General features: G+C 69.5%; 89 protein-coding genes, 1 tRNA gene and 1 pseudogene. 76 read left to right on the top strand and 15 right to left on the bottom strand.

The genetic code is table 11. The features are described 5' to 3' along the window. The first annotated feature begins 398 nt into the window (after nucleotides 1–398). From AB0O21_RS29460 to AB0O21_RS29440, 5 genes are all read left to right on the top strand, one after another. Nucleotides 399–968, top strand: coding sequence for a helix-turn-helix domain-containing protein (locus AB0O21_RS29460; protein WP_365175888.1), 570 nt, complete (start codon nucleotides 399–401; stop codon nucleotides 966–968). A 93-nt stretch (nucleotides 969–1061) separates the two neighbouring features. Beyond that, a complete protein-coding gene (locus AB0O21_RS29455; RefSeq protein ID WP_365175891.1) occupies nucleotides 1062–2516 on the top strand; it encodes a DHA2 family efflux MFS transporter permease subunit in 1455 nt (484 codons plus the stop codon). 66 nt (nucleotides 2517–2582) lie between these two features. Next, nucleotides 2583–3002, top strand: a complete 420-nt coding sequence (locus AB0O21_RS29450) for a DUF3291 domain-containing protein (protein WP_365175887.1) — start codon at nucleotides 2583–2585, stop codon at nucleotides 3000–3002. Continuing rightward, a complete protein-coding gene (locus AB0O21_RS29445; RefSeq protein WP_365175890.1) occupies nucleotides 2999–4114 on the top strand; it encodes a UDP-N-acetylmuramate dehydrogenase in 1116 nt (371 codons plus the stop codon). The genes AB0O21_RS29450 and AB0O21_RS29445 overlap by 4 nt, the downstream gene beginning before the upstream one ends. A gap of 16 nt (nucleotides 4115–4130) precedes the next feature. Further along, on the top strand, nucleotides 4131–4547 hold the full coding sequence (locus AB0O21_RS29440) for a hypothetical protein (protein WP_365175886.1): 417 nt from the start codon (nucleotides 4131–4133) through the stop codon (nucleotides 4545–4547). Between the two features lie 8 nt (nucleotides 4548–4555). Here the strand turns inward: AB0O21_RS29440 and AB0O21_RS29435 are convergent, their stop codons facing one another. Together AB0O21_RS29435 and AB0O21_RS29430 are read right to left on the bottom strand one after the other, a co-directional pair. Continuing rightward, complete coding sequence (locus AB0O21_RS29435; RefSeq protein WP_365175885.1) at nucleotides 4556–5575, bottom strand: adenosine deaminase; 1020 nt, start codon at nucleotides 5573–5575, stop codon at nucleotides 4556–4558. 257 nt (nucleotides 5576–5832) lie between these two features. Then, nucleotides 5833–7059: a pyridoxal phosphate-dependent aminotransferase gene (locus AB0O21_RS29430; protein ID WP_365175884.1), complete on the bottom strand. Its 1227-nt coding sequence runs from the start codon at nucleotides 7057–7059 to the stop codon at nucleotides 5833–5835. A gap of 204 nt (nucleotides 7060–7263) precedes the next feature. Here AB0O21_RS29430 and AB0O21_RS29425 point away from each other — a divergent pair. From AB0O21_RS29425 to AB0O21_RS29385, 9 genes are all read left to right on the top strand, one after another. Continuing rightward, nucleotides 7264–7336 (top strand) — tRNA-Trp (locus tag AB0O21_RS29425). A 107-nt stretch (nucleotides 7337–7443) separates the two neighbouring features. Further along, on the top strand, nucleotides 7444–7725 hold the full coding sequence (secE, locus tag AB0O21_RS29420; protein ID WP_365175883.1) for a preprotein translocase subunit SecE: 282 nt from the start codon (nucleotides 7444–7446) through the stop codon (nucleotides 7723–7725). 84 nt (nucleotides 7726–7809) lie between these two features. Next, nucleotides 7810–8733: a transcription termination/antitermination protein NusG gene (gene nusG / locus AB0O21_RS29415; RefSeq protein WP_365175882.1), complete on the top strand. Its 924-nt coding sequence runs from the start codon at nucleotides 7810–7812 to the stop codon at nucleotides 8731–8733. Between the two features lie 166 nt (nucleotides 8734–8899). Next, entirely contained in the window at nucleotides 8900–9334 is a 435-nt protein-coding gene (gene rplK, locus AB0O21_RS29410; RefSeq protein ID WP_030154660.1) for a 50S ribosomal protein L11, read from the top strand. Between the two features lie 88 nt (nucleotides 9335–9422). Next, nucleotides 9423–10151, top strand: coding sequence for a 50S ribosomal protein L1 (gene rplA, locus AB0O21_RS29405; protein ID WP_030388881.1), 729 nt, complete (start codon nucleotides 9423–9425; stop codon nucleotides 10149–10151). A 353-nt stretch (nucleotides 10152–10504) separates the two neighbouring features. Continuing rightward, nucleotides 10505–11035, top strand: coding sequence for a 50S ribosomal protein L10 (rplJ, locus tag AB0O21_RS29400; RefSeq protein WP_030026650.1), 531 nt, complete (start codon nucleotides 10505–10507; stop codon nucleotides 11033–11035). Nucleotides 11036–11146: 111 nt separating this feature from the next. Continuing rightward, nucleotides 11147–11530 carry a 50S ribosomal protein L7/L12 gene (gene rplL, locus AB0O21_RS29395; protein WP_365175881.1) on the top strand — a complete coding sequence of 128 codons (384 nt, stop codon included), beginning with the start codon at nucleotides 11147–11149 and terminating at the stop codon, nucleotides 11528–11530. Nucleotides 11531–12080: 550 nt separating this feature from the next. Then, nucleotides 12081–15563 (top strand): DNA-directed RNA polymerase subunit beta, encoded by a 3483-nt coding sequence (rpoB, locus tag AB0O21_RS29390; protein WP_365175880.1) that lies wholly within the window; start codon nucleotides 12081–12083, stop codon nucleotides 15561–15563. 95 nt (nucleotides 15564–15658) lie between these two features. Next, a complete protein-coding gene (locus AB0O21_RS29385) occupies nucleotides 15659–19558 on the top strand; it encodes a DNA-directed RNA polymerase subunit beta' (protein WP_365175879.1) in 3900 nt (1299 codons plus the stop codon). Between the two features lie 61 nt (nucleotides 19559–19619). Here AB0O21_RS29385 and AB0O21_RS29380 read toward each other — a convergent pair whose 3' ends face one another. The 6 genes and pseudogenes from AB0O21_RS29380 to AB0O21_RS29355 all read right to left on the bottom strand — a co-directional run bounded on the left by AB0O21_RS29380 (nucleotide 19620) and on the right by AB0O21_RS29355 (nucleotide 28165). Further along, on the bottom strand, nucleotides 19620–21050 hold the full coding sequence (locus AB0O21_RS29380) for a M48 family metalloprotease (RefSeq protein ID WP_365175878.1): 1431 nt from the start codon (nucleotides 21048–21050) through the stop codon (nucleotides 19620–19622). A gap of 25 nt (nucleotides 21051–21075) precedes the next feature. Further along, on the bottom strand, nucleotides 21076–21597 hold the full coding sequence (locus tag AB0O21_RS29375; RefSeq protein WP_365175877.1) for a Pycsar system effector family protein: 522 nt from the start codon (nucleotides 21595–21597) through the stop codon (nucleotides 21076–21078). Next, nucleotides 21594–23168: a hypothetical protein gene (locus tag AB0O21_RS29370; RefSeq protein WP_365175876.1), complete on the bottom strand. Its 1575-nt coding sequence runs from the start codon at nucleotides 23166–23168 to the stop codon at nucleotides 21594–21596. The genes AB0O21_RS29375 and AB0O21_RS29370 overlap by 4 nt, the downstream gene beginning before the upstream one ends. A gap of 19 nt (nucleotides 23169–23187) precedes the next feature. Further along, nucleotides 23188–25143 (bottom strand): hypothetical protein, encoded by a 1956-nt coding sequence (locus AB0O21_RS29365; RefSeq protein ID WP_365175875.1) that lies wholly within the window; start codon nucleotides 25141–25143, stop codon nucleotides 23188–23190. Nucleotides 25144–25285: 142 nt separating this feature from the next. Further along, nucleotides 25286–25510 (bottom strand): annotated as a pseudogene (locus AB0O21_RS29360) (Crp/Fnr family transcriptional regulator); the annotation flags it as partial. 186 nt (nucleotides 25511–25696) lie between these two features. Continuing rightward, entirely contained in the window at nucleotides 25697–28165 is a 2469-nt protein-coding gene (locus tag AB0O21_RS29355; RefSeq protein ID WP_365175874.1) for a YfhO family protein, read from the bottom strand. Between the two features lie 376 nt (nucleotides 28166–28541). Here AB0O21_RS29355 and rpsL point away from each other — a divergent pair, with 376 nt between their 5' ends. From rpsL to AB0O21_RS29330, 5 genes are all read left to right on the top strand, one after another. Further along, nucleotides 28542–28913, top strand: a complete 372-nt coding sequence (rpsL, locus tag AB0O21_RS29350) for a 30S ribosomal protein S12 (RefSeq protein ID WP_007265893.1) — start codon at nucleotides 28542–28544, stop codon at nucleotides 28911–28913. Between the two features lie 2 nt (nucleotides 28914–28915). Further along, nucleotides 28916–29386 (top strand): 30S ribosomal protein S7, encoded by a 471-nt coding sequence (gene rpsG, locus AB0O21_RS29345; protein ID WP_007265894.1) that lies wholly within the window; start codon nucleotides 28916–28918, stop codon nucleotides 29384–29386. 39 nt (nucleotides 29387–29425) lie between these two features. Continuing rightward, nucleotides 29426–31558: an elongation factor G gene (fusA, locus tag AB0O21_RS29340; RefSeq protein ID WP_365175873.1), complete on the top strand. Its 2133-nt coding sequence runs from the start codon at nucleotides 29426–29428 to the stop codon at nucleotides 31556–31558. A gap of 149 nt (nucleotides 31559–31707) precedes the next feature. After that, the gene (gene tuf, locus AB0O21_RS29335; RefSeq protein ID WP_365175872.1) at nucleotides 31708–32901 is read left to right on the top strand and encodes an elongation factor Tu; all 1194 of its coding nucleotides are present in this window, start codon (nucleotides 31708–31710) and stop codon (nucleotides 32899–32901) included. Between the two features lie 226 nt (nucleotides 32902–33127). Further along, nucleotides 33128–33484 carry a hypothetical protein gene (locus AB0O21_RS29330; RefSeq protein ID WP_365175871.1) on the top strand — a complete coding sequence of 119 codons (357 nt, stop codon included), beginning with the start codon at nucleotides 33128–33130 and terminating at the stop codon, nucleotides 33482–33484. Between the two features lie 59 nt (nucleotides 33485–33543). Here AB0O21_RS29330 and rfbC read toward each other — a convergent pair whose 3' ends face one another. Both rfbC and rfbA read right to left on the bottom strand, forming a co-directional pair. Then, on the bottom strand, nucleotides 33544–34143 hold the full coding sequence (gene rfbC / locus AB0O21_RS29325; RefSeq protein ID WP_365175870.1) for a dTDP-4-dehydrorhamnose 3,5-epimerase: 600 nt from the start codon (nucleotides 34141–34143) through the stop codon (nucleotides 33544–33546). Then, a complete protein-coding gene (rfbA, locus tag AB0O21_RS29320) occupies nucleotides 34140–35015 on the bottom strand; it encodes a glucose-1-phosphate thymidylyltransferase RfbA (protein ID WP_365175869.1) in 876 nt (291 codons plus the stop codon). Before rfbA ends, rfbC begins: the two co-directional genes overlap by 4 nt. A gap of 162 nt (nucleotides 35016–35177) precedes the next feature. Between rfbA and rfbD the strand changes: the two genes are divergently transcribed. The 41 genes from rfbD (at nucleotide 35178) to AB0O21_RS29115 (ending at nucleotide 63359) form a co-directional block, all read left to right on the top strand. Beyond that, nucleotides 35178–36098, top strand: a complete 921-nt coding sequence (rfbD, locus tag AB0O21_RS29315) for a dTDP-4-dehydrorhamnose reductase (RefSeq protein WP_365175868.1) — start codon at nucleotides 35178–35180, stop codon at nucleotides 36096–36098. Between the two features lie 100 nt (nucleotides 36099–36198). Then, complete coding sequence (locus tag AB0O21_RS29310; RefSeq protein WP_365175867.1) at nucleotides 36199–37317, top strand: hypothetical protein; 1119 nt, start codon at nucleotides 36199–36201, stop codon at nucleotides 37315–37317. A 469-nt stretch (nucleotides 37318–37786) separates the two neighbouring features. After that, nucleotides 37787–38095 carry a 30S ribosomal protein S10 gene (gene rpsJ / locus AB0O21_RS29305; RefSeq protein WP_003948644.1) on the top strand — a complete coding sequence of 103 codons (309 nt, stop codon included), beginning with the start codon at nucleotides 37787–37789 and terminating at the stop codon, nucleotides 38093–38095. Nucleotides 38096–38109: 14 nt separating this feature from the next. Next, a complete protein-coding gene (gene rplC / locus AB0O21_RS29300) occupies nucleotides 38110–38754 on the top strand; it encodes a 50S ribosomal protein L3 (protein WP_007265899.1) in 645 nt (214 codons plus the stop codon). A gap of 4 nt (nucleotides 38755–38758) precedes the next feature. Continuing rightward, a complete protein-coding gene (gene rplD / locus AB0O21_RS29295) occupies nucleotides 38759–39409 on the top strand; it encodes a 50S ribosomal protein L4 (RefSeq protein ID WP_267033229.1) in 651 nt (216 codons plus the stop codon). Next, a complete protein-coding gene (gene rplW / locus AB0O21_RS29290; RefSeq protein ID WP_007265901.1) occupies nucleotides 39409–39732 on the top strand; it encodes a 50S ribosomal protein L23 in 324 nt (107 codons plus the stop codon). The genes rplD and rplW overlap by 1 nt, the downstream gene beginning before the upstream one ends. Before the next feature lie 39 nt (nucleotides 39733–39771). Further along, nucleotides 39772–40608 carry a 50S ribosomal protein L2 gene (rplB, locus tag AB0O21_RS29285; RefSeq protein ID WP_007265902.1) on the top strand — a complete coding sequence of 279 codons (837 nt, stop codon included), beginning with the start codon at nucleotides 39772–39774 and terminating at the stop codon, nucleotides 40606–40608. Nucleotides 40609–40620: 12 nt separating this feature from the next. Next, complete coding sequence (rpsS, locus tag AB0O21_RS29280; protein ID WP_008739713.1) at nucleotides 40621–40902, top strand: 30S ribosomal protein S19; 282 nt, start codon at nucleotides 40621–40623, stop codon at nucleotides 40900–40902. Between the two features lie 43 nt (nucleotides 40903–40945). After that, nucleotides 40946–41293 (top strand): 50S ribosomal protein L22, encoded by a 348-nt coding sequence (rplV, locus tag AB0O21_RS29275; protein WP_007265904.1) that lies wholly within the window; start codon nucleotides 40946–40948, stop codon nucleotides 41291–41293. Continuing rightward, a complete protein-coding gene (gene rpsC, locus AB0O21_RS29270) occupies nucleotides 41293–42132 on the top strand; it encodes a 30S ribosomal protein S3 (protein WP_280917079.1) in 840 nt (279 codons plus the stop codon). The genes rplV and rpsC overlap by 1 nt, the downstream gene beginning before the upstream one ends. Nucleotides 42133–42137: 5 nt before the next feature. Next, nucleotides 42138–42557: a 50S ribosomal protein L16 gene (gene rplP, locus AB0O21_RS29265; protein WP_008739704.1), complete on the top strand. Its 420-nt coding sequence runs from the start codon at nucleotides 42138–42140 to the stop codon at nucleotides 42555–42557. Next, nucleotides 42557–42781: a 50S ribosomal protein L29 gene (gene rpmC / locus AB0O21_RS29260; protein ID WP_008739703.1), complete on the top strand. Its 225-nt coding sequence runs from the start codon at nucleotides 42557–42559 to the stop codon at nucleotides 42779–42781. Before rplP ends, rpmC begins: the two co-directional genes overlap by 1 nt. Further along, nucleotides 42781–43062, top strand: a complete 282-nt coding sequence (rpsQ, locus tag AB0O21_RS29255) for a 30S ribosomal protein S17 (RefSeq protein ID WP_030008467.1) — start codon at nucleotides 42781–42783, stop codon at nucleotides 43060–43062. The genes rpmC and rpsQ overlap by 1 nt, the downstream gene beginning before the upstream one ends. A gap of 108 nt (nucleotides 43063–43170) precedes the next feature. Then, nucleotides 43171–43539, top strand: coding sequence for a 50S ribosomal protein L14 (gene rplN, locus AB0O21_RS29250; protein ID WP_008739701.1), 369 nt, complete (start codon nucleotides 43171–43173; stop codon nucleotides 43537–43539). Between the two features lie 2 nt (nucleotides 43540–43541). Continuing rightward, complete coding sequence (gene rplX / locus AB0O21_RS29245) at nucleotides 43542–43853, top strand: 50S ribosomal protein L24 (protein ID WP_030008468.1); 312 nt, start codon at nucleotides 43542–43544, stop codon at nucleotides 43851–43853. Next, on the top strand, nucleotides 43853–44404 hold the full coding sequence (gene rplE, locus AB0O21_RS29240; RefSeq protein ID WP_030154702.1) for a 50S ribosomal protein L5: 552 nt from the start codon (nucleotides 43853–43855) through the stop codon (nucleotides 44402–44404). The genes rplX and rplE overlap by 1 nt, the downstream gene beginning before the upstream one ends. 5 nt (nucleotides 44405–44409) lie before the next feature. Further along, a complete protein-coding gene (locus tag AB0O21_RS29235) occupies nucleotides 44410–44595 on the top strand; it encodes a type Z 30S ribosomal protein S14 (protein WP_003956452.1) in 186 nt (61 codons plus the stop codon). A gap of 221 nt (nucleotides 44596–44816) precedes the next feature. After that, entirely contained in the window at nucleotides 44817–45215 is a 399-nt protein-coding gene (rpsH, locus tag AB0O21_RS29230) for a 30S ribosomal protein S8 (RefSeq protein WP_007265911.1), read from the top strand. Between the two features lie 20 nt (nucleotides 45216–45235). Beyond that, nucleotides 45236–45775 carry a 50S ribosomal protein L6 gene (gene rplF, locus AB0O21_RS29225; RefSeq protein ID WP_365175866.1) on the top strand — a complete coding sequence of 180 codons (540 nt, stop codon included), beginning with the start codon at nucleotides 45236–45238 and terminating at the stop codon, nucleotides 45773–45775. A gap of 2 nt (nucleotides 45776–45777) precedes the next feature. Then, nucleotides 45778–46161, top strand: a complete 384-nt coding sequence (gene rplR, locus AB0O21_RS29220) for a 50S ribosomal protein L18 (RefSeq protein ID WP_030008471.1) — start codon at nucleotides 45778–45780, stop codon at nucleotides 46159–46161. A 45-nt stretch (nucleotides 46162–46206) separates the two neighbouring features. Then, nucleotides 46207–46809, top strand: coding sequence for a 30S ribosomal protein S5 (gene rpsE, locus AB0O21_RS29215; RefSeq protein ID WP_030388857.1), 603 nt, complete (start codon nucleotides 46207–46209; stop codon nucleotides 46807–46809). Beyond that, nucleotides 46809–46991: a 50S ribosomal protein L30 gene (rpmD, locus tag AB0O21_RS29210; RefSeq protein WP_005313525.1), complete on the top strand. Its 183-nt coding sequence runs from the start codon at nucleotides 46809–46811 to the stop codon at nucleotides 46989–46991. Before rpsE ends, rpmD begins: the two co-directional genes overlap by 1 nt. Before the next feature lie 2 nt (nucleotides 46992–46993). Further along, entirely contained in the window at nucleotides 46994–47449 is a 456-nt protein-coding gene (rplO, locus tag AB0O21_RS29205) for a 50S ribosomal protein L15 (protein ID WP_190183001.1), read from the top strand. A gap of 188 nt (nucleotides 47450–47637) precedes the next feature. Then, nucleotides 47638–48954, top strand: coding sequence for a preprotein translocase subunit SecY (secY, locus tag AB0O21_RS29200; protein WP_365175865.1), 1317 nt, complete (start codon nucleotides 47638–47640; stop codon nucleotides 48952–48954). Further along, nucleotides 48954–49601: an adenylate kinase gene (locus AB0O21_RS29195; RefSeq protein ID WP_365175864.1), complete on the top strand. Its 648-nt coding sequence runs from the start codon at nucleotides 48954–48956 to the stop codon at nucleotides 49599–49601. The genes secY and AB0O21_RS29195 overlap by 1 nt, the downstream gene beginning before the upstream one ends. Before the next feature lie 92 nt (nucleotides 49602–49693). Further along, nucleotides 49694–50545, top strand: a complete 852-nt coding sequence (map, locus tag AB0O21_RS29190; RefSeq protein ID WP_365175863.1) for a type I methionyl aminopeptidase — start codon at nucleotides 49694–49696, stop codon at nucleotides 50543–50545. A gap of 141 nt (nucleotides 50546–50686) precedes the next feature. Next, entirely contained in the window at nucleotides 50687–50908 is a 222-nt protein-coding gene (gene infA, locus AB0O21_RS29185) for a translation initiation factor IF-1 (RefSeq protein WP_003956442.1), read from the top strand. A 73-nt stretch (nucleotides 50909–50981) separates the two neighbouring features. Continuing rightward, nucleotides 50982–51095 carry a 50S ribosomal protein L36 gene (rpmJ, locus tag AB0O21_RS29180; RefSeq protein ID WP_003956441.1) on the top strand — a complete coding sequence of 38 codons (114 nt, stop codon included), beginning with the start codon at nucleotides 50982–50984 and terminating at the stop codon, nucleotides 51093–51095. Between the two features lie 199 nt (nucleotides 51096–51294). Continuing rightward, nucleotides 51295–51675: a 30S ribosomal protein S13 gene (gene rpsM, locus AB0O21_RS29175; RefSeq protein ID WP_007265919.1), complete on the top strand. Its 381-nt coding sequence runs from the start codon at nucleotides 51295–51297 to the stop codon at nucleotides 51673–51675. 54 nt (nucleotides 51676–51729) lie between these two features. Beyond that, entirely contained in the window at nucleotides 51730–52134 is a 405-nt protein-coding gene (gene rpsK / locus AB0O21_RS29170) for a 30S ribosomal protein S11 (RefSeq protein ID WP_003956432.1), read from the top strand. Between the two features lie 150 nt (nucleotides 52135–52284). Then, nucleotides 52285–53307, top strand: coding sequence for a DNA-directed RNA polymerase subunit alpha (locus tag AB0O21_RS29165; protein WP_365175862.1), 1023 nt, complete (start codon nucleotides 52285–52287; stop codon nucleotides 53305–53307). Between the two features lie 105 nt (nucleotides 53308–53412). Continuing rightward, nucleotides 53413–53877: a 50S ribosomal protein L17 gene (gene rplQ, locus AB0O21_RS29160; protein ID WP_069921530.1), complete on the top strand. Its 465-nt coding sequence runs from the start codon at nucleotides 53413–53415 to the stop codon at nucleotides 53875–53877. Nucleotides 53878–53965: 88 nt separating this feature from the next. Further along, on the top strand, nucleotides 53966–54817 hold the full coding sequence (gene truA, locus AB0O21_RS29155) for a tRNA pseudouridine(38-40) synthase TruA (RefSeq protein ID WP_365175861.1): 852 nt from the start codon (nucleotides 53966–53968) through the stop codon (nucleotides 54815–54817). Nucleotides 54818–54850: 33 nt separating this feature from the next. Continuing rightward, complete coding sequence (locus AB0O21_RS29150; protein WP_365175860.1) at nucleotides 54851–56479, top strand: ATP-binding cassette domain-containing protein; 1629 nt, start codon at nucleotides 54851–54853, stop codon at nucleotides 56477–56479. 11 nt (nucleotides 56480–56490) lie between these two features. Beyond that, the gene (locus AB0O21_RS29145; protein WP_365175859.1) at nucleotides 56491–57777 is read left to right on the top strand and encodes a glycosyltransferase family 87 protein; all 1287 of its coding nucleotides are present in this window, start codon (nucleotides 56491–56493) and stop codon (nucleotides 57775–57777) included. A 235-nt stretch (nucleotides 57778–58012) separates the two neighbouring features. Then, nucleotides 58013–58456: a 50S ribosomal protein L13 gene (rplM, locus tag AB0O21_RS29140; RefSeq protein WP_365175858.1), complete on the top strand. Its 444-nt coding sequence runs from the start codon at nucleotides 58013–58015 to the stop codon at nucleotides 58454–58456. Between the two features lie 42 nt (nucleotides 58457–58498). Then, a complete protein-coding gene (rpsI, locus tag AB0O21_RS29135) occupies nucleotides 58499–59017 on the top strand; it encodes a 30S ribosomal protein S9 (protein WP_030388851.1) in 519 nt (172 codons plus the stop codon). 135 nt (nucleotides 59018–59152) lie between these two features. Beyond that, on the top strand, nucleotides 59153–60511 hold the full coding sequence (gene glmM / locus AB0O21_RS29130; protein ID WP_365175857.1) for a phosphoglucosamine mutase: 1359 nt from the start codon (nucleotides 59153–59155) through the stop codon (nucleotides 60509–60511). Nucleotides 60512–60745: 234 nt separating this feature from the next. After that, nucleotides 60746–61081, top strand: coding sequence for a hypothetical protein (locus AB0O21_RS29125; RefSeq protein ID WP_365175856.1), 336 nt, complete (start codon nucleotides 60746–60748; stop codon nucleotides 61079–61081). Further along, nucleotides 61078–62595: a C2 family cysteine protease gene (locus tag AB0O21_RS29120; RefSeq protein WP_365175855.1), complete on the top strand. Its 1518-nt coding sequence runs from the start codon at nucleotides 61078–61080 to the stop codon at nucleotides 62593–62595. The genes AB0O21_RS29125 and AB0O21_RS29120 overlap by 4 nt, the downstream gene beginning before the upstream one ends. Then, nucleotides 62592–63359 carry a hypothetical protein gene (locus tag AB0O21_RS29115; protein ID WP_365175854.1) on the top strand — a complete coding sequence of 256 codons (768 nt, stop codon included), beginning with the start codon at nucleotides 62592–62594 and terminating at the stop codon, nucleotides 63357–63359. Before AB0O21_RS29120 ends, AB0O21_RS29115 begins: the two co-directional genes overlap by 4 nt. A 3-nt stretch (nucleotides 63360–63362) precedes the next feature. Here AB0O21_RS29115 and AB0O21_RS29110 read toward each other — a convergent pair whose 3' ends face one another. Both AB0O21_RS29110 and coaA read right to left on the bottom strand, forming a co-directional pair. Continuing rightward, a complete protein-coding gene (locus AB0O21_RS29110) occupies nucleotides 63363–64310 on the bottom strand; it encodes a DUF389 domain-containing protein (RefSeq protein ID WP_365175853.1) in 948 nt (315 codons plus the stop codon). Nucleotides 64311–64326: 16 nt separating this feature from the next. After that, nucleotides 64327–65343 carry a type I pantothenate kinase gene (coaA, locus tag AB0O21_RS29105; protein ID WP_365175852.1) on the bottom strand — a complete coding sequence of 339 codons (1017 nt, stop codon included), beginning with the start codon at nucleotides 65341–65343 and terminating at the stop codon, nucleotides 64327–64329. Between the two features lie 298 nt (nucleotides 65344–65641). Here coaA and AB0O21_RS29100 point away from each other — a divergent pair, with 298 nt between their 5' ends. From AB0O21_RS29100 to AB0O21_RS29060, 9 genes are all read left to right on the top strand, one after another. Continuing rightward, nucleotides 65642–66373 carry a hypothetical protein gene (locus tag AB0O21_RS29100; RefSeq protein ID WP_365175851.1) on the top strand — a complete coding sequence of 244 codons (732 nt, stop codon included), beginning with the start codon at nucleotides 65642–65644 and terminating at the stop codon, nucleotides 66371–66373. A gap of 227 nt (nucleotides 66374–66600) precedes the next feature. Next, entirely contained in the window at nucleotides 66601–67371 is a 771-nt protein-coding gene (locus AB0O21_RS29095) for a hypothetical protein (RefSeq protein WP_365175850.1), read from the top strand. Between the two features lie 108 nt (nucleotides 67372–67479). Then, nucleotides 67480–69327, top strand: a complete 1848-nt coding sequence (glmS, locus tag AB0O21_RS29090; RefSeq protein ID WP_365175849.1) for a glutamine--fructose-6-phosphate transaminase (isomerizing) — start codon at nucleotides 67480–67482, stop codon at nucleotides 69325–69327. A 22-nt stretch (nucleotides 69328–69349) separates the two neighbouring features. Next, a complete protein-coding gene (locus AB0O21_RS29085) occupies nucleotides 69350–69718 on the top strand; it encodes a holo-ACP synthase (protein WP_365175848.1) in 369 nt (122 codons plus the stop codon). 3 nt (nucleotides 69719–69721) lie between these two features. Beyond that, nucleotides 69722–71110, top strand: a complete 1389-nt coding sequence (locus tag AB0O21_RS29080; RefSeq protein ID WP_365175847.1) for an NAD(P)H-hydrate dehydratase — start codon at nucleotides 69722–69724, stop codon at nucleotides 71108–71110. A 324-nt stretch (nucleotides 71111–71434) separates the two neighbouring features. Then, entirely contained in the window at nucleotides 71435–72571 is a 1137-nt protein-coding gene (gene alr / locus AB0O21_RS29075; protein WP_365175846.1) for an alanine racemase, read from the top strand. Nucleotides 72572–72590: 19 nt separating this feature from the next. Beyond that, nucleotides 72591–73769 carry an alpha/beta hydrolase gene (locus AB0O21_RS29070; RefSeq protein ID WP_365175845.1) on the top strand — a complete coding sequence of 393 codons (1179 nt, stop codon included), beginning with the start codon at nucleotides 72591–72593 and terminating at the stop codon, nucleotides 73767–73769. Continuing rightward, nucleotides 73726–74295 (top strand): tRNA (adenosine(37)-N6)-threonylcarbamoyltransferase complex ATPase subunit type 1 TsaE, encoded by a 570-nt coding sequence (gene tsaE / locus AB0O21_RS29065; RefSeq protein WP_365175844.1) that lies wholly within the window; start codon nucleotides 73726–73728, stop codon nucleotides 74293–74295. The genes AB0O21_RS29070 and tsaE overlap by 44 nt, the downstream gene beginning before the upstream one ends. A gap of 119 nt (nucleotides 74296–74414) precedes the next feature. Further along, entirely contained in the window at nucleotides 74415–74612 is a 198-nt protein-coding gene (locus tag AB0O21_RS29060; RefSeq protein ID WP_365175842.1) for a hypothetical protein, read from the top strand. A gap of 49 nt (nucleotides 74613–74661) precedes the next feature. Here the strand turns inward: AB0O21_RS29060 and AB0O21_RS29055 are convergent, their stop codons facing one another. Then, entirely contained in the window at nucleotides 74662–75219 is a 558-nt protein-coding gene (locus AB0O21_RS29055) for a hypothetical protein (RefSeq protein ID WP_365175840.1), read from the bottom strand. A gap of 128 nt (nucleotides 75220–75347) precedes the next feature. On the opposite strand from AB0O21_RS29055, the gene tsaB reads away from it, so the two are divergent. From tsaB to AB0O21_RS29030, 5 genes are read left to right on the top strand one after another with little or no spacing between them, the layout of a single operon-like run. Next, nucleotides 75348–76010, top strand: coding sequence for a tRNA (adenosine(37)-N6)-threonylcarbamoyltransferase complex dimerization subunit type 1 TsaB (gene tsaB, locus AB0O21_RS29050; protein ID WP_365175838.1), 663 nt, complete (start codon nucleotides 75348–75350; stop codon nucleotides 76008–76010). A 29-nt stretch (nucleotides 76011–76039) separates the two neighbouring features. After that, the gene (rimI, locus tag AB0O21_RS29045; protein WP_365175889.1) at nucleotides 76040–76540 is read left to right on the top strand and encodes a ribosomal protein S18-alanine N-acetyltransferase; all 501 of its coding nucleotides are present in this window, start codon (nucleotides 76040–76042) and stop codon (nucleotides 76538–76540) included. Beyond that, entirely contained in the window at nucleotides 76533–77690 is a 1158-nt protein-coding gene (tsaD, locus tag AB0O21_RS29040) for a tRNA (adenosine(37)-N6)-threonylcarbamoyltransferase complex transferase subunit TsaD (RefSeq protein ID WP_365175836.1), read from the top strand. Before rimI ends, tsaD begins: the two co-directional genes overlap by 8 nt. Further along, nucleotides 77687–77956, top strand: a complete 270-nt coding sequence (locus AB0O21_RS29035) for a hypothetical protein (protein WP_365175834.1) — start codon at nucleotides 77687–77689, stop codon at nucleotides 77954–77956. The genes tsaD and AB0O21_RS29035 overlap by 4 nt, the downstream gene beginning before the upstream one ends. A gap of 32 nt (nucleotides 77957–77988) precedes the next feature. Next, the gene (locus tag AB0O21_RS29030) at nucleotides 77989–78606 is read left to right on the top strand and encodes a hypothetical protein (protein WP_365175832.1); all 618 of its coding nucleotides are present in this window, start codon (nucleotides 77989–77991) and stop codon (nucleotides 78604–78606) included. Here AB0O21_RS29030 and AB0O21_RS29025 read toward each other — a convergent pair. Together AB0O21_RS29025 and AB0O21_RS29020 are read right to left on the bottom strand one after the other, a co-directional pair. After that, on the bottom strand, nucleotides 78603–79007 hold the full coding sequence (locus AB0O21_RS29025) for a VOC family protein (RefSeq protein ID WP_365175830.1): 405 nt from the start codon (nucleotides 79005–79007) through the stop codon (nucleotides 78603–78605). The genes AB0O21_RS29030 and AB0O21_RS29025 overlap by 4 nt on opposite strands. A 130-nt stretch (nucleotides 79008–79137) precedes the next feature. Then, nucleotides 79138–80346, bottom strand: a complete 1209-nt coding sequence (locus AB0O21_RS29020) for a methyltransferase domain-containing protein (protein ID WP_365175828.1) — start codon at nucleotides 80344–80346, stop codon at nucleotides 79138–79140. Between the two features lie 157 nt (nucleotides 80347–80503). On the opposite strand from AB0O21_RS29020, the gene AB0O21_RS29015 reads away from it, so the two are divergent. Next, nucleotides 80504–81472 (top strand): polysaccharide deacetylase family protein, encoded by a 969-nt coding sequence (locus AB0O21_RS29015; RefSeq protein WP_365175826.1) that lies wholly within the window; start codon nucleotides 80504–80506, stop codon nucleotides 81470–81472. Further along, nucleotides 81469–82392 carry a polysaccharide deacetylase family protein gene (locus AB0O21_RS29010; protein ID WP_365175824.1) on the top strand — a complete coding sequence of 308 codons (924 nt, stop codon included), beginning with the start codon at nucleotides 81469–81471 and terminating at the stop codon, nucleotides 82390–82392. The genes AB0O21_RS29015 and AB0O21_RS29010 overlap by 4 nt, the downstream gene beginning before the upstream one ends. Nucleotides 82393–82622 lie beyond the last annotated feature (230 nt).

The raw sequence follows: 82622 nt of genomic DNA, 5'->3' as shown, positions 1-82622 counted from the left end.
AGGGACGTCAGTCAAGGGACGGGTCAGACCCCCGAACGGTGCCACCACCATCCTCACTGTCAAGGGTGGCCGAAGGCCATCGCGAAGCGACGCGAACGAAGTGAGCGCCCTTTACAGGCCGGCCCGACACGGAAGGACTATGGGACTGACGGGAAACCCCCCAGGACATCTCTGATTCCGGTCAGCGTGGCCCCGGCCAACCCCGACCCCGCCCGGCCTGCGTGCAGGCCCCACTGCACCCCCGTCGTGCACCCCGCTTTACCCGACCGCCCCCACCCGCCTCCTTATGGCCCCCACCCGCCTCCTTACGGCCCCCGCCCGCCCCCTCACGCCCCACCCCCACCCCCACCCACCACCACCCCTTGACGTAGTTAGTGATTGAGCACTAACTTTGCCGCATGGCAAGGATGAGCGCAGAAGAGCGGCGTGAGAGCGTCATTCGTGCGGCGATGCACGAGTTCGCCCGCGGGGGGTACTACGGGACCTCCACCGAGGCGATCGCCAAGCGGGTGGGGGTTTCCCAGCCGTACCTCTTCCGGCTCTTCCCGAACAAGCTCGCCATCTTTCTCGCCGCCTCCGAGCGTTGCATGCAGGACACCCTCGAAGTCCTCGGTGCCGCTTCCGAGGGGCTGCACGGCGAGGAGGCCACGAGCGCCATGGCGAACGCGTACACCAGGCTCATCTCCGAGGATCCCGACAAGCTTCAGATGCAGCTCCAGATGTACGCCACCGTCGCCGCCGCCGAGGCCGCCGGGGATCGCGAGCTCGGCGAGCTCGTCCGGAGGGGGTGGATGGAGCTCTGGGACACGGTCAACGTGCCCGTCGGTGGAAACGTGGAGGAGACCACGACCTTCATGGCGCACGGGATGTTGATCAACACCCTCGCCGCCATGGGCTTCCCGCCCGAGCACCGGGTCTGGGAGGGCCTGTACCCCGAGGCTCGGGTCAAGGGTCGTCTGGGGAAGTAGAGAGCGCGCCGGTCGGCCGGCGTGCATGCCCATGGCTTCGAAAGTTAGTCATTGATAACTAACAAACCCGCAGGGGGAATCGTGAGCACGCAGATCGGGAACGCGCAGGGGACGGACGCGGGCGCCAGGCTCCGCGGGCCCGCCGTCTGGGCTCTCGTCATCACCGGCGTCGCCAGCTTCATGGCGGCCCTCGACAACCTCGTCGTCACCACCGCCCTCCCCGCCATCCGCGCGGACCTCGGCGGCAGGCTGGAGGACCTGGAGTGGACGGTGAACGCCTACACGCTCACCTTCGCCGTCCTCCTCATGCTCGGTGCCGCCCTCGGTGACCGGTTCGGGCGGCGGAGGCTGTTCATCGCGGGGCTCACCGTGTTCACCGGCGCCTCCGCCGCGGCCGCCCTCTCGCCCGGGATCGACGCGCTCATCGCGGCCCGCGCCGTCCAGGGCGTCGGCGCCGCGATCATGATGCCGCTCACCCTGACCCTGCTCACCGCCGCCGTTCCGGTCGCCCGTCGGGGCGTGGCCCTCGGCATCTTCAGCGCCGCGGGCGGTATCGCCGTGGCCAGCGGCCCCCTCATCGGCGGCAGTCTGACCGAGCACATCTCCTGGCAGTGGATCTTCTGGCTGAACGTCCCGATCGGGGTGGCGCTGATCCCGCTCGCCCGCCTGCGCCTCGCCGAGTCCACCGTCCCCGGCGCGCGCCTCGACATCCCTGGCACCCTGCTGATCAGCGGCGGTCTCTTCGGCATCGTCTACGCCCTGGTCAACGCCAACTCCGAGGGCTGGACCAGCGCCCCCGTCCTGACCGGGCTGATCGCGGGAGCCGTGCTCGTCGGCGGGTTCATCCACCACGGCTTCAACAACGCGAACCCCATGCTCCCCATGCGGCTCTTCCGGGACCGGGGCTTCCTCGGGATCAACGTGGCCAGCCTGCTGATGTTCCTCGGCATGTTCGGCTCGATCTTCCTGCTCGCCCAGTTCCTCCAGGGCGTCGCCGGCTACACGCCCACCCAGGCCGGGCTGCGCATGCTCCCCTGGACCGGTATGCCGATGATCGTCGCCCCGCTGGCGGGGATCCTCTCCGACCGGATCGGCGGCCGTCCTGTCGTCGCCGCCGGGCTGGCGCTCCAGGCCGTCGGCCTCGGCTGGTTCGCGATGATCCTCGGCACCGACGTCTCGTACGCGGCCCAGCTGCCCGCGCTGATCCTCAGCGGCATCGGCATGGCCATGTACTTCGCCCCCGCCGTCAACGTCCTGATGTCCACCGTGGCCCCCGCCGACCAGGGCAAGGCCTCCGGGACGAACAACGCCCTCCGCGAGGTCGGCGGGGCCCTCGGCGTGGCCGTTCTGGCCTCCGTCTTCTCCGCCCAGGGCGGCTACGAGTCCCCGCAGGCCTTCACCGACGGCACGATCCCGGCCCTCTGGATCGGCGCCGCCGTGGTCGCCCTGGCCGCCGTCGTCGCCCTGCTGATGCCGCGCAGGGCGGCGGGCGCCCCGGGCGTCGCCGCTGCCGCTCCGGTCCCGGACAAGGTCCCCGCGGCCAGCTGAAATGTAGTAGTCGAAATGTGAGTTAGACCATTACCATCGCGTGATCCGGACTAAGGAGTGATCGCCGTGCCCGACATCCCCTGGTTGACCCCCACCCCGCCCGCCGCCCCCGACGCCGAGGTCTACGTCATGGCCTCCCGCTTCGAGACCGCCACCCTCATCGGCGCCGTCAGGTTCTTCCTCAAGTCCCCCGGCATCATCGGCCAGATCCGCAAGGCCACCGGCGCCCACGGCGCCGCCCTGCGGGCGCGGGTCCCGCGCCGGACCTTCCTCACCCTCTCCGCCTGGGAGGACCGGGACGCGCTCTACCGCTTCGCCCGCAGCGAGCCCCACCGCACCAGCTCGCGCGCGGCCAGCGCGTACATGAAGGAATCGGCCTTCACCTTCTGGACCGTACGGGCCTCCGAGCTGCCCATCAGCTGGGAGGAGGCCGAGCGCCGCCTCGCCGAGCAGGCGGACGAGCAGGCGGAACAGCCGAACCACTGAGCCGCGGTCCGTGGCCCCGCAGGGATGCGAGGGGCACGGACCGTACTCTTGTCCACGTGCAGGAACTCCACGACGCCCCCCTCGCCCCGCTGACCACCTTCCGCCTCGGCGGCCCCGCCCGGCGCCTGGTCACCGCGACCACCGACGCCGAGGTGGTCGCCGCCGTCCGCGCCGCCGACGAGAGCGGCACCCCGCTCCTGGTCATCGGCGGCGGCAGCAACCTGGTCATCGGCGACCGCGGCTTCGACGGCACCGCCCTGCGCATCGCGACCACCGGCTTCACCCTCGACGGCACCACCCTGGAGCTCGCCGCCGGCGAGAACTGGAGCGACGCCGTCGCCCGCACCGTCGAGGCGGGCCTCGCCGGCATCGAATGCCTCGCCGGAATCCCCGGCTCCGCCGGTGCGACCCCGATCCAGAACGTCGGGGCCTACGGCCAGGAGGTCTGCGACACCATCACGGAGGTCGTCGCCTACGACCGCACCAGCGGCGAAACGGTCACGCTGACCGCCTCCGAGTGCGACTTCCGCTACCGCAACAGCACCTTCAAGGACCAGCCCGACCGCTACGTCGTCCTGCGCGTGCGCTTCGCCCTGGAAGACGCGGGCGGGCTCTCCGCACCGATCAAGTACCCCGAGACGGCCCGCGCCCTCGGCGTCGAGGCCGGCGACCGGGTCCCCGCCGCCACCGCCCGCGAGACCGTTCTGCGCCTGCGCGCCGGCAAGGGCATGGTCCTCGACCCCGCCGACCACGACACCTGGTCGGCCGGCTCCTTCTTCCACAACCCGATCCTGACCGACGACGCCTACACGGCCTTCCTCGCCCGCGTCCAGGACCGCCTCGGCACCGACACCGCCCCGCCCGCCTACCCCGCGGGCGACGGCCGTACGAAGACCAGTGCGGCCTGGCTGATCGACAAGGCCGGCTTCACCAAGGGCTACGGCACCGGCCCCGCGCGCATCTCCACCAAGCACACCCTCGCCCTCACCAACCGGGGCGAGGCCACCACCGAGGACCTCCTCGCCCTGGCCCGCGAGGTCGTCGCGGGCGTCCACGCGGCCTTCGGCGTCACCCTGGTCAACGAACCGGTGACGGTCGGCGTCAGCATCTGAGGAGTCCCGGCCGCCCATGCTCTGTCCCCTGCACGGCGCCGGTACGGACCCCACCCGCCTCGTGGGGCGCACGCTCAGCCGAGTCGTCGCGTCCTGGCACATCAGCGACGGCGAGCGCTCCGAGGCCCCTCTGGACGTCTGGCTGATCGACAGCGTCGGCGACTCCATCCGGATCACCACCGGCTCCGACCAGTGCCTGATCGTGGAGTCCGCCCCGCCGCACGAGCCCTACGACATGGGGGAGTGGGGCCGCATCGAGGTCGGTGAGGACCTCGGCGACCACCCCTTCCTGCGCCACCTCGGCGAGACCGTCGCCTCGGTCGCCGAGTTCGCGCTGCCCGAACAGGGCCGCACCCACCTGGAGATCGGCTTCCCCGACGGCGGCCGGGTGCGCGCCGACTGCTACGAGGGGGACCTGCGGCTCACCCGCTGATCAGGCCGTCAGGCCGCCAGCCAGTGGTCGATTCCGGTCAGCAGCTTGGCCTGTACGTCCTCGGGCGCGGCCGAACCGCGCACCGACTGGCGGGCCAGCTCGGCGAGCTCCGCGTCCGTGAAGCCGTGGTGGCGGCGGGCGATCTCGTACTGGGCCGCGAGCCGGGACCCGAAGAGCAGCGGGTCGTCCGCGCCGAGGGCCATGGGGACCCCGGCCTCGAAGAGGGTGCGCAGCGGCACGTCCTCGGGCCGCTCGTACACCCCGAGCGCGACGTTGGACGCCGGGCAGACCTCGCAGGTGATCTGCCGGTCGGCGAGCCGCTTGAGCAGGCGGGGGTCCTCGGCGGCCCGTACGCCGTGCCCGATGCGGGCGGCGTGCAGATCGTCGAGGCAGTCCCGCACCGAGGACGGGCCGGTGAGCTCGCCGCCGTGCGGGGCGGCGAGGAGGCCGCCTTCGCGGGCGATGGCGAAGGCCCGGTCGAAGTCGCGGGCCATACCGCGGCGCTCGTCGTTGGAGAGCCCGAAGCCGACGACGCCGCGGTCGGCGTAGCGGACGGCGAGGCGGGCGAGGGTGCGGGCGTCGAGGGGGTGCTTCATGCGGTTGGCGGCGATGAGGACCCGCATGCCGAGGCCGGTCTCGCGGGAGGCTGTGTCCACCGCGTCGAGGATGATCTCGACGGCCGGGATCATGCCGCCGAGGAGGGGGGCGTAGGAGGTGGGATCCACCTGGATCTCCAGCCAGCCGCTGCCGTCCCGTACGTCCTCCTCCGCGGCCTCGCGGACGAGGCGCTGGATGTCGTCGGGCTCGCGGAGGCACGAGCGGGCGGCGTCGTAGAGCCGCTGGAAGCGGAACCAGCCGCGCTCGTCGGTGGCGCGGAGCTTGGGCGGCTCGCCGGCGGTGAGGGCCTCCGGGAGCCGGACGCCGTACTTGTCGGCCAGCTCCAGGAGGGTCGATGGGCGCATCGAGCCGGTGAAGTGCAGGTGGAGGTGTGCCTTGGGCAGAAGCGTGAGATCGCGTGCGTGCTCCATTTGGCGATCCTGCCGTACCGCTGCGCTGGGCGGGAGGGGGTTTTACCTTTTGGGGGCTTGCCCGAACGTGCGCGCGGGGGGTCGGGCCGCTGCGCGGAGCCTCCCGGGCTCTGCCCGGCCCCGCGCCTCAAACGCCGGCGAGGCTGGAGTTGCCCTGCGGGCAATCCGGCCCCGCCGGGACTGGGCCGGGAACGCCTGAGCGGCGCCTTCCCGGTGGGGGAGGGCGCCGCTCAGGGCTGCTGCGGGCCGCGCCAGGCCTAGGCCTTGGCCTCCGCCAGGAGCTTCTGGATGCGGGAGACGCCCTCGACCAGGTCCTCGTCGCCCAGGGCGTAGGACAGGCGGAGGTAGCCGGGGGTGCCGAAGGCCTCGCCCGGGACGACCGCGACCTCGACCTCGTCGAGGATCAGGGCCGCGAGCTCGACGGAGGTCTGCGGGCGCTTGCCGCGGATCTCCTTGCCGAGGAGGTTCTTGACCGACGGGTACACGTAGAACGCGCCCTCGGGGGTCGGGCAGATGACGCCGTCGATCTCGTTCAGCATCCGCACGATGGTCTGGCGGCGGCGGTCGAACGCGGTGCGCATCTCGTGGACGGCGTCCAGGTTGCCGGAGACGGCGGCCAGCGCCGCTACCTGGGCCACGTTGGAGACGTTGGAGGTGGCGTGCGACTGCAGGTTGGTCGCGGCCTTCACGACGTCGCGGGGGCCGACGATCCAGCCCACGCGCCAGCCGGTCATCGCGTACGTCTTGGCGACGCCGTTGACGACGATGCACTTGTCGGCCAGCTCGGGGACGATCGCGGGCAGCGAGACGAACTTCGCGTCGCCGTAGACGAGGTGCTCGTAGATCTCGTCCGTGAGGACCCACAGGCCGTGCTCGACGGCCCAGCGGCCGATCGCCTCGGCGTCGGCCTCGGTGTAGACCGCGCCCGTCGGGTTGGACGGGGAGACGAAGAGGACGACCTTCGTGCGCTCGGTGCGGGCCGCTTCGAGCTGCTCGACGGAGACGCGGTAGCCGGTGGTCTCGTCGGCGACGACCTCGACCGGGACACCGCCGGCGAGACGGATGGACTCCGGGTAGGTGGTCCAGTACGGAGCCGGGACGATGACCTCGTCACCCGGGTCGAGGATGGCCGCGAAGGCCTCGTAGATCGCCTGCTTGCCACCGTTGGTCACCAGGACCTGCGACGCGTCGACCTCGTAGCCCGAGTCGCGGAGCGTCTTGGCGGCGATTGCGGCCTTCAGCTCGGGCAGGCCGCCGGCCGGCGTGTAGCGGTGGTACTTGGGGTTGCGGCAGGCCTCGACCGCCGCCTCGACGATGTAGTCCGGGGTCGGGAAGTCGGGCTCGCCGGCACCGAAGCCGATCACCGGGCGCCCGGCGGCCTTGAGGGCCTTGGCCTTGGCGTCGACGGCGAGGGTGGCGGACTCGGAAATGGCGCCGATACGGGCGGAGACGCGGCGCTCGGAGGAAGGCGTTGCAGAGGTCATGCGGGCAATCGTCCCAGACGGCAAACAGGCGCCGCACACCGTTTCAGTTACCGGACCGGAGCATGGCCGGAGTGCCCACGGTCCGGTGCTGTTCGACGTCAGGGCGTGGTTCACGTACACTCACCTGTCGTTGGACCTCGCCGACCGCTGCAGAGCGTGAGCACTCCGTGCACTCGCCCGGATGCGGTAGGTTGGGGGACGCAAAGGGTCGTAGCTCAATTGGTAGAGCACTGGTCTCCAAAACCAGCGGTTGGGGGTTCGAGTCCCTCCGGCCCTGCTCCACACTCCTTTCTGGGACGTGTGTGCGCAGGTACGTACTTCGATGCAACGCCGTGCGGCGCAACCGGGCGCGGTACGGCCACGACCCGGATTCAGGTGAGAGACGTGACGGACGCCCTGGGCTCCATCGACATGCCTGACGCCGAGGACGAGACGCGCGAGAAGAAGACCCGCAAGGGCGGCAAGCGCGGCAAGAAGGGCCTCTTCGGCCGGCTCGCGCTGTTCTACCGCCAGATCGTCGCGGAACTCCGCAAGGTTGTTTGGCCCACTCGCAACCAGCTCACGACGTACACCACCGTGGTGATTGTCTTCGTGGTCATCATGATCGGTCTGGTGACCGTGATTGACTATGGGTTCCAGGAAGCCATCAAGTTCGTCTTCGGCTGATCCCCGCGGAGGGCGGCGCCTTGATGGGTGCCGCCCGTTTTCGCATGTTCCACCACCTTTTGTATCCAGGAAGAAGCAGCCACCGTGTCTGACCCGAACCTGAACGCGAGCCACGACTCCGTCGAGTCCGTCGAGGACGAGCTCGACATCGTCGAGGCGGCAGACGCTGTGGACCCCGATGAGGCCGAGCTCGCCGACGCCGAGGCGGGTGTCGCCGCCGAAGAGGCCGCGCTGCACGTCGAGGACGAGGTCGACGCCGAGGCTGAGGTCGAGGACGACGCCGAGGTCGAGCCGGCTGCCGACGACGCCGAGGAAGAGGGCGACGCCGAGGTCGAGGACGCAGCCGACGAGGAGGCCGAGGAGGCCGCCGAGGTCGAGCCCGCCGAGCCCGTCGACCCCATTCAGGCCCTGCGCGACGAGCTCCGCCTGCTCCCCGGCGAGTGGTACGTGATCCACACCTACGCGGGCTACGAGAAGCGCGTGAAGGCCAACCTGGAGCAGCGCGCCGTCTCGCTGAACGTCGAGGAGTTCATCTACCAGGCCGAGGTGCCCGAGGAAGAGATCGTCCAGATCAAGAACGGCGAGCGCAAGAACGTCCGGCAGAACAAGCTGCCCGGTTACGTTCTCGTCCGCATGGATCTGACGAACGAGTCCTGGGGTGTCGTCCGCAACACGCCCGGTGTCACCGGCTTCGTCGGCAACGCGTACGACCCGTACCCGCTGACCCTGGACGAGATCGTCAAGATGCTCGCGCCGGAGGCCAAGGAGAAGGCCGACAAGGCCGCTGCCGAGGCTGCCGGCCTGCCGGCTCCCGCCGTCAAGCGCACCATCGAGGTCCTGGACTTCGAGGTCGGCGACTCGGTCACCGTCACCGACGGTCCGTTCGCGACGCTGCAGGCGACGATCAACGAGATCAACCCGGACTCGAAGAAGGTCAAGGGTCTCGTCGAGATCTTCGGCCGCGAGACCCCGGTCGAGCTCAGCTTCGACCAGATCCAGAAGAACTGATCTTCTGGGCAAACAGCTTCCGGACAGGTCAGATCGCCTCTCGAAGGGCGGTCTGACCTGCTCGGTTTTTAGCCCCGCACCAATACCCGTTATCGTGGTGCGGTATGCCTCCATCCGGATGACCGGATGGGTGGCTGAAAACTCTCACTAGGACCCGGAGAGAGCAATGCCTCCCAAGAAGAAGAAGGTCACGGGGCTTATCAAGCTCCAGATCAAGGCCGGTGCGGCCAACCCGGCTCCGCCGGTCGGCCCCGCGCTCGGTCAGCACGGCGTCAACATCATGGAGTTCTGCAAGGCCTACAACGCCGCGACCGAGTCGCAGCGTGGCATGGTCGTGCCGGTGGAGATCACGGTCTACGAGGACCGCACCTTCACCTTCATCACCAAGACTCCGCCGGCCGCGCGCCTGATCCTCAAGGCCGCGGGCATCGAGAAGGGCTCCGGCGAGCCCCACAAGACCAAGGTCGCCAAGCTCACCGGCGCCCAGGTCCGCGAGATCGCCGAGCTGAAGATGCCCGACCTGAACGCCAACGACGTCGACGCCGCGATGAAGATCATCGCCGGCACCGCGCGTTCGATGGGCGTCACGGTCGAAGGCTGATCCAGCCACCCCCAGCACCACCAGTGGTAGGACCAAGCGCTGGTCCGCACCACGACTCCATGCCTGAAGCCAAAACACAGGAGCAGAAGTGAAGCGCAGCAAGACTCTCCGCGCTGCGGACGCCAAGGTCGACCGGGAGAAGCTGTACGCCCCGCTCGAGGCCGTCCGTCTCGCCAAGGAGACCTCCACGACCAAGTTCGACGGCACCGTCGAGGTCGCCTTCCGCCTGGGTGTCGACCCGCGCAAGGCCGACCAGATGGTCCGCGGCACCGTGAACCTCCCGCACGGCACCGGCAAGACCGCCCGGGTCCTGGTCTTCGCGACCGGTGACCGTGCTGCGGCCGCGGAAGCCGCCGGCGCCGACATTGTCGGCGACGACGAGCTCATCAACGAGATCGCCAAGGGCAACCGCCTCAACGAGTTCGACGCCGTTGTGGCCACCCCGGACCTCATGGGCAAGGTCGGCCGCCTCGGCCGCGTGCTCGGTCCCCGTGGCCTCATGCCGAACCCGAAGACCGGCACCGTCACGATGGACGTCGCGAAGGCTGTCACCGAGATCAAGGGTGGCAAGATCGAGTTCCGCGTCGACAAGCACTCGAACCTGCACTTCATCATCGGCAAGGTCTCCTTCTCCGATGACAAGCTGGTCGAGAACTACGGCGCGGCCCTGGACGAGATCCTTCGTCTGAAGCCGTCCGCCGCGAAGGGCCGCTACATCAAGAAGGCCGCCCTGAGCACCACCATGGGCCCCGGCATCCAGCTGGACCCGAACCGCACCCGGAACCTCCTCGTCGAGGAAGACCCGGCCGCGGTCTGAGCCTGAGCGCTCACTGCATGGCTGAACGGGCCCCTCGCCCCCCTTCACCGGGGTGGCGGGGGGCCCGTCGTCCGTGGGGGGACCGGGGGCTTCGGAGGGCCTCGGAGGCGATTTGCCTCGAACGGAACCCTTCGCGTACGCTTCACCAGAAGCCAAAGACCGCTGGTCGTTGCCGTGCCTGCAAGGGTGTGGTGGCCGAAGGATCCGTTGACTACGGACGACCCGCGCAGGTGACTGTGGAAAGTTCCCGGACTCTGTTCGGTTGAGCTACGCCCTGGCGCCTACGCCGGGGCGTTTTTGTTTGTCAGCCCCTTCTGAGCGGTCCTCATCACCCGGAAGGAGGCGAACGCACCATGCCGACGCCCAACAAGGCTGCATCGGTAGCCGAGCTCACGGACGCGTTCCAGAGCTCGAACGCCGCCGTGCTGACCGAGTACCGGGGTCTCACCGTCGCGCAGCTCAAGACGCTGCGTCGCTCCCTCGGTGAGAACGCCCAGTACGCCGTGGTGAAGAACACGCTGACCAAGATTGCGGCCAACCAGGCCGGGATCACCGCGCTGGACGAGCACTTCGCTGGTCCGACCGCGGTCGCCTTCATCACCGGTGACCCGGTGGAGTCGGCGAAGGCCCTGCGTGACTTCGCCAAGGAGAACCCGAACCTCATCATCAAGGCCGGTGTCCTTGACGGTAAGGCTCTCTCCGCCGACGACATCAAGAAGCTTGCGGACCTCGAGTCCCGCGAGGTTCTGCTCAGCAAGCTGGCCGGCGCGTTCAAGGGCAAGCAGTCTCAGGCTGCCTCGCTCTTCCAGGCGCTGCCGTCGAAGTTCGTCCGCACCGCGGAAGCGCTTCGCGTCAAGCTCGCCGAGCAGGGCGGTGCCGAGTAATTCGGCTCGCGCATTGATCCGCGCCGCCTAGTGCGCGGGTCGTAGCGGGCCGTTACGCCCGCCTCTATAGACACATCGGCACCTGCCGAATTAGTGGAAGGATCGCCCATCATGGCGAAGCTCTCTCAGGACGACCTCCTCGCCCAGTTCGAGGAGATGACCCTCATCGAGCTCTCCGAGTTCGTGAAGGCCTTCGAGGAGAAGTTCGACGTCACCGCCGCCGCGGCCGTCGCCGTTGCCGGTCCCGCCGCCGGTGGCCCCGCCGCCGAGGTCCCGGAGGAGAAGGACGAGTTCGACGTCATCCTCGCCGGCGCCGGTGACAAGAAGATCCAGGTCATCAAGGTCGTGCGCGAGCTGACCTCCCTGGGCCTGAAGGAGGCCAAGGACCTCGTTGACGGTGCCCCGAAGCCCGTCCTCGAGAAGGTCAACAAGGAGGCCGCTGACAAGGCCGCCGAGGCCCTCAAGGGTGCCGGTGCCTCCGTCGAGGTCAAGTAACACCTCTGGGGCCCTCTGAGGCCCCAGCCAAGGGCGATCACCCGTAAGGGTGGTCGCCCTTTGGCGTATCCGCAGTGCCTGACTTGCCCGTGCGTCGTTGGGGAGTAGGGTGATCATCGTTGCCCCGCAGCAGGGTCCGAAGATGATCCGCACGGAGCAGGGGGCCTTGACGAACGGGACCAGGCGCGCAATTCTCAGTCCCGTCGGCAGCTCGACCGCCTCGATCCGAGATCCGAGGCATGGATCGGCTTCGAAGAGGGCAGTACTGATACGCACTCTCTGTGCGAGGGTCGCGACGTTACGACATGGGGAAGGCCTGTTGCCGGTTTCCGGAAACCTGGTCTGGACATCAGTGAGCCGAGTGGCTACACTGACCCTTTGCGCTGCCTGTTAGCTGTCCCCTGCCCGTCGCCAGGGACATGCCCACGCTGAAGCACACTTGGTTGAACCGTCCTGACCTGGCCTTTTAGCCGGATCGGGGGGTTGGTCTTATGTGTCGGCTGGGACCGGTACGCGCGTAGTGAGTCCGAGCCCTCGGAAGGACCCCCTCTTGGCCGCCTCGCGCAACGCCTCGACCAATACGAACACCGGTGCCAGCACTGCCCCGCTGCGCATCTCCTTTGCAAAGATCAAGGAGCCGCTCGAGGTTCCGAACCTCCTGGCGCTGCAGACCGAGAGCTTTGACTGGCTGCTCGGCAATGCCGCCTGGAAGTCTCGCGTCGAGTCGGCGCTTGAGAGTGGACAGGACGTCCCCACCAAGTCCGGTCTGGAAGAGATCTTCGAGGAGATCTCGCCGATCGAGGACTTCTCCGGGTCGATGTCGCTGACCTTCCGCGACCACCGTTTCGAGCCGGCGAAGAACTCCGTCGACGAGTGCAAGGAGCGCGACTTCACGTACGCGGCTCCGCTGTTCGTCACGGCCGAGTTCACGAACAACGAGACCGGAGAGATCAAGTCTCAGACGGTCTTCATGGGCGACTTCCCGCTCATGACCAACAAGGGCACCTTCGTCATCAACGGCACCGAGCGTGTCGTCGTGTCGCAGCTTGTCCGTTCCCCTGGTGTCTACTTCGACTCCTCCATCGACAAGACGTCCGACAAGGACATCTTCTCCGCCAAGATCATCCCCTCCCGGGGTGCCTGGCTGGAGATGGAGATCGACAAGCGCGACATGGTCGGTGTCCGCATCGACCGCAAGCGCAAGCAGTCCGTCACCGTCCTCCTGAAGGCTCTCGGCTGGACCACCGAGCAGATCCTCGAGGAGTTCGGCGAGTACGAGTCCATGCGCGCCACCCTGGAGAAGGACCACACCCAGGGTCAGGACGACGCGCTGCTCGACATCTACCGCAAGCTGCGCCCGGGCGAGCCGCCGACCCGTGAGGCCGCTCAGACGCTGCTCGAGAACCTCTACTTCAACCCCAAGCGCTACGACCTCGCGAAGGTCGGCCGCTACAAGGTGAACAAGAAGCTCGGCGCCGACGAGCCCCTCGACGCCGGTGTGCTCACCACCGACGACGTCATCGCGACGATCAAGTACCTGGTCAAGCTGCACGCCGGCGAGACCGAGACGACCGGCGAGTCCGGCCGTTCGATCGTGGTCGAGACCGATGACATCGACCACTTCGGCAACCGTCGTCTGCGCAACGTCGGCGAGCTCATCCAGAACCAGGTCCGCACGGGTCTGGCTCGTATGGAGCGCGTCGTGCGCGAGCGCATGACCACCCAGGACGTCGAGGCGATCACGCCGCAGACCCTGATCAACATCCGGCCGGTCGTCGCCTCCATCAAGGAGTTCTTCGGCACCAGCCAGCTGTCGCAGTTCATGGACCAGAACAACCCGCTGTCGGGTCTGACGCACAAGCGTCGTCTCTCGGCTCTGGGTCCCGGTGGTCTGTCCCGTGAGCGGGCCGGCTTCGAGGTCCGTGACGTTCACCCGTCGCACTACGGCCGCATGTGCCCGATCGAGACCCCTGAAGGCCCGAACATCGGTCTGATCGGCTCGCTCGCGTCCTACGGTCGCGTCAACGCGTTCGGTTTCGTCGAGACCCCGTACCGCAAGGTCGTCGACGGCGTCGTCACCGACGAGGTCGACTACCTGACCGCCGACGAGGAAGACCGCTTCGTCATCGCCCAGGCGAACGCCGCCCTGAACGATGAGATGCGCTTCACCGAGAACCGCGTCCTGGTTCGCCGTCGTGGTGGCGAGATCGACTACATCGCCGGCGACGACGTCGACTACATGGACGTCTCCCCGCGCCAGATGGTGTCCGTCGCGACCGCGATGATCCCCTTCCTCGAGCACGACGACGCCAACCGTGCCCTCATGGGTGCGAACATGATGCGCCAGGCCGTTCCGCTCATCAAGGCGGAGGCCCCGCTCGTCGGCACCGGCATGGAGTACCGCTGTGCGGTCGACGCCGGTGACTCGATCCGTGCGGAGAAGGACGGTGTCGTCCAGGAGGTCTCGGCCGACTACATCACCGTCGCCAACGACGACGGCACGTACACCACGTACCGCGTCGCGAAGTTCTCCCGCTCGAACCAGGGCACCTCGGTCAACCAGAAGGTGATCGTCAACGAGGGCGACCGCATCGTCGAGTCGCAGGTCCTCGCCGACGGCCCGGCGACCGAAGAGGGCGAGATGGCCCTCGGCAAGAACCTGCTCGTCGCGTTCATGCCGTGGGAAGGCCACAACTACGAGGACGCGATCATCCTGTCGCAGCGCCTCGTGCAGGACGACGTCCTCTCCTCGATCCACATCGAGGAGCACGAGGTCGACGCCCGTGACACCAAGCTCGGCCCCGAGGAGATCACCCGGGACATCCCGAACGTCTCCGAGGAGGTCCTCGCGGACCTCGACGAGCGCGGCATCATCCGCATCGGTGCGGACGTCGTCGCCGGCGACATCCTGGTCGGCAAGGTCACGCCCAAGGGTGAGACCGAGCTGACCCCGGAGGAGCGCCTGCTCCGCGCGATCTTCGGTGAGAAGGCCCGCGAGGTGCGTGACACCTCGCTGAAGGTCCCTCACGGTGAGATCGGCAAGGTCATCGGCGTCCGCGTCTTCGACCGCGAGGAGGGCGACGAGCTTCCCCCGGGCGTGAACCAGCTGGTCCGCGTCTACGTCGCCCAGAAGCGCAAGATCACCGACGGTGACAAGCTCGCCGGCCGCCACGGCAACAAGGGTGTCATCTCCAAGATCCTTCCGATCGAGGACATGCCCTTCCTTGAGGACGGCACGCCGGTCGACATCATCCTGAACCCGCTGGGTGTCCCGTCCCGAATGAACCCGGGACAGGTCCTGGAGATCCACCTCGGCTGGCTCGCCAGCCGCGGCTGGGACGTCTCGGGCCTCGCGGACGAGTGGGCGCAGCGCCTCCAGGCGATCGGCGCCGACCAGGTCGCCCCCGGCACCAACGTCGCCACCCCCGTCTTCGACGGTGCGCGTGAGGACGAGCTGGCCGGCCTGCTCCAGCACACCATCCCGAACCGCGACGGCGAGCGCATGGTGCTCCCGACCGGTAAGGCGCGCCTGTTCGACGGCCGCTCCGGCGAGCCGTTCCCGGACCCGATCTCGGTCGGGTACATGTACATCCTCAAGCTGCACCACCTGGTCGACGACAAGCTCCACGCCCGTTCGACCGGTCCGTACTCGATGATCACGCAGCAGCCGCTGGGTGGTAAGGCGCAGTTCGGTGGTCAGCGCTTCGGTGAGATGGAGGTGTGGGCGCTTGAGGCATACGGCGCCGCTTACGCGCTCCAGGAACTCCTGACGATCAAGTCCGACGACGTGACCGGCCGCGTGAAGGTCTACGAGGCCATCGTCAAGGGCGAGAACATCCCCGAGCCGGGCATTCCCGAGTCCTTCAAGGTGCTCATCAAGGAAATGCAGTCGCTCTGCCTCAACGTGGAGGTGCTGTCCTCGGACGGCATGTCCATCGAGATGCGCGACACCGACGAGGACGTCTTCCGCGCGGCGGAGGAGCTCGGTATCGACCTGTCCCGGCGCGAGCCGAGCAGCGTCGAAGAGGTCTGACGGGCCTGGCCGGGGGATCCGAGTGATCCCCCGGCCGCCCCGGGACCGTTCAGACCATGATTGAGACTCGACCCCGAAAGAGGGATTGACGCACAGTGCTCGACGTCAACTTCTTCGACGAGCTGCGGATCGGCCTTGCCACCGCGGACGACATCCGAACCTGGTCGCACGGCGAGGTCAAGAAGCCGGAGACCATCAACTACCGCACCCTCAAGCCCGAGAAGGACGGACTCTTCTGCGAGAAGATCTTCGGTCCTACCCGGGACTGGGAGTGCTACTGCGGCAAGTACAAGCGTGTCCGCTTCAAGGGCATCATCTGTGAGCGTTGTGGCGTCGAAGTCACGCGCGCCAAGGTGCGCCGCGAGCGGATGGGCCACATCGAGCTTGCCGCTCCCGTCACCCACATCTGGTACTTCAAGGGCGTCCCGTCGCGCCTTGGCTACCTGCTGGACCTCGCGCCGAAGGACCTCGAGAAGGTCATCTACTTCGCCGCGTACATGATCACGTTCGTCGACGACGAGCGCCGTCAGCGCGACCTGCCGTCGCTGGAGGCCCACGTCTCCGTCGAGCGCCAGCAGATCGAGAACCGCCGTGACGCGGACCTCGAAGGCCGTGCCAAGAAGCTCGAGAGCGACCTGGCCGAGCTCGAGGCCGAGGGTGCGAAGGCCGACGTGCGCCGCAAGGTGCGCGAAGGTGCCGAGCGCGAGATGAAGCAGCTCCGCGACCGCGCCCAGCGCGAGATCGACCGCCTCGACGAGGTGTGGGCCCGCTTCAAGAACCTCAAGGTCCAGGACCTGGAGGGCGACGAGCTCCTGTACCGCGAGCTGCGTGACCGCTTCGGCACGTACTTCGACGGCTGCATGGGCGCCGCCGCGCTGCAGAAGCGTCTCGAGTCCTTCGACCTGGAGGAGGAGGCCGAGCGCCTCCGCGAGATCATCCGTACCGGCAAGGGCCAGAAGAAGACCCGTGCGCTCAAGCGCCTCAAGGTCGTCTCCGCGTTCCTGCAGACCAGCAACAAGCCCAAGGGCATGGTTCTGGACTGCGTCCCGGTCATCCCGCCGGACCTCCGTCCGATGGTGCAGCTCGACGGTGGCCGCTTCGCGACCTCCGACCTGAACGACCTGTACCGCCGTGTGATCAACCGCAACAACCGCCTGAAGCGCCTTCTCGACCTCGGTGCCCCCGAGATCATCGTGAACAACGAGAAGCGCATGCTCCAGGAGGCCGTCGACGCCCTCTTCGACAACGGTCGTCGTGGTCGCCCGGTGACCGGTCCCGGCAACCGTCCCCTGAAGTCCCTCAGCGACATGCTGAAGGGCAAGCAGGGTCGATTCCGTCAGAACCTTCTCGGCAAGCGCGTGGACTACTCCGCGCGTTCCGTGATCGTCGTCGGTCCCCAGCTGAAGCTGCACCAGTGTGGTCTGCCGAAGGCCATGGCGCTGGAGCTCTTCAAGCCGTTCGTGATGAAGCGCCTGGTCGACCTGAACCACGCGCAGAACATCAAGTCGGCGAAGCGCATGGTCGAGCGCGGCCGCACGGTCGTGTACGACGTGCTCGAAGAGGTCATCGCCGAGCACCCGGTTCTGCTGAACCGTGCGCCCACGCTGCACCGCCTCGGCATCCAGGCCTTCGAGCCCCAGCTGGTCGAAGGCAAGGCCATCCAGATCCACCCGCTCGTCTGCACCGCGTTCAACGCGGACTTCGACGGTGACCAGATGGCCGTGCACCTGCCGCTCTCCGCGGAGGCGCAGGCCGAGGCCCGCATCCTGATGCTGTCCTCGAACAACATCCTCAAGCCCGCCGACGGCCGTCCGGTCACGATGCCGACGCAGGACATGGTCCTGGGTCTGTTCTTCCTGACCACCGACGGTGAGCTCCGTGACACCAAGGGCGAGGGCCGCGCGTTCGGCTCCACGGCCGAGGCGACCATGGCGTTCGACAACGGCGAGCTGGCGCTCCAGTCGTCCGTCGACATCCGCTTCCCGGTGGGCACCATCCCGCCGCGCGGCTGGGTGGCGCCGGTCGCCGAGGAGGGCGAGCAGGAGTTCCAGCCGGGCGACAGCTTCCGTCTGAAGACCACCCTGGGCCGCGCGCTCTTCAACGAGCTGCTGCCCGAGGACTACCCGTTCGTCGACTACTCGGTGGGCAAGAAGCAGCTCTCCGAGATCGTCAACGACCTGGCGGAGCGCTACCCCAAGGTCATCGTGGCGGCGACGCTCGACAACCTGAAGGCGGCCGGCTTCCACTGGGCGACCCGTTCGGGCGTCACCGTGGCCATCTCCGACGTCGTCGTGCCCGAGGCCAAGAAGGCCATCGTCAAGGGCTACGAGGAGCAGGACGAGAAGGTCCAGAAGCAGTACGAGCGCGGTCTGATCACCAAGGACGAGCGCACGCAGGAGCTCATCGCGATCTGGACCAAGGCGACCAACGAGGTTGCCGAGGCGATGAACGCGAACTTCCCCAAGACGAACCCCATCTTCATGATGGTTGACTCGGGTGCCCGAGGAAACATGATGCAGATGCGACAGATCGCCGGTATGCGTGGTCTGGTGTCGAACGCGAAGAACGAGACCATCCCGCGTCCGATCAAGGCGTCCTTCCGTGAGGGCCTCACCGTTCTGGAGTACTTCATCTCCACGCACGGTGCCCGTAAGGGTCTCGCTGACACCGCCCTGCGTACCGCCGACTCGGGTTACCTGACCCGTCGTCTGGTGGACGTCTCGCAGGACGTGATCATCCGCGAGGAGGACTGCGGCACCGAGCGCGGCCTGAAGCTGAAGATCGCCGTTCGCGGCGAGGACGGCGTGCTGCGCAAGGCCGACGACGTCGAGACCTCGATCTACGCCCGCATGCTGGCCGAGGACGTCGTCATCGACGGCAAGGTCATCGCGCCGGCCAACGTCGACCTCGGTGACGTGCTCATCGACGCCCTGGTCGCCAACGGCGTCGAGGAGGTCAAGACCCGCTCGGTCCTGACCTGTGAGTCCGCGGTCGGCACCTGTGCCTTCTGCTACGGACGCTCGCTCGCCACCGGCAAGCTGGTCGACATCGGTGAGGCGGTCGGCATCATCGCCGCCCAGTCCATCGGTGAGCCCGGTACCCAGCTGACGATGCGTACCTTCCACACCGGTGGTGTGGCCGGTGACGACATCACGCAGGGTCTGCCGCGTGTCGTCGAGCTCTTCGAGGCCCGTACCCCGAAGGGTGTCGCCCCGATCTCCGAGGCCGCCGGCCGCGTGCGGATCGAGGAGACCGAGAAGACGAAGAAGATCGTCATCACGCCCGACGACGGCAGCGACGAGACGGCGTTCCCGATCTCGAAGCGCGCCAAGGTCATCGTGCACGAGGGCGACCACGTCGAGGTGGGCCAGAAGCTCACCATGGGTGCCACCAACCCGCACGACGTGCTGCGCATCCTCGGCCAGCGTGCCGTCCAGGTCCACCTGGTCGGCGAAGTCCAGAAGGTCTACAACTCGCAGGGCGTGTCGATCCACGACAAGCACATCGAGATCATCATCCGGCAGATGCTGCGCCGCGTGACGATCATCGAGTCCGGCGACGCGGAGCTCCTGCCGGGCGAGCTGGTCGAGCGGTCGAAGTTCGAGACCGAGAACCGTCGTGTGGTCACCGAGGGCGGTCACCCCGCCTCCGGCCGTCCGCAGCTGATGGGTATCACCAAGGCCTCGCTCGCAACCGAGTCGTGGCTGTCGGCGGCCTCCTTCCAGGAGACGACCAGGGTCCTGACGGACGCGGCGATCAACGCCAAGTCCGACTCCCTGATCGGCCTCAAGGAGAACGTCATCATCGGTAAGCTCATCCCGGCCGGTACGGGCCTCGCCCGCTACCGCAACATCCGGGTGGAGCCCACCGAGGAGGCGAAGGCCGCGATGTACTCGGCCGTCGGCTACGACGACATCGACTACTCGCCCTTCGGCACCGGCTCCGGCCAGGCTGTCCCGCTGGAGGACTACGACTACGGCCCCTACAACGGCTGAGTCGGATACAGGCAGTAACCGCAGGGCGGTCACCCGAGAGGGTGGCCGCCCTGAGGCGTTCCTACCGCCCGGTGGGCTGGAGGTACGGCTGGAGGTGGTGCAGCCGGGTCCGGTGGTCGGGGTGCGTGGACAGCAGCCGGGAGAGCGTGCCGGGCTCGGTGAACGGCTTCCCGGTCGCGGCGAGCACGGCCTGCTTCTCGTGCTCCTCCGCCGCCATCACCCCGTGCAGCATCTGGGCGAGCATCGGCGCGAAGCCGAGTACGGCGGCGTGTTCGTCGGCGCGGAGCTCGGCCTTCCGGCCCACGGCCGCCGTCAGGTAGGGCATCACGAGCAGGATCAGCGGGAGCCCGTACGTCGCGGTGATGGTCGCGAGGCTGATCACGGCGACGACGATGATCAGGACGCCGGCGGCCAGGTACGAGAAGAAGCTGGTGACGCTGATGAGGACGAGGGTCACCGCCCGGATCACCTGCCAGGCGATCCGGCCGGGCAGGGAGTACCACCAGCCCAGCAGGCCGGACCAGGCGTGGCCGCCGGTGTGGTGGCCCAGCTCGTGCGCGAGTACGGCGGCCAGCTGGGCCCGGGGCAGCTTGTCCAGGGCGTAGCGGGTGACGCCGACGATGTGGCCGGCGGCCGCGTACGCGTTGAGGTGTTCGCTGTCCTCGATCCACAGCTCGTAGCGGCTGCCGTCGACCCCGGCGCGGGCCGTGACCTCGCGCCAGACCGGGGTGAGCGCGGCCAGCTCGTGGGGGAGCGGGCGGTGCAGGCGCAGCAGGTGCCGGGCGAAGAAGTCCTCGCTGGGGCGGTGGAAGACGAGGGCGCCGGAGGCCACCCAGAGGAGGGTGGGGATCCAGTAGGGCAGGCCGGTCAGGGCCTCCAGGATGGTGGCGACCAGCAGCACCACGATCAGGCTCATGAGGAACCCGGGGACGTGCAGGGCGAGCTGCCCGAACGCGGTGGCGTCGGTGCCCCTTTGGTTGGCCTTGAGGTGGACGCGGGTGCCGGGGGCGATCTGGTACTCGAGGTCGTCGACCGGCCCCTGCGGGGGCGCTGCCGCGGGGTGGGCCTGCGGGTAGGCGTGGCCTTGCTGCGGGGCCTGCGGGGCCAGCGGGTAGGCGGGGGGCTGGGGCTGGGGCTGGGCCGCCGGGTAGGCCGGGGCTTGGGGCGCGGGCGGCTGGGGTGCCGGGTAGGCGGGGGCCTGGGGCGCGAACTGGGGGGACTGCGGGTAGGCCGGGGCCTGCGGGGACTGGGGGTACTGCGGGTACTGGGAGGGCTGCGGGTAGGTCGGCGGCTGCGGGTCCTGCGGTAACGGCGCGCTCTGCGGGTGGGGCGGGGGCTGCTGGGTCTGCGGGTACGCCGGGTACCGGGGAGGCTGCGGGGTCTGCGGGGTCTGCGGGTACTGGGGAGGCTGCGGGGTCTGCGGGGGCTGCCCGGGGGGACCCGGTGGGGTCTGGGGGTACTCGGGGTACTCCGGTTCGGGTGGCTGGTTCACGGTGATCCTTCGGTGTCTGGGGACGTCAGCCGATGAGCAGGGCGGTGGGGAGCAGGACCGCGCCCGCGCAGAAGGCGAGCAGGCCGGTCCTGATCCACTGATGCTTGCGGGCGGCGATCACGCTGTTCTCCGCGATCGCCGCCCTGAGCGAGGCGGCGGGGTCGCGGTCGGTGTCGGCGAGGGCCTCGGCGAGCCGCCCCTGGCGGACGGCCGACCGGATGTCGCCGAAGTACGAGAGCGGGGAGCCCGGCTGCCACTCGGCCGAGCCGTACCGGGGGAGCACCGCCAGCAGCAGGGCGGGCAGGGCCAGCGCGAGCGCGACGGCCCCCGTCCACCACACGGCCGCGGCCGCCGTGGAGAGGTCCCCGGGCCGCCAGCCCTTGCCGGCCAGCAGGCCGCTGACCACCCCGGCCGTCATGCCGAGGGCGGCGACCAGTACCGAGGCCTTGCTGTCCGCCCGGGCTATTTCGGCGCGCAGGTCGGCGAGGAGCCGGGTGGCGGCCTCGCCGCCGGGCGGGGGCGGAGGCGCGGTCGGGGTGGTCGTCACTGCTGCTCCGTCCCGTCAGCCCCGGGCTCGGTCCTGGACTCCGGCCCCGGCTCCGGTGCGGGCCCCTGGAAGGGCACCGCCCCGTAACCGGGCGGCGGCTCCCACTGCGCGAAGGTCGGCGGCGGCCCTGCGGGGGCGCCGGCGGGCTGGGCCGGTGCGGGCTGGCCGGGCGGCTGCGGGGGTGCGGCGTACGGGGCGTAGGGGGTGTGGCCGGGGTCGTACGGGGCCTGGGGAGCGGTCGGGCCCGGGGTGGGGGCTCCCGGGGGCTGGGTCGGGGCGGGCTGGCCGGGGGGCTGTGGGGACGCGGCGTACGGGGCCTGGGATGCGGGGGTTTCGGCGGGAGGGCCGTACGGGGTGTGGGGAATGGTCGGTCCCGGGGTGGGTTGGCCGGGGGGCTGGTGGGGCGCGGCGTACGGGGTCTGGGCGGGAGCGCCGTACGGGGGCTGGGGGGCGCCCGGGATGGCGGGGGTGGGCTGGGCTTCGTACGGAGGGGGCGGGTCGTGGGGGACGCCGGGGAGGCGCTGGTTGAGGATGTCGTTGACCGCTCGGAGGGCGAGTTGTTTGGGGCCCTCCAGCTCGTGGCGTTCGGCGCCGCCGTCGGTGAGGAGCTGGCCGACCAGCTGCATCTGGTCCCGGATCAGCTGGAGCTGGTCCTCCCGCATGGTCCGCATGACCAGCGCGGAGTCCTCGGGGTGCTGCGCCAGGTGCATGGCCCACGCGTGCACCCCGCCCTGCTGGAGGTGCCACTGGTAGAAGGCGATCTTCTCCGCCTCCACCCGCTGGAGCTCCGCCTGCTGGCGGCTCAGCTCGATGCGCTGCTGGTGCTGCCACTGCTGCTGCTGGAGGGCGAGTTCGTGCTGCGCGCCGCCGTAGGCCATGGCGCGGCCCGCTGTCAGCGCGTCCTGCTGCCGGGCGCGCTCGTCGAGCCGTACGTCGTAGGCCATGCCGAGCTCCTCGGTGAGGATGTTCTCGGTGCTGTCGTGCCGGATGGCCTGGAGGCGCAGCTGGTGGTCGATGTTCTCCTGGTCGCGGCGCAGCCGCACGGTCCAGGTGGTGTGGATGCCGTTCTCGGAGCCGAGCGGGGTGGCGGCGGGGAGGACCCGTAAGAGTTCGGCTTCGGCGTCGGCGCTCTGCGCGATGCCGAAGCCGCGGGCCACCGGCCGGGCGGTCCGCTCCAGTTCGCCGAGCAGCAGCCGCGGGACGTCGCGGTGGCCGCCCGCCACGAAGCGGGCCGGGTCCTCGACACGCCAGTTGATCTCCACGGCCACCGTGAACTCGTAGGCGTCGTTGTCGCTGGGGAGCCGTATGTCGGCGGCGACGTGGTGGACGCGCATGTCGACCTCGTACGCCGCCGTGTATCCGCGGGTGTTGCCGGGGCGGTCGGGCGGGAGGAAGGCGACGTACCCGCCCTTGGTCGTGGCGAAGACGAGCGCGTGGTCGACGCGGGACTGGAGCTTGCGGAACACCTCGAAGCGCCCGCCGAGCTGCTGCACGCTGATCACCGGGTCGATCAGCTGCGTGTGCCGGCCGGCGGGCTGCTCCCACTGGACGAATCTGCGGGGATCGGACATGACGCGGGTTCTCCTCGGTTCAGTGGTGCGGCAGAACGGTCAGCAGGCGTGCGGCGACGGCGGGTACCTCGCCGTGCAGCCGGGAGCGCAGCAGGTGGGCCAGTCGGCTGCGTTCGTTGTCGGTGGCGACCAGGGCGGGGAGCAGGGCGGCGAGCGCCCATTCGGTGTCGCGGTCGCGGTCGGCGGCCGCCACCCAGCCGTGCAGCAGGTCGAGGGCGGGCTGGTTGCCGGGGCCGTCGAGGGCGGCCCGCCACAGGGTGGCGATGCCCCGGGAGGAGGAGGGCCGGTCGGTGGCGGCCCGCGCGTACCAGGCCAGGACCAGCGGGCGGCCGTACGGTTCGTCGTCCTCGGTGTGCGCGCAGGCGCGCAGGAAGCCGTCGAGGGTCAGGTCGCGGACGGCGCCCAGGTCCTCGGGCAGGGTGCGCAGCAGTTCGTCGAGGACGGCGTCGCGGGCGTCGGAGAGCAGCATCAGTTCGACGGACTGGGCGAGTTCGCCGCGCATGGCCGGATCGTCGCCGCCGGGTGCGCGGACGGCCGAGCGCAGGGCGGTGATCGTCTCCACGGGCCGTTCGTCGCCGATCAGGCCGTGGACGCGGATCGCGGCCCAGCGCAGGTGCGGGGGCCCGCCGGTGTCGGCGCACCAGCGGTCGATGATCCGCGGGATGTTCGGGGTGCCGACGAAGTGGGCGAGCGCGAGGGCGTTGACTGCGCCGATGCGCAGCCACGGGCGGTCGGAGCGGGCCCAGTCCTCGATGACCAGGGCCATCGCGGAGGGCAGGTCGTGCAGGGCGAGGAGGGCGGCGGTGGAGGCGGCCCGGGTGCGTACGAAGGACCGTCCGTCGGCGGCGAGCAGTTTCAGCCAGCCGACCAGGGCGGGCCGGGCGGAGGGGTGTCCGGTCCACACCTCGCGGAGCAGGACGGCGGCGGCGCGGTCGTCCGCGAACCGGGCCATGGACTGGGTGACCGGGCCCCACTCGGTCTGCTCCTCCTGCGGGTAGCGGACGGCGCGGGCCAGCTGGAGGCGCTTGGCGGGGTTGGTGCCGAAGACGGGGACCGCGGGCGGCCGGTCCGGGTCCTCGGTGTGCTGCAGGAGCCCGAACAGGAGGTCGCTGAGCTCCGCGGTGAGGGCGTACGGGCCCCGGTGGAAGGCGGCGAGGGCCACGAGGAAGGCCTTGTCGCGCAGGTCCAGGGTGCCGTCGCCGTCCTCGAACCAGTCCTGGATCTGGAGTTCCAGGGCGCCCTGGGAGAAGTACTCGACCTCCGTGGGGTCACCGCCGTGCCGGGAGTAGCGGCCCAGGGCGATCGCGAACCGGGCGGCCTCCCGCAGCTGGTGGTGGTGGCCCAGGAAGGTGGTGACGGCGGGCAGGGACAGCAGCCGGTCCACCTCGGCGCCGTCGGTCACCACAGCGGAGAGGGAGGAGTGCAGGACGGCCTCGATGGCGGGGGGCTGCCACGGCCGGCCGTCGATGCCGTCGAGGTGGGCGTACGGGTCGGCGGTGATGACCAGGAGGCCGTGCTCGCCGAGCTCGTCGCGGGCGGCCAGCAGGTCCGTGTCGCGCAGCGGCCGGCCGCGTTCGGTGATCGGGTCGAGCAGGACGTATCCGCGGGCCGTCTCGCCCGTGAGCCGGCCGGCGAGCCGGTCGGGGGAGGTGCCGCGGTCCAGGGCGTGGACGGACGCGACGCCCAGGCGGTGCAGCAGCATGAGGGCGGCGGTACGGCGGCCCGTGAAGCGGGGTCCGGTCAGGACGAGGACGCGCTCCTTGCGGAGCCGGCCGAGCAGGTCCTCGAAGTTGCTGCCGGTGTCGACGAACACCTCGTCGAGGTGGGTGAGGGTGGCCCGGGGGATCTCGCCCGCGGCGTGCGTGGTGCCGGGGCCGCCGGCGTGGAAGTTGAAGGTGTTGCCCTGGAAGGCGCCGCCGCTGATGCCGTGGGTGGAGCCGCCCGCGAAGGTGCCGCCGGAGACGCCGCCGCGCATGGTCTCGGGGATGCCGCGCAGCAGGTCGCGGCGGGCGTCGTAGGCGTTCTGGGGCGAGGGCTCCTCGGAGGCGCCCGCGGCCGCGGCGGCCGGCGCGGCGGGGGTCTCCGGCTGGTCCTGGCCGTCGGGGTGCTCGGGGGCGTGCGCGGTATCCGTTCGCGGCGGCGACGGTCACCTTGGTCCAGCCGTGCAGGACCAGCAGGATGTGCGAGGAGGGTTCGTGCTGGTGGATCAGCGGGTCGCGCGGCGCGAACTCCATGGTGCGGCCGAGCGCGCGTAACGCGGTGCTGTCCTCCTGCTCCAGCCGGGCCAGGAAGGGGACGCGGTCGTCCAGCCCTCCGTCGCCGGGGAGGTTCTCCAAAGGCATGCGGTCCCCCAGATCCGTCCGGGCGGTCAATGTAGCGACCGGGGGCGGGGCGCTGCCCGGGAACCGCAGGATTGACCACGGACGATCACCCAGCGTGCGGCGGGCCTGGGCGGAAAGTGGCCGGAAACCGTACGGAAGGCCGGGCGGGACACGCCCTACCGGGCCGGGGCCTTGCGGGCTGAGACCCTACCGGGCCGGGTTCGCGCGGCGGCGGTGCAGGCGGCCCGCGATCGTGACGGAGGCCAGGGTCAGCAGGGCGAGGGCGCCGCCGGCCAGGCCGGGGGTCAGGCCCTTCGGGGTGAAGGTGCAGGAGAGCTTCGTGGTGCCCGCGGGGAGGTCCAGGGAGACCAGCCCGTGGAAGTCGCGGATCGGGGCCGAGCACTGCCAGCCGGGGACGTTCGTCATCGCCAGGACGGCGGTGCCGCTGCTGCCCTGGGGGAGGGTCGCCGTGATCGTGTGGCCGCCCGTGTCGACCCCGGTCGCTCCGGTGGTGGTGAGCCGGCTGACGGTCCGGTCGAGGGCCGCGCGGTTCAGGCAGCCCAGGGGGTGGGAGCCGGCCGTGGCGTCCTTGGTCTTCGTGTCCACCGTGATGCCGAGCTTGCCGGAGGCGGGGACCGGGCCGAGGGGGATGACCCCGGTCATCTGGTCTTCCAGGGTCTTCCCGGTGCCGTTGGCGGTGAGGGTGCCGTAGAGGTCGGGGGAGTACCAGAAGGCCTCGGAGCCGGGGGTGCACTGGGCTTCGTACGTCTGGGTCTGCGGGCTGCCGCCGCGGGTGACCTCGGGGACCTGGTAGACGGTGGCGCCGAGGACGTTCTCCTGGCGGGCGAAGACGCTGTCCGCCGGATTGGGTGAGGCGTAGGGGGCGGTGCGCACCGTGACCAGCGGGGGAGCGGGGAAGGTGGAGCCCGTCCAGGAGTTCGGGGCGGTCCCGGGGCGGACGCGGGCGCCGATGGAGAAGATCGCGTCGAGCACCGGGTTGTCGGCGCCGAAGAAGGTCCGGCCGTCGTTCTTGAAGCCGTAGCCGAGGGGTTCGAGGGCCTGGTACGTGGCCTCGGGGAGGTAGCTGCTGTAGTACTGCGGGCCCTCCGCCCGGAGGGCGAGGGCGTCGTTGTACGAGGTCTGCGGCGCGCCCGAGTCGGTCCGGTAGGCGGGCCACCCGTCCACGTCGCGGACGGCGTCGAAGTGGTTGTTGATCGACTCGTTCGAGGTGGCGACGGGCTTCGCCCAGCGCTCGCGGGCGCGGCGGGAGTCCGCGTTGACGGCGGCCGCCGCGGACTCGGCGAAGACCACGCCGACCATCAGGACTGCGGCCACCGGGACCAGGTGGCGGCGCTTCTCGCCGAGCGCGAGCAGCACCAGGGCCAGGAGGGAGACCGCGCCGCCGCCCAGGACGGCGGGCCAGGTCCAGCCGCCGAAGTCGTCGGTGCGGCGCAGCACGAAGGCGGCCAGCACCAGCAGGGCGGCGACCAGGGCCAGGTGCAGGGGGCGCGGCCGGTTGGCCAGGGCCAGCCAGGCGACGATCACCACCATGCCGCTGAAGACGAAGGCCTCGCGGTACGGGTTGCCGTTCGGGACGGCCAGGCCGTGCCACGCGTACTGGGTGGGCGGGAACTGGAACGAGACGAGTACGAGGACCGTCGCCGCCGCCCAGACCAGGCGGGTCTTCATCGCGATGCGCGTGTTCAGGAGGAAGGAGCCGGCCAGGATCAGGCCGAGCGAGGCGATGTACAGGCGGGGCCGGCCGCCCCACAGGTGGGTCGCCGGGAGCATGCCGGAGAGGAAGATCTCGATCCGGACCGGGTCGAAGGCGCCGGCCTTGGTGGGCTGCGCGGAGCCGCTGGAGAGGAACGACGGGAGCAGGAGCGGGAGGGTGAGCAGGATGCCCGTCGCCGCGGCGGTTGCGGCCCGCCACAGGGCGCGCAGTCGCTGGGCTCCCGTCATGTCGCGGGTGATCAGGCGGATGGCCAGCAGGACGCAGGCGGCCATCGTCGCCATCATCGCGGTGTAGAAGTTCCCGAACCAGGCGAGCCCGACGAGCAGGGCTACGCCCGGCCAGCGGCGCTCCTCCAGGCACCACTCGACGGCGATGCCGAGCATGGGCAGCGCCACCAGGCCCCACAGCCACATCGGGATGTAGGAGGCGTCGCTGAGCGCCCACCCGCACAGGCCGTACGTGGCTCCGAGCACGCCCCGCTGCCACCACGGGCCGGGCTGCAGTTTGCCGAGGTAGACCGCCATCAGGGCGGCGGCGGTGCCCATCGTCAGCGGCGTCATCGCGAAGACGGCCAGGTCGACGTGGGCCCGGGGGACGAGGACGGTCAGCCAGGAGAAGGGGTTGCCGAGGTACGTGTAGTAGTCGGACAGGAACTGCTGGCCGAAGCCGCCCCGCCAGGTGAAGAGCACGTCACCGGCGGCCTGGCCGTGGACCAGGTCCCACAGCGCCCGGTGGAAGGGGATGTACTGGTTGGCCTGGTCGTTGATGGCCCGGCCGGTGTTGCCGAAGGGGAACGTGCCGCGTGCCACCCAGGCCGTGCAGAACGCGGCCGAGGTGATGAGGAAGGCGAGCAGGGGCCCGTAGAGCCGGGCGGTGCGGCGGCGGGAGGGCCGGGTCGGGCCGGGGGGAGGAGAGTCGACTGTGGTCGGCTCCGGTGCCACGGTCCCCAATGTCCTGCTCCCTGCTGCTCGACGTGCTCGACGTGCTCGAAGGCAAGCCGCCATTTTAGGTCGCCGGTGTGGGGCGGCCCGCCGGGCCGAAGTGGCCGGTGCTTCCGCCTTGCGCCCGGTGTGTTTTCGTGCTGGGCATTTGTTTTGACCTACCTCTGTGAGGTAGGTACGCTCTGACCTTGTGCCTGGGGTGTGCCCTGGGCTCCCGCGTGTGCTTCAGACCCCGCGGTGAGCCGAGAAGACCACACCGCGATCCGCGCCCTCTTTCACCTCGGTGAAGGCGTGCAGGATCCGACACACCCGACCGCGTGGGTCGGCAAAGTTCCAGGTTAGCTTCACTACACGGCACACAGAAACCGGAGAAGTAGTGCCTACGATCCAGCAGCTGGTCCGTAAGGGCCGGCAGGACAAGGTCGAGAAGACAAAGACCCCCGCGCTCGAGGCTTCGCCCCAGCGTCGTGGTGTCTGCACGCGTGTGTTCACGACCACCCCGAAGAAGCCGAACTCGGCGCTCCGTAAGGTCGCGCGTGTGCGTCTGACCTCCGGCATCGAGGTCACCGCTTACATTCCGGGTGAGGGACACAACCTGCAGGAGCACTCGATCGTGCTCGTGCGTGGTGGCCGTGTGAAGGACCTGCCGGGTGTTCGTTACAAGATCATCCGCGGTGCGCTTGACACCCAGGCTGTCAAGAACCGCAAGCAGGCCCGCAGCCGCTACGGCGCCAAGAAGGAGAAGTAAGAATGCCTCGTAAGGGCCCCGCCCCGAAGCGCCCGGTCATCATCGACCCGGTCTACGCATCTCCTCTGGTGACCTCGCTCATCAACAAGATCCTCCTGAACGGCAAGCGCTCCACCGCCGAGCGCATCGTTTACGGCGCCATGGAAGGCCTCCGCGAGAAGACCGGCAACGACCCGGTCATCACGCTGAAGCGCGCGCTGGAGAACGTCAAGCCGTCCCTCGAGGTCAAGTCCCGCCGTGTCGGTGGCGCGACCTACCAGGTCCCCGTCGAGGTCAAGCCGGGTCGTCAGTCGACCCTGGCCCTCCGCTGGCTCGTGGGTTACTCCCGCGCCCGTCGTGAGAAGACCATGACCGAGCGCCTGATGAACGAGCTGCTCGACGCCTCCAACGGTCTTGGCGCTGCCGTCAAGAAGCGCGAGGACACGCACAAGATGGCCGAGTCCAACAAGGCCTTCGCGCACTACCGCTGGTAGTCCCACCCCACATCGAGACCGAGAGAAGACCGAAGCCTTATGGCTACCACTTCGCTTGACCTGGCCAAGGTCCGCAACATCGGGATCATGGCCCACATCGACGCGGGCAAGACGACCACCACCGAGCGCATCCTGTTCTACACCGGTGTGTCGTACAAGATCGGTGAGGTCCACGACGGCGCCGCCACGATGGACTGGATGGAGCAGGAGCAGGAGCGTGGTATCACCATCACGTCTGCCGCTACGACCTGCCACTGGCCGCTCGAAGATGTTGACCACACCATCAACATCATCGACACCCCCGGTCACGTCGACTTCACCGTCGAGGTGGAGCGTTCGCTCCGCGTCCTCGACGGCGCCGTCACCGTCTTCGACGGTGTGGCCGGCGTTGAGCCGCAGTCCGAGACCGTTTGGCGTCAGGCGGACCGCTACGGCGTGCCGCGCATCTGCTTCGTCAACAAGCTCGACCGCACCGGCGCCGAGTTCCACCGCTGCGTCGACATGATCAAGGACCGCCTCGGTGCGGTTCCGATCGTCATGCAGCTCCCCATCGGTGCCGAGGCCGACTTCCAGGGTGTCGTCGACCTCGTCACGATGAAGGCGTTCGTCTGGTCCGCCGAGGCGACCAAGGGCGAGATGTACGACATCGTCGACATCCCGGCCACGCACACCGAGGCTGCTGAAGAGTGGCGCGGCAAGCTGGTCGAGACCGTCGCCGAGAACGACGACGAGATCATGGAGCTGTTCCTCGAGGGCAACGAGCCCTCCGTCGAGCAGCTGCACGCCGCCGTCCGTCGCATCATCCTCGGCTCCGGCAAGGGCAAGGGCGAGCCCACGATCACTGCGGTGTTCTGTGGCACGGCGTTCAAGAACAAGGGTGTTCAGCCCCTGCTCGACGCCGTCGTCCGCTACCTGCCGTCGCCGCTGGACATCGAGGCCATCGAGGGCCACGACGTCCGCGACGCCGAGGTGGTCGTGAAGCGCAAGCCGTCCGACGAGGAGCCCCTCGCCGCGCTCGCGTTCAAGATCATGAGCGACCCGCACCTCGGTAAGCTCACCTTCGTCCGGGTTTACTCGGGCCGCCTGGAGGCCGGCACCGCGGTGCTGAACTCCGTCAAGGGCAAGAAGGAGCGCATCGGCAAGATCTACCGCATGCACGCCAACAAGCGTGAAGAGATCGACGCGGTGGGCGCCGGTGACATCGTCGCCGTCATGGGCCTGAAGCAGACCACCACCGGTGAGACGCTGTGTGACGACAAGAGCCCGGTGATCCTGGAGTCCATGGACTTCCCGGCCCCGGTCATCCAGGTCGCCATCGAGCCCAAGTCCAAGGGTGACCAGGAGAAGCTGGGTGTCGCCATCCAGCGTCTCGCGGAGGAGGACCCCTCCTTCCACGTTCACTCGGACGAGGAGACGGGCCAGACCATCCTCGGCGGTATGGGCGAGCTGCACCTCGAGGTGCTGGTCGACCGTATGAAGCGCGAGTTCAAGGTCGAGGCCAACGTCGGCAAGCCGCAGGTCGCGTACCGCGAGACGATCCGCAAGGCCGTCGAGCGCCACGACTACACGCACAAGAAGCAGACCGGTGGTACCGGTCAGTTCGCCAAGGTGCAGATCGCGATCGAGCCCATCACCGAGACCGATGGTCCGGCGTACGAGTTCGTGAACAAGGTCACCGGTGGACGCGTCCCGAAGGAGTACATCCCTTCGGTCGACGCCGGTGCGCAGGAAGCCATGCAGTTCGGCATCCTGGCCGGGTACGAGATGACGGGCGTTCGCGTCACGCTTCTCGACGGTGGCTACCACGAGGTCGACTCCTCCGAGCTCGCGTTCAAGATCGCCGGTTCGCAGGCCTTCAAGGAGGCCGCGCGCAAGGCTTCTCCCGTGCTCCTCGAGCCGATGATGGCCGTAGAGGTCACCACGCCCGAGGACTACATGGGTGACGTCATCGGCGACATCAACTCCCGCCGTGGCCAGATCCAGGCCATGGAGGAGCGTCACGGCGCTCGCGTCGTGAAGGGCCTCGTGCCGCTTTCGGAGATGTTCGGCTACGTCGGCGACCTCCGCAGCAAGACCTCGGGTCGCGCCAGCTACTCGATGCAGTTCGACTCCTACGCCGAGGTTCCCCGGAACGTCGCTGAGGAGATCATCGCGAAGGCCAAGGGCGAGTAACTCTTCCGAGTTCACGCTTTAGGCTTGCCACCGGAACCTCTGGGGCAACAGGAGTAACCCTCCCGTTGCCCCGGGGGAGCCGGCTATCCAGCAAAGATCACCTGGCGCCGACGATCAAGGCGTACAGAACCACTCTCAGGAGGACCCCCGTGGCGAAGGCGAAGTTCGAGCGGACTAAGCCGCACGTCAACATCGGCACCATCGGTCACATTGACCACGGTAAGACGACCCTCACGGCCGCCATTACCAAGGTGCTGCACGACAAGTACCCGGACCTGAACGCGGCCTCGGCCTTCGATCAGATCGACAAGGCTCCTGAGGAGCGCCAGCGCGGTATCACCATCTCCATCGCGCACGTCGAGTACCAGACCGAGGCGCGTCACTACGCCCACGTCGACTGCCCGGGTCACGCGGACTACATCAAGAACATGATCACCGGTGCCGCGCAGATGGACGGCGCGATCCTCGTGGTCGCCGCCACCGACGGCCCGATGCCGCAGACCAAGGAGCACGTGCTCCTGGCCCGCCAGGTCGGCGTTCCGTACATCGTTGTCGCCCTGAACAAGGCCGACATGGTGGACGACGAGGAGATCCTGGAGCTCGTCGAGCTCGAGGTCCGTGAGCTGCTCTCCGAGTACGAGTTCCCGGGCGACGACCTGCCGGTCGTCCGCGTCTCCGCGCTGAAGGCGCTCGAGGGCGACAAGGAGTGGGGCGACAAGCTCCTCGGCCTGATGGACGCCGTCGACGAGGCCATCCCGACCCCGCCGCGTGACACCGAGAAGCCGTTCCTCATGCCCGTCGAGGACGTCTTCACGATCACCGGTCGCGGTACGGTCGTCACCGGCCGTATCGAGCGTGGTGTCCTGAAGGTCAACGAGACCGTCGACATCATCGGTATCAAGGAAGAGAAGACCACCACCACGGTCACCGGTATCGAGATGTTCCGCAAGCTCCTCGACGAGGGCCAGGCGGGCGAGAACGTCGGTCTGCTCCTCCGTGGCATCAAGCGCGAGGACGTCGAGCGCGGCCAGGTCATCATCAAGCCCGGTTCGGTCACCCCGCACACCGAGTTCGAGGCCCAGGCCTACATCCTGTCGAAGGACGAGGGTGGCCGTCACACCCCGTTCTTCAACAACTACCGTCCGCAGTTCTACTTCCGTACCACGGACGTCACGGGTGTCGTCACCCTGCCGGCCGGCACGGAGATGGTCATGCCGGGCGACAACACCGAGATGTCGGTCGCGCTGATCCAGCCGGTCGCCATGGAGGAGGGCCTGAAGTTCGCCATCCGTGAGGGTGGTCGTACCGTGGGCGCCGGCCAGGTCGTCAAGATCACGAAGTAATTCGTGTTCTGACCTGGTAGCTCGCTGAGGCGGGCACCAAGTTCCACTGGAGGGCCCCGGCCCACCGCTTCGGCGGTGGGGCGGGGCCCTTCGGCGTTCCGGGGGGCCTCACCCGTCCGGTCGTCATCCCATCGGATGCGCTGCGGATGCCTCCCGCCGCGCGGCGGGCCATGCTGCGGTCACGGGCAGACACCGCAGGCAGCACCGCACAGACGAGGACCGCGTCATGTTCCAGCTCCAGCTCCGGCACGCCGGCGTCATCACCGGGGCGGCGCTGCTGCTCACGGCCACGGCCACGGCCTGCTCGGCCGGCAAGACCACCGTGGGCACGCTCAGCTTCCGCGCCCACGACTCCCCGGTCGTGCTCACGTACTCGAACACCCCCGTGCAGGGCTGCCACAAGATCCGGCTCCCGCACGGTGCGGCCCACGTGGAGAACAACACGCTGGTCGACGTGATCCTGTACCGGACGCCGAACTGCCAGAAGTCGGAGAGGGCCGAGGGGATCTACATCCCGACCTCCACCTCGAACGTGACGGCCACCGGCAGCCTGCCGTGGCGCAGCTTCTCCGTGGTCCACTGACGCGCGGAGGGCCGCACCCCGTGCGCACCGGGTGCGGCCCTCTTCCGTGGGGCGGCGGGTCAGCTCACGCGGAGCGACGCCGTGAACTCCGCGCAGGCCGCGTAGTCGGGCAGCAGCCCGGTCGCGATGGCCTCGGCCAGGGAGGGGGCGGCCTCGTCCCGGGGGGACAGCAGCGGGACCTCGGCCGGCCACTCGATGCCGAGCTCGGCGTCGAGCGGGTGCACGGCGTGCTCGCCGGCCGGGTTGTAGGTCTCGGAGCAGAGGTAGGCGAGCGTGGCGTCGTCGGTCAGCGCGCAGAAGCCGTGCCCCAGGCCCTCGGGGATGTAGACCGCGCGGCGGTCCACGTCGTCGAGGCGGACGCCCTCCCACCGGCCGAAGGTGGGGGAGCCGACGCGCAGGTCGACGGTGACGTCGAGCACGGCGCCGCGCACGCAGGTCACGTACTTGGCCTGGCCGCGCGGTACGTCGGCGAAGTGGATGCCGCGGACCACGCCGGCCGAGGAGACGGAGAGGTTCGCCTGCGCCAGGTGCAGCGGGTGGCCGACGGCCTCGGCGAGGCGGTCGAAGCGGTACCACTCGGTGAACAGGCCGCGCGGGTCGCCGTGCAGCTGCGGGGTGGCCTCGAAGGCGCCTTCGATGGAGAGTTCGCGGAACTTCACCGGGCGTCCTCCTCGGCGAGCAGTTGCAGCAGGTAGTCGCCGTAGCCGCTCTTCGCCAGCGGCTCGGCCAGCGCGCGCAGGCGCGCGGAGTCGATCAGTCCGGCCCGCCAGGCCGTCTCCTCGACGCAGCCGATCTTGAAGCCCTGGCGCTCCTCGATCACGCGGACGAACTCGGAGGCCTGCACCATCGAGACGAAGGTGCCGGTGTCGAGCCAGGCGGTACCCCGGTCCAGGACGGTCACGTGCAGCTCGCCGGCCTGGAGGTAGGCGTCGTTGACGGCGGTGATCTCCAGCTCGCCGCGGTCGCTGGGCTTGAGGTCGCGGGCTATCTCCACGACGCGGTTGTCGTAGAAGTACAGGCCCGGCACCGCGTAGCGGGACTTGGGCCTGTCCGGCTTCTCCTCGATGGAGATGGCCTGGCCCTTCGCGTCGAACTCGACGACGCCGTACGCCGTGGGGTCGGCCACCGGGTAGGCGAACACCCGGCCGCCCTTGGCGCCGGTGTGCTCCGCGAGGCGGGTGCCGAGGCCGCTGCCGTGGAAGATGTTGTCGCCGAGGATCAGCGCGACGGACTCGTCGCCGATGAAGTCGGCGCCGAGGAGGAACGCCTGGGCGATGCCCTCGGGGCGCTCCTGGACGGCGTACTCCAGCCGCAGGCCGAACTGCGAACCGTCGCCGAGCAGCCGTTCGAACTGGTCGCGGTCGTCCGGGGTGGTGATGATCAGGATCTCGCTGATCCCGGCCATCACCAGCGTGGACAGGGGGTAGTAGACCATCGGTTTGTCGAAGACGGGCAGCAGCTGTTTGGAGACTGCCCGGGTCAGCGGCCAGAGCCTTGATCCGGTGCCGCCGGCTAAGAGGATTCCACGCATGGATCAGCCCTAAGTGAGAGGAGCACGGGCGGAGTTGGGCGCGGGGTACGCGATTCCGAGGTGCGCCAGACTCCTCTAGACTCCTCGTATTATGTGCATTTTCGTGATCGGCGGAGGCGGCTTCACGAAGGTCGCCGGCAAGACGAATCCGGCTGTGCGGGGATGAGGGCGAACCCCGGCGCGGGGCGCTGGCTCGTCACCGGAGCCGCCGGAATGCTCGGCAGGGACGTTCTGGCCGTGCTCGGCGAGGAGGGCATCGAGGCCGTCGGCCTCGGCCGTACCGATCTCGACATCACCGACCGGGCTGCCGTCCGGGCCGCCGTCGAGGGCGTCGCCGTCGTCGTGAACTGCGCCGCCTGGACCGATGTGGACGGCGCCGAGAGCGCCGAGGACGCAGCCACGGCCGTCAACGGCACCGGCGTGCGCGTCCTCGCCGAGGCGTGCGCCGCCACCGGAGCGCGCCTGCTGCACGTCTCCACCGACTACGTGCTGCCGGGGGACGCCGCGCAGCCGTACCCGGAGGACGCCGGGACCGGTCCGGTCAACGCCTACGGGCGCGGCAAACTCGTCGGCGAGCGGGCCGTCGCGGAGCTGCTGCCGAAGGACGGCTACGTGGTGCGGACCGCGTGGCTGTACGGCGAGCACGGCCCGAACTTCGTCGCCACCATGCTGAAGCTGGCCGCCCAGCGGGACACCCTGGACGTGGTCGACGACCAGCACGGCCAGCCCACCTGGTCCCGCGCCCTGGCCCGCCGCCTGGCCGAGCTCGGCCGGGCCGCGCTGGAGGGCCGCGCCCCCGGCGGGATCTACCACGGCACCGCGAGCGGCCGGACCACCTGGATGGGGCTGGCGCGCGAGGCGTACCGGCTGGCCGGGCTCGATCCCGAGCGGATCCGGCCGACCACGTCGGAGGCGTTCGTCCGCCCCGCGGTCCGCCCCGCCTTCAGCGTGCTGGGCCACGACCGCTGGTCGGCGGCCGGACTGGAGCCGCTGGCCGACTGGCGGGCCCAGCTCGCCGAGGCGATGACCCGGCAGGCCTTCGCCGGTCTGGTCCCGGACGTCACCGGGAATTCCGCCAAGTGAACCAGCGCGACAAAACCGCACGTGAGAGGCTCCGCACCGGATGGTGCGGGCCTCTTGCACGTTCGGGGAACCAGGGTGGGGAATGGGCAGGAACGAGGACATGACAGACGGGCGGGGACCCTCCGACGAGGAGTGGGCCCGCTTCATGGAGCAGGCGGCCGCGGGGGACGGAAACGCTCCCAAGGAGCCGTCCGCGCGGGCGCGGATGGTGACCGAGCGGCTGCGGCACCAGCAGGACCCGCCGCCGGGGTGGCGCACCGGCCCCACGTGGCAGGAGAGGGAGGGCCGCGGCCGGCGCAAGCGGCGCCTCAAGGCGGTGCTGGCCGTGGTCGTCATCGCGGGCATCGCGCTGATCGCCGTACGGCCCGAGCTGGTCATCGACCGCGTCACGGGCAAGACGCAGGCCCGCGAGGACGCCAAGAACGCGGGCCCGCCGGCCCCGGAGACGGCCCGCCCGACCGCCCCGCCGCCGTCGGCGGATCCGGACGCCCCGACGCTGCAGGAGCCTTTCCGCGGCTCCCCGGCCCTCCAGTGGGCGGACGGCGCCGCCGGAATCGAGCTCCCCGCGGCCGAGGCCGTCGGCGGGGTGTCCAAGGAGAAGATCGCGGAGGGCCTCCAGAACGCCAAGGCGTTCCTGGTCGCGGCCAACCTGGACCCGGCGGTGCTGAAGGGGCAGCGGCCCGAGGCGGCCCTGGCCCTGCTGGACCCCAAGGACACCGACTCGGCCGCGCACCTGGAGAAGTCGCTGGCCCAGCCGGGCAAGCAGCAGGACCCGATGAACCTGTTCTCCCGGTACAACCCGGCCGAGCTGAAGCTCGTCGGCGAGGTGGTCAAGGTCCGCGGCCGGATGTGGGTGGAGCCCGGCAAGGAGGCCGGTCAGGCCCAGATCCGGGTCGACTACTCCTTCGTCTACCCGCTGGCGAAGGCCGCTCAGGGCGCGGACCGGGTCGAGCGGACCATCGTGCGCCGCGAGATCAGCTTCATGGTCGCGGACCCGCGCAAGTGGCAGGTCACCACCGGCCGGCTCCGACTCGCCGACTACCGCGTCGACCTCGCCAACAGCGCCTGCGAGGTGTACGACGGCTACATGCACCCGGGGTTCGACGCGGATCCGGTGACCGGAGTCACTCCCTCCGGGACGCCCGAGGACCCGTACGACCGGAGCAAGAGCATCGAGGCGACCAGCCAGGACGGCTGCGGGACGGTGTCCCGCTCCTGACCGGGGGAGATACCCCGCCCGGGCGGCACGGGTGCCATGGTTTGACCACTCAGTGTGGCGGGGTATTCTCTTCGGCCCGATTGGCCAGGTACGTGTCTCGTATGGCAGACTACTCAAGTTGCTCGGCTGAGTGCCGATGCTGCGCGCCTCCCGCCGGGAGGACCGGAAGCGAGTCCCACAGTACTCGTCGTCCTTAATCTGCCTCACGGGGCAGCAATGGGGGCGGACGTACGGGAATCTTCTGGGAAGTGTCAGCACGGTGCCCACCAGGCACTCGGTGGGTGTTTCTCCCCCGAAACGCGGTCACAGGGACCGCACCCCCTTGGATGAGGGAATTTCCGTATGGGAATTTTCTGTAGAGGGAGTGCGACACGCCCGACCGCGTGGGTCGGAGAGAAGCCGCGGGATCCGTCCCGCAGCCGCCCGAGGGCCAGAGCGTTCCACATACAGACAGGACTACGGAGTAGCCATGGCGGGACAGAAGATCCGCATCCGGCTCAAGGCCTACGACCACGAGGTCATCGACTCCTCGGCGAAGAAGATCGTCGAGACGGTGACCCGCACTGGTGCGTCGGTCGCGGGCCCGGTGCCGCTGCCCACTGAGAAGAACGTGTACTGCGTCATCAAGTCGCCGCACAAGTACAAGGACTCGCGCGAGCACTTCGAGATGCGCACGCACAAGCGCCTGATCGACATCCTCGACCCGACGCCCAAGACCGTTGACTCGCTGATGCGCCTGGACCTTCCGGCCGGCGTTGACATCGAGATCAAGCTCTGAGAGGCGTCGAGAAGATGGCAAAGCAGATCAAGGGCGTCCTGGGCGAGAAGCTCGGCATGACCCAGGTCTGGGACGAGAACAACCGTGTCGTCCCGGTGACCGTGGTCAAGGCCGGACCCTGCGTCGTTACCCAGGTCCGTACGAACGACATCGACGGCTACGAGTCGGTCCAGATCGCCTTCGGCGAGATCGACCCGCGCAAGGTGAACAAGCCCCTCAAGGGCCACTTCGCCAAGGCCGACGTGACCCCCCGCCGCCACCTGGTGGAGCTCCGCACCTCCGACGCCAGCGAGTACACGCTCGGCCAGGAGATCACTGCTGAGGTGTTCGAGTCCGGCGTCAAGGTTGACGTCACGGGCAACAGCAAGGGCAAGGGCTTCGCCGGTGTCATGAAGCGGCACAACTTCCGGGGCCTCGGCGCCGGTCACGGTGTGCAGCGCAAGCACCGCTCCCCCGGTTCGATCGGTGGCTGCGCCACCCCTGGGCGTGTCTTCAAGGGCATGCGCATGGCCGGTCGTATGGGTAACGAGCGCGTCACCACCCAGAACCTGACCATCCACGCGGTTGACGCGGAGAAGGGTCTGCTCCTCATCAAGGGTGCGGTCCCCGGTCCGAACGGCGGCCTCGTCCTGGTCCGTACCGCGGCCAAGGGGGCTTGAGGTAATGAGCACCATTGACATCCTTTCGCCGGCAGGCGACAAGGCCGGTACCGTCGAGCTCCCCGCGGAGATCTTCGACGCGAAGACCAGCGTTCCGCTGATCCACCAGGTCGTTGTCGCCCAGCTGGCTGCTGCCCGTCAGGGCACGCACAAGACCAAGCGTCGTGGCGAAGTCCGTGGTGGTGGCCGCAAGCCGTACCGCCAGAAGGGCACCGGCCGCGCTCGCCAGGGTTCGACCCGCGCTCCGCAGTTCGTCGGCGGTGGCGTCGTCCACGGCCCGCAGCCGCGTGACTACTCCCAGCGGACCCCCAAGAAGATGAAGGCCGCCGCCCTCCGCGGTGCCCTCTCGGACCGTGCGCGTCACTCCCGCATCCACGTCGTCACCGGCGTGGTCGAGGGTGCCGCCTCCACGAAGGCCGCCAAGACGCTGTTCGGCAAGATCTCGGAGCGCAAGAACCTGCTCCTGGTCGTCGACCGCTCCGAAGAGGCCGCGTGGCTGTCCGCCCGCAACCTGCCCCAGGTTCACATCCTGGAGCCGGGCCAGCTGAACACGTACGACGTGATCGTCTCTGACGACGTGGTCTTCACTCAGGCCGCTTTCGAGTCCTTCGTGTCTGGCCCCAAGGCCGATGAGACCGAAGGGAGCGACGCCTGATGTCTGAGGCGACCGTTACCAGCAAGACCTTCACCGACCCGCGCGACCTGCTGATCAAGCCGGTCGTCTCGGAGAAGAGCTACGCGCTGCTGGACGAGAACAAGTACACGTTCATCGTCGCGCCCGGCGCCAACAAGACCCAGATCAAGCAGGCCGTCGAGGCGGTCTTCTCGGTCAAGGTCACCGGGGTCAACACGATCAACCGTCAGGGTAAGCGCAAGCGCACCAAGACCGGTTTCGGCAAGCGCGCCAACACCAAGCGCGCCATCGTGACCCTTGCCGAGGGCAACCGTATCGACATCTTCGGCGGCCAGGCCTCCTAACGGAGGTCTAGTCGTCCGGAATCGGACGAGGACTGAGAAATGGGTATCCGCAAGTACAAGCCGACGACCCCGGGCCGTCGTGGCTCCAGCGTCGCCGACTTTGTCGAGATCACGCGGTCCACGCCGGAGAAGTCGCTGGTCCGCCCCCTGCACAGCAAGGGCGGCCGTAACAACACCGGTCGTGTGACCGTTCGCCACCAGGGCGGTGGCCACAAGCGCGCCTACCGCGTGATCGACTTCCGTCGTCACGACAAGGACGGCGTGCCGGCCAAGGTCGCGCACATCGAGTACGACCCCAACCGCACCGCGCGCATCGCGCTGCTGCACTACGCCGACGGCGAGAAGCGCTACATCATCGCGCCGCGCGGTCTGCAGCAGGGTGACCGGATTGAGAACGGCCCCACGGCCGACATCAAGCCGGGCAACAACCTCGCGCTCCGCAACATCCCGGTCGGTACCACGATCCACGCGATCGAGCTCCGCCCCGGTGGCGGCGCCAAGTTCGCGCGTTCGGCTGGTGCCTCCGTGCAGCTGCTGGCGAAGGAGGGCGTCATGGCCCACCTCCGCATGCCGTCCGGTGAGATCCGTCTCGTCGACGCGCGCTGCCGCGCCACGGTCGGCGAGGTCGGCAACGCCGAGCAGTCGAACATCAACTGGGGCAAGGCCGGCCGCATGCGCTGGAAGGGCGTTCGCCCGACCGTCCGCGGTGTCGCGATGAACCCGGTTGACCACCCGCACGGTGGTGGTGAGGGCAAGACCAGTGGTGGTCGCCACCCGGTCTCCCCGTGGGGTCAGAAGGAGGGTCGTACTCGCTCGCCGAAGAAGGCTTCGAGCAAGTACATCGTCCGCCGCCGCAAGACGAACAAGAAGCGCTAGGAGCGGGTTTAGATGCCGCGCAGTCTCAAGAAGGGGCCCTTCGTCGACGACCACCTCGTAAAGAAGGTGGATGTCCAGAACGAAGCCGGCACCAAGAACGTCATCAAGACCTGGTCCCGTCGCTCGATGATCATCCCCAGCATGCTGGGTCACACCATCGCGGTGCACAACGGCAAGACCCACGTCCCGGTGTTCGTCACCGAGTCGATGGTCGGCCACAAGCTCGGCGAGTTCTCGCCGACTCGCACCTTCCGCGGCCACGTCAAGGACGACCGGAAGTCGAAGCGCCGCTAAAGGCGGGGTGGTTACGACTATGACTTACACCGAAGGGACAACCATGGAAGCCAGGGCCCAGGCGCGGTACATCCGCGTCACGCCCATGAAGGCCCGCCGAGTGGTGGACCTTATCCGTGGCATGGATGCCACGGAGGCTCAGGCGGTCCTGCGTTTCGCCCCGCAGGCCGCGAGCGTGCCGGTCGGCAAGGTGCTGGACAGCGCCATTGCCAACGCCGCACACAACTACAACCACCCGGACGCCTCCACGCTGGTCATCAGCGAGGCGTACGTGGACGAGGGCCCGACCCTGAAGCGGTTCCGTCCGCGTGCCCAGGGCCGTGCCTACCGGATCCGCAAGCGGACCAGCCACATCACCGTGGTCGTCAGCAGCAAGGAAGGTTCCCGGTAATGGGCCAGAAGGTAAACCCGCACGGGTTCCGACTCGGCATCACCACCGACTTCAAGTCGCGTTGGTACGCCGACAAGCTGTACAAGGACTACGTCAAGGAAGACGTCGCCATCCGTCGGATGATGACGTCCGGCATGGAGCGCGCCGGCATCTCGAAGGTTGAGATCGAGCGCACCCGTGACCGCGTGCGTGTGGACATCCACACCGCTCGTCCGGGCATCGTCATCGGCCGCCGTGGCGCCGAGGCCGACCGCATCCGCGGTGACCTCGAGAAGCTCACGGGCAAGCAGGTCCAGCTGAACATCCTCGAGGTCAAGAACCCCGAGCTTGACGCTCAGCTGGTTGCCCAGGCCGTTGCCGAGCAGCTCTCCTCCCGCGTCTCCTTCCGTCGTGCCATGCGCAAGAGCATGCAGGGCACCATGAAGGCCGGCGCCAAGGGCATCAAGATCCAGTGTGGCGGCCGTCTCGGCGGCGCCGAGATGTCCCGCTCCGAGTTCTACCGCGAGGGTCGTGTGCCACTGCACACGCTGCGCGCGAACGTGGACTACGGCTTCTTCGAGGCCAAGACCACCTTCGGCCGTATCGGTGTGAAGGTCTGGATCTACAAGGGCGACGTCAAGAACATCGCCGAGGTTCGCGCCGAGAACGCTGCGGCCCGTGCGGGTAACCGCCCGGCCCGTGGTGCCGGCGCTGGCGACCGTCCCGCCGGCCGTGGTGGCCGTGGTGGCGAGCGCGGCGGCCGTGGTGGCCGCAAGCCGCAGCAGGCTGCTGGTGTGGAGGCCCCCAAGGCCGACGCCCCCGCCGCCGCTCCGGCTGAGAGCACCGGAACGGAGGCCTGACCAACATGCTGATCCCTCGTAGGGTCAAGCACCGTAAGCAGCACCACCCGAAGCGCAGCGGTATGGCCAAGGGCGGTACTGAGGTCACGTTCGGTGAGTACGGCATTCAGGCGCTGACCCCGGCGTACGTGACGAACCGCCAGATCGAGGCGGCTCGTATCGCGATGACCCGCCACATCAAGCGTGGCGGCAAGGTCTGGATCAACATCTACCCGGACCGCCCGCTGACGAAGAAGCCGGCCGAAACCCGCATGGGTTCCGGTAAGGGTTCTCCCGAGTGGTGGATCGCCAACGTGCACCCGGGCCGGGTCATGTTCGAGCTGTCCTACCCGAACGAGAAGATTGCTCGTGAGGCGCTCACCCGCGCTGCTCACAAGCTTCCGATGAAGTGCCGGATTGTTCGGCGCGAGGCAGGTGAGTCGTGATGGCGACGGGAACCAAGGCGTCCGAGCTGCGTGAGCTCGGCAACGAGGAGCTCGTTGGCAAGCTGCGCGAGGCCAAGGAGGAGCTGTTCAAGCTCCGCTTCCAGGCGGCCACGGGTCAGCTGGAGAACAACGGCCGGCTCAAGTCCGTCCGTAAGGACATCGCTCGCATCTACACCCTGATGCACGAGCGTGAGCTCGGTATCGAGACGGTGGAGAGCGCCTGATGAGCGAGAACAACGTGACTGAGAAGACCGAGCGCGGTTTCCGCAAGACCCGTGAGGGTCTGGTCGTCAGCGACAAGATGGACAAGACCGTCGTCGTCGCCGTCGAGGACCGCGTGAAGCACGCCCTGTACGGCAAGGTCATCCGCCGTACGAACAAGCTCAAGGCGCACGACGAGCAGAACGCTGCCGGCGTCGGCGACCGCGTCCTCATCATGGAGACGCGTCCGCTGTCGGCGAGCAAGCGCTGGCGCATCGTCGAGATCCTCGAGAAGGCCAAGTAATTACTTGAGGGGTTTCCCTCAAGTTCGTTCCGCCAGGCTCGGTGGGGGCCACCGCTCTTCGGAGTGTGAGGCCCCCGCCGGGAACCGGCAGACAAACAGGAGATACACGTGATCCAGCAGGAGTCGCGACTGCGTATCGCCGACAACACTGGTGCCAAGGAAATCCTTTGCATCCGTGTTCTCGGTGGTTCCGGTCGCCGCTACGCGGGCATCGGTGACGTCATCGTCGCCACCGTCAAGGACGCGATCCCCGGTGGCAACGTGAAGAAGGGTGACGTCGTCAAGGCGGTCATCGTTCGCACCGTCAAGGAGCGTCGCCGCCAGGACGGCTCGTACATCCGCTTTGACGAGAATGCCGCCGTCATTCTGAAGAACGACGGCGACCCTCGCGGCACCCGTATCTTCGGCCCGGTGGGCCGTGAGCTGCGCGAGAAGAAGTTCATGAAGATCATCTCGCTCGCGCCGGAGGTGCTGTAAGCATGAAGATCAAGAAGGGCGACCTGGTTCAGGTCATCACCGGTAAGGACAAGGGCAAGCAGGGCAAGGTCATCGTCGCCTTCCCCGCTGACAACCGCGTCCTGGTCGAGGGTGTCAACCGGGTCAAGAAGCACACCAAGGCTGCGCAGAACCAGGCCGGTGGCATTGTGATCACCGAGGCCCCGGTCCACGTCAGCAACGTTCAGCTGGTTGTGGAGAAGGACGGCAAGAAGGTCGTCACCCGCGTCGGCTACCGCTTCGACGACGAGGGCAACAAGATCCGCGTTGCCAAGCGGACGGGTGAGGACATCTGATGGCTACCACTCCGCGTCTCAAGACGAAGTACCGCGAGGACATCGCGGGCAAGCTGCGTGAGGAGTTCTCCTACGAGAACGTCATGCAGATCCCCGGTCTCGTCAAGATCGTCGTGAACATGGGTGTCGGCGACGCCGCCCGTGACTCGAAGCTGATCGACGGCGCCATCCGCGACCTGACGACGATCACCGGTCAGAAGCCGGCCGTCACGAAGGCCCGCAAGTCCATCGCGCAGTTCAAGCTGCGCGAGGGTCAGCCGATCGGCTGCCACGTCACCCTCCGTGGTGACCGCATGTGGGAGTTCCTGGACCGTACGCTGTCGCTCGCGCTGCCGCGTATCCGTGACTTCCGTGGTCTGTCGCCGAAGCAGTTCGACGGCCGTGGCAACTACACCTTCGGTCTCACGGAGCAGGTCATGTTCCACGAGATCGACCAGGACAAGATCGACCGTACCCGGGGTATGGACATCACCGTGGTCACCACGGCGACCAACGACGCTGAGGGCCGCGCGCTCCTTCGTCACCTCGGCTTCCCCTTCAAGGAGGCGTAAGCGAGATGGCGAAGAAGGCTCTCATCGCGAAGGCTGCCCGCAAGCCCAAGTTCGGTGTGCGTGCGTACACCCGCTGCCAGCGCTGCGGTCGTCCCCACTCCGTGTACCGCAAGTTCGGCCTGTGCCGCGTCTGCCTTCGTGAGATGGCTCACCGTGGCGAGCTGCCGGGCGTGACCAAGAGCTCCTGGTAAATCCTCCCGCCCTTTGGGTGTTGAGGTTTTCCAGACGCTCTCGGTAAGCATCAGGTCGGCGGACCGCCCTGCCCGCATGCCGTAGGCTTGTGGGGTTGGGCGTCCGCCGCCCTATCGACTTACTACGCCGTAGGTCCCCGCACCGCACCCGTCCCGCCACTGAGTGGGGAGAGGGATGGCGCATACAGGAAACCCCGGCGAGAGAGGCCGAAGGCCACTTCATGACCATGACTGACCCGATCGCAGACATGCTGACCCGTCTGCGTAACGCTAACTCGGCGTACCACGACACCGTCGTGATGCCGCACAGCAAGATCAAGTCGCACATCGCAGAGATCCTCAAGCAGGAGGGTTTCATCACCGGCTGGAAGGTCGAGGACGCCGAGGTCGGCAAGAACCTCGTCCTCGAGCTGAAGTTCGGGCCGAACCGTGAGCGCTCCATCGCGGGCATCAAGCGGATCTCGAAGCCCGGTCTGCGCGTGTACGCGAAGTCCACCAACCTGCCGAAGGTCCTCGGCGGCCTGGGCGTGGCGATCATCTCCACGTCCCACGGTCTCCTGACCGGCCAGCAGGCAGGCAAGAAGGGCGTAGGTGGGGAAGTCCTCGCCTACGTCTGGTAGTCGGGAACGGAGGAAAAGCAATGTCGCGAATCGGCAAGCTCCCCATCCAGGTTCCCGCCGGTGTGGACGTCACCATCGATGGCCGTACGGTCGCGGTGAAGGGCCCCAAGGGTTCCCTCACGCACACCGTCGCTGCGCCCATCGCTGTCGCCAAGGGTGAGGACGGCGTTCTGAACGTCATCCGCCCGAACGACGAGCGTCAGAACAAGGCCCTGCACGGCCTGTCCCGCACGCTGGTGGCGAACATGATCACCGGTGTGACCACGGGATACGTCAAGGCTCTCGAGATCAGCGGTGTCGGTTACCGCGTGGCCGCGAAGGGCTCCAACCTGGAGTTCCAGCTCGGCTACAGCCACCCGATCCTGGTGGAGGCGCCCGAGGGCATCTCCTTCAAGGTCGAGTCGCCGACCAAGTTCTCGGTCGAGGGCATCGACAAGCAGAAGGTCGGCGAGGTCGCCGCCAACATCCGCAAGCTGCGGAAGCCCGACCCGTACAAGGCCAAGGGTGTCAAGTACGCCGGCGAGGTCATCCGCCGCAAGGTCGGAAAGGCTGGTAAGTAGCCATGGCATACGGTGTGAAGATCGCCAAGGGCGACGCGTACAAGCGCGCTGCCAAGGCTCGCCGCCACATCCGCATCCGCAAGAACGTCTCGGGTACGGCGGAGCGTCCGCGCCTCGTCGTGACGCGTTCGAACCGCAACATCGTTGCTCAGGTCATCGACGACCTCCAGGGCCACACCCTGGCGTCCGCGTCGACCCTGGACGCTTCGATCCGCGGTGGCGAAGGCGACAAGAGCTCCCAGGCCCAGGCTGTCGGCGCGCTCGTCGCCGAGCGTGCCAAGGCTGCGGGTGTCGAGACCGTCGTGTTCGACCGCGGTGGCAACCGATACGCCGGGCGCATTGCCGCTCTGGCTGACGCCGCCCGCGAAGCCGGGCTGAAGTTCTAAGCCCCGGTTCCGGGACTCACGGACGTAACAGAGAGAGGTAATCCAATGGCTGGACCCCAGCGCCGCGGAAGCGGTGCCGGTGGCGGCGAGCGGCGGGACCGGAAGGGTCGCGACGGTGGCCCTGCCGCCGAGAAGACCGCTTACGTTGAGCGCGTTGTCGCGATCAACCGTGTCGCCAAGGTTGTCAAGGGTGGTCGTCGCTTCAGCTTCACCGCGCTCGTCGTGGTGGGTGACGGTGACGGCACCGTAGGTGTCGGTTACGGCAAGGCCAAGGAAGTTCCCGCGGCCATCGCCAAGGGCGTCGAGGAAGCCAAGAAGAACTTCTTCAAGGTTCCCCGCATCCAGGGCACCATCCCGCACCCGATCCAGGGCGAGAAGGCGGCCGGCGTTGTCCTGCTGAAGCCTGCTTCCCCCGGTACCGGTGTTATCGCCGGTGGCCCGGTGCGCGCCGTTCTGGAGTGCGCCGGCGTTCACGACATCCTGTCGAAGTCGCTCGGCTCCGACAACGCGATCAACATCGTGCACGCGACCGTGGCGGCCCTCCAGGGCCTGCAGCGTCCCGAGGAGATCGCGGCTCGCCGTGGTCTGCCCCTCGAGGACGTCGCCCCCGCGGCTCTGCTCCGTGCGCGTGCTGGGGCGGGTGCGTAATGGCTCGCCTCAAGATCACGCAGACGAAGTCGTACATCGGTAGCAAGCAGAACCACCGCGACACGCTGCGTTCGCTCGGGCTCAAGCGCCTGAACGACGTCGTCGTCAAGGAGGACCGCCCCGAGTTCCGCGGAATGGTTCACACCGTCCGCCACCTCGTGACGGTTGAGGAGGTTGACTAATCATGGCTGAGAACAGCCCGCTGAAGGCCCACAACCTCCGTCCCGCCCCCGGCGCCAAGACCGCGAAGACCCGTGTCGGTCGTGGTGAGGCGTCGAAGGGTAAGACGGCCGGTCGTGGTACGAAGGGCCAGAAGGCCCGTTACCAGATCCCGCAGCGCTTCGAGGGTGGGCAGATGCCCCTCCACATGCGCCTGCCGAAGCTCAAGGGCTTCAAGAACCCGTTCCGCACCGAGTTCCAGGTCGTCAACCTGGACAAGCTCGGCGCTCTCTACCCTGAGGGTGGAGAAGTCACGGTGGCCGACCTGGTCGCCAAGGGCGCGGTTCGCAAGAACAGCCTCGTCAAGGTCCTGGGCCAGGGCGAGATCTCCGTGGCGCTGACGGTTTCGGTTGACGCCGTTTCCGCCTCCGCCAAGGAGAAGATTGCCGCTGCCGGCGGCTCTGTCACCGAGCTCGTCTAAGACGAATTCTTGTGACTAAATAGCTCGAAACCCGACCGGGGATGCCTCACATAAGGGGCATCCCCGGTTGGTCGTTCCACGGGAGGCACACTCGCCGGTAAGGTGGCGTGCACCTTTGCTTTGTCGTATACGTCGATCCCTCAGACCGTCACCTCTGACGCAGTAGCGCGGGGGTCGCAGGAGGCACCGTGCTCACCGCGTTCGCCCGGGCGTTCAAGACGCCCGACCTGCGCAAGAAGCTGCTCTTCACGCTCGGCATCATCGTGCTGTTCCGGCTCGGGTCACACATCCCGGTCCCCGGCGTGAACTACAAGAACGTACAGATCTGTGTTGACCAGGCAGCCGGCCAGAACGGCGGGCTCTTCGGTCTGGTCAACATGTTCAGCGGCGGCGCGCTGCTGCAGATCACGATCTTCGCGCTCGGCATCATGCCGTACATCACGGCGAGCATCATCCTGCAGCTGCTGACCGTGGTCATCCCGAAGCTGGAGAACCTCAAAAAAGAGGGACAGTCCGGCACCGCGAAGATCACTCAGTACACGCGCTATCTGACGGTCGCGCTCGCGATCCTGCAGGGCACCGGCCTCGTCGCCACCGCGCGCACGGGTGCCCTGTTCCAGAACTGCTCGGTCGCCAGCCAGATCGTTCCCGACCGTTCGATCTTCACCACCGTCGTCATGGTGGTCACCATGACCGCCGGTACCTGTGTCGTCATGTGGCTCGGTGAGCTCGTCACCGACCGCGGCATCGGCAACGGCATGTCCATCCTCATGTTCATCTCGATCGCGGCCGGCTTCATCGGCTCCCTGTGGGCCATCAAGGAGCAGGGCAAGATCGCCGGCGGCTGGGTCGAGTTCGGTGTCGTGATCCTCGTCGGCCTCGCGATGGTGGCCCTGGTGGTCTTCGTCGAGCAGGCGCAGCGCCGGATCCCGGTCCAGTACGCGAAGCGCATGATCGGGCGCCGCGCGTACGGCGGCACCTCGACCTACATCCCGCTCAAGGTGAACCAGGCCGGTGTGATCCCGGTCATCTTCGCCTCGTCGCTGCTGTACATCCCGGCGCTGATCGTTCAGTTCAGCGGGTCGCAGGCGGGCTGGGCCAAGTGGATCAGCGCCCACTTCGTCAAGGGCGACCACCCCTACTACATCGCGACCTACTTCCTCCTGATTGTCTTCTTTGCGTTCTTCTACGTGGCGATTTCCTTCAACCCCGAGGAAGTTGCAGACAACATGAAGAAGTATGGTGGGTTCATCCCGGGTATTCGTGCCGGTCGACCCACCGCCGAGTACCTGAGCTACGTGCTCAACCGGATCACCTGGCCGGGGTCGCTGTACCTGGGTCTCATCGCTCTTGTGCCGACGATGGCGTTGGCCGGCTTCGGAGCGAACCAGAACTTCCCCTTCGGGGGAACGAGCATCCTGATCATCGTGGGTGTGGGTCTGGAAACCGTGAAGCAGATCGAGAGCCAGCTCCAGCAGCGTAATTACGAAGGGTTCCTCCGCTGATGCGAATCGTCCTCGTCGGACCGCCCGGTGCGGGCAAGGGAACGCAGGCCGCGTTCCTTGCCAAGAACCTGTCGATCCCGCACATCTCCACGGGCGACCTGTTCCGGGCCAACATCAGCCAGAACACCGAGCTGGGCCGGCGCGCCAAGGCGTACATGGACGCCGGTGACCTCGTCCCCGACGAGGTGACCATCGACATGGCCAAGGACCGGATGGAGCAGCCGGACGCCGCGAACGGCTTCCTGCTCGACGGTTTCCCCCGCAACGTCTCGCAGGCCGAGGCGCTCGACGTCATGCTGCAGGCCGAGGGCATGAAGCTCGACGCCGTCCTCGACCTGGAGGTCGAGGAGGACGAGGTCGTCAAGCGCCTCGCCGGTCGGCGTACCTGCCGCAACGACGGCTCGCACGTCTTCCACGTGGTGTACGCGCCGCCGAAGACCGAGGGCGTCTGCGACGTCTGCGGCGGCGAGCTGTACGTCCGCGAGGACCAGTCCGAGGACGCGGTCCGCAACCGGCTCGACGTCTACCACACGCAGACCGAGCCGATCATCGACTACTACAAGGCCCAGGGCCTGCTGGTGACGATCCCCGCCCTCGGCGAGGTGCAGGAGATCACCAAGCGGGCGATGGACGCCCTCAACAAGTAGTTCTACTGCTGTGCAGTACGGCCGCGGTGTCCCCAGGGCATCGCGGCCGTACTGTTGAGAAGACTCGTACCGAAGCTGGAAGGCGTTCTTTCATGGTCCAGATCAAGACCCCCGAGCAGATCGCGAAGATGCGCGAGGCGGGGCTTGTCGTCGCCGCGATCCACGCGGCGACCCGTGAGGCGGCCGTGCCGGGCGCCACGACGCGGGATCTGGACATGGTGGCCCGCAAGGTCATCGCGGACGCCGGCGCCACGTCGAACTTCCTCGGCTACGGAGGGTTCCCCGCGACGATCTGCACCTCGGTGAACGAGGTCGTCGTCCACGGCATCCCGGACGACAAGACCGTCCTCAAGGACGGCGACATCATCTCGATCGACGCCGGCGCGATCGTGGACGGCTGGCACGGCGACGCCGCGTGCACGGCCTTCGTGGGCACTGGTCACGCTCCGGAGCTCGTCGAGCTGTCCCGGGTGACCGAGGAGTCCATGTGGGCCGGTATCGCCGCCATGAAGCTCGGCAACCGCCTCGTGGACATCTCGAAGGCGATCGAGTCGTACATCAAGCGCCAGCCCCGCCCTTCCACCGGTGAGCACAGCCTCGGCAAGTTCGGGATCATCGAGGACTACGGCGGCCACGGCATCGGGTCCGAGATGCACATGGACCCGCACCTGCTGAACTACGTCTCGCGCAAGCGGGGCAAGGGGATCAAGCTGGTTCCGGGCGTCTGCCTGGCGATCGAGCCGATGGTGTCCCTGGGCACCGCCCAGACGGAGGTACTGTCCGACGACTGGACGGTCATCACGACCGACGGCACCTGGTCCTCGCACTGGGAGCACTCCATCGCCCTGACGGAGGACGGTCCCATCGTCCTGACCAGCCCGGACTGCGGCAAGGCGAAGCTGGCGGAGTACGGAGTCACCACGGCTCCGGACCCCCTCGGTTAATGATCTAGACTCTGGGGCAAACTTTCCGGATTCGTCTTTCTGGGTGCCCTGACGTAGACTGACTCGTCGGCTCTCGTGCACATCCATGCCTGCATGGCGACGTACGAAGCCGATCAAGGTAGCCGATTCGAAAGGCGAAGCGTGGCCAAGAAGCAAGGTGCCATCGAAATCGAGGGCACCGTGATCGAGTCCCTCCCGAACGCGATGTTCAAGGTGGAACTCCAGAACGGTCACAAGGTCCTCGCGCACATCAGCGGCAAGATGCGTATGCACTACATCCGCATCCTCCCCGATGACCGGGTCGTTGTGGAGCTGTCTCCGTACGACCTGACGCGTGGCCGGATCGTCTACCGATACAAGTAGATCTTGCTCTCACTCCTGCCTGGGCATCCGTCCCGGTGCGGGTGGTGGCACTGACCCGGAGAACCTCACCAACATGAAGGTCAAGCCGAGCGTCAAGAAGATCTGCGACAAGTGCAAGGTGATCCGCCGTCACGGCCGGGTCATGGTCATCTGCGACAACCTGCGCCACAAGCAGCGCCAGGGCTGACGCACGCCGACCGACCTGCCTTCCGCAGTTCTTCGCGCGACGTAAGAAAACGTACATACGCAGAACCCGCCCAGCCCCGCACGGGGCCGGCGGCACCTCCGGCGGGGGCCGGGGACCCGGACGTACCATCACCCACTTCGGGTGGTCGGCGGTCGGGAGTGGTTCTGCGGAAGACCCCCGAACACACAGGAGCCATTGAATGGCACGCGTTTCCGGTGTTGACATCCCGCGCGAAAAGCGCGTGGAGATCGCACTCACCTACGTCTTCGGTATCGGGCGCACCCGGTCCAAGGAGATCCTCGCCTCCACCGGCGTGAACCCGAACACCCGCGTTCGTGACCTGGCCGAAGAGGACCTCGTCAAGATCCGCGAGTACGTGGACGCCAACCTCCGTACCGAGGGTGACCTCCGCCGCGAGATCCAGGGCGACATCCGCCGCAAGATCGAGATCCAGTGCTACCAGGGTATCCGCCACCGTCGCGGCCTCCCGGTGCACGGTCAGCGCACCAGCACCAACGCGCGTACCCGCAAGGGCCCGCGTCGCGCGATCGCCGGTAAGAAGAAGCCGGGCAAGAAGTAGTCCTGTTCAGCGGTCTTGCGCTGTAGGACCGACCACCTCCCGTAGGAGATTTAGATGCCCCCCAAGGGTCGTCAGGGCGCTGCCAAGAAGGTGCGCCGCAAGGAAAAGAAGAACGTCGCTCACGGGCACGCCCACATCAAGAGCACGTTCAACAACACCATCGTCTCGATCACGGACCCCTCGGGCAACGTGATCTCCTGGGCCTCCGCCGGCCACGTCGGCTTCAAGGGCTCGCGCAAGTCCACCCCCTTCGCCGCGCAGATGGCCGCCGAGTCGGCCGCCCGCCGCGCGCAGGAGCACGGCATGCGCAAGGTTGACGTCTTCGTGAAGGGTCCGGGCTCCGGCCGCGAGACCGCGATCCGCTCCCTCCAGGCCACTGGCCTCGAGGTCGGCTCGATCCAGGACGTCACCCCCACCCCGCACAACGGCTGCCGCCCGCCGAAGCGCCGCCGCGTCTGACGCAGCGGACGCACAGTTGCGTTCTTGAGTGTCCGGGCGGTACGACCCCTCCGGGGGGCGTGCCGCCCGTACCCTTGCAGTAGCCGTACTCCGGTACGGCATCCCGTCGGGCGTCAAATAGTGGGCGTCCACGAATGAAGGAACACAGACATGCTTATCGCTCAGCGTCCTTCGCTGACCGAAGAGGTCGTCGACGAGTACCGCTCGCGGTTCGTGATCGAGCCGCTGGAGCCGGGCTTCGGCTACACCCTCGGTAACTCCCTGCGCCGTACGCTCCTGTCCTCGATCCCGGGTGCGGCTGTCACCAGCATCCGCGTGGACGGCGTCCTGCACGAGTTCACCACCGTGCCGGGTGTGAAGGAAGACGTCACCGACATCATCCTGAACATCAAGCAGCTGGTCGTCTCCTCGGAGCACGACGAGCCGGTCGTGATGTACCTGCGCAAGCAGGGTCCCGGCCTGGTCACCGCCGCCGACATCGCGCCCCCGGCCGGTGTCGAGGTGCACAACCCGGACCTGGTCCTCTCCACGCTCAACGGCAAGGGCAAGCTGGAGATGGAGCTGACCGTCGAGCGCGGTCGCGGCTACGTCTCCGCCGTCCAGAACAAGCAGCTGGGCCAGGAGATCGGTCGCATCCCGATCGACTCCATCTACAGCCCGGTCCTCAAGGTCACCTACAAGGTCGAGGCGACCCGAGTCGAGCAGCGCACCGACTTCGACAAGCTGATCGTCGACGTCGAGACCAAGCAGGCCATGCGCCCGCGTGACGCCATGGCGTCCGCCGGCAAGACCCTGGTCGAGCTGTTCGGTCTGGCGCGCGAGCTCAACATCGACGCCGAGGGCATCGACATGGGCCCCTCGCCGACGGACGCGGCCCTGGCCGCCGATCTGGCGCTGCCGATCGAGGAGCTCGAGCTCACCGTTCGGTCGTACAACTGCCTCAAGCGCGAGGGCATCCACTCCGTGGGTGAGCTCGTCGCCCGCTCCGAGGCCGACCTGCTCGACATCCGCAACTTCGGTGCGAAGTCGATCGACGAGGTCAAGGCGAAGCTGGCCGGCATGGGCCTGGCCCTCAAGGACAGCCCGCCCGGATTCGACCCGACCGCCGCCGCCGACGCCTTCGGCGCCGACGACGACGCGGACGCCGGTTTCGTCGAGACCGAGCAGTACTGAGAAAGCTTGTGGGGGGCTCGCGCCCCCCACACCACCCTCTTGCGACCGCTTGAGGGAACTGACACCGGTACCTGACACGGCCGGTGCAGATTTGAAGGAGTAACAATGCCGCGTCCCGCTAAGGGTGCCCGCCTGGGCGGCTCCGCCGCGCACGAGAAGCACCTGCTCGCGAACCTCGCGAAGGCGCTCTTCGAGCACGGCCGCATCACCACCACCGAGGCCAAGGCCCGCCGCCTGCGTCCCTACGCCGAGCGTCTGGTCACCAAGGCCAAGAAGGGCGACATCCACAACCGTCGCCTGGTGCTGCAGACGATCACGGACAAGAGCATCGTGCACACGCTGTTCACCGAGATCGCCCCGCGCTACGAGAACCGCCCCGGTGGTTACACGCGCATCACCAAGATCGGCAACCGTCGTGGCGACAACGCCCCGATGGCCGTCATCGAGCTGGTCGAGGCCCTGACGGTCGCCCAGCAGGCCACTGGTGAGGCCGAGGCCGCCACCAAGCGCGCCGTGAAGGAGGCGGAGGCCACCGAGGCTCCCGCCGCCGAGGAGACCAAGGAGGCCTGATCCCTTCCGGGATCACGCTGAAAAGGCTCTGAACGGGCCCGCCCCTTTCCGGGGCGGGCCCGTTCTGCATGTCTGAGAGGATTCATGGGTGAGTGACGAGGTGGAGCCCGGGCACGTCCGGGTGCGGCTGGACCTGTCGTACGACGGCAAGGACTTCTCCGGCTGGGCGAAGCAGCGCACGCTGCGGACCGTGCAGGGCGAGCTGGAGAACGCCCTGCAGACCGTGATGCGCCTCAAGGAACCGGTCGAGCTGACCGTGGCCGGGCGTACGGACGCGGGCGTGCACGCCCGCGGGCAGGTCGCGCAGTTCGACATCGCCGACGAGGTGTGGGCCGAGCACCACGACAAGCTGCTGCGCCGCCTCGCAGGGCGCCTGCCGCACGACATCCGCGTCTGGAAGGTCGCCGAGGCCCCGGAGGGCTTCAACGCGCGCTTCTCGGCCATCTGGCGCCGCTACGCCTACCGCGTGGGCGACCACCAGGGCGGGGTCGACCCGCTGCGCCGCGGGCACGTGCTGTGGCACCAGTGGCCCCTCGACGTGGACGCCATGAACCGGGCCGCCGCCCCGCTGCTCGGCGAGCACGACTTCGCCGCGTACTGCAAGAAGCGCGAGGGCGCGACGACGATCCGCACCCTCCAGCAGCTCAGCTGGGAGCGCGCCGAGGACGGGATCGTCACCGCGACCGTCCGCGCCGACGCCTTCTGCCACAACATGGTCCGCTCCCTGGTGGGCGCCCTGCTGCACGTCGGTGACGGCCACCGGCCGGTCGAGTGGCCCGGGCAGGTGCTGGCCGCGGCCGTACGGGACTCCTCGGTGCACGTGGTGAAGCCGCACGGGCTGACGCTGGAGGAGGTCGGCTACCCGGCGGACGAGCTGCTGGCCGCCCGCAGCAAGGAAGCGCGGAACATGCGGACCCTCCCCGGCAAGGGCTGCTGCTAATCGGTTTGGGTCCAGCCCCGCCGGACCTGGACAATGCCCGGCATGGGACATCTCGAAGCCAGCCACCTGGAGTACTACCTTCCCGACGGGCGGGTCCTGCTCCCCGACGTCTCCTTCCGCGTGGGGGAGGGGGCGGTGGTGGCCCTGGTGGGGGCGAACGGCGCCGGCAAGACCACCCTGCTCAAGCTGATCTCCGGGGAGCTCCAGCCGCACGGCGGCGGGGTGACCATCAGCGGCGGGCTCGGGGTGATGTCGCAGTTCGTCGGCTCCGTACGGGACGAGACGACCGTACGGGACCTGCTGGTGTCGGTGGCCCAGCCGCGGATCCGGGAGGCCGCGAAGGCCGTGGACCGGGCCGAGCAGCTGATCCTGACGGTGGACGACGAGGCCGCCCAGATGGCCTACGCGCAGGCGCTCAGCGACTGGGCCGACGTCCAGGGTTACGAGGCGGAGACGCTGTGGGACGTCTGCACGATGGCCGCGCTGGCGATCCCGTACGACAGCGCCCAGTTCCGCGAGGTGCGCACGCTCTCCGGCGGTGAGCAGAAGCGGCTCGTGCTGGAGGCGCTGCTGCGCGGCCCCGACGAGGTGCTGCTCCTCGACGAGCCGGACAACTACCTCGACGTCCCCGGCAAGCGGTGGCTGGAGGAGCAGCTGAAGGCCACGCGCAAGACCGTGCTGTTCGTCTCCCACGACCGGGAGCTCCTCACCCAGGCCGCCGAGAAGATCATCAGCCTGGAAGCGAGCCCGATGGGCAGCGACGTGTGGGTGCACGGCGCGGGCTTCGGGACGTACCACGAGGCCCGCAAGGAGCGCTTCGCGCGCTTCGAGGAGCTCAAGAGGCGCTGGGACGAGGAGCACGCCCGCCTGAAGGCGCTGGTGCTGCGGCTGCGCAACCAGGCCGCCTCCAGCCCCGACATGGCCTCGCGGTACCGGGCGATGCAGACCCGCTTCCAGAAGTTCGAGGAGGCCGGCCCGCCGCCGGAGCCGCCGCGCGAGCAGGACATCAAGATGCGGCTCAAGGGCGGCCGGACCGGCGTGCGGGCGCTGACCGTGGAGAACCTGGAGCTGACGGGGCTGATGAAGCCCTTCTCCCTGGAGGTCTTCTACGGGGAGCGGGTCGCGGTCCTCGGCTCGAACGGCTCCGGCAAGTCGCACTTCCTGCGGCTGCTGGCCGGCGAGGACGTCAAGCACACGGGTGACTGGAAGCTGGGCGCACGGGTGGTCCCGGGCCACTTCGCGCAGACCCACGCCCATCCGGAGCTCTTCGGGCGCACCCTCGTCGACATCCTGTGGACGGAGGCGGCCAAGCCGCTGGGCCAGGCGATGGGGGCCCTGCGCCGCTACGAGCTGGAGCGCCAGGCCGAGCAGCCCTTCGAGAAGCTGTCGGGCGGGCAGCAGGCGCGCTTCCAGATCCTGCTGCTGGAGCTGGCGGGGACCACGGCGCTGCTCCTGGACGAGCCGACGGACAACCTGGACCTGGAGTCCGCGGAGGCGCTGCAGGACGGCCTGGAGTCGTACGACGGCACTGTGCTGTGCGTCACGCACGACCGGTGGTTCTCCCGCACATTCGACCGGTACCTGGTCTTCGGTTCGGACGGGGTCGTGCGAGAGACTGCGGAGCCTGTTTGGGACGAACGCAGGGTCGAGCGGAAGCGCTAGGAGAAACCGCAGTGGGGCTGAGGCCTGGCATCTGGCTGATGAAGTGGGACGCCCGCGTGCGGACCTCCGGGAACCTGCTGGTCGACTGGCTGCTGCGGCCCGCCTCCCTGCCCTGGCGGCTCGCCTCCCTCGCCGTGGTGCTCGGGATCTGCGTCTCCACGAGCCTGCGGGCGAACTGGGGCTCGGACAACGCCTTCGTGGTGAAGGCGGCCGAGACCCTGCTGGCGGGCGGGTCCCCGTACGACGACAAGCGGTTCCTGTACCTGCCCAGTGCCGTGCTCATGGCGGTGCCCGAGGCGCTGCTGCCGCAGCCGGTGCTGCGGTGGGTGCTGCCGGTCGGGATGTCGGGGCTGCTGGGCGTCGGCTGGCTGGCCGCGCTGCGGCTGTTCTCGGTGCCGCTGCGCTCGCGGTTCGCGGTCGTCGGCTTCGCCGTCTTCGCCCTGGCCTACAAGCCGTACGTGAACCTCGTACTGATCGGCAACTGGACGGCGATCTCGGCGGCCGCCCTCCCGGTGGCGCTGCTGCTGGCGCGGCGGCGCGCCTGGGGGGCGGCCGGGCTGGTGGTCGGGCTGGCCATCGCCTGCAAGCCGATGCTGGTGCCGATCGGGGTGCTGTTCCTCTTCGCCCGGCAGTGGCGGGGGCTGGCGGCCGCGGTGCTGGTGCCGCTGGGCATGTCGCTGGCGGGGGCGCTGCTGATGCCGAACCCGTCGCTGTTCTTCACCAAGACGCTGCCGTTCCTGCTGGGCGGGCAGGACGCCTACGCGCTGCCCTGGGACGCCTCGCCGATCGCGGTGCTGCCGCGGCTGGGGGTGCCGGAGCCGGTGGCCGTGGCGGTGGCGTTCGCGGGGGCCGGGGCGGGGCTGTGGGCGGCCTGGACGCGGTGGCGGCGCGGTGACGACGCCGACGGCGGTGCGCTGCGGCTGGTGGAGACGGCCTGCATGGTGATGTTGGCCGCATTCCTGGTCTCGCGGCCCTCCTTCGACCACTACCTGCTGGTGGTGCTGCCGCTGCTGCTGGCCTCGGCGGTGCGGGAGGACTCGATGCCCCGCTCGCCCTGGTTCTGGCTGGTGCTGACGCCGCAGATCGCCCTGGTCCCGTGGCCCTCGGAGCTGGCCGCCAAGCGGCGCGCCTTCAAGGACTGCGCCGCCCTGTGCGGGCTCGCCGTTCTGCTGGCGCGTCGTGCGCTGCGCTCCGGTCGGGTTACTCTGGACCAAGTAACAACTGCGGGGTCCCCATCCAGGACCGAACCGGAGTGCGCCGCGACGCCAGCAGAATCGGCATCGCGGACCGCGTTTTGACCCGTACGGGTCCTCTTGGATACTCTGCTGGTTTGTTATGCGTATTGGCTTTCTCATTCTCACGTGAAAGGGCCTTGCGCCGGTCCACCGGACCGATGACCAGCAGTTCACACGGGTTGCGTCTCCGATGTGAACAAGGGCTGTCGTGATCGTCCGTGGTGACCCTGTCAGGACCCTTCCCGCGGGGCTTGCGCCCTATGGGATGACCCACCACTGAAGAAGCGAAGGCATACGCGTGCGTACGTTCAGCCCCAAGCCCGGCGACATCTCGCGCCAGTGGCTCGTCATCGACGCCCAGGACGTTGTCCTCGGCCGTCTGGCGACCCAGGCCGCTGCCCTCCTGCGCGGCAAGCACAAGCCGACTTACGCCCCCCACATGGACATGGGCGACTTCGTCATCATCGTCAACGCCGACAAGGTTCACCTGTCCGGCAACAAGGCGTCGCAGAAGATGGCGTACCGCCACTCCGGCTTCCCGGGCGGTCTCCGCTCCGTGCGTTACGACGACCTGCTCCGCGACAACCCGGAGAAGGCCGTCGAGAAGGCCGTCAAGGGCATGCTCCCCAAGAACACCCTGGGCCGTCAGATGCTCTCGAAGCTGAAGGTCTACTCGGGCGACCAGCACCCGCACGCTGCGCAGCAGCCGGTGCCGTTCGAGATCACCCAGGTCGCGCAGTAGTTCCGGCCACCCCCTAAGACGTAGAAAATTCTGAGGAGCATCGTGGCCGAGACCACCGCCGAGACGACCGTCGAAGAGTTCGAGGGCAACGTCGAGGAGTACACCAGCGAGTCCGAGGTTGTCGTCGAGGGCGACTACACCTCCGAGTCCCTTGCCGGTCGCTTCGGCGACCCCCAGCCGGCCGCCGGCCTGGGCCGTCGCAAGAACGCCATCGCCCGCGTCCGGATCGTTCCGGGCACCGGCAAGTGGAAGATCAACGGTCGCACCCTTGAGGACTACTTCCCCAACAAGGTGCACCAGCAGGAAGTCAACGAGCCCTTCAAGCTCCTCGAGCTCGACGGCCGCTACGACGTCATCGCCCGCATCTCGGGTGGCGGCGTCTCCGGCCAGGCCGGCGCCCTGCGCCTCGGCGTGGCCCGTGCGCTGAACGAGGCGGACGTGGACAACAACCGCCCGGCGCTGAAGAAGGCCGGCTTCCTCTCCCGCGACGACCGTGCGGTCGAGCGCAAGAAGGCCGGTCTCAAGAAGGCCCGCAAGGCTCCGCAGTACAGCAAGCGTTAATCTTCGCCTGCTGTTTGCAACGAAACCGCCCCGGCAGCACTCTCTGTGCTGTCGGGGCGGTTCGTTTACCGCCACAAGCGGCAAATACCTGTCACAAGCGGTCACACGCGAAGCGCAAAACTCGGGAGGACAACAGTGGGACGACTCTTCGGGACGGACGGTGTACGCGGCGTCGCCAACGCGGATCTGACGGCTGAGCTGGCGCTCGGTCTCTCCGTGGCGGCCGCCCACGTGCTGGGCGAGGCGGGCACGTTCGCGGGCCACCGCGCGACCGCCGTGGTCGGCCGGGACCCCCGTGCCTCCGGCGAATTCCTGGAAGCCGCGGTCGTCGCCGGCCTCGCGAGCGCGGGCGTGGACGTCCTGCGCGTCGGTGTGCTGCCCACCCCGGCGGTGGCGTATCTCACCGGTGCGCTGGGTGCCGACCTCGGCGTGATGCTCTCGGCCAGCCACAACGCCATGCCCGACAACGGCATCAAGTTCTTCGCGCGCGGCGGGCACAAGCTCGCCGACGAGCTGGAGGACCGCATCGAGTCCGTCTACGAGGAGCACCGCACCGGTGCCCCCTGGGACCGGCCCACCGGCTCCGGCGTCGGCCGCGTCTCCGACTACACCGAGGGCTTCGAGAAGTACGTCGCCCACCTGATCGGCGTGCTCCCCAACCGCCTCGACGGCCTGAAGGTCGTCCTGGACGAGGCGCACGGCGCGGCCTCCTACGTCTCGCCCGAGGCCTTCGCCCGGGCCGGCGCGGAGATCGTCACGATCGGCGCCGAGCCGGACGGCCTGAACATCAACGACGGCTGCGGCTCCACCCACCTCGGCCTGCTCAAGGCGGCCGTCGTGGAGCACGGCGCCGACTTCGGCATCGCGCACGACGGTGACGCCGACCGCTGCCTGGCCGTGGACGGCACCGGCGCGGAGGTCGACGGCGACCAGATCCTCGCGGTGCTGGCCCTGGCCATGCGCGAGGCCGGGCAGCTGCGCGGGAACACCGTGGTCGGCACCGTCATGTCGAACCTGGGCTTCAAGCTGGCCATGGAGGGCGAGGGCATCCAGGTCGTGCAGACCGGGGTCGGCGACCGGTACGTGCTGGAGGCCATGAAGGAGCACGGCTACGCGCTGGGCGGCGAGCAGTCCGGCCACGTGATCATCCTGGACCACGCCACGACCGGCGACGGCACGCTGACCGGCCTGCTGCTGGCGGCGCGGGTCGCGGCCACCGGCAAGTCCCTGGCGGAGCTGGCCGGGGTCATGGAGCGGCTGCCGCAGGTGCTGATCAACGTCCCCGACGTGGACAAGGCCCGGGTCACGACCTCCGCCGAGCTGGCCGCGGCGGTGGCCGACGCCGAGCGCGAGCTGGGTACCACCGGGCGGGTTCTGCTCCGCCCGTCCGGCACCGAGCCGCTCGTACGGGTGATGGTCGAGGCCGCGGACATCGAGCAGGCCCGCGCGGTCGCGGGCCGGCTCGCCGACGTCGTGAAGTCGGCGCTCGGCTAGGCGCCGCCCGGCGGGTCACCTCGCCGTCGCATTGAACGGCCCCGCCGTCCCGGGTTTCCGGGGCGGCGGGGCCGTGTGCGTTCCGCGATGGTCCGGTCCCGCGGGCTGTTGTTGATCCGTCAACTCCCGCTGTGGGAAGCCGTGATGGGTGCAGGGTGACGTTCGAACTGAATGTCGGGCTGATAATCTCGACGGGCTGTCAACGCGGGCGGCGGGCGACGGGGGGAATGCGCGGTGGGACGACCGGACGAGCCGGCGGGGGAAACGCCGGAGCAGCTGAGGAAGCGGGCGAACGACCTGAGGGCCTGCGCCCGCAAGGCGCGTGGGCTGGCCAAGACGCTCGGCCCCCGCCTCGACGCCGACGCCAAGAAGGCCCAGCAGGCCGATCCGCCGGTCTGGAAGGGGCCCTTCGCCACCCAGTCCACGACGCAGATCGTGAACCGCCGGGGCACGCTCAACCAGATGGCGTCCGCCCTCATGCACGACGCCGGCCGCTGGGAGACCGAGGCGGACCGCCTCGACGAGCAGGCCAAGACGGCCGCGGCCAAGACGACGGGACCGGGCAATTGAGCGAGTTCCGCGGATTCGACACCGCCGAGATACGCGCCCTCGCGACCAACCTGCGCAACGCGGGCAAGGACGCCCGCGGCATGCACCGGGACCTGGCCGGCGTCCTCACCGAGGCCGCCCAGCTCCTGAACGGCAAGCCGGCCACCACCGACCCGCTGCTCCAGCCGCTCGTCGGCGGGGTGTTCGTCATGCCGTCGTTCTTCGGCGGGCCCAGCACCATGCCCGGGGTCCTCGACGACGAGCTCGGTGACATGGCCGGGTCCATGGAACGCCGCAGCAAGCAGCTCGACGAGTGCAAGATCCTCATCGAGCACGGGTACGCCGTCGACCCGGCCCTGCTCTTCGCCGACGAGGTCGCGCCCAACGAGAAGCACATCAGCGACGCGCTCACGAAGCTCAAGGAGCTCGACGGCAAGGACTTCGGCACCAACGGCAACCGCGACGACCTGGAGAAGGTCAAGAGCATGCTGGAGGGGATGACGTCCGCCGAACTCGACGCGTTCTTCGACCGCGTCCCGCCGGCCGACCTCAAGCGCTACAACGACCTGATGAACGACACGGGCGACTCCGGCTGGAAGTGGTGGGACGAGAACGGCCTGCCCGAGGGCGACCGCCGTGACCACCTCAGCCTGATCCTCTCCAAGCTGGGCCCCGCGCACTGGGCCAAGGCGCAGGCCGCGTTCCCGGGGATGCAGCCGGGGTTCGACACGACGGACGCGTTCTTGGACGGCAAGAACTCCCAGAGCGGCGCCCAGGCCAAGGGCATGCACTGGGGCGTCCCGACCGACCCCCTGTTCGCGCCGGGATCCGACGGCAAGGAGATCACGGCCGCCGACATCAACCAGGGGCGGTTCGCCGACTGCTGGTACATCGCGTCGCTCACCTCCACGGCCCAGGTCAACCCCCAGTTCATCCGGGACGGCATCAAGGAGAACCCCAACGGGACCATCAACGTCCGGATCTGGGACAAGGACGGCAACCAGCGCTGGGTCACCGTCACCCCCGACCTGCCGCTGGACGAGAACGGCCAGCCCATGACCGCCCACGCCAAGGGCGCCATGTGGCCGGCCTACTACGAGAAGGCCTTCGCCCTCGTCTACGGCGGCGACAGCGGCGGTGCCCCCGACGGCAAGGGCGGCGACAAGAAGTACGACCGGGCGGAGCAGGGGAACTACGGGGCGACCGAGTGGGACCACACCGACAAGGCACCGCCCTATGTGACCGGCAGCAAGTCCGAGGGCATCGACAACGACATCCCGTCGTTGCGCGAGAAATTCGAGTCCGGCCACCCGATCATCGTGGCCACCGGCAGTGGCGGTGACATGCAGAAGGACGGCAACGCCAAATGGGGCGGCACTTTCTCCACCCGGCACGTGTACTTCGTCAAGGGCTTCCAGGGCGACAACATCGTGCTGGGCAACCCCTGGGGCCCGCCCCACAAGGACATCGTGGCCACTCCCGAGGAGTACGAGAAGTTCTTCAAGGATCCGCAGGCTCTGAAGGTGCCCAAGTGAAAACCCTCCGTCTCGCCGCGGCCGCCGGCTGCGTCCTGCTCGCCGCGGCCTGCGGCCCGTCCGCGACCAAGGCCGGGGACGCCACGGCATCCCCGAGCCCGAGCCCCTCCACCGCACGCCCCGTGCCGCCCGACGACAAGGGGCCGGAGTGCGCCGGTGACCGCCCAGCGAAGGGACTCCACGTACTGCGCGGCGGCACCGTCCGGCTGCCTGGAGGCGCCGGTACGGTGCTGTACAAGGAAGCGCAGGCGGACGGCACGTCCCGCACCGCCGTGCTGACGAACGGCACGGGGATGGGTACGGCGCAGGCCGGCACCGAGTCCTGGACCGTGACACCGGGCCGAGCCCTGACCGTGGGCGGTGCCGAGTTCACCGTCTCGCAGATCTGCACCTACCGGGTCGTACTCACGCCGAAGGACCAGAAGAACGTGACCGAGTTGCCGCAGCCCAGTTCCAACGCCACGTGGCCGTCCCTGGTCGACGGGCGCTTCCGCCTCCGCTGGCACGTCCCGAACACCGAGTACAACGGGCAGTACAGCGCCGTGGTCACGGAGATCTACCCCGGCCCTCGCGCCAACATCAGCATCGTGAGCGAGGACGGCGGGGACGCCTACTACGGCGACGCCAAGATCGGCGACACGCTGGAGTTCGCAGGTCGGCTCTGGAAGGTCACCGTGATCGACGTCGGCGACGGCAACCCCGACGGCAGCAACCCGAACTCCGGCTACGTGGACCTCCAGCTCATCGGCCCCGCCGGCGGCTGACCCTCAGGCCTTCGGCGTACGGATCCACCGCCCGCGCTGGGTGCGCCACAGCAGCTTCCAGGCGATGAGGGTGAGCGTGCCCGAGAGGATGATGCCGCCCAGGTTGAGCGCCAGCTGGATGCCCGAGCCCCACATCTGGCCGAAATCGCCGTAGCTGAGGGCCACGGCGGCGTTGGCGCCCGCCGGGACGGTGGTGACGGAGATCGCCACGCCGACCAGCGCACCGGCCTTCGCCGAGGTCAGCGACATCATGCCGACCACGCCGGCGAGCAGCGCCACGACGAAGGAGAACGGGTCGGGCTGCCAGATGAAGCTGGTGTTCGGCCGCGGGTTCTCCAGCATGTGCTCGTGGAAGAGGCCGAGTGCGTCCATCACCAGACTGAAGGCCGTCGTCGCCACGATCGCCGCCGTGAAGCCGATGACCAGCGCGAAGAGCGAACGTCCGGCGAGTCCCGGCCGCCGCTGCACCAGGCCCGTGCAGATGCCGGCGAGCGGGCCGAACTCCGGGCCGACCGCCATGGCGCCCACGATCAGGATCGCGTTGTCCAGGACCACACCGCAGGCCGCGATCATCGTCGCCACGATCATGAAGACGCTGTAGGTGATCGTGAGGGTGGATTCCTCGTGGGTCGCCTCGGCGAGCTGCTCCCAGACCACCGCGTCCGCGGCCTCGCCCGGGGCCTCCTCCTCCGCGTCGTCGGCGCGCGTGGAGATCGACAGGTCGATGTTCTCGACGGCGATCGAACCGCTCTTGTCGATGCCGAGCGAGCGCATCTCATGCAGCAGCTCGTCGGCCGCCTCCCGGGCGACGTCGCACAGCACGAGGTCGCCCGCCGGGTCGCGGGCGGCGCCGGGCAGCACGACCAGGTGGGTGGTCCCGACCGTCTGGTCGATGAACGCGAGCACCTGGTCCGTGAGATGGGGCGGGGTGATCATCCGCAGATGCAGCATTCCCGCACCATAACCACTACAGCTTGCGGAGGCTCAGCTTCTGGACCTTGTGGTCCGCGCCCTTGCGGACGACGAGGGTGGCCCGGCCGCGGGTCGGGGCCACGTTCTCCAGCAGGTTGGGCTTGTTGACGGTCCGCCACATCGTCTGCGCGTACTCCATCGCCTCCTCCTCGGAGACCTGGGTGTACTTGCGGAAGTAGGAGAAGGGGTTCTGGAAGGCGGTCTCGCGCAGCTTCCGGAAGCGGCCCAGGTACCAGCGCTCGATGTCCTCGGGGCGCGCGTCCACGTACACGCTGAAGTCGAAGTAGTCGGCGAGGGCGACGCGGGTGCGGCCGTCCGTCCCGGGGAGGGCCGGCTGGAGCACGTTCAGGCCCTCGACGATGAGGATGTCCGGGCGGCGTACGACGAGCTCCTCGCCCGGCACGATGTCGTAGATCAGGTGCGAGTAGACCGGGGCACGCACCTCGTCCTTGCCGGCCTTGATGTCGGCGACGAAACGGGTGAGCGCGCGGCGGTCGTAGGACTCCGGGAAGCCCTTGCGGGAGGTGAGCCCGCGCCGCTCGAGCTCCTTCATCGGGTAGAGGAAGCCGTCGGTGGTGACCAGCTCCACGCGCGGGTGCTCGGGCCAGCGGGCGAGCAGGGCCTGGAGCAGACGGGCCACGGTGGACTTGCCGACGGCGACCGAGCCGGCGACCCCTATGACGAAGGGGGTGCCCGCCTGTGCGCCGTGGCCGTTGCCGGCGTCGCCGAGGAAGGTGTTGAGGGTGCCGCGGAGGTTGCTGGTGGCCTCGACGTACAGGTTGAGCAGGCGCGAGAGCGGGAGGTACACGTCACGGACCTCGTCGAGGTCGATGACGTCACCGAGGCCGCGCAGCCGCTCCACCTCTTCGGCGGTCAGCGGCAGCGGGGTGCGCTCGCGCAGCGCGCTCCATTCGGCCCGGGTGAGGTCGACGTACGGCGAGGCGTCGGGGCCCCGGCGGTGGGTGGGGCGGGCGGGGTGCGGGGGGTGCCCCTCCCGGCCGGTGCGCTCCATTGCGTTGTCCGGCGTGCTTCGTGGCGGCGAAGTGATCACACGGCCATTGTCGGGGCTCGGGGGCGGTTGTGGGTGGTGTGGTCGGTCACGTGGCCGGGGCCCGGGACGGGGTTCGGTCTCGATTCGGGGCGGTCCAGGTCTCGCCCCGGTCACAATCGGAATCTGTCATTCAGAACCCTCAGTGAAGGCCCGATCCGGCCGTACAGTGCTGATCGCCGCAGTTCAGACGCCCACCCCGGAGAGACGGGGTGCTGTTCGGGCTGCCCCGTCGCCGTCCTGTTCCGTGGGAGACCCTTCCGTGCGTACCGCTCTCGTCCGCCATGCCGTCCTGACCGCTTCCGCGGCGTCCCTGGCCCTGCTGGCCACCGCGTGCGGCGCGGACAAGGCCGACACCAAGGCGGAGGCCAAGCCGTCCGCGAGCGCGCCGGCGCCCTCGCCGACGCCCGAGGCCAAGGCGCTCGCCGCCGCCGATCTGGAGAAGCTGACCCTGGCCGCCGGCGACGTCCCGAAGGTCACGATCAAGAAGGCGGGCGCCGACGACGTGGCCAAGGCCTCCGAGGTCACCTCGGACAAGCCGCAGTGCCTGCCGCTCGCGCAGGCCGGCGGTTTCGCCCCGGTCGGCAACGCCGTCACCACGACGGAGCGCATAGGCGCGAGCGAGCCCGCCGACCCGGCCAACCCGATGAGCATGACCCTGACCTCCGTCCAGCTCGCCTCCTACGACGGCAAGGGCGCGGAGGAGGCGCTGGCCTCGATGAAGGCGGCCGGTCAGGCCTGCACCGGCGGGTTCGTCACCACGGCGAAGGGCGAGAAGACCACCATCAATGCCGTCGCGCCGGTCACCGTGACCGCCGGTGACGACGCTGCGGGCTGGGCGTTCACCGCCGGGGGCGGCGACGAGGGGCTGCAGAGCCAGATGGTCGCCGTCCGCAAGGGCAACAACCTCTTCGTTCTGCACTCCTTGAGCTTCACCGGCAAGCCCCCCGTGCCGCAGGCGTACATCGACGCGCAGCTGAAGAAGCTCGGCTGAGCCGCCGAGGGCCGCGCGGGGGCGGTTGTACGGGAGTCGGTACCGGTTCGAGGGCCTTGCGGTCTCGTGGCGGTCACGATTGGGCGCATGCGCAAAATGATCCGATCGGGTGATCGCTTTGCGGGTACATTGCGGGATACCGCAGTTCTGAAGCGCGCCCCCCATCCCGGTGGGCGCGGCTCCTGCTGTCCTTTGCCTTGTGTTCTCTTTCGTGGGGGAGATCTTTCGTGCGTTCCGCTCTTGTCCGTCGTTCCGTCCTGACCGCATCCGCCGTGTCCCTGGCCCTGCTGGCCACCGCCTGCGGCGCGGACAAGGCCGACACCAAGGCGGACGCCAAGCCGTCCGCCCCCGCCGCCACCTCGGCGGCCCCGGCCGCGAAGGGCAAGACGGACGCGGAGCTGGCCAAGGTCCTGCTGGCCCAGGCCGACCTCGCCGACCACACCTTCAAGGCGGCGGACCCGGCCGAGTCCACCGCGGGCGCCGCCTCCACCAGTGACAAGCCCGAGTGCAAGGTGCTGGTCCAGGCGCAGAGCTTCACCCCGGCCGGTGCGCCCGCCGGCACCGCGCGCACCAAGGTCGTCGCCAACCCGAAGGCCCCCGCCGAGGGCGCCTCGGAGGAGGAGAAGGCGAAGGCGATCCTGGGCGCCCTCGGCTCCACGGCCACCGCCCTGACCCTCGCCTCGTACGACGGCAAGGGCGCCGAGGAGGCGTTCGCCGCGGTCAAGACCGCGAGCCAGAAGTGCGCCGGCGGTTACAGCGCCAACCTGGGCAGCGACACCGGCAAGATCAGCAAGGTGACCCCGGGCGCCGCTGTCACCGGCGGCGACGAGGCGCTTGCCCTCACCGTCGAGGGTGAGGCCGATGGCGACAAGCTGACGACCCAGCTGGTGTTCGTGCGCAAGGGCAACACCGTGGCGACCTTCTCGGCCCTGAGCCTGTCCGGCACCGCCGAGCAGCCGAAGGCCGTCATCGACGCGCAGGTCAAGAAGCTCGGCTGAGCCCCGCTCGACGAGTCGCCAACCCCGCTCCGGCGCATTCGCCGGGGCGGGGTTTTCGTCTTGTTCGGGTACGCGGCAGACGGCCGGACACGGCGTACGCTGCGGCCTATGTGCGGAATTGTGGGTTACGTGGGAGCGCAGTCGGCGCTCGATGTGGTCATCGCCGGACTCAAGCGGCTGGAGTACCGCGGCTACGACTCGGCCGGGGTCGCCGTGCTCGCCGACGGGGGGCTGGCGTCCGTCAAGAAGGCCGGGAAACTCGTCAATCTGGAGAAGGAGCTGGTCGGGCACCCGCTGCCGGCCGGATCCACGGGACTCGGGCACACCCGGTGGGCGACCCATGGCGGGCCCACCGACGCCAACGCCCACCCGCACCTCGACAATTCGGGGCGCGTGGCCGTCGTGCACAACGGCATCATCGAGAACTTCGCCGCGCTCCGCGCCGAACTGGCCGAGCGCGGGCACCGGCTGGAGTCCGAGACGGACACCGAGGTCGTGGCGCACCTGCTGGCCGAGCGGTTCTCGGCCGCCGGGAACCTCGCGGAGGCCATGCGGCAGGTGTGCCGGGAGTTGGAGGGCGCCTTCACGCTGGTCGCGGTGCACGCGGACGTGCCGGACGTGGTGGTCGGCGCGCGCCGGAACTCCCCCCTGGTGGTGGGCGTTGGAGAAGGGGAGAACTTCCTCGCCTCGGACGTGGCCGCGTTCATCGCCCACACCCGGTCCGCGATCGAGCTGGGGCAGGACCAGGTCGTCGAGCTCCGCCGCGACGGGGTCACGGTGACCAACTTCGACGGTTCGGCCGCGGCCGTGCGGGCGTACCACGTGGACTGGGACGCCTCGGCGGCCGAGAAGGGGGGATACGACTACTTCATGCTCAAGGAGATCGCCGAGCAGCCGAAGGCCGTCGCCGACACCCTCCTGGGCAGGATCGACGCGAGCGGTTCGCTGACCCTGGACGAGGTGCGCATCCCCACCTCGGTGCTCCGGGAGGTCGACAAGGTCGTGATCGTGGCGTGCGGTACGGCGTACCACGCGGGCATGATCGCGAAGCTGGCCATCGAGCACTGGACCCGCATCCCGTGCGAGACGGAGCTGGCGAGCGAGTTCCGCTACCGCGATCCGATCCTGGACCAGCGGACGCTGGTGGTCGCGATCTCGCAGTCCGGCGAGACCATGGACACCCTGATGGCGCTGCGGCACGCGCGCGAGCAGGGCGCCAAGGTGCTGGCCATCTGCAATACGAACGGGTCGACGATCCCGCGCGAATCGGACGCCGTGCTGTACACGCACGCCGGTCCGGAGGTGGCCGTCGCCTCGACCAAGGCGTTCCTGACGCAGCTGGTGGCCTGTTACCTGGTCGCGCTGTACCTCGGGCAGGTCCGGGGCACCAAGTGGGGCGACGAGATCGAGGCCGTGATCCGGGAGCTGTCGGACATTGCCGCGGCCGTGGACACCGTCCTGGAGACCATGGAGCCGGTACGCCGGCTCGCGCGCTCCCTCGCCGACAAGAACACCGTGCTGTTCCTGGGGCGGCACGTCGGGTACCCGGTGGCGCTGGAGGGTGCGCTCAAGCTCAAGGAGCTGGCGTACATGCACGCCGAGGGCTTCGCGGCGGGCGAGCTCAAGCACGGGCCGATCGCGCTGATCGAGCAGGACCTGCCGGTGGTGGTCGTCGTCCCGTCGCCGCGCGGCCGCTCCGTCCTCCACGACAAGATCGTGTCGAACATCCAGGAGATCCGGGCGCGCGGGGCGCGGACGATCGTGATCGCGGAGGAGGGCGACGAGGCGGTCGTCCCGTACGCCGACCACCTGATCCGGATCCCGGCGACGCCGACGCTGCTCCAGCCGCTGGTGGCGACGGTGCCGTTGCAGGTCTTCGCGTGCGAGCTGGCGACCGCGCGGGGGAACGAGGTGGACCAGCCGCGTAACCTCGCGAAGTCCGTAACCGTGGAGTGAGCGAGCAAGTGGGGCTGTTCTTGTGATTATCGGCGTCGGGATCGACGTGGCGGAGATCGAGCGGTTCGAGGCGGCGCTGGAGCGGACGCCGAACATGGCGCAGCGCCTGTTCGTCGACGCCGAGTTGACGCTGCCGAGCGGCGAGCGGCGCGGAGTCGCCTCGCTCGCCGCGCGGTTCGCCGCGAAGGAGGCCCTGGCCAAGGCGCTGGGCGCGCCCGCCGGGCTGCTGTGGACCGACGCCGAGGTCTACGTGGAGGACAGCGGGCAGCCCCGGCTGCGGGTGTCGGGGACGGTGGCGGCGCGGGCGGCGGCGCTGGGCGTGAAGTCCTGGCACATCTCGCTGAGCCACGACGCCGGGGTCGCCTCCGCAGTGGTGATCGCCGAGGGTTAGTCCATGCGAACTGCTTACAGCGTGGAGACCGTACGGGGCGCCGAGCGGGAGTTGATGGCCCGGCTGCCCGAAGGCGCCCTGATGCAGCGGGCGGCGGCGGGGCTGGCCGCCGTCTGCGCGGGGCTGCTGCGGCGGGTCTACGGGGCGCGGGTGGTGCTGCTGGTCGGGCCCGGGGACAACGGCGGCGACGCGCTGTACGCGGGCGCGCGGCTGGCGCGGCGCGGTGCCGGGGTGACGGCGGTGCCGATGGATCCGGCGCGGATGCACGCGGGCGGGCTGGCGGCGCTGCTGGCCGCCGGCGGTCGGGTCGCGCAGTCCGTCCCCGCCCGGGCCGACCTCGTCCTGGACGGGCTGGTCGGCATCGGCGGGCGGGGCGGGCTGCGGCCGGCGGCGGCCGCGCTGGTCGAGCGGATCCCGGCGGGCGCGGTGGTGGTGGCCGTGGACCTGCCCAGCGGGGTGGACGCGGACTCCGGGGAGGTGGCGGGCGCGGCCGTCACGGCCGACGTCACGGTGACCTTCGGGGCGTACAAGCCCGGCCTGCTCATCGACCCCGGGGCCGCGCGGGCGGGCGCGGTGCGGCTGGTGGACATCGGGCTGGAACTGCCGTCGCCGCCCGCGGTGGAGGCCCTGCAGCACGCGGACGTGGCGGAGCTGCTGCCGGAGCCGACGGCGTCGAGCGACAAGTACCGGCGGGGCGTGGTCGGGATCGTCGCCGGGTCCGCACAGTACCCGGGCGCGGCGGTGCTGGCCGTGGCCGGAGCGCTGCGCGGCGGCGCGGGCGCGGTGCGGTACGTGGGGCCGGCGGCGGACGCCGTGCTGGCCCGCTTCCCGGAGACGCTGATCGGGCGGGGCCGGGTGCAGGCGTGGGTGGTCGGTCCGGGGCTGGGGGAGGGGCGCGGCGGGGAGGTGGCCGAGGCCCTGGCGGAGCCCGTCCCCGTACTGGTCGACGCGGACGGGCTGCGCGGGCTGGACGCGGGGGTGCTGCGGGCGCGGACGGCCGCGACCCTGCTGACCCCGCACGCGGGGGAGGCGGCGGCGCTGCTGGGGGTCCCGCGGGAGTCGGTGGAGGCGGGGCGGCTGGCCGCGGCGCGGGACCTGGCCGGGCGGTACGGGGCGGCGGTGCTGCTGAAGGGCTCGACGACGCTGGTCGCCTCCGGCGGTGCGGCCGTGCGGGTGAACCCGACCGGGACGCCGTGGCTGGCCACCGCGGGGAGCGGGGACGTGCTGTCCGGACTGGCCGGGTCCCTCCTGGCGGGGGGCCTGTCGGCGGTGGACGCCGGCTCGGCGGCGGCGTACCTCCACGGCCTGGCGGCCCGTCTGCGGGGCGGCCCGCTGCTGGCCCAGGAGGTCGCCGAGTCCCTGCCGGAGGCCTGGCGGAACGCCCGCCGCTGACCCCGCGGGGCCGCGGGGCACCGCCCCGGCCCCCGCGCCTCAAACGCCGGCGGGGGCTGGTTGTGCCCGGTGCCGCCGGTCCGGTGCGGGTCAAAGATCCGGGGCTCCGCCCCGTACCCCGCTCCTCAAACGCCGGAGGGGCTGGATTCTCGCTCGGCGGGGCTGGAACATTCAGCCTCGCCGGCGTTTGAGGCGCGGGGTCTGGGGCGGAGCCCCAGGGAACGGTGGAAGGGCGGGTAGGGGACTGCTCCGCGCAGCGGCGGCCCCGCGCCGCGCAGGGCGGCGGCACCCGGGCCCCGAACCGGTTCTGAGAGACTGGGGGCGATGAACGAGACACCGATGCGCGTGTACGCCGAGATCGATCTTGATGCCGTACGGGCGAACGTGCGCGCACTGCGCGAGCGGGCGCCCCGGTCCGGGTTGATGGCCGTGGTCAAGGCGGATGCCTACGGGCACGGCGCCCTCGCCTGCGCAAAGGCCGCCCAGGAGGCCGGCGCCGGCTGGCTCGGGACCGCCACGCCCGACGAGGCGCTCGCGCTGCGCGCCGCGGGTATCGAGGGCCGGATCCTGTGCTGGCTGTGGACCCCCGGCGGGCCCTGGCGGGAGGCCATCGAGGCCGATGTCGACGTCTCCGTCAGCGGGATGTGGGCGCTGGAAGAGGTACGCGGGGCCGCCCGCGCGGCGGGCCGGACCGCCCGCATCCAGCTCAAGGCCGACACCGGCCTCGGCCGCAACGGCTGCCAGCCCGCCGACTGGGAGGAGCTCGTCACCGCGGCCGTCGCCGCCCAGGCCGAGGGCACCGTCCGCGTCACCGGCGTCTGGTCGCACTTCGCCTGCGCCGACGAGCCCGGCCACCCCTCGATCCAGCTCCAGCTCGCCGCGTTCCGCGACATGCTCGCGTACGCCGAGAAGGAGGGCGTCGAACCCGAGGTCCGGCACATGGCGAACTCACCCGCGACGCTGACCCTCCCCGAGTCCCACTTCGACCTGGTGCGCCCCGGCCTGGCCGTCTACGGCGTCTCGCCGGCCCCCGAACTCGGCACCTCCGCCCAGCTCGGACTGCGCCCCGCGATGACCCTCAAGGCCACGGTCGCGCTGGTCAAGGCCGTCCCCGCCGGGCACGGCGTGAGTTACGGCCACCACTACGTCACCGACAACGAGACCACCCTCGCCCTGATCCCGGCCGGCTACGCCGACGGCGTCCCGCGGCACGGCTCCGGGGCCGGCCCGGTGCTCGTCGGTGGCAAGATCCGCCACGTCGCCGGGCGCGTCGCCATGGACCAGTTCGTGGTCGACTTGGACGGAGACCACGCCCGGGTCGGCGACGAAGCGGTCATCTTCGGCGACGCGGAGCGCGGTGAACCCACCGCCGAGGACTGGGCCCAGGCCGCGCACACGATCGCGTATGAGATCGTCACCCGTATCGGTGTCCGGGTGCCCCGGGTGTACCTCGGCGGCTGAGCGGAGTGAGGGCGGCGGCGTGAGCGAGAACTGGCGCAAGGCCGGCTGGGCCGGCGCCGCCATCGGCGTGATCGCCGCGGGCGCGGCGGCCGGTGTCGCGGTCGAACGGATCACCGTCGGGCGGGGCATGCGCATGAAGGCGCGCCTCGCGCTCGACGCCGCCGGGGACTACGGGTCCCTGCGCGGGACGGAGGGCATCTGCCGGGCCGAGGACGCCACCGAGCTGCACTACGAGGTCGACGAGCTCCCCGAGGGGCCCAAGCGGTCGCGGCTGCGCCGCAAGCCCGCGCCCGCGGCGACCGTCGTGTTCTGCCACGGCTACTGCCTCTCCCAGGACTCCTGGCACTTCCAGCGCGCCGCCCTGCGCGGAGTGGTCCGCGCCGTCTACTGGGATCAGCGCAGCCACGGCCGCAGCGCGCGCGGCCTCGCCCAGGCGGACGGGGAGCCGCTGACCATAGAGCAGCTCGGCCGGGACCTGAAGGCCGTCATCGACGCGACCGCGCCCGAGGGCCCGCTGATCCTGGTGGGTCACTCGATGGGCGGAATGACCATCATGGGACTCGCCGAGCAGTTCCCCGAGCTCGTGCGGGAGCGGGTGGTCGGCGTGGCCCTGGTCGGCACCTCCAGCGGCCGGCTCGACGAGGTGACGTACGGGCTCCCCTCCGTCGGCGTGGGCGCCGTACGCCGTCTGCTGCCCGGGGTCCTCAAGGCGCTCGGCTCGCAGGTGGAGCTGGTGGAGAAGGGCCGCCGGGCCACCGCCGACCTCTTCGCCGGCATGATCAAGATGTACTCGTTCGGCTCCAAGGACGTGGACCCGGGCGTCGCGCGCTTCGCGGAGCGGCTGATCGAGGCCACCCCGATCGACGTGGTCGCCGAGTTCTACCCGGCCTTCCAGACGCACGACAAGACCGCCGCGCTCCAGCGGTTCGCGGACGTCCCCGTCACCGTCATCGCCGGGGACAAGGACATGATCACCCCGGCCGCGCACAGCACGGCCATCAAGGAGGCGCTGCCCGGCGCCGAGCTGGTGGTGCTGGAGTCCACCGGGCACCTGATGATGCTGGAACGCCCGGAGACCGTGACCCGGCTGCTCATGGAGCTGCTGGCACGCACCGGAGCGGTCCCCGCCCCGGCAGCGGCTAACGTTGGCGGACATGGAAGAAGTACCGCTGGAAGCACAGCGCAGCCAGGCAGCTGAGGCCGGGGGCGCCGAGCCCGCCGCCGAGACCCGGATCACCGTCGACTCGCCCGACGCCATGCAGGAGTTGGGCCGCAGGATCGCGGGGCTGCTGCGCCCGGGCGACCTCGTCCTGCTGACCGGCGAGCTGGGCGCGGGCAAGACCACCCTGACGCGCGGGCTCGGCGAGGGCCTGGGCGTGCGCGGGGCCGTGACCTCGCCGACCTTCGTGATCGCCCGCGTACACCCCTCCCTGACCGGCGGACCGGCGCTGGTGCACGTGGACGCGTACCGGCTGGGCGGCGGGCTGGAGGAGATGGAGGACCTGGACCTCGACGTCTCGCTGCCCGAGTCCGTGGTCGTCGTGGAGTGGGGCGACGGCAAGGTCGAGGAGCTCTCCGACGACCGGCTGCACGTGGTGATCGCGCGCGCGGTCGGCCACGAGGAGGTGCTGGACGACGTACGGGAGGTCTCCGTGCGCGGCATCGGGGCGCGCTGGACCGCCGGGGCCGGGGTCGGGGCACTCGCCGGGGCCCTCTCGGAGTAAACGTACCGACAACCCGTCGGCAAGATATTGCGCTCTTGGCGGCGCTCGTGATGACATGGTACCGAGAGTTTCTTAGGTATGCCTAAGTTCGGCGTTTCCGGGCCCAGGAGGCAGCAGCCATGTCGGCACCAGCAGGAGCACCGCGCGATCCCCGCCCGTCCGCCGTGTCCATGGGCGCGCTGCTCGCCGCGGGAGTGGCCGCCACCGCCGTCTCGACGCCGCCCGCGCGTGCGGACGCACCGGCCGGCGCGTGCGAGCCGGGGACGCCCGCGGGCGACGTACGCGAACAGGCCGCTCCGGAGTCCGAAGCGGCCTGAGGCGCACACGTACGGGTGAATCCGCACCCGGGCCCGGTCAGGGCCTGTCCTACGGGACGACGACCACCTTCGAGCCGATCGTCGCGAAGGCCCACATCGCGTCGCCGTCGGCCCGCGCCATGCGGATGCCGCCGGTCTTCTTGTTCGGGTCGGGCTCCGGCGTCGCGCCGTCGACGCGGGCACTGAAGCCGACCGCCACGCCCTCGGTGCTGGCGAACCGGACGACGTGCTCGATCGGCACCCCGTCCGAACCGGTGACCGAGCCCGAGCGCGAGCCGACCGTGTAGCTGCCCGCCTTCGGGTGCACCGTACTCGGCATCACCTGGAACGACTTCGGCTCCTGCCCCGCCGCTCCCACCAGCCACACCCGCTTCTGGGCGACCGAATACACCACGCGCGTACCCGTCCCGGAACCCTCGGGCACCGGCACCGGCTTCGCCGGGTCCTGCTTCGCGGCGGACTGGCTCGGGGCGGGGGAAGGTTCCTGCGCGGCCGCCTTCGGGGGATGCGCGGGCGCCGTCGCGGAAGCCTGGTAGCCGAGGAAACCGACGGCGGCGATCGCCGCTGCGGTGAGCCCGGCCACGATTCCCGAGCTGCTGCGTGCCACCTTGCTCCACCTCTCCGGCCTGACCGGCCCGACCGACACCTGCGTCGAAAGGTAGCAGCCGGGCCGCCGTTCGACCGGGCGCAAGGGCTCAGGACACCCCCTACCCCCAGGAGTCGTAGGCTGTTCGCGTGCTCTTGCTCGCTGTAGATACCGCCACGCCCGCCGTCACCGTCGCCCTGCACGACGGCGAGTCCGTCCTCGCCGAGTCGAACCAGGTCGACGCCCGCCGCCACGGGGAGCTGCTGCTGCCCGCCGTGGACAAGGTGCTCGCCGAGGCAGGGGTGAAGCTCGAAGCCGTCACCGGGATCGTCGTCGGCGTGGGCCCGGGCCCCTACACCGGCCTGCGCGTCGGCCTTGTCACCGCCTCCACCTTCGCGGCCGTCCTGGGCGTGCCCGTGCACGGCCTGTGCACCCTCGACGGCCTCGCCCACGCGGCCGGGGCCGCCGGCATCGAGGGCCCCTTCACCGTCGCCACCGACGCGCGGCGCAAGGAGGTCTACTGGGCGCGCTACGAGGACCCGCGCACGCGCGTCGGAGAGCCCGCGGTGGACCGCCCGGCCGACATCGCCGAGCAGGTCGCCGGGATGCCCGCGGTGGGCCAGGGCGCGCTGCTGTACCCGGACGTCTTCACCGACGCGCGGCAGCCCGAGCACCAGTCGGCCGCCGCGCTGGCCGCGGTGGCCGTGGAACGACTCGCGGCGGGAGCGGAGTTCCTCCCTCCGACCCCGCTCTACCTGCGCCGGCCCGACGCCCAGGTGCCGAAGAACTACAAGGTGGTCACCCCGCAGTGACCCCGGCGACCCCGCACACCGTGCGCGAGATGCGCTGGTGGGACATCGGGCCCGTGCTGGAACTGGAGCACGAGCTGTTCCCCGACGACGCCTGGTCCGCCGGGATGTTCTGGTCCGAGCTCGCCCACGCCCGCGGCCCGCAGTCCACACGCCGCTACGTCGTCGCGGAAGACCCCGCGACCGGCGGGCTCGTGGGATACGCCGGACTGGCCGCCAGCGGTGACCTGGCCGACGTACAGACCATCGCCGTCGCCCGCGACCAGTGGGGCACCGGCCTCGGCGCCCGGCTCCTCACCGAGCTGCTGCGCGCCGCCACCGCCTTCGAGTGCGCCGAGGTGCTGCTGGAGGTGCGGGTCGACAACACCCGCGCCCAGAAGCTCTACGAGCGCTTCGGCTTCGAGCCCATCGGCTTCCGGCGCGGCTACTACCAGCCCGGCAACGTCGACGCGCTCGTCATGCGACTGACCGACCCCGCACAAGCACGAACCGAACGCACTGAACACACTGAGAGCAGTGAGAGCAATGGCTGACGAACCGCTCGTCCTCGGCATCGAGACCTCCTGCGACGAGACCGGCGTCGGCGTCGTCCGCGGCACCACCCTGCTCGCGGACGCGATCGCGTCGAGCGTCGACGAGCACGCGCGCTTCGGCGGCGTCGTGCCCGAGGTGGCTTCCCGCGCCCACCTGGAGGCGATGGTCCCCACCATCGAGCGCGCCCTGAAGGAGGCCGGCGTCAGCGCCCGCGACCTCGACGGCATCGCGGTCACGGCCGGGCCGGGCCTCGCGGGGGCGCTGCTGGTGGGCGTCTCGGCGGCCAAGGCGTACGCGTACGCGCTGGGCAAGCCGCTGTACGGGGTGAACCACCTCGCCTCCCACATCTGCGTCGACCAGCTGGAGCACGGGCCGCTGCCGGAGCCGACCATGGCCCTGCTGGTCTCCGGCGGGCACTCCTCGCTGCTGCTCGCCCCCGACATCACCTCCGACGTACGGCCGCTCGGCGCGACCATCGACGACGCGGCGGGCGAGGCCTTCGACAAGATCGCGCGCGTGCTGCAGCTGGGCTTCCCCGGCGGCCCGGTCATCGACCGGCTCGCGCGCGAAGGCGACCCGAAGGCGATCAACTTCCCGCGCGGGCTGACGGGGCCGCGCGACGCGGCGTACGACTTCTCCTTCTCCGGTCTGAAGACGGCCGTCGCCCGCTGGATCGAGGCGAAGCGGAACGCGGGCGAGGAGGTCCCGGTGCGCGATGTCGCGGCGTCCTTCCAGGAGGCCGTGGTGGACGTGCTGACGCGCAAGGCGATCCGGGCGTGCAAGGACGAGGGCGTCGACCACCTGATGATCGGCGGCGGCGTCGCCGCCAACTCCCGGCTCCGCTCGCTCGCACAGGAGCGCTGCGACGACGCGGGGATCATCCTGCGGGTGCCGCGGCCGAAGCTGTGCACGGACAACGGCGCGATGGTCGCGGCGCTGGGCGCGGAGATGGTCAAGCGGAACCGCGCGGCCTCCGACTGGGACCTGTCGGCGGACTCCTCGCTGCCGGTGACCGACCCGCACGTGCCGGGCAGCGGGGACGCGGCCGGGCACGCGCAGGGGCACTCACACGGCCACGGCCACTCCCACGGCCACTCCCACGACCACGATCACGTGCATGAGCTGAGCAAGGACAACCTGTACTCGTGAGCACCGTCGCGCTGATGTGGGAGGCCCGGGCCGCCGACGGCCGGGGCAACGAGCTGCTGGAGTGGGCCCGTGCCCAGGTCCTCGCCCGGGAACCGGTGCGCCGCGAGGTGTTCCGGGCCCCGCAGGACCGGGTGCTCGTCATCACCTGGTGGGAGACCCCCGAGGGCGTGGCGGCCGAGCTCCCCGAACTGCCGGAGCCGGCGGCGGACTTGATTACGCGGGCGGTGCACCGCTGGCGCTTCGAGTCGGTGGAGACCACGCCGTAGGGGAGCAGGGGAGTGCGGCTATCGTCATGTGCATGCCTCGCCGTGACCTGCCGCCCCTGCCGCCGCCCGCGCACCTGCGCGCCTGGCTCGACGAGGCCGTCGTACGGGCCGACCGCGCGCGGTTCCTGACCGAGCTGAGCCGGCGCAGCCTGGGGATCGGGCAGCTGCTGCTCCTGTGGGCCGTCGCGGCCGTCTTCGTACTCGGCTGGTCCTTCGTCGGCATGGCCTGGGTGGCCTTCGAGGAGCACGACCCCTTCTCGTACGCCTACGGCCTCATCCTCGCCGTGCTCGGCGCGGGCGTGCTGATCCCGGCCGGGTTCTGGTTCGCGCGCGGCGCCCGGCGGGACCGGCAGGTGCGCCAACTGCTGCACGCCTGGGTGGAGTCGGACCGGGACCCGGCCGCCGACGCCCGGCTCCGGGCGCCCGGGCTGAGCCTGACCTGGCTGCTGGCCTCGTTCGCGCTGGGCGCGTTCGGGCTGTGGGTGGCCTTCGCCGCCGCGGCCGCGGAACGCCCGGCGGGCGCGGCGTACGGCGAGGTCGCGTCCCTCATGGGCATCGGCCAGATCCTGTGGATCACGGGCCTCCTGGGCCTCGCCAAGGCGGTCGCCCACTACCGCTGGGCGGTCCGCGCGCTGCGGAGCCCGCTCTAGGCCAGGTTCAGCTGCCAGGAGACGCCGAAGCGGTCGTTCACCCAGCCGAAGCGGGTGCTGAAGCCGTACGAACCCACCGGCATCAACTCCGCGCCCTGCTCGGCGAGGGCCCCGTAGAGGCGGTCGAGCTCGGCCGCGTCCGCGCACTCCACGAAGAGCGACATCGACGGGGTGAAGCCGAAGGCGTGCTTGACGAAGCTGTCGCTGCACATGATCCGCTGTCCAGCGAGCGCGAACGTCGCCACCTTCACCGTGCCCTCCTTGCCCGGGCCCGCGGCGTCGTAGCGGCTGATGTCGACGACCTCGGCGTCCTCGAACAGCGACATGTAGAAGTCCATCGCCTCTTCGGCCCTGCCCTCGAACATCAGAAACGTGGTGATCTTCTGGGGTGCCGAGGCCATGGGCGCCTGCCTTCCGGTGGTGGTACGACGTGGGGGTCCTGCGTCACCGAGGCTAGGGGACAGGTCTGACACCGGCCCGGCGGCGCACGGCGGGGCAGCGCCCCGGAGCGCACGGCCGCCGGCCGGCCGGTCACCGTACGGGCTTCGCCGCAGGCGGTACGGCAGGCGGCACGGCCGGGGCGCCGATCAGCATCGAGGGGGCGCCGGCCACCCGGGTCAGGAACACCGTCGCCGAGTTCGGCCCCTGCGGCTTGACCTTCTTGCGCAGCTCCTCCGGCTCGATCGCCGAGCCGCGCTTCTTCACGGTCAGCACGCCCACCCCGCGCTCGCGCAGCAGTGCCTTCAGCTTCTTCAGGCCGAAGGGCAGCACGTCCGTGATCTCGTACGCGGTCGCGTACGGCGTCGCGCGCAGCTCGTCCGCCGTGACGTAGGCGATGGTCGGGTCGATGAGCCGGCCGCCCAGCTGCTCCGCGACCTCCGCGACGAGGTGGGCCCGGATGACGGCCCCGTCGGGCTCGTAGAGCCAGCGGCCCACCGGACCCGCCTCCGGATCCGGCAGCGGATCGGCGGTGTGCAGCTCGCGCGGCCCCGGCAGCAGCGTGGCGCGCACCGTGCCGGGCGCGGTCCCGAACCAGAGGACGGCCTCCTTCACGTCGCCCTGGTCGGAGATCCACTCGGCCTCGGCCTCCTCGGGCACGGACTCGTGCGGGATCCCGGGGGCGATCTTGATGGCGGCGCACTTGGCCGTACGGGCGGTGGCGACGGCCCAGGACAGCGGCGGCGAGTAGGACTCCGGGTCGAAGACCCGCCCGCGCCCCCCGCGCCGGGCGGGGTCGATGAACACGGCGTCGTAGTCGGCGGTGCCGACCTCCGTCACGTCCGCCTCCCGGACCTCGATCAGGTCCGCCAGCCCCAGCGCCTCGGCGTTGGCCCGGGCGACGGCGCAGGTCAGCGGGTCCCGGTCGACCGCGAGCACCCGGATCCCGAGCCGCGCCAGGGCGAGCGCGTCGCCGCCGATGCCGCAGCACAGGTCGGCGACGCTGCGTACGCCGAGGTCCGCGAGCCGCCGGGCGCGGTACGAGGCCACGGAGGCGCGGGTGGCCATCTCGCCGCCGCCGGGGGTGAAGTACATCCGGAAGGCGTCCTCGGCGCCGAACTTCGCCACCGCGCGCTGCCGCAGCCGGGCCTGCCCGAGCGCGGCGGAGACCAGCCCGGCGGGGTGGTCGCGGCGCAGCCGGGTGGCCACGGCCAGCTCCTGGGCGGGGTCGTAGTCGTGGAGCGAGTCGAGGAGGGCGCGGCCCTCCGGGGTGAGGAGGGCGGCGAAGTCTTCGGGAGTCACGCCTCCATTGTCGGCTTCCGCCGTGGGCTTCCTGCGTCGGCTTCCTGCGTCGGCTTCCTCTTCGCGGGAGGCCGGTGTGGGCCACTCGAAGGAAGGTGGGCGGCCCTTCGCGGTGTCTTCCGGGGAAGCCGCGTGTCGGGTGCCAGTATGCGCAGCTATGCAGCTAGTCGGACAAAAGGAAGATAAGACGCAACACGGTCACCGGCACGCGGCGGTCCCGCGCGGCCGGTTCGGGGTGGTCCTGGCCGCCCTGCTCGTCGCCGCCCTCGGGACGGCATGCGGATCCACCGACTCCGGCGAGGCGGACAAGGCGGACAGGGCGGAGAAGGCCAAGGCCGCCAAGGGTGCCGAGGCGGCGGGCGGCGCGGCCGGCGCCCTCGGCACGTACGCGGAACGGCTGAAGGCGGCCCAGCAGGCGCGCATCGCCGCGGCGAAGAAGTGGGGCCTGGCGAAGCCGCCGCTCACCGCCCCGGCGGCGCCGAAGCAGAAGCCCGAGATCACCACCCGCGACGGCTTCGAGGTCGAGGACCAGGAGGAGTACCCGCCGGTCTTCACCACCATCCCGACGGAGGACAAGGTCGTCTTCCTGACCATCGACGACGGCGCCGAGAAGGACCCCGAGTTCCTGAAGATGATGCAGGAGCTGAAGATCCCGTACACGGCGTTCCTCAGCGACTACGTCGTGAAGGACAACTACCCGTACTTCAAGCAGATGCAGGCGGCGGGCGTCACCATCAACAACCACACGCTCAACCACCGCTACATGCCGGGCCTGTCGTACGAGATGCAGCGCCAGGAGATCTGCGGCCAGCAGGACACGATCCAGAAGGAGTTCGGCAAGCGCCCGACCCTCTTCCGGCCGCCGTACGGCAACTACAACCAGGACACCCTGAAGGCGGCCAAGTCCTGCGGCATCAAGGCGGTACCGCTGTGGAACGCCGAGGGGTTCACGAACCGGATGGACTACCGGGAGTGGGACCGCGACCTGCACCCCGGTGACATCATCCTCACGCACTTCCGGGGCAAGGAGGACTGGAAGGGCACGATGCCTGACATGATCCGTCATGTCATGAAGACCGTCACGGACAAGGGGTACGCCGTGGCCCGCCTGGAGGACTACTTGTGAAGCACGCGCGCCGGTTCGTAGCCGGAACGCTCGTGGCCGGCGCGCTCGCGCTGTCCCTGACGGGGTGCGGGGACAGCGTGGACCCCATCGAGAGACTGGGCCGCAAGACGGCGGAGGAGACGCCGGCGCAGGGGTCGAAGGAGCCGAAGCAGTCGAAGGGCATCGCCGGCTCCAGCGACGGCTCGGCCGCCCCCTCGGCGGGCTCGTCGTCCCCGGGTACGGCATCGGACGAGGCGTACCGGAAGTGGGGCCTGACGGCCCCCGTCCAGTACGCGCCGAAGCCCGCCCAGAAGCCGCAGATCCCGAAGGCGGCCCCGGGCAAGGTCCCGGTGATAGACCGAATACCCGTCGCGGCGGACGACAAGGTCGTCTTCCTGACCTTCGACGACGGCGCGGAGAAGGACCCCGAGTTCCTGAAGATGGCGGCCGAGCTCAAGCTGCCGATCAGCATGTTCCTGACGGACAGCGTGGCCTCGTCGGACTACGGCCACTTCGAGAAGCTCCGCGACAACGGCTCCGCCAGCACGATAAACAACCACACCCTGACCCACCCGAACCTGCGGACCCTCTCCTACGACGCGCAGAAGCGCGAGATATGCGGACAGCAGGACCGCCTGGAGAAGCGCTTCGGCCAGCGCCCGCCGCTCTTCCGCCCGCCCTTCGGCAACTACAACGACGACACCCTCCGGGCCGCCTCGGAGTGCGGAGTCTCGTCCCTGCTGCTGTGGCGGGTCTCGATGCAGATCAACAACTTCCAGTACGCCGAGGGCTCCACCCTCAAACCGGGCGACATCATCCTGGCCCACTTCCGCGGCCCGTCCGAACTCAAGGGCTCGACGGAAACCCAGATGACGACCCGCATGCTCCAACGCATCCAGGAACAGGGCTACCGGATAGGGCGGCTGGAGGACTACCTCTAGGGGCGGCGGGGTCCGGGCTGGGCGGAATCAGAGAGGGCGCGGGGGGTTTCCCGTCAGTCCCATGGTCCTTCCGTGTCGGGCCGGCCTGTAAAGGGCGCTCACTTCGTTCGCGTCGCTGCGCGATCGCCTTCGGCGACCCTTGACAGTGAGGATGGTGGTGGCACCGTTCGGGGGTCTGACCCGTCCCTTGACTGACGTCCCTTGGCTGTCTTTGGTCTGAATCGTCGGCT

The sequence above is a fragment of the Streptomyces sp. NPDC091371 genome (genome assembly GCF_040684275.1).
Taxonomy (GTDB): domain Bacteria; phylum Actinomycetota; class Actinomycetes; order Streptomycetales; family Streptomycetaceae; genus Streptomyces.
This window is presented reverse-complemented; position numbering and strand designations above follow the sequence as displayed.

Excerpts from the sequence above, each read along its gene's own strand:
- AB0O21_RS29030 (WP_365175832.1), top strand. The coding sequence starts at position 77,989 with ATGCCTCGCCGTGACCTGCCGCCCCTGCCGCCGCCCGCGCACCTGCGC.
- rplD (WP_267033229.1), top strand. The coding sequence starts at position 38,759 with ATGAGCACCATTGACATCCTTTCGCCGGCAGGCGACAAGGCCGGTACC.
- rfbA (WP_365175869.1), bottom strand. The coding sequence starts at position 35,015 with ATGCGTGGAATCCTCTTAGCCGGCGGCACCGGATCAAGGCTCTGGCCG.
- alr (WP_365175846.1), top strand. The coding sequence starts at position 71,435 with ATGAACGAGACACCGATGCGCGTGTACGCCGAGATCGATCTTGATGCC.
- rplF (WP_365175866.1), top strand. The coding sequence starts at position 45,236 with ATGTCGCGAATCGGCAAGCTCCCCATCCAGGTTCCCGCCGGTGTGGAC.
- rplK (WP_030154660.1), top strand. The coding sequence starts at position 8,900 with ATGCCTCCCAAGAAGAAGAAGGTCACGGGGCTTATCAAGCTCCAGATC.
- rpmJ (WP_003956441.1), top strand. The coding sequence starts at position 50,982 with ATGAAGGTCAAGCCGAGCGTCAAGAAGATCTGCGACAAGTGCAAGGTG.
- rplQ (WP_069921530.1), top strand. The coding sequence starts at position 53,413 with ATGCCGCGTCCCGCTAAGGGTGCCCGCCTGGGCGGCTCCGCCGCGCAC.
- AB0O21_RS29195 (WP_365175864.1), top strand. The coding sequence starts at position 48,954 with ATGCGAATCGTCCTCGTCGGACCGCCCGGTGCGGGCAAGGGAACGCAG.
- rplL (WP_365175881.1), top strand. The coding sequence starts at position 11,147 with ATGGCGAAGCTCTCTCAGGACGACCTCCTCGCCCAGTTCGAGGAGATG.
- AB0O21_RS29110 (WP_365175853.1), bottom strand. The coding sequence starts at position 64,310 with ATGCTGCATCTGCGGATGATCACCCCGCCCCATCTCACGGACCAGGTG.
- AB0O21_RS29310 (WP_365175867.1), top strand. The coding sequence starts at position 36,199 with ATGACAGACGGGCGGGGACCCTCCGACGAGGAGTGGGCCCGCTTCATG.
- rplC (WP_007265899.1), top strand. The coding sequence starts at position 38,110 with ATGGCAAAGCAGATCAAGGGCGTCCTGGGCGAGAAGCTCGGCATGACC.
- AB0O21_RS29370 (WP_365175876.1), bottom strand. The coding sequence starts at position 23,168 with ATGTCCGATCCCCGCAGATTCGTCCAGTGGGAGCAGCCCGCCGGCCGG.
- rplW (WP_007265901.1), top strand. The coding sequence starts at position 39,409 with ATGTCTGAGGCGACCGTTACCAGCAAGACCTTCACCGACCCGCGCGAC.
- map (WP_365175863.1), top strand. The coding sequence starts at position 49,694 with ATGGTCCAGATCAAGACCCCCGAGCAGATCGCGAAGATGCGCGAGGCG.
- AB0O21_RS29460 (WP_365175888.1), top strand. The coding sequence starts at position 399 with ATGGCAAGGATGAGCGCAGAAGAGCGGCGTGAGAGCGTCATTCGTGCG.
- rpsH (WP_007265911.1), top strand. The coding sequence starts at position 44,817 with ATGACCATGACTGACCCGATCGCAGACATGCTGACCCGTCTGCGTAAC.
- rpsC (WP_280917079.1), top strand. The coding sequence starts at position 41,293 with ATGGGCCAGAAGGTAAACCCGCACGGGTTCCGACTCGGCATCACCACC.
- rplB (WP_007265902.1), top strand. The coding sequence starts at position 39,772 with ATGGGTATCCGCAAGTACAAGCCGACGACCCCGGGCCGTCGTGGCTCC.
- rplR (WP_030008471.1), top strand. The coding sequence starts at position 45,778 with ATGGCATACGGTGTGAAGATCGCCAAGGGCGACGCGTACAAGCGCGCT.
- rpsS (WP_008739713.1), top strand. The coding sequence starts at position 40,621 with ATGCCGCGCAGTCTCAAGAAGGGGCCCTTCGTCGACGACCACCTCGTA.
- fusA (WP_365175873.1), top strand. The coding sequence starts at position 29,426 with ATGGCTACCACTTCGCTTGACCTGGCCAAGGTCCGCAACATCGGGATC.
- rpsJ (WP_003948644.1), top strand. The coding sequence starts at position 37,787 with ATGGCGGGACAGAAGATCCGCATCCGGCTCAAGGCCTACGACCACGAG.
- rpsK (WP_003956432.1), top strand. The coding sequence starts at position 51,730 with ATGCCCCCCAAGGGTCGTCAGGGCGCTGCCAAGAAGGTGCGCCGCAAG.
- AB0O21_RS29150 (WP_365175860.1), top strand. The coding sequence starts at position 54,851 with ATGCCCGGCATGGGACATCTCGAAGCCAGCCACCTGGAGTACTACCTT.
- AB0O21_RS29015 (WP_365175826.1), top strand. The coding sequence starts at position 80,504 with ATGCAGCTAGTCGGACAAAAGGAAGATAAGACGCAACACGGTCACCGG.
- AB0O21_RS29435 (WP_365175885.1), bottom strand. The coding sequence starts at position 5,575 with ATGGAGCACGCACGCGATCTCACGCTTCTGCCCAAGGCACACCTCCAC.
- rplJ (WP_030026650.1), top strand. The coding sequence starts at position 10,505 with ATGCCGACGCCCAACAAGGCTGCATCGGTAGCCGAGCTCACGGACGCG.
- rplO (WP_190183001.1), top strand. The coding sequence starts at position 46,994 with ATGGCTGAGAACAGCCCGCTGAAGGCCCACAACCTCCGTCCCGCCCCC.
- AB0O21_RS29440 (WP_365175886.1), top strand. The coding sequence starts at position 4,131 with ATGCTCTGTCCCCTGCACGGCGCCGGTACGGACCCCACCCGCCTCGTG.
- tsaE (WP_365175844.1), top strand. The coding sequence starts at position 73,726 with ATGGAAGAAGTACCGCTGGAAGCACAGCGCAGCCAGGCAGCTGAGGCC.
- tsaD (WP_365175836.1), top strand. The coding sequence starts at position 76,533 with ATGGCTGACGAACCGCTCGTCCTCGGCATCGAGACCTCCTGCGACGAG.
- rpmC (WP_008739703.1), top strand. The coding sequence starts at position 42,557 with ATGGCGACGGGAACCAAGGCGTCCGAGCTGCGTGAGCTCGGCAACGAG.
- rfbD (WP_365175868.1), top strand. The coding sequence starts at position 35,178 with ATGAGGGCGAACCCCGGCGCGGGGCGCTGGCTCGTCACCGGAGCCGCC.
- AB0O21_RS29330 (WP_365175871.1), top strand. The coding sequence starts at position 33,128 with ATGTTCCAGCTCCAGCTCCGGCACGCCGGCGTCATCACCGGGGCGGCG.
- AB0O21_RS29025 (WP_365175830.1), bottom strand. The coding sequence starts at position 79,007 with ATGGCCTCGGCACCCCAGAAGATCACCACGTTTCTGATGTTCGAGGGC.
- rpmD (WP_005313525.1), top strand. The coding sequence starts at position 46,809 with ATGGCTCGCCTCAAGATCACGCAGACGAAGTCGTACATCGGTAGCAAG.
- rpsM (WP_007265919.1), top strand. The coding sequence starts at position 51,295 with ATGGCACGCGTTTCCGGTGTTGACATCCCGCGCGAAAAGCGCGTGGAG.
- rimI (WP_365175889.1), top strand. The coding sequence starts at position 76,040 with ATGCGCTGGTGGGACATCGGGCCCGTGCTGGAACTGGAGCACGAGCTG.
- AB0O21_RS29165 (WP_365175862.1), top strand. The coding sequence starts at position 52,285 with ATGCTTATCGCTCAGCGTCCTTCGCTGACCGAAGAGGTCGTCGACGAG.
- rplX (WP_030008468.1), top strand. The coding sequence starts at position 43,542 with ATGAAGATCAAGAAGGGCGACCTGGTTCAGGTCATCACCGGTAAGGAC.
- AB0O21_RS29060 (WP_365175842.1), top strand. The coding sequence starts at position 74,415 with ATGTCGGCACCAGCAGGAGCACCGCGCGATCCCCGCCCGTCCGCCGTG.
- AB0O21_RS29365 (WP_365175875.1), bottom strand. The coding sequence starts at position 25,143 with ATGCGCGGCGGCGTCTCCGGCGGCACCTTCGCGGGCGGCTCCACCCAC.
- AB0O21_RS29080 (WP_365175847.1), top strand. The coding sequence starts at position 69,722 with ATGCGAACTGCTTACAGCGTGGAGACCGTACGGGGCGCCGAGCGGGAG.
- rpsE (WP_030388857.1), top strand. The coding sequence starts at position 46,207 with ATGGCTGGACCCCAGCGCCGCGGAAGCGGTGCCGGTGGCGGCGAGCGG.
- rpsG (WP_007265894.1), top strand. The coding sequence starts at position 28,916 with ATGCCTCGTAAGGGCCCCGCCCCGAAGCGCCCGGTCATCATCGACCCG.
- AB0O21_RS29430 (WP_365175884.1), bottom strand. The coding sequence starts at position 7,059 with ATGACCTCTGCAACGCCTTCCTCCGAGCGCCGCGTCTCCGCCCGTATC.
- rpsQ (WP_030008467.1), top strand. The coding sequence starts at position 42,781 with ATGAGCGAGAACAACGTGACTGAGAAGACCGAGCGCGGTTTCCGCAAG.
- glmS (WP_365175849.1), top strand. The coding sequence starts at position 67,480 with ATGTGCGGAATTGTGGGTTACGTGGGAGCGCAGTCGGCGCTCGATGTG.
- AB0O21_RS29235 (WP_003956452.1), top strand. The coding sequence starts at position 44,410 with ATGGCGAAGAAGGCTCTCATCGCGAAGGCTGCCCGCAAGCCCAAGTTC.
- rplP (WP_008739704.1), top strand. The coding sequence starts at position 42,138 with ATGCTGATCCCTCGTAGGGTCAAGCACCGTAAGCAGCACCACCCGAAG.
- rplV (WP_007265904.1), top strand. The coding sequence starts at position 40,946 with ATGGAAGCCAGGGCCCAGGCGCGGTACATCCGCGTCACGCCCATGAAG.
- rplE (WP_030154702.1), top strand. The coding sequence starts at position 43,853 with ATGGCTACCACTCCGCGTCTCAAGACGAAGTACCGCGAGGACATCGCG.
- coaA (WP_365175852.1), bottom strand. The coding sequence starts at position 65,343 with ATGGAGCGCACCGGCCGGGAGGGGCACCCCCCGCACCCCGCCCGCCCC.